General features: G+C 68.6%; 112 protein-coding genes, 1 rRNA gene and 2 pseudogenes (1 of these 115 running past the window's edge). 77 read left to right on the forward strand and 38 right to left on the reverse strand.

All coding sequences use genetic code 11. The features are described from left to right. Nucleotides 1-91 (forward strand): 5S ribosomal RNA (gene rrf / locus ACZ3HL_RS00005); the annotation flags it as partial. A 437-nt stretch (nt 92-528) separates the two neighbouring features. Here the strand turns inward: rrf and cobF are convergent. Beyond that, nucleotides 529-1,299 carry a precorrin-6A synthase (deacetylating) gene (gene cobF / locus ACZ3HL_RS00010; protein WP_465422218.1) on the reverse strand — a complete coding sequence of 257 codons (771 nt, stop codon included), beginning with the start codon at nt 1,297-1,299 and terminating at the stop codon, nt 529-531. Nucleotides 1,300-1,395: 96 nt separating this feature from the next. Between cobF and ACZ3HL_RS00015 the strand changes: the two genes are divergently transcribed. The 3 genes from ACZ3HL_RS00015 to ACZ3HL_RS00025 are packed head-to-tail and all read left to right on the forward strand — an operon-like array spanning nt 1,396 to nt 3,994. After that, nucleotides 1,396-1,602 carry a heavy-metal-associated domain-containing protein gene (locus tag ACZ3HL_RS00015; protein ID WP_126729947.1) on the forward strand — a complete coding sequence of 69 codons (207 nt, stop codon included), beginning with the start codon at nt 1,396-1,398 and terminating at the stop codon, nt 1,600-1,602. After that, nucleotides 1,599-1,760, forward strand: a complete 162-nt coding sequence (locus tag ACZ3HL_RS00020; protein WP_465527672.1) for a hypothetical protein — start codon at nt 1,599-1,601, stop codon at nt 1,758-1,760. The genes ACZ3HL_RS00015 and ACZ3HL_RS00020 overlap by 4 nt, the downstream gene beginning before the upstream one ends. Beyond that, nucleotides 1,757-3,994 (forward strand): heavy metal translocating P-type ATPase, encoded by a 2,238-nt coding sequence (locus ACZ3HL_RS00025; RefSeq protein WP_465527674.1) that lies wholly within the window; start codon nt 1,757-1,759, stop codon nt 3,992-3,994. The genes ACZ3HL_RS00020 and ACZ3HL_RS00025 overlap by 4 nt, the downstream gene beginning before the upstream one ends. Here ACZ3HL_RS00025 and ACZ3HL_RS00030 read toward each other — a convergent pair. Further along, complete coding sequence (locus ACZ3HL_RS00030; RefSeq protein WP_007034631.1) at nt 3,945-4,226, reverse strand: metal-sensitive transcriptional regulator; 282 nt, start codon at nt 4,224-4,226, stop codon at nt 3,945-3,947. The genes ACZ3HL_RS00025 and ACZ3HL_RS00030 overlap by 50 nt on opposite strands. 169 nt (nt 4,227-4,395) lie before the next feature. Here ACZ3HL_RS00030 and ACZ3HL_RS00035 point away from each other — a divergent pair, with 169 nt between their 5' ends. Then, nucleotides 4,396-4,758 carry a YciI family protein gene (locus ACZ3HL_RS00035; protein WP_465422215.1) on the forward strand — a complete coding sequence of 121 codons (363 nt, stop codon included), beginning with the start codon at nt 4,396-4,398 and terminating at the stop codon, nt 4,756-4,758. Here ACZ3HL_RS00035 and ACZ3HL_RS00040 read toward each other — a convergent pair. Beyond that, nucleotides 4,755-5,423, reverse strand: coding sequence for a M protein (locus ACZ3HL_RS00040; RefSeq protein WP_465422214.1), 669 nt, complete (start codon nt 5,421-5,423; stop codon nt 4,755-4,757). The two genes, ACZ3HL_RS00035 and ACZ3HL_RS00040, sit on opposite strands and share 4 nt — an antisense overlap. Before the next feature lie 212 nt (nt 5,424-5,635). Here ACZ3HL_RS00040 and ACZ3HL_RS00045 point away from each other — a divergent pair, with 212 nt between their 5' ends. Then, nucleotides 5,636-6,331 (forward strand): maleylpyruvate isomerase family mycothiol-dependent enzyme, encoded by a 696-nt coding sequence (locus tag ACZ3HL_RS00045; protein WP_465422213.1) that lies wholly within the window; start codon nt 5,636-5,638, stop codon nt 6,329-6,331. Here the strand turns inward: ACZ3HL_RS00045 and ACZ3HL_RS00050 are convergent, their stop codons facing one another. The 4 genes from ACZ3HL_RS00050 to ACZ3HL_RS00065 all read right to left on the reverse strand — a co-directional run bounded on the left by ACZ3HL_RS00050 (nt 6,332) and on the right by ACZ3HL_RS00065 (nt 9,923). Further along, nucleotides 6,332-7,666, reverse strand: a complete 1,335-nt coding sequence (locus ACZ3HL_RS00050; protein WP_465527676.1) for a copper resistance CopC/CopD family protein — start codon at nt 7,664-7,666, stop codon at nt 6,332-6,334. Then, complete coding sequence (locus ACZ3HL_RS00055) at nt 7,663-8,238, reverse strand: hypothetical protein (RefSeq protein WP_465527678.1); 576 nt, start codon at nt 8,236-8,238, stop codon at nt 7,663-7,665. The genes ACZ3HL_RS00050 and ACZ3HL_RS00055 overlap by 4 nt, the downstream gene beginning before the upstream one ends. 117 nt (nt 8,239-8,355) lie before the next feature. Continuing rightward, nucleotides 8,356-9,042: a winged helix-turn-helix transcriptional regulator gene (locus ACZ3HL_RS00060; RefSeq protein ID WP_465422210.1), complete on the reverse strand. Its 687-nt coding sequence runs from the start codon at nt 9,040-9,042 to the stop codon at nt 8,356-8,358. Nucleotides 9,043-9,083: 41 nt separating this feature from the next. Continuing rightward, nucleotides 9,084-9,923: an AfsR/SARP family transcriptional regulator gene (locus ACZ3HL_RS00065; RefSeq protein WP_465422209.1), complete on the reverse strand. Its 840-nt coding sequence runs from the start codon at nt 9,921-9,923 to the stop codon at nt 9,084-9,086. A 221-nt stretch (nt 9,924-10,144) separates the two neighbouring features. Between ACZ3HL_RS00065 and ACZ3HL_RS00070 the strand changes: the two genes are divergently transcribed. The 16 genes from ACZ3HL_RS00070 to ACZ3HL_RS00145 all read left to right on the forward strand — a co-directional run bounded on the left by ACZ3HL_RS00070 (nt 10,145) and on the right by ACZ3HL_RS00145 (nt 32,840). Next, the gene (locus ACZ3HL_RS00070) at nt 10,145-12,418 is read left to right on the forward strand and encodes a TOMM precursor leader peptide-binding protein (RefSeq protein WP_465527680.1); all 2,274 of its coding nucleotides are present in this window, start codon (nt 10,145-10,147) and stop codon (nt 12,416-12,418) included. Between the two features lie 42 nt (nt 12,419-12,460). After that, nucleotides 12,461-13,906, forward strand: a complete 1,446-nt coding sequence (locus ACZ3HL_RS00075; RefSeq protein ID WP_465529052.1) for a SagB/ThcOx family dehydrogenase — start codon at nt 12,461-12,463, stop codon at nt 13,904-13,906. A 159-nt stretch (nt 13,907-14,065) separates the two neighbouring features. Beyond that, on the forward strand, nt 14,066-14,968 hold the full coding sequence (locus tag ACZ3HL_RS00080) for a helix-turn-helix domain-containing protein (RefSeq protein ID WP_465422207.1): 903 nt from the start codon (nt 14,066-14,068) through the stop codon (nt 14,966-14,968). Between the two features lie 159 nt (nt 14,969-15,127). Then, the gene (locus ACZ3HL_RS00085) at nt 15,128-16,084 is read left to right on the forward strand and encodes a DUF1702 family protein (RefSeq protein WP_465422221.1); all 957 of its coding nucleotides are present in this window, start codon (nt 15,128-15,130) and stop codon (nt 16,082-16,084) included. After that, a complete protein-coding gene (locus tag ACZ3HL_RS00090; protein ID WP_465527682.1) occupies nt 16,081-18,045 on the forward strand; it encodes a CRTAC1 family protein in 1,965 nt (654 codons plus the stop codon). The genes ACZ3HL_RS00085 and ACZ3HL_RS00090 overlap by 4 nt, the downstream gene beginning before the upstream one ends. Continuing rightward, on the forward strand, nt 18,042-19,037 hold the full coding sequence (locus ACZ3HL_RS00095; RefSeq protein ID WP_198935756.1) for an enediyne biosynthesis protein: 996 nt from the start codon (nt 18,042-18,044) through the stop codon (nt 19,035-19,037). The genes ACZ3HL_RS00090 and ACZ3HL_RS00095 overlap by 4 nt, the downstream gene beginning before the upstream one ends. After that, complete coding sequence (locus tag ACZ3HL_RS00100) at nt 19,034-20,386, forward strand: cytochrome P450 (RefSeq protein WP_465422204.1); 1,353 nt, start codon at nt 19,034-19,036, stop codon at nt 20,384-20,386. Before ACZ3HL_RS00095 ends, ACZ3HL_RS00100 begins: the two co-directional genes overlap by 4 nt. A 5-nt stretch (nt 20,387-20,391) precedes the next feature. Beyond that, nucleotides 20,392-20,949, forward strand: coding sequence for a DUF5987 family protein (locus ACZ3HL_RS00105; RefSeq protein ID WP_465422203.1), 558 nt, complete (start codon nt 20,392-20,394; stop codon nt 20,947-20,949). Next, the gene (locus ACZ3HL_RS00110; RefSeq protein WP_465527684.1) at nt 20,946-22,598 is read left to right on the forward strand and encodes a GMC family oxidoreductase N-terminal domain-containing protein; all 1,653 of its coding nucleotides are present in this window, start codon (nt 20,946-20,948) and stop codon (nt 22,596-22,598) included. Before ACZ3HL_RS00105 ends, ACZ3HL_RS00110 begins: the two co-directional genes overlap by 4 nt. Before the next feature lie 2 nt (nt 22,599-22,600). After that, a complete protein-coding gene (locus ACZ3HL_RS00115) occupies nt 22,601-23,554 on the forward strand; it encodes a carboxymuconolactone decarboxylase family protein (protein WP_465527686.1) in 954 nt (317 codons plus the stop codon). Between the two features lie 355 nt (nt 23,555-23,909). Further along, nucleotides 23,910-29,738 (forward strand): type I polyketide synthase, encoded by a 5,829-nt coding sequence (locus ACZ3HL_RS00120; protein WP_465527689.1) that lies wholly within the window; start codon nt 23,910-23,912, stop codon nt 29,736-29,738. Nucleotide 29,739: 1 nt separating this feature from the next. Continuing rightward, nucleotides 29,740-30,180: an acyl-CoA thioesterase gene (locus ACZ3HL_RS00125; protein WP_126729920.1), complete on the forward strand. Its 441-nt coding sequence runs from the start codon at nt 29,740-29,742 to the stop codon at nt 30,178-30,180. 1 nt (nt 30,181) lies between these two features. Further along, on the forward strand, nt 30,182-30,754 hold the full coding sequence (locus tag ACZ3HL_RS00130) for a flavin reductase family protein (protein ID WP_465422199.1): 573 nt from the start codon (nt 30,182-30,184) through the stop codon (nt 30,752-30,754). A 15-nt stretch (nt 30,755-30,769) separates the two neighbouring features. After that, nucleotides 30,770-30,937, forward strand: a complete 168-nt coding sequence (locus ACZ3HL_RS00135; protein WP_167373498.1) for a DUF6222 family protein — start codon at nt 30,770-30,772, stop codon at nt 30,935-30,937. Between the two features lie 158 nt (nt 30,938-31,095). Further along, nucleotides 31,096-32,637 (forward strand): acyl-CoA carboxylase subunit beta, encoded by a 1,542-nt coding sequence (locus ACZ3HL_RS00140; protein ID WP_465529054.1) that lies wholly within the window; start codon nt 31,096-31,098, stop codon nt 32,635-32,637. A 26-nt stretch (nt 32,638-32,663) separates the two neighbouring features. Continuing rightward, nucleotides 32,664-32,840: an acyl-CoA carboxylase epsilon subunit gene (locus ACZ3HL_RS00145; RefSeq protein ID WP_465422198.1), complete on the forward strand. Its 177-nt coding sequence runs from the start codon at nt 32,664-32,666 to the stop codon at nt 32,838-32,840. Between the two features lie 68 nt (nt 32,841-32,908). Here ACZ3HL_RS00145 and ACZ3HL_RS00150 read toward each other — a convergent pair whose 3' ends face one another. Then, the gene (locus ACZ3HL_RS00150; protein WP_465422197.1) at nt 32,909-33,085 is read right to left on the reverse strand and encodes a hypothetical protein; all 177 of its coding nucleotides are present in this window, start codon (nt 33,083-33,085) and stop codon (nt 32,909-32,911) included. 306 nt (nt 33,086-33,391) lie between these two features. Here ACZ3HL_RS00150 and ACZ3HL_RS00155 point away from each other — a divergent pair, with 306 nt between their 5' ends. From ACZ3HL_RS00155 to ACZ3HL_RS00190, 8 genes are all read left to right on the forward strand, one after another. Beyond that, the gene (locus ACZ3HL_RS00155) at nt 33,392-33,514 is read left to right on the forward strand and encodes a hypothetical protein (RefSeq protein ID WP_465422196.1); all 123 of its coding nucleotides are present in this window, start codon (nt 33,392-33,394) and stop codon (nt 33,512-33,514) included. A 93-nt stretch (nt 33,515-33,607) separates the two neighbouring features. Beyond that, nucleotides 33,608-33,916: a DUF6235 family protein gene (locus ACZ3HL_RS00160; protein WP_340687578.1), complete on the forward strand. Its 309-nt coding sequence runs from the start codon at nt 33,608-33,610 to the stop codon at nt 33,914-33,916. 221 nt (nt 33,917-34,137) lie between these two features. Continuing rightward, nucleotides 34,138-34,623, forward strand: a complete 486-nt coding sequence (locus tag ACZ3HL_RS00165; RefSeq protein WP_465422195.1) for a DUF6423 family protein — start codon at nt 34,138-34,140, stop codon at nt 34,621-34,623. 8 nt (nt 34,624-34,631) lie between these two features. Continuing rightward, nucleotides 34,632-35,951: an FAD-dependent oxidoreductase gene (locus tag ACZ3HL_RS00170; protein ID WP_465527691.1), complete on the forward strand. Its 1,320-nt coding sequence runs from the start codon at nt 34,632-34,634 to the stop codon at nt 35,949-35,951. Next, a complete protein-coding gene (locus ACZ3HL_RS00175) occupies nt 35,944-36,414 on the forward strand; it encodes a DUF6187 family protein (protein ID WP_465422193.1) in 471 nt (156 codons plus the stop codon). Before ACZ3HL_RS00170 ends, ACZ3HL_RS00175 begins: the two co-directional genes overlap by 8 nt. Beyond that, on the forward strand, nt 36,386-36,931 hold the full coding sequence (locus tag ACZ3HL_RS00180; RefSeq protein WP_465527693.1) for a carboxymuconolactone decarboxylase family protein: 546 nt from the start codon (nt 36,386-36,388) through the stop codon (nt 36,929-36,931). The genes ACZ3HL_RS00175 and ACZ3HL_RS00180 overlap by 29 nt, the downstream gene beginning before the upstream one ends. Nucleotides 36,932-37,213: 282 nt before the next feature. Then, nucleotides 37,214-37,405, forward strand: coding sequence for a hypothetical protein (locus tag ACZ3HL_RS00185; RefSeq protein ID WP_465422191.1), 192 nt, complete (start codon nt 37,214-37,216; stop codon nt 37,403-37,405). A 239-nt stretch (nt 37,406-37,644) separates the two neighbouring features. After that, a complete protein-coding gene (locus ACZ3HL_RS00190; protein WP_465422190.1) occupies nt 37,645-38,253 on the forward strand; it encodes a response regulator transcription factor in 609 nt (202 codons plus the stop codon). A gap of 158 nt (nt 38,254-38,411) precedes the next feature. Here the strand turns inward: ACZ3HL_RS00190 and ACZ3HL_RS00195 are convergent, their stop codons facing one another. Then, the gene (locus ACZ3HL_RS00195) at nt 38,412-40,733 is read right to left on the reverse strand and encodes a sensor histidine kinase (protein ID WP_465529056.1); all 2,322 of its coding nucleotides are present in this window, start codon (nt 40,731-40,733) and stop codon (nt 38,412-38,414) included. Nucleotides 40,734-41,084: 351 nt separating this feature from the next. Between ACZ3HL_RS00195 and ACZ3HL_RS00200 the strand changes: the two genes are divergently transcribed. After that, nucleotides 41,085-41,705, forward strand: coding sequence for an L-threonylcarbamoyladenylate synthase (locus tag ACZ3HL_RS00200; protein ID WP_465422189.1), 621 nt, complete (start codon nt 41,085-41,087; stop codon nt 41,703-41,705). A gap of 44 nt (nt 41,706-41,749) precedes the next feature. Here the strand turns inward: ACZ3HL_RS00200 and ACZ3HL_RS00205 are convergent, their stop codons facing one another. The 3 genes from ACZ3HL_RS00205 to ACZ3HL_RS00215 form a co-directional block, all read right to left on the reverse strand. Further along, complete coding sequence (locus tag ACZ3HL_RS00205; protein WP_465527695.1) at nt 41,750-42,436, reverse strand: winged helix-turn-helix transcriptional regulator; 687 nt, start codon at nt 42,434-42,436, stop codon at nt 41,750-41,752. Nucleotides 42,437-42,483: 47 nt separating this feature from the next. Beyond that, nucleotides 42,484-43,296 carry an AfsR/SARP family transcriptional regulator gene (locus ACZ3HL_RS00210; RefSeq protein WP_465527697.1) on the reverse strand — a complete coding sequence of 271 codons (813 nt, stop codon included), beginning with the start codon at nt 43,294-43,296 and terminating at the stop codon, nt 42,484-42,486. Nucleotides 43,297-43,460: 164 nt separating this feature from the next. After that, entirely contained in the window at nt 43,461-44,066 is a 606-nt protein-coding gene (locus tag ACZ3HL_RS00215) for a response regulator transcription factor (RefSeq protein WP_465422187.1), read from the reverse strand. Nucleotides 44,067-44,505: 439 nt separating this feature from the next. On the opposite strand from ACZ3HL_RS00215, the gene ACZ3HL_RS00220 reads away from it, so the two are divergent. Then, complete coding sequence (locus ACZ3HL_RS00220) at nt 44,506-45,501, forward strand: DUF1702 family protein (protein WP_465422186.1); 996 nt, start codon at nt 44,506-44,508, stop codon at nt 45,499-45,501. Between the two features lie 77 nt (nt 45,502-45,578). Here the strand turns inward: ACZ3HL_RS00220 and ACZ3HL_RS00225 are convergent, their stop codons facing one another. After that, nucleotides 45,579-46,277 carry an AraC family transcriptional regulator gene (locus ACZ3HL_RS00225; protein WP_219154028.1) on the reverse strand — a complete coding sequence of 233 codons (699 nt, stop codon included), beginning with the start codon at nt 46,275-46,277 and terminating at the stop codon, nt 45,579-45,581. 467 nt (nt 46,278-46,744) lie between these two features. Between ACZ3HL_RS00225 and ACZ3HL_RS00230 the strand changes: the two genes are divergently transcribed. Continuing rightward, nucleotides 46,745-47,350: a response regulator transcription factor gene (locus ACZ3HL_RS00230; protein ID WP_126730009.1), complete on the forward strand. Its 606-nt coding sequence runs from the start codon at nt 46,745-46,747 to the stop codon at nt 47,348-47,350. A 12-nt stretch (nt 47,351-47,362) separates the two neighbouring features. Here ACZ3HL_RS00230 and ACZ3HL_RS00235 read toward each other — a convergent pair whose 3' ends face one another. Next, entirely contained in the window at nt 47,363-48,442 is a 1,080-nt protein-coding gene (locus ACZ3HL_RS00235; protein WP_465527698.1) for a carboxylate-amine ligase, read from the reverse strand. Nucleotides 48,443-48,737: 295 nt separating this feature from the next. Here ACZ3HL_RS00235 and ACZ3HL_RS00240 point away from each other — a divergent pair. Beyond that, nucleotides 48,738-48,857: pseudogene (locus ACZ3HL_RS00240) on the forward strand (prolyl aminopeptidase); the annotation flags it as partial. Between the two features lie 33 nt (nt 48,858-48,890). Here the strand turns inward: ACZ3HL_RS00240 and ACZ3HL_RS00245 are convergent. Beyond that, nucleotides 48,891-49,565 (reverse strand): annotated as a pseudogene (locus ACZ3HL_RS00245) (DUF222 domain-containing protein); the annotation flags it as partial. Between the two features lie 178 nt (nt 49,566-49,743). Next, nucleotides 49,744-50,553, reverse strand: a complete 810-nt coding sequence (locus tag ACZ3HL_RS00250) for a DUF4097 family beta strand repeat-containing protein (RefSeq protein WP_465527700.1) — start codon at nt 50,551-50,553, stop codon at nt 49,744-49,746. Between the two features lie 184 nt (nt 50,554-50,737). Between ACZ3HL_RS00250 and ACZ3HL_RS00255 the strand changes: the two genes are divergently transcribed. Beyond that, nucleotides 50,738-50,917, forward strand: coding sequence for a hypothetical protein (locus ACZ3HL_RS00255; protein ID WP_465527702.1), 180 nt, complete (start codon nt 50,738-50,740; stop codon nt 50,915-50,917). Here ACZ3HL_RS00255 and ACZ3HL_RS00260 read toward each other — a convergent pair. After that, nucleotides 50,899-51,312, reverse strand: coding sequence for a VOC family protein (locus tag ACZ3HL_RS00260; protein WP_465527704.1), 414 nt, complete (start codon nt 51,310-51,312; stop codon nt 50,899-50,901). The genes ACZ3HL_RS00255 and ACZ3HL_RS00260 overlap by 19 nt on opposite strands. A gap of 105 nt (nt 51,313-51,417) precedes the next feature. Here ACZ3HL_RS00260 and ACZ3HL_RS00265 point away from each other — a divergent pair, with 105 nt between their 5' ends. Both ACZ3HL_RS00265 and ACZ3HL_RS00270 read left to right on the forward strand, forming a co-directional pair. Beyond that, nucleotides 51,418-52,272 (forward strand): sigma-70 family RNA polymerase sigma factor, encoded by an 855-nt coding sequence (locus ACZ3HL_RS00265; RefSeq protein WP_465527706.1) that lies wholly within the window; start codon nt 51,418-51,420, stop codon nt 52,270-52,272. Between the two features lie 5 nt (nt 52,273-52,277). Then, entirely contained in the window at nt 52,278-52,676 is a 399-nt protein-coding gene (locus ACZ3HL_RS00270; RefSeq protein WP_465527708.1) for a VOC family protein, read from the forward strand. Here ACZ3HL_RS00270 and ligD (ACZ3HL_RS00275) read toward each other — a convergent pair. Next, nucleotides 52,654-53,619: a non-homologous end-joining DNA ligase gene (gene ligD, locus ACZ3HL_RS00275; protein WP_465527710.1), complete on the reverse strand. Its 966-nt coding sequence runs from the start codon at nt 53,617-53,619 to the stop codon at nt 52,654-52,656. The two genes, ACZ3HL_RS00270 and ligD (ACZ3HL_RS00275), sit on opposite strands and share 23 nt — an antisense overlap. A gap of 46 nt (nt 53,620-53,665) precedes the next feature. Here ligD (ACZ3HL_RS00275) and ligD (ACZ3HL_RS00280) point away from each other — a divergent pair, with 46 nt between their 5' ends. The 5 genes from ligD (ACZ3HL_RS00280) to ACZ3HL_RS00300 all read left to right on the forward strand — a co-directional run bounded on the left by ligD (ACZ3HL_RS00280) (nt 53,666) and on the right by ACZ3HL_RS00300 (nt 58,420). Beyond that, nucleotides 53,666-54,583, forward strand: a complete 918-nt coding sequence (ligD, locus tag ACZ3HL_RS00280; protein ID WP_465416674.1) for a non-homologous end-joining DNA ligase — start codon at nt 53,666-53,668, stop codon at nt 54,581-54,583. A gap of 60 nt (nt 54,584-54,643) precedes the next feature. Continuing rightward, complete coding sequence (locus ACZ3HL_RS00285; protein ID WP_465527712.1) at nt 54,644-54,916, forward strand: hypothetical protein; 273 nt, start codon at nt 54,644-54,646, stop codon at nt 54,914-54,916. Nucleotides 54,917-55,021: 105 nt separating this feature from the next. Continuing rightward, entirely contained in the window at nt 55,022-55,555 is a 534-nt protein-coding gene (locus ACZ3HL_RS00290; protein WP_465529059.1) for a MarR family winged helix-turn-helix transcriptional regulator, read from the forward strand. A gap of 79 nt (nt 55,556-55,634) precedes the next feature. Continuing rightward, nucleotides 55,635-56,999: a pyridoxal phosphate-dependent decarboxylase family protein gene (locus ACZ3HL_RS00295; RefSeq protein ID WP_465527714.1), complete on the forward strand. Its 1,365-nt coding sequence runs from the start codon at nt 55,635-55,637 to the stop codon at nt 56,997-56,999. Nucleotides 57,000-57,031: 32 nt separating this feature from the next. Next, nucleotides 57,032-58,420, forward strand: coding sequence for an amino acid permease (locus tag ACZ3HL_RS00300; protein ID WP_465527716.1), 1,389 nt, complete (start codon nt 57,032-57,034; stop codon nt 58,418-58,420). Here ACZ3HL_RS00300 and ACZ3HL_RS00305 read toward each other — a convergent pair. Together ACZ3HL_RS00305 and ACZ3HL_RS00310 are read right to left on the reverse strand one after the other, a co-directional pair. Continuing rightward, nucleotides 58,398-59,369, reverse strand: a complete 972-nt coding sequence (locus tag ACZ3HL_RS00305) for an ROK family protein (protein WP_465527718.1) — start codon at nt 59,367-59,369, stop codon at nt 58,398-58,400. The two genes, ACZ3HL_RS00300 and ACZ3HL_RS00305, sit on opposite strands and share 23 nt — an antisense overlap. Before the next feature lie 8 nt (nt 59,370-59,377). After that, complete coding sequence (locus ACZ3HL_RS00310) at nt 59,378-59,800, reverse strand: winged helix-turn-helix transcriptional regulator (RefSeq protein ID WP_465416664.1); 423 nt, start codon at nt 59,798-59,800, stop codon at nt 59,378-59,380. A 55-nt stretch (nt 59,801-59,855) separates the two neighbouring features. Between ACZ3HL_RS00310 and ACZ3HL_RS00315 the strand changes: the two genes are divergently transcribed. Then, nucleotides 59,856-61,346 (forward strand): MFS transporter, encoded by a 1,491-nt coding sequence (locus ACZ3HL_RS00315; protein ID WP_465527720.1) that lies wholly within the window; start codon nt 59,856-59,858, stop codon nt 61,344-61,346. Here the strand turns inward: ACZ3HL_RS00315 and ACZ3HL_RS00320 are convergent. The 4 genes from ACZ3HL_RS00320 to ACZ3HL_RS00335 form a co-directional block, all read right to left on the reverse strand. Beyond that, on the reverse strand, nt 61,286-61,750 hold the full coding sequence (locus ACZ3HL_RS00320) for an SRPBCC family protein (RefSeq protein ID WP_465527722.1): 465 nt from the start codon (nt 61,748-61,750) through the stop codon (nt 61,286-61,288). The two genes, ACZ3HL_RS00315 and ACZ3HL_RS00320, sit on opposite strands and share 61 nt — an antisense overlap. Before the next feature lie 28 nt (nt 61,751-61,778). Then, on the reverse strand, nt 61,779-62,768 hold the full coding sequence (locus ACZ3HL_RS00325) for an aliphatic amidase (protein ID WP_465527724.1): 990 nt from the start codon (nt 62,766-62,768) through the stop codon (nt 61,779-61,781). Further along, nucleotides 62,755-63,378: an AmiS/UreI family transporter gene (locus ACZ3HL_RS00330; RefSeq protein WP_465416656.1), complete on the reverse strand. Its 624-nt coding sequence runs from the start codon at nt 63,376-63,378 to the stop codon at nt 62,755-62,757. Before ACZ3HL_RS00330 ends, ACZ3HL_RS00325 begins: the two co-directional genes overlap by 14 nt. Nucleotides 63,379-63,462: 84 nt before the next feature. After that, nucleotides 63,463-64,539, reverse strand: a complete 1,077-nt coding sequence (locus tag ACZ3HL_RS00335; protein WP_465527726.1) for a substrate-binding domain-containing protein — start codon at nt 64,537-64,539, stop codon at nt 63,463-63,465. Nucleotides 64,540-64,626: 87 nt separating this feature from the next. Here ACZ3HL_RS00335 and ACZ3HL_RS00340 point away from each other — a divergent pair, with 87 nt between their 5' ends. Then, nucleotides 64,627-65,037, forward strand: a complete 411-nt coding sequence (locus ACZ3HL_RS00340; protein WP_465527728.1) for a MarR family transcriptional regulator — start codon at nt 64,627-64,629, stop codon at nt 65,035-65,037. A gap of 3 nt (nt 65,038-65,040) precedes the next feature. Here ACZ3HL_RS00340 and ACZ3HL_RS00345 read toward each other — a convergent pair whose 3' ends face one another. The 5 genes from ACZ3HL_RS00345 to ACZ3HL_RS00365 all read right to left on the reverse strand — a co-directional run bounded on the left by ACZ3HL_RS00345 (nt 65,041) and on the right by ACZ3HL_RS00365 (nt 68,428). Continuing rightward, on the reverse strand, nt 65,041-65,661 hold the full coding sequence (locus ACZ3HL_RS00345) for an MFS transporter (RefSeq protein WP_465527730.1): 621 nt from the start codon (nt 65,659-65,661) through the stop codon (nt 65,041-65,043). A gap of 17 nt (nt 65,662-65,678) precedes the next feature. Beyond that, nucleotides 65,679-66,932 carry a beta-ketoacyl-[acyl-carrier-protein] synthase family protein gene (locus tag ACZ3HL_RS00350; RefSeq protein WP_465527732.1) on the reverse strand — a complete coding sequence of 418 codons (1,254 nt, stop codon included), beginning with the start codon at nt 66,930-66,932 and terminating at the stop codon, nt 65,679-65,681. Beyond that, nucleotides 66,929-67,357 carry a cupin domain-containing protein gene (locus ACZ3HL_RS00355; RefSeq protein ID WP_465416646.1) on the reverse strand — a complete coding sequence of 143 codons (429 nt, stop codon included), beginning with the start codon at nt 67,355-67,357 and terminating at the stop codon, nt 66,929-66,931. Before ACZ3HL_RS00355 ends, ACZ3HL_RS00350 begins: the two co-directional genes overlap by 4 nt. Further along, nucleotides 67,354-67,689 carry a TcmI family type II polyketide cyclase gene (locus tag ACZ3HL_RS00360; RefSeq protein WP_465416644.1) on the reverse strand — a complete coding sequence of 112 codons (336 nt, stop codon included), beginning with the start codon at nt 67,687-67,689 and terminating at the stop codon, nt 67,354-67,356. Before ACZ3HL_RS00360 ends, ACZ3HL_RS00355 begins: the two co-directional genes overlap by 4 nt. A gap of 88 nt (nt 67,690-67,777) precedes the next feature. Then, entirely contained in the window at nt 67,778-68,428 is a 651-nt protein-coding gene (locus ACZ3HL_RS00365; protein WP_465527734.1) for an SDR family NAD(P)-dependent oxidoreductase, read from the reverse strand. Nucleotides 68,429-68,598: 170 nt separating this feature from the next. Between ACZ3HL_RS00365 and ACZ3HL_RS00370 the strand changes: the two genes are divergently transcribed. From ACZ3HL_RS00370 to ACZ3HL_RS00455, 18 genes are all read left to right on the forward strand, one after another. After that, nucleotides 68,599-70,089: a peptide MFS transporter gene (locus ACZ3HL_RS00370; RefSeq protein ID WP_465527736.1), complete on the forward strand. Its 1,491-nt coding sequence runs from the start codon at nt 68,599-68,601 to the stop codon at nt 70,087-70,089. Nucleotides 70,090-70,128: 39 nt separating this feature from the next. Then, a complete protein-coding gene (locus tag ACZ3HL_RS00375; RefSeq protein ID WP_465527738.1) occupies nt 70,129-70,872 on the forward strand; it encodes an SDR family NAD(P)-dependent oxidoreductase in 744 nt (247 codons plus the stop codon). Next, on the forward strand, nt 70,872-71,249 hold the full coding sequence (locus ACZ3HL_RS00380; RefSeq protein WP_465416636.1) for a SchA/CurD-like domain-containing protein: 378 nt from the start codon (nt 70,872-70,874) through the stop codon (nt 71,247-71,249). Before ACZ3HL_RS00375 ends, ACZ3HL_RS00380 begins: the two co-directional genes overlap by 1 nt. A gap of 112 nt (nt 71,250-71,361) precedes the next feature. After that, entirely contained in the window at nt 71,362-72,612 is a 1,251-nt protein-coding gene (locus ACZ3HL_RS00385) for a ketosynthase chain-length factor (RefSeq protein WP_465416634.1), read from the forward strand. 12 nt (nt 72,613-72,624) lie between these two features. After that, nucleotides 72,625-72,888 (forward strand): acyl carrier protein, encoded by a 264-nt coding sequence (locus tag ACZ3HL_RS00390; protein ID WP_465416632.1) that lies wholly within the window; start codon nt 72,625-72,627, stop codon nt 72,886-72,888. 1 nt (nt 72,889) lies between these two features. Continuing rightward, complete coding sequence (locus ACZ3HL_RS00395) at nt 72,890-73,357, forward strand: SRPBCC family protein (protein WP_465527740.1); 468 nt, start codon at nt 72,890-72,892, stop codon at nt 73,355-73,357. A 25-nt stretch (nt 73,358-73,382) separates the two neighbouring features. Then, nucleotides 73,383-73,844 (forward strand): anthrone oxygenase family protein, encoded by a 462-nt coding sequence (locus ACZ3HL_RS00400; RefSeq protein WP_465527742.1) that lies wholly within the window; start codon nt 73,383-73,385, stop codon nt 73,842-73,844. A gap of 35 nt (nt 73,845-73,879) precedes the next feature. Further along, nucleotides 73,880-74,632 carry an SDR family NAD(P)-dependent oxidoreductase gene (locus ACZ3HL_RS00405; RefSeq protein WP_465416626.1) on the forward strand — a complete coding sequence of 251 codons (753 nt, stop codon included), beginning with the start codon at nt 73,880-73,882 and terminating at the stop codon, nt 74,630-74,632. Continuing rightward, nucleotides 74,632-74,979 (forward strand): antibiotic biosynthesis monooxygenase family protein, encoded by a 348-nt coding sequence (locus tag ACZ3HL_RS00410; protein WP_465416624.1) that lies wholly within the window; start codon nt 74,632-74,634, stop codon nt 74,977-74,979. Before ACZ3HL_RS00405 ends, ACZ3HL_RS00410 begins: the two co-directional genes overlap by 1 nt. Next, a complete protein-coding gene (locus ACZ3HL_RS00415; protein WP_465416622.1) occupies nt 74,976-75,278 on the forward strand; it encodes an antibiotic biosynthesis monooxygenase family protein in 303 nt (100 codons plus the stop codon). Before ACZ3HL_RS00410 ends, ACZ3HL_RS00415 begins: the two co-directional genes overlap by 4 nt. A 199-nt stretch (nt 75,279-75,477) precedes the next feature. Continuing rightward, entirely contained in the window at nt 75,478-77,193 is a 1,716-nt protein-coding gene (gene accA / locus ACZ3HL_RS00420) for a carboxyltransferase subunit alpha (protein ID WP_465527744.1), read from the forward strand. Then, on the forward strand, nt 77,190-77,714 hold the full coding sequence (locus ACZ3HL_RS00425; RefSeq protein WP_465527746.1) for an acetyl-CoA carboxylase biotin carboxyl carrier protein: 525 nt from the start codon (nt 77,190-77,192) through the stop codon (nt 77,712-77,714). Before accA ends, ACZ3HL_RS00425 begins: the two co-directional genes overlap by 4 nt. After that, nucleotides 77,711-79,084, forward strand: coding sequence for an acetyl-CoA carboxylase biotin carboxylase subunit (locus ACZ3HL_RS00430; RefSeq protein WP_465416616.1), 1,374 nt, complete (start codon nt 77,711-77,713; stop codon nt 79,082-79,084). Before ACZ3HL_RS00425 ends, ACZ3HL_RS00430 begins: the two co-directional genes overlap by 4 nt. A gap of 22 nt (nt 79,085-79,106) precedes the next feature. Then, on the forward strand, nt 79,107-79,484 hold the full coding sequence (locus ACZ3HL_RS00435; RefSeq protein WP_465416614.1) for a SchA/CurD-like domain-containing protein: 378 nt from the start codon (nt 79,107-79,109) through the stop codon (nt 79,482-79,484). Continuing rightward, entirely contained in the window at nt 79,484-79,948 is a 465-nt protein-coding gene (locus tag ACZ3HL_RS00440; RefSeq protein ID WP_465416612.1) for an anthrone oxygenase family protein, read from the forward strand. Before ACZ3HL_RS00435 ends, ACZ3HL_RS00440 begins: the two co-directional genes overlap by 1 nt. A gap of 29 nt (nt 79,949-79,977) precedes the next feature. Further along, nucleotides 79,978-81,003 (forward strand): LLM class flavin-dependent oxidoreductase, encoded by a 1,026-nt coding sequence (locus ACZ3HL_RS00445; protein WP_465527748.1) that lies wholly within the window; start codon nt 79,978-79,980, stop codon nt 81,001-81,003. A gap of 23 nt (nt 81,004-81,026) precedes the next feature. Then, nucleotides 81,027-82,229, forward strand: coding sequence for a cytochrome P450 (locus ACZ3HL_RS00450; protein WP_465416608.1), 1,203 nt, complete (start codon nt 81,027-81,029; stop codon nt 82,227-82,229). Between the two features lie 158 nt (nt 82,230-82,387). Beyond that, the gene (locus tag ACZ3HL_RS00455; RefSeq protein WP_465416606.1) at nt 82,388-82,807 is read left to right on the forward strand and encodes a hypothetical protein; all 420 of its coding nucleotides are present in this window, start codon (nt 82,388-82,390) and stop codon (nt 82,805-82,807) included. A gap of 53 nt (nt 82,808-82,860) precedes the next feature. Here ACZ3HL_RS00455 and ACZ3HL_RS00460 read toward each other — a convergent pair whose 3' ends face one another. The 5 genes from ACZ3HL_RS00460 to ACZ3HL_RS00480 all read right to left on the reverse strand — a co-directional run bounded on the left by ACZ3HL_RS00460 (nt 82,861) and on the right by ACZ3HL_RS00480 (nt 88,857). Further along, entirely contained in the window at nt 82,861-83,106 is a 246-nt protein-coding gene (locus ACZ3HL_RS00460) for an indolepyruvate ferredoxin oxidoreductase subunit alpha (protein WP_465416604.1), read from the reverse strand. A gap of 54 nt (nt 83,107-83,160) precedes the next feature. After that, nucleotides 83,161-85,686, reverse strand: coding sequence for an FtsX-like permease family protein (locus ACZ3HL_RS00465; protein WP_465527750.1), 2,526 nt, complete (start codon nt 85,684-85,686; stop codon nt 83,161-83,163). Nucleotide 85,687: 1 nt separating this feature from the next. Then, nucleotides 85,688-86,476 carry an ABC transporter ATP-binding protein gene (locus ACZ3HL_RS00470; RefSeq protein ID WP_465416599.1) on the reverse strand — a complete coding sequence of 263 codons (789 nt, stop codon included), beginning with the start codon at nt 86,474-86,476 and terminating at the stop codon, nt 85,688-85,690. After that, the gene (locus ACZ3HL_RS00475; protein WP_465527752.1) at nt 86,476-87,456 is read right to left on the reverse strand and encodes a hypothetical protein; all 981 of its coding nucleotides are present in this window, start codon (nt 87,454-87,456) and stop codon (nt 86,476-86,478) included. Before ACZ3HL_RS00475 ends, ACZ3HL_RS00470 begins: the two co-directional genes overlap by 1 nt. A 150-nt stretch (nt 87,457-87,606) precedes the next feature. Then, on the reverse strand, nt 87,607-88,857 hold the full coding sequence (locus ACZ3HL_RS00480) for a glycosyltransferase 87 family protein (protein WP_465416595.1): 1,251 nt from the start codon (nt 88,855-88,857) through the stop codon (nt 87,607-87,609). Between the two features lie 155 nt (nt 88,858-89,012). On the opposite strand from ACZ3HL_RS00480, the gene ACZ3HL_RS00485 reads away from it, so the two are divergent. The 5 genes from ACZ3HL_RS00485 (at nt 89,013) to ACZ3HL_RS00505 (ending at nt 94,590) form a co-directional block, all read left to right on the forward strand. Then, nucleotides 89,013-90,197 carry a sensor histidine kinase gene (locus tag ACZ3HL_RS00485; protein WP_465416593.1) on the forward strand — a complete coding sequence of 395 codons (1,185 nt, stop codon included), beginning with the start codon at nt 89,013-89,015 and terminating at the stop codon, nt 90,195-90,197. Continuing rightward, nucleotides 90,194-90,844 (forward strand): response regulator, encoded by a 651-nt coding sequence (locus ACZ3HL_RS00490; protein ID WP_465416591.1) that lies wholly within the window; start codon nt 90,194-90,196, stop codon nt 90,842-90,844. The genes ACZ3HL_RS00485 and ACZ3HL_RS00490 overlap by 4 nt, the downstream gene beginning before the upstream one ends. A gap of 90 nt (nt 90,845-90,934) precedes the next feature. Beyond that, a complete protein-coding gene (locus ACZ3HL_RS00495; protein WP_465527754.1) occupies nt 90,935-92,380 on the forward strand; it encodes an MFS transporter in 1,446 nt (481 codons plus the stop codon). After that, on the forward strand, nt 92,373-93,437 hold the full coding sequence (locus ACZ3HL_RS00500) for a methyltransferase (protein WP_465527756.1): 1,065 nt from the start codon (nt 92,373-92,375) through the stop codon (nt 93,435-93,437). Before ACZ3HL_RS00495 ends, ACZ3HL_RS00500 begins: the two co-directional genes overlap by 8 nt. 4 nt (nt 93,438-93,441) lie before the next feature. Continuing rightward, complete coding sequence (locus tag ACZ3HL_RS00505; RefSeq protein WP_465527758.1) at nt 93,442-94,590, forward strand: nucleotide disphospho-sugar-binding domain-containing protein; 1,149 nt, start codon at nt 93,442-93,444, stop codon at nt 94,588-94,590. Nucleotides 94,591-94,634: 44 nt separating this feature from the next. Here ACZ3HL_RS00505 and ACZ3HL_RS00510 read toward each other — a convergent pair whose 3' ends face one another. Then, a complete protein-coding gene (locus ACZ3HL_RS00510; protein WP_465527760.1) occupies nt 94,635-95,432 on the reverse strand; it encodes an SDR family NAD(P)-dependent oxidoreductase in 798 nt (265 codons plus the stop codon). A 30-nt stretch (nt 95,433-95,462) separates the two neighbouring features. Next, complete coding sequence (locus tag ACZ3HL_RS00515) at nt 95,463-96,659, reverse strand: cytochrome P450 (protein ID WP_465527762.1); 1,197 nt, start codon at nt 96,657-96,659, stop codon at nt 95,463-95,465. A 221-nt stretch (nt 96,660-96,880) separates the two neighbouring features. On the opposite strand from ACZ3HL_RS00515, the gene ACZ3HL_RS00520 reads away from it, so the two are divergent. The 3 genes from ACZ3HL_RS00520 to ACZ3HL_RS00530 are packed head-to-tail and all read left to right on the forward strand — an operon-like array spanning nt 96,881 to nt 99,667. Beyond that, nucleotides 96,881-97,789: an NAD(P)-dependent oxidoreductase gene (locus ACZ3HL_RS00520; protein WP_465527764.1), complete on the forward strand. Its 909-nt coding sequence runs from the start codon at nt 96,881-96,883 to the stop codon at nt 97,787-97,789. Then, nucleotides 97,789-98,805, forward strand: a complete 1,017-nt coding sequence (locus ACZ3HL_RS00525; RefSeq protein WP_465527766.1) for a methyltransferase — start codon at nt 97,789-97,791, stop codon at nt 98,803-98,805. The genes ACZ3HL_RS00520 and ACZ3HL_RS00525 overlap by 1 nt, the downstream gene beginning before the upstream one ends. A gap of 4 nt (nt 98,806-98,809) precedes the next feature. Further along, nucleotides 98,810-99,667: an LLM class flavin-dependent oxidoreductase gene (locus ACZ3HL_RS00530; protein WP_465527768.1), complete on the forward strand. Its 858-nt coding sequence runs from the start codon at nt 98,810-98,812 to the stop codon at nt 99,665-99,667. Between the two features lie 18 nt (nt 99,668-99,685). Here ACZ3HL_RS00530 and ACZ3HL_RS00535 read toward each other — a convergent pair whose 3' ends face one another. Next, nucleotides 99,686-100,954: a ferredoxin--NADP reductase domain-containing protein gene (locus tag ACZ3HL_RS00535; RefSeq protein WP_465416572.1), complete on the reverse strand. Its 1,269-nt coding sequence runs from the start codon at nt 100,952-100,954 to the stop codon at nt 99,686-99,688. A gap of 494 nt (nt 100,955-101,448) precedes the next feature. Between ACZ3HL_RS00535 and ACZ3HL_RS00540 the strand changes: the two genes are divergently transcribed. Next, the gene (locus ACZ3HL_RS00540) at nt 101,449-103,299 is read left to right on the forward strand and encodes an AfsR/SARP family transcriptional regulator (RefSeq protein WP_465416570.1); all 1,851 of its coding nucleotides are present in this window, start codon (nt 101,449-101,451) and stop codon (nt 103,297-103,299) included. Nucleotides 103,300-103,321: 22 nt separating this feature from the next. Here ACZ3HL_RS00540 and ACZ3HL_RS00545 read toward each other — a convergent pair whose 3' ends face one another. Next, on the reverse strand, nt 103,322-105,121 hold the full coding sequence (locus ACZ3HL_RS00545; protein WP_465527770.1) for an AfsR/SARP family transcriptional regulator: 1,800 nt from the start codon (nt 105,119-105,121) through the stop codon (nt 103,322-103,324). An 817-nt stretch (nt 105,122-105,938) separates the two neighbouring features. Between ACZ3HL_RS00545 and ACZ3HL_RS00550 the strand changes: the two genes are divergently transcribed. From ACZ3HL_RS00550 to ACZ3HL_RS00575, 6 genes are all read left to right on the forward strand, one after another. Then, on the forward strand, nt 105,939-106,319 hold the full coding sequence (locus tag ACZ3HL_RS00550; protein WP_465527772.1) for a TetR/AcrR family transcriptional regulator: 381 nt from the start codon (nt 105,939-105,941) through the stop codon (nt 106,317-106,319). Beyond that, the gene (locus ACZ3HL_RS00555) at nt 106,253-106,435 is read left to right on the forward strand and encodes a hypothetical protein (RefSeq protein ID WP_465416712.1); all 183 of its coding nucleotides are present in this window, start codon (nt 106,253-106,255) and stop codon (nt 106,433-106,435) included. The genes ACZ3HL_RS00550 and ACZ3HL_RS00555 overlap by 67 nt, the downstream gene beginning before the upstream one ends. A 621-nt stretch (nt 106,436-107,056) precedes the next feature. Beyond that, nucleotides 107,057-107,683, forward strand: a complete 627-nt coding sequence (locus tag ACZ3HL_RS00560) for a hypothetical protein (RefSeq protein WP_465529061.1) — start codon at nt 107,057-107,059, stop codon at nt 107,681-107,683. 186 nt (nt 107,684-107,869) lie between these two features. Then, a complete protein-coding gene (locus ACZ3HL_RS00565) occupies nt 107,870-108,793 on the forward strand; it encodes an ABC-three component system protein (protein ID WP_465527774.1) in 924 nt (307 codons plus the stop codon). Beyond that, nucleotides 108,790-109,038, forward strand: a complete 249-nt coding sequence (locus tag ACZ3HL_RS00570; protein ID WP_465527776.1) for an ABC-three component system middle component 6 — start codon at nt 108,790-108,792, stop codon at nt 109,036-109,038. Before ACZ3HL_RS00565 ends, ACZ3HL_RS00570 begins: the two co-directional genes overlap by 4 nt. Beyond that, nucleotides 109,035-109,817, forward strand: the start of a protein-coding gene (locus tag ACZ3HL_RS00575) for a DUF2326 domain-containing protein (RefSeq protein WP_465527778.1). The gene runs 945 nt beyond the window's last position; the window shows 783 of its 1,728 coding nt (coding positions 1-783); its start codon is at nt 109,035-109,037; the stop codon falls past the right edge of the window. Before ACZ3HL_RS00570 ends, ACZ3HL_RS00575 begins: the two co-directional genes overlap by 4 nt.

The raw sequence follows: 109,817 nt of genomic DNA on the forward strand, positions 1-109,817 counted from the left end.
GCCCGGTCCCATTCCGAACCCGGAAGCTAAGCCTGACAGCGCCGATGGTACTGCAACCGAAGGGTTGTGGGAGAGTAGGACACCGCCGGACTAACATTAAAAGAAGGGTCCAGGCCCCGGTCGAGAACCACGAGTTCTCCCGGGGCCTGGACCCTTTCTCCATACCCACACCCGCCACCCACGCGACCACACCCGCCACACACGTGACCTGACACGTAACTCGCGTGTCCAGGGCCGTAACTCGCGTGATCAGACGGACGACACGCGTGATCAGACGGACGACACGATGTTGCCCGGGGCCATGCGCCGTGTCGTCCGTCCGATCACGCGTGTCGTCCACACAAACACGCGCGTCGTCCCCCTGATCACACGAATGACGGCCCTGGACACGCGAATGACGGGCCCCATCACGCGAGTTACGGCTCTGATCACGCGAGTGGCGGATTCAGGCACGCGAGTGACGGGGTTGGGGACGTGGGAGAGGGCCGGGCACGGGAGAGGTGGAGGGGAGCGAACGCATTTAGAGGACTAAATGCGGGAGGGGCCTGGGCGGCGTAGGTGGTAGATGTCCATGATCCAGCCCTTGCGGGACCGCGCAGAGGTGCGGACTGAGCGGATCTCCGCGGCGAGGCCGGCGGTCAGGGGGCCGGAGAGCAGGAGCTCGTCGGGCGTCCCGAGGTACGCGCCCCAGTAGATCTCCAGGCCCGTGTCGGCGAACTGGGAGAACGTGCAGTTCGCGTCCAGCATCACGAAGACGTCGTCGACGTCCGCGGGCCAGCCGGCTTCGAGACGGCGGCCGGTCGTGACCAGGACCGGGCGGCCGATCTGGTTCATCGTGGTCCGATGCCGGGACGTCAGTGCGGCCACGCTGCTCACGCCCGGGATGACGTCGTACTCGAACTCGACGTTCCCCCTGGTGAGCACGGCGTCCAGCAGAGTCAGGGTCGAGTCGTAGAGGGCGGGGTCGCCCCATACGAGGAACGCGCCACGCTCGTCGGGGCCCAGGGAAGCGATCATGTTCTCGTAGACGTCGGTCCGGAGCCGGTGCCAGTCGGCGACGGCCTTCCGGTAGTCGTCCGGAGTACGGTCGCGTTCGGGGTCCGGTGCCCGGACGACGCGGTAGCCGGGCCGTTCGACGAACCGGTCGAGGATCTCCTGGCGCAGAGCCGTCAGGTCTTGCTTCTCCGAGCCCTTGTCGAGGACGAAGAACACATCGGTCTCGTTCAGTCGCCGGACGGCCTGGACGGTCAGGTGTTCCGGGTCGCCGGCGCCGATGCCGATGGCGGAGATCTTCCTCATTTCCGCAGTGTCCCCGCACCCTCTGTGCACACCCCTACCCCCACGGGGTATAAAGGAACTGATCGCTCCACCTGTCCTGTAGAGGAGTTCGTACCGATGGCCGAAACCACCTACACCGTCAAGGGCATGTCCTGCGGGCACTGCGCCTCCTCCGTGACCGAGGAGGTCAGCGGGATCGCGGGCGTCAGCGCCGTGAACGTGGACGTCGCCAGCGGCAAGGTCACCGTCACCAGCGACGCGCCCCTGGACGTCCAGGCCGTCGACGCGGCCGTCACCGAGGCCGGTTACCAGCTCGTCTCGTGAGCACCGCCGTCAAGGTGTCGGCGTTCGCCGCGGCTCTGGTCGCGGTGTTCGCCGTCGCCTGGGCGATCGGTTCCGCCGTCGGGCCGCTGGACGAGCCGCCGCCCTCGCCGGCGCCGGCTAGCGAGCATCACGGACACCATCCGGGAGGCACGCCGTGAGCGCCGCGACCTCCCAGCGGGTTGAGCTGGCCATCGGTGGGATGACCTGCGCGTCCTGCGCCGCTCGGGTCGAGCGCAAGCTGAACAAGGTCGACGGCGTCTCCGCCTCGGTCAATTACGCCACCGAGAAGGCGCAGGTCGACTTCCCCGCCGCGCTGTCGGTCGAAGATCTCGTCGGTGTCGTCGAGTCCGCCGGCTACACGGCCCAGCCGCCCAAGCCCGACGAAGACGAAGACGAGACAGGCGCGCTTCGTACGCGGCTCGTCGTTTCAGCCGTGCTCGCCGTGCCGGTGATCGTGCTGGCGATGGTCCCGGCCTGGCAGTTCACCTATTGGCAGTGGGTCTCGCTGGTGCTGGCCGCGCCGGTCGTCACCTGGGGCGCGTGGCCGTTCCACCGGCCCGCCTGGACGAACCTCCGCCACGGCGCCGCCACCATGGACACCCTGATTTCGCTCGGCGTCGTCGCCGCGACGCTCTGGTCGCTGTACGCCCTACTGTTCGGCGCCGCCGGGGTACCCGGCATGCGGCACGGCTTCGAGCTGACCATGCAGCGCGGGTCCGGCGCGGGCAACCTTTACCTCGAGGTCGCCGCCGGGGTGACGACGTTCCTCCTCGCGGGTCGCTACTTCGAGGCCCGGTCCAAGCGCCGCTCCGGCGCCGCGTTGCGGGCGTTGCTCGACCTCGGCGCGAAGAACGTCGCGCTCCTGAAGGACGGCACCGAAAGCCGGGTCCCGATCGGTGCGCTGAAGACGGGCGACGAGTTCGTCGTGCGGCCGGGGGAGAAGATCGCCACCGACGGTGTCGTGACCGACGGTGGCTCGGCCGTCGACCTGAGCATGCTGACGGGTGAAGCCGTCCCGGTCGAGGTGACCAGCGGTGACGCCGTCGTCGGCGGGACGGTCAACGCGAGCGGACGGCTCGTCGTCCGCGCCACCCGGATCGGCGCCGACACGCGGCTCGCGCAGATGGCACGGCTGGTCGAGGACGCGCAGAACGGCAAGGCGCGGGTCCAGCGGCTCGCCGACCGGGTGTCGGCCGTGTTCGTCCCGGTGGTGATCGCGCTCGCGGTCGGCACGCTCGGCTTCTGGCTTGGCGCGGGTAGCGGGGCCGACGCCGCCTTCACCGCCGCCGTCGCGGTCCTGATCATCGCCTGCCCGTGCGCGCTCGGGCTGGCCACGCCGACGGCGCTGCTGGTCGGCACCGGTCGCGGGGCGCAGCTGGGCATCCTCATCAAGGGGCCCGAGGTGCTCGAGTCCACTCGCGCCGTCGACACCGTCGTCCTGGACAAGACCGGCACGGTGACCGCCGGGAAGATGAGCCTCACCGACCTTTACGGCGACGACGAGACCGAGGTGCTGCGGCTCGCCGCGGCGGTCGAGCACGCTTCCGAGCATCCGATCGCCCGCGCGATCGTCGAGGCCGCCGAAGAGCGGCTGGGTGAGCTGCCGCCGGTCGACGGCTTCCGCAACGTCGAGGGTCTGGGCGTCATCGGCGACGTCGACGGCAAGACCGTCCTGGCGGGGCGGCCGGCGCTCCTCGACCAGCACGGCATCACGTTCGGCGACGAGTATTCCCAGGTCAAGAGGGCCGCCGAGGACCGTGGCGCGACCGCGGTCGTCGTCGCTTGGGACGGCGAGACGCGCGGTGTGGTCGTCGTCGCCGACACGGTCAAGCCGACGTCGGCGAAGGCCGTGGCGGAACTGAAAGCGCTCGGGCTCCGCCCTGTCCTGCTGACCGGCGACAACACCGGATCCGCGAAGGCCGTCGCCGCCGAGGTGGGGATCGACGAGGTGATCGCGGAGGTGCTGCCCGACGAGAAGGTCGACGTCGTCAAGCGGCTGCAGGCCGAAGGCCGCGTGGTCGCCATGGTCGGCGACGGCGTCAACGACGCGGCCGCGCTCGCGCAGGCAGACCTCGGCCTCTCGATGGGGACCGGGACGGACGCCGCGATCGAGGCCGGTGACCTGACGCTGGTACGCGGCGACCTGCGCGCGGCCGCGGACGCCATCCGGCTGTCGCGCCGCACCCTCGCCACGATCAAGGGCAACCTGTTCTGGGCGTTCGCCTACAACGTCGCCGCGCTGCCGCTGGCCGCGCTCGGCCTGCTCAACCCCATGATCGCGGGGGCCGCGATGGCGTTCTCCTCGGTGTTCGTCGTCACCAACAGCCTGCGGCTGCGACGCTTCAGGACCGGACCAGCCGGGCGATGGCGTCGGACGCCTCCCGGACCTTGAGGTCGGCCTCCTCACCGCCCGCTGCGGCGGCGTGGACCACGCAGGTGGCGAGGTGCTCGTCCAGCAGTTCGAGCGAGAACGACTGCAGCGCCTTCGTGGCCGCGGACACCTGGGTGAGGATGTCGATGCAGTACTTGTCCTCTTCGACCATCCGCTGCAAGCCGCGGATCTGTCCTTCGATCCGGCGCAGGCGCTTGAGATAGGCCTCCCGCTCGGTGCCGTAGCCCGTCATTCCGCACCCGTTCTCTCGTCGTTCGCCGTCGTCGACCACTATACCCTCCCCGCGTATATGCGTGGGGAGGTGGAATTCCAGGATGCCAGGATGTCGAGGACGATCCGGCGGCTCCGACTTCCCCGTGAGCGGCCGGGCACCGGCCGCCGGACGACCAGGAGGAACACCGATGAAGTACATGATCATGATCACCATGAACCCTGCCGCCTGGGACGCACTCCCCGAGAAGGAGCGCGACGAGGTGGTCGCCCGCATCGACCCTTTCATGAAGCAGCTCACCGAGAGCGGCGAGCTGCTGGGGACGCAGGCGCTGGGGGAGCCGAAGGAGAGCACGGTGGTCCGGGTGCGTGACGGCGTCCCGGTGGTCACCGACGGCCCGTTCGCGGAGTCGAAGGAGTACCTGGCCGGCTTCTACCTGGTCGAATGCGACAGCAAGGAGCGCGCGATCGAGATCGCGGGCCAGATCCCGGACGCGCATGTCAACGCGATGGAGATCCGGCCGGTGGTCTTTTCCTCGGGCGACCCCGCTTAGGTCGTGGCCGCTTCGGCGCCGGTGCGGGCTTCGGGCTTGCTCCGGCGCTGAACGGGGACTTCCGGTTTCGGTGAGGGGGATACGGCCAGCACGGAACCGGCCTCGGTGAGCATTTCGCGGCAGCCGACCAGCTGTTTCAGCACGTCATCGCGCAGGCGGAGGGCCACGTCGGCCTTCTGCCGCGCTTCGGCGACCAGGCGCTCGCTCTCCGCGGCCGCGTCGTCCAGCAGTTTCTTCGCCCGGGCCTGCGCGGCTTCGTCCCGTGCGGCCAGCGCGCGCATCGCCTCCGCGCGGCGCAGCGTCATGGCGAGCTCGAAGTCTTCGGCGATCCGCTTCCGTTCCGCCTCGGCCTTGGCGGCCTCTTCGGCGGCGCGCGCGGTGATGTCCTCGGCTTCCTCGCGGGTGAGTTCGAGCATCCGGCGCGAGCGCTCCTGCAACGCGTCCGGCGCGATCGGGACGCGGCTGATCCGGTCGACCGAGGCCTTCAATTCGCGAATGTCCTCTCGCGCGCCGGTGAGTTCGGCGGCCAGTTTCTCCTCGCGGCGGAGGGCTTCGTCTCGTTCGGCTTCCACGCGGCGTAGTTCGGCTTCCACCTCGCGAACGAATTCCCGGACCTGCGCGCGATCGAAACCACGCCACGCCAGATCGAAGCCGGGCATCTCCATTGGTCACCTCCACAGTGGTCGATGTGTCGCCATTGGGCGCTTTCTCTTGCCACACGGGGCTTTCATTGACCAGTGTGCCTGAAGCCGCGACGACACGCGCCACGGGTGGGTGGTCTTTGCGGTGAACGGTCCGCGCAAGCGGGAAGAAGGGTGAAGCTCCGCGACGGTGGGAGAATGGACGACCATCGCTTACCCCTACTGGAGGTGGCCGCGTGACGAGCAGCCGAATTCGGGTCCCTGGCTGGAATACGGCGACAGCGGCCGAAGGATATCGGCAGGTCAGAGAGAACTTCGCGATCTTGCTCGCCGATCACGCCGGCGCCGCCGGGCGGGCCGTCCCGGCATGTCCACAGTGGACCGTGCGGGAGCTGGTCGCGCATCTGGCCGAGATCTGCGATCGGGTGATCACCCGGTTCGGTGGCGAGGCCTGCCCGGTGCCGGAGACGGCGTCGGCCGCCGAAGTGCTGAAGCTCTGGCTCGAACGCGGTCCCGAGGCCGACACCCTCCTCGCCGCCGATGGCGACGGGAAGGGCCGCGGCGACATCATGGTGATGGACGCCTTCACCCACGAGCTCGATCTCCGGTACGCGCTCGGCGTTCCGCCGCCCGGGGCGCACGCCGCCTGGCTGCGGGGATTCGAAGTGCTCGTCCGCGGCCTCGGGGACTCGCTGGGCAGGCACGGACTGCCGGGGATGCGGATCGAGACCGAGGGCGCGACCTGGATCGCGGGCACCGAGCCGGTCGCCGCGGTGCTCTCGGGCGCGCCCGTGGATCTTTACCGGTCGCTCGCCGGGCGCCGGAGCCCGGCCCAGATCGCCGCCATGGACTGGCTGGGCGATCCCGAGCCGTGGCTCCGGGCCTTCACCTGGGGGCCGTTCGCCCCGCCGGAAGAGGAGATCGAGCGGTGATCAACCGGTCGGGGACATCGAGGACAGCGCCGCGGCCAGCGCGAGCACCACGGCGACGATCAGCACCTCGACCCCGACGCTGATCCGCAGTTTCCGCAGGTCGGCGGTCACCACAGCGGTGCCGCCGCGGCCGGAGATCCCGCGCCGCACGGCGTTGCGGCTCACGTTCGCCACCAGCAGCAACGCGGCGAATCCGGCCAGCTTCACCAGGAAGAGGATGCCGTAGGCCGACGTCCAGAGCGCCTCCACCGACGGCACGAGCCGGAAGCCGAGGTAGGCGCCGCTGACCACCATGATCACGATCGACCGGGTGGCGATCGGGTGGAACCGGGCCAGCGCCGGCTCGGCCTCGGCCGCCGAATACCTGCCGCGCAGGAGCACGGCCAGCTGGATCAGCCCGCCGACCCAGACGGCCATCGCGCCGAAATGCGCCAGGTCGGCGCTGACGGAGAGGAACATGATCTTGTCGGCCACCGCGTGCCCGGTCGCGGAGAAGCTCAGCATCACGATGAACCCGGCGGCGATGCCGAGATTCTCGTAGCGCGAGCGCAGCCGATCCGGCTGGTCGCCCGCGAGCAGCCGTCGCACGATCACGGCGAGCGCGACGATCGCGGCCAGCCGCAGGAGCAGGAGCTTCCCGTACGCCACCCGCAGGGTCGCTTCGATCAGCGCCGGGTCGAAGATCGCGCCCGCCCCTCGCCCGGCGACGTACGGGCCTTGCAGCAGGAACCCGGCCACGGCCGTGACCCCCGAGAGCCACAGGCCCGCGGTGATCAGCTTCCGCGCCGACGGGTCGGTGCGGCCATCCGGGCGGCAGACCAGCAGGAACACCAGCCCGCCCAGCAACGCGACGCCCCCGAAGGAGCCCCAGCGGAAGGTCGTGAACAGCGCGTCGGTCACTGGGTCGGTCCCGGTGGAGGCGGACACCGCGCCCGCCGACGTGATCAGGGGGCCGGTGCCGATCACGAAGGCGATCGTGCCGCGCACCGGATGTGAATCGGTCGAGACGAAGGCGTACTCGACGAGGTAACTGCCGTCCGGAAGGTCGGGTTCGAGTTCGACGGCGACCTCTTCGGCGACCTCGCCCGGCTGGAACACCGGGCCGGCCACCACGTCGGTGCCTTGCTGGTCGACGACCTTGATCGAGTTCGGCTGGATGCCGATGTTCTCCGAGAGGGTGAGCGAGACCCGGGCGGGGGCCGAAGAGAGCCGGGCGCCGTCGGCGGGGTTCGAGGAAAGGAGCTCGACGTGGGCCGAGGCCGGGGCCGCGGTGAGCACCGCGACCCCGAAACACGCCGCCAGCAACGCCAGTAGCGCGAAGAGCCTCCTGGTCACGACGCCGCGGTCGCCAGCTCGCGCCGGCTTTCGGGCGCGCACGTGCACCCGGTCAGCTCCCGCTCCGCGGCGGGGGCCTTCCGGTGCACGAGCATCGCGATGATCATCGGGATGGTGACGATCGTGTTGTAGAACAGGTGCAGTTCCACCCGCGGGATGAACAGCTGGATGATGCTGCTCGGCGCGGTGCCGCCGCCGAGACGCCAGCCGGTCTGCGCCTGGATCAGCAGGAGCAGGTGTTCGATGTGGTGCCAGAACTGCAACCCGAGCGCCAGGTTCCACCACTGCCGCGAACGGCCGGCGAACCCTTTGCGCAGGGCGAACAGGAAGATCAGCATGACGATGGCGTAGCCGTAGTGCAGCCATTCGGAGCTGATCAGCTTGGGGAACGGGATCCCGAGCACGCCGCGGGCGTCCGCGGTCTTCCAGCCGAGGGCGTAGATCTGGAACGCCTGGACGAGGTGTTCCGCCCAGTGGGCCACGACGACCACCGCGAAGGTGAGGAGCGCCGCACGGTGGTATTTCCCGTTGAGTGAGGCGAGCAGACCCGGACGCGAATCGAGTGTGGCCATGAAAGGGCTCCTAGGGCGAAAGACCGACCGGTGACGGATGTCGACGATATCCCGCGCACCAACGATTTCCGTTACTCCGGATTGCCGGATCCGACCTGCGGTACTACGCCGTATGGCTCAGCGGACGACGATTCCTTCGGTCACTTTGGGAGCCGCGGGAATGTGGAACAATTCCGCGAACAGTTCGAGGTATTCGAAGGCGCCTTCGAGGCGGATCTTGCCGGTTCGCGTCGCGTCGGCGGCGGTGAGGTCCCCGGTCAGGAGGTCCTTGATGAACGGGCCGAGCGGTTCGATGACCGCGTCGGCGCCGGGGTGCGCGCCCTCCGCGACCTTCAGCGCGCCGTCCTCGACGATCGCGTGCAGGAGCATCTCGCCCGGGTAGCGCAGTTCGTAGGTGACCTGAACGCCCTTGGCCTTCTCGCTCCGGAAGGTCGTGTACAGCGAGAGGATCGCCGAGTCCATCGTGAAGACGTCCTCGGGGGACGGCTGGCCGAGCGACCGCGCGCCCCAGAGTCCGAGGTCCAGCACGATCTGGTCGAGTTCGCTGCCGTACTCGGTGAGTTCGTAGACCACCGCGGCGTCGAGCTGGGGGAGCAGGCGGCGGCGGAGCACCCCGGACTGCTCGAGTTCGTTGAGCCGCGCGGACAGCGTGCTCGGCGGGATCTTGGGCAGGCCGGCCTGGAGTTCGGTGAACCGCTTCGGGCCGAGGACGAGGTCACGGACGATCAGCAGCGACCAGCGTTCGCCGATGATCTCCAGCGCCCTGGCCAGACCGCAGAACTGTCCATAGGTACGAATGCTCATCCGTCGATCCTCACTTTCGTTTCCGTTGCGGGTAGTGGTGTTCACGCGGGTTCACCCTCCGAAAGCAGGTCGTGGTGCAGTACCTGCAGTTCGTCACAGGGTTCGACGCCCAGTTCGTAGTTGAGCCGGGTGCGCACCTGACGGTACGTGGCGAGCGCGTCGGAGCGCCGCCCGCTGCGGCCGAGCACGCGGATCAGCTGCCCGTGCAGGGCCTCGTCGAGCGGGTTCGCGGCGACCAGGGACCGCAGTTCACCGATCAGCTCGTGCCGCATCCCGGCCGCGATGTCCGCCTCGATCCGCAGGTGCAGCGTGCTGCGCCGCTGCTCGACGAGGTCGACCGAGTACGCCGACAACACCGGTCCACAGTGGACGTTCGCGAGCGGCGGCCCCGACCACAGGGCGAGCGCGGAGCGGAAGGTTTTCGCCGCTTCGGTGTGCTCGCCCCGCAGGTGCAGCTCCCGGCCCCGCTGCTGCAGCTCCTGGAACTCGAAGACGTCCACCTGCTCGGGGGCGATCCGGAACACGTACCCCGGCGGTTTCGTCGCCAGCATGGTCTCCCCGTATGGGGCGAGCTCGTTCTCCTCGATGCACTTGCGCAGCTGGTAGACGTAGGTGTGCATGGTGGTGCGGACGCTGCGCGGCGGGTCGTCGGCCCACAGTTCCCGCACGATCGTGTCGATGGGGACGATCTTCCCCGGGCTCATCACCAGCATGGCGAGCACTTGCAGCAGCTTCGGCGTCGTCGGCGCGTAGTCGATCCCGTCCCGCACGAGCTCGAGCGGGCCGAGGAGGGTGAAACGGACGGGGCTTGCGGGCGTGACCGGAATCGGGTTGGGTGCCGAGCCGTGGTGCGTGTCCGCTACTCGTGATCCGGTGTACATCGCAAGCGCCCTCCAGCTCGATACGCGTCGAGACCTGATTCCCAGTACTTCGACAGTGGCAGAGCGGCCCGGCGCGGGCCAGTGAGCCGTCCACCAGCTGTCGCGTGCGTGCGTCCCGGAAGAACGTGGGTTTTTCATATCCGACGCGTGAATCGCGCACTGGCCGGGGCAAAGCCCGCCGAGCAGGATTCGAGAATCGAACCGACCTACTGGGGGTCATCATGCGCGAGGCATCGTCCACGTCCGGCTCGATCAGCGGTGGCCTGGGGTTCAAACGGCATCTACGCGCGGAGATCCGCGAGGGGAATGGTGCCTATCTGTTCTCCGAACAAGGGGTCATCGCGATGCGCGGTGCCCAGGTCGCGTCGGTGGCGGCCCTGCTCGACGGGACCCGTGACCTCGACGGACTCCTGTCCGCCCGCCCGGACGGGATGAGCGCCGAACAGGTCACCGGCGTGCTGGCCAGGCTGGTCGAGGCGGGTCTGGTCACCGTCCACGTCCCGGACGAGATGAGCGGCGACGAACGCGCGCTCGCGTACTGGGACGCGTGCGGTCTCGACGCCTCCGCGGTGGCCGGCCGTCAGAAGCCGGCGACGGCGAGCCTGACCGCGGTCGGCCGTGGTGTCGACACCTCGCAGGTGGCGAGCGGGCTGGCGGCGAGCGGGATCGAAGTGGTCGACACGGCGTCCGAACTGGCCATCGTGCTGTGCGACGACTACCTCGACCCGCGCCTGGCGGAGATCGACGCCGAGCACCGGCGTACCGGGCGGCCCTGGCTGCTGGCCCGGCCGTCGGGTTCGCAGGTGTGGATCGGCCCGATCATGCAGCCCGGCCGGTCCGGCTGCTGGCACTGCCTGACGAACCGGTTGTGGGGGCACCGGCACGCCGAGGCCTGTGTGCAGGAGGTCCTCGGGCACGACGGCCCCGCGTCGTTCCCGATGCCCGCCGTGCCGCCGCTGACCGCGGCCGCGTCGCATCTGATCTCCCTCGAAGCGTCCAAATGGCTGGCGGGACACCGCTATCCGGGGCAGCAGGCCGTGTGGATCCTGGACACCCTCGACCTGCAGGGGCGCCTGCACGAACTGCGGCGCCGCCCCCAGTGTCCCGAATGCGGTGACGCCGGGATCGTCGCCGCGCGGACGGCCGAGCCGGTGGTGCTGCGGGAGGCCAAGAAGGCGACGTCGGGCGGTGGCGGGCACCGGACCCTCACCCCGGTCGAGGTGCTCGACCGCTACGGCCACCTGGTCAGCCCGGTCACCGGGATCGTCAAGGAGATCTCCCGCGACCCGCGGGCGCCGGCGTTCGTGAACGCGTACCACTCCGGGGGGAACGTCGCACGCCGCGTGCGCGGCGAGGCGGGGTTGCAGGCCGGGCTGCGCGGGGAGAACGGCGGCAAGGGCGCGAGCCCGATCGACGCCGAGGTCGGCGCGCTGTGCGAGGCGATTGAGCGGTTCTCGGCGAACTACCAGGGCGACGAACTGCGGATCCGCGACACCTTCCGCGCGCTCGGCGAGGACGCCGTCCACCCGAACTCGTGCATGCTCTTCGACGAGCGCCAATACGACGGCCGCGCCGAGTGGAACGCCGCCCACGCCACCTTCCAGTACGTCCCGGAACGGTTCGACACCGAAGCCGCCATCGACTGGACACCGCTGTGGTCGCTCACGCGGCAGCGCCGGAAGCTGATGCCGACCGCGTACCTCTATTACGGGGTGCCGTGGGAGTGCGGGCTGACCGGGATGCGCGCGGACTCCAACGGCTGCGCGGCCGGAAGCAGTATCGAGGACGCGATCCTGCAGGGACTCCTCGAACTCGTCGAACGCGACGCCGTCGCGCTGTGGTGGTACAACCGGCTTCCCGTTCCCGGCGTGGACATCGCTTCGTTCGACGACCCGTGGGCCGAGGAGATGGTCGGCCAGTACGCGCGGGCAGGCCGGGAACTGTGGGTCCTCGACCTGACCGCGGACCTCGGTGTCCCGGTGATGGTCGCGCTTTCCAGGAGTATCGTCGGGCCCCGCGAAAACGTCATGATGGGTTTCGGCGCCCACCTGGATCCCAGGACGGCGCTACGGCGGGCGGTCAGCGAGCTCAACCAGCTGATCCCGGCGGTGCTCGCGAACGACGTCGAACTCGACGATCCCGACGCGGCACGGTGGCTCAGGTACGCGACGGTCGCGAACCAGCCGTATCTGCTGCCGGCGCCCGGCCGGTCGGCGAAACGGGCCGCGGACTTCAAGTTCGTCCGCCGTCCCGACGTCCGTGACGATGTGGAGTGCTTGGTACGGAGGCTTTCCGTGCTGGGAATGGAGACGCTGGTGCTGGACCAGACGAGGCCCGACATCGATCTCCCGGTGGTCCGGGTGGTCGTTCCGGGGCTGCGTCCGTTCTGGAGCCGTTTCGCCCCCGGACGGCTGTTCGACGTACCGGTACGCCTGGGCAGGCTCGCCGAACCGACTCCCTACGAGCGGTTGAATCCCTTCCCGATGTTCTTGTAGATCAAGCTGGAGCAACAGTTGACGACAGATCCCCCCGGCGGTGTGGCCGAAACGATCCCCCTGTGGTCGCTCACCGACGACAGCCTCGTCGAGATCAGTGAGGACGGCTCACTGGTGGTCGTCACGCGCTGGGGTGAGCACGAGTTCCCGCACGCGGAACCGCTGGTGGTGGAATCGTTGCGGCGGATGGCCTTGGGGCCGGTGTCGCTGGCGAACGTGACGTCGTCATGGGAGCCCGTCGAACGGGAACCCGATCTCGAAGGCGAACTGAGCTGGACGGCCGAGGGCGCCGACGCGCTGCGGCAGGTGCTCAAGGAACTCGGCGGCTCCGTGGTGCGGTCGCTCGGTCTCGCCGACGGCCGCGGCCCGCTGCTGTCGGTGATCCCGGTCGTGCTCGCGCCGGTGTTCGCACCGGTGGAGATCCCCGCCACGCGCCCGATCCGCTTGTCCCGCTTCAGTTCCCTGCGTTCCGACGCCGACGGGATGGGGCTGGAGTCGCCGTCCGCGCGGTATCGCGTGGTGCTGTCCCAGCCGTGGGCGGTACACGTCGCGGCGACCCTCGCGACGGCGAAGTCGGCCGGGGAGATCGTGACCACGACCGGGATCGATCGCGGCGTGGTGGGCGCGGTCGTGTCCTATCTGGTCGCCGCGGGGGTCGTCCAGGCCGCCGGGGAGGACGGCAGGTTCGCCGAAGACGACGATCCGGAACTGGGCGTGTGGTCCCCGGACGAGCTGTCGTTCCACACCACGAGCCGTACCTGGCGGCCCGGCGGCCCGGCCGACCTCGCCGGGCTCGGGACTCCGCCGGTGGTCAAGGCCCCGACCGGCGAAGGTCCGAGCTACTCGCTGTTCCGGCCGGATCTGGCCGACCGCGCGGAGACCGATCCGACGCTGACGGCGTTGCTGGAGAACGACCACAGCTGCCCCGAGTTCACCGACAGCGTGCTGTCGGCCGAGCAGATCGGCGAGTTCCTGTTCCGTGGCGCGAGAATCCGGTCGATCGGGCCCGCGCATCTGCCGAACGGGCCCGCGCACAGTGCTTCGCAGCGCCCGTATTTCAGCGTCGCCTGCCTGTACGAACTCGAGCTGTACGTGTCGGTGAACCGCTGTTCGGGGCTGGACCGCGGGATCTACCACTACGATCCGCTCGACCATCGGCTCACCCTGGTCAACGACGACGTGGCCGATCTCGACGAGATGCTCGACATCGCGATGATCGGCGGCGGCAACCACCGGCGGCCCTCGGCGCTGATCACCGTCACCGCGCGGATGCCGCGGATGGCGTCCGTGCTCGGCGGCGGCGCGTATGCCACGACGCTGGCGCATGTCGGCGCGTTGCAGCAGACGCTCTATCTCGTCGCCCGCGCCATGGGGCTGGCCGCGCACGCCGTCCCGGTGGACGCCGGCGACCGCGTCGACCGCGCCCTCAAACTCGACTGGCCCGCCGAGGTCGGCGTCGGTGAATGCGTGCTCGATCTCCCGGTGTGAGGCCGTGGGGTAGCGAGCGGGCTTTGGCGACCGTCCGCCGATAGCGCACGTTCGGACAAGACCGCGGGACCCATCTCGATCGCTCGTCGAGCCCGCTGAAATCACCGACGAGTTAGCTGGCGTACAGAGAAAAGCGACAGCGAATCCGAGGTTGGTCTGATGCAGCTACGAACAGTCGCCATGGCGGCGAACGAGAAAGGCGTCACCGAACCCGGTCGGCACCCTGAGCCGGCGTCCCCCTTGCAACCCGCGGTGCTGCAGGCCATCTCCGCGATGCACGCGAGGTATTTCGACCCGATCACCCTGAGCGACCTGGCACAGGAAGTCTTCGTCAGCCCGTTCCATTTCTCGCGGATCTTCGCGAAGGCGACCGGTGTCACCCCCGGCCGCTACCTCACCGCGATCCGGCTCTTCGAAGCGAAACGACTGCTGCTGACGACATCGCTGACGGTGTCGGACATCGTGTGCAGCGTCGGCTACAGCAGTGTCGGCACGTTCACGAGCCGCTTCACCCGTGCGGTCGGGATGACCCCGACCCAGTACCGCGACCCCGAGGTCGGCGAACTGCTCGTCGCGCTGGCCCCGCACTTCCAGCGCCTGCCGACCCTGGAAGCGTTGCACAGCGCCGGAATGGGCAGCCCCACGATGCGCAGCGGCACCGGCACGATCAGCGTGCGGGTGGAGACCCCGCGCGGGGCAGGCCCGGCGACCGTCCTCATCGGACTGTTCGCCGAGTCGATCCCGCAGTGTGGCCCGGTCGCCTTCGGCGGCAGGGCGAACGTCCTGTCCGCGGACATCGAGATCCAGAACGTCCCCGAGGGCCGGTGGACCGTCATCGGGGTGGCCGAGCACGCCGCCGGGACCGCGGCGTCCTCGTTCTCCGTGGGCACCCTGCCCGGCCGCGTCGACATCACCCGGTACGGCATGGTGCACCTCCGGATGCCGATGCGCGCCCCGTTGCCGACCGACGCGCCGATGGCGATCACCCTCGCCGGCGGCCCGGCCTCCGCCGGGAACCGGATGACCATGCCCGCTCCCGGTCACCTGCGCGCGGTGGCGTGAACGAAGTCGTTCCCGCGTTCTCCCGGATTCGCAAACCGGGAGAACGCGGACGCAACCGTGAAGTAGCTGGGGTATCTCCACGCATGTGACGCTTTACGCGATCCAGAATTCGAATCCACCCGTTAGGGGGAGAGTGCGTTGGGCAATGGTTGGCGCACCATCAGACGCCGCATGATCACGCCGGACGTGTCCGAGACGTCACTGGACAAGCGCGGTTTCCACAAGAAGAGCCCGGCCGCTCAAGAATTGCTGGAGACCGTCGGTGAGAAATTCCTGCTCGGCTACGCGCACGCCGTCGAAGCGCGTTCCGTCGAGCAGGCGGAAGAATGGCTCGAACGTATTCCGGTGAAATACCGCGGCTTCGCCTACGAAGGCGCGGGAATGGGTTACGGAATGCTGGACGGGCTGCCGGGCGGCGGACGCCGGCACATCGCGGGGTTCCTCGACGGGCCCGGTGAGAAGCACGACTACATCATCTACGTCGGCGTCGGCTGGGCGATGGCGCGGCTGCCGCGCTTCCGCTGGCCCTCCGCCGACGACTTCGACCCGTTGCTGCGCTGGCTGGTGCTCGACGGCTACGGCTTCCACCAGGCGTACTTCAAGACGGCGAAATACATCGACGGGCAGTTCCAGGACCCCGGCTTCTCCTGGCCGCCCGGTAACGACGGGTACGCGCTGCGGGCGATCGACCAGGGCATCGGGCGGGCGCTGTGGTTCATCTGCGGTACCGACGTCGATCTGGTCGCCGACGCGATCGCGCGCTTCCCGGAGCGGCGCCACGGAGACCTCTACGCCGGGGTCGGGCTCGCGTCGACCTACGCCTGCGGGGTCACGTCCGACGAACTGCTGAAGCTGGCCGAGTTCGCCGGCGAGCACCGCGGGAACCTTGCCCAGGGCAGTGCTTTCGCCGCCGAAGCCCGCGTCCGCGCCGGGCTGCTGATCCCCGAGACCGAGGTCGCCACGCAGGCGATCTGCGGGCTGCCGGCCGAGCGGGCCGCGGCCATCACCCAGGAGGTGCGCCCGGCGACCGTGGTCGACGGCGAACTCCCGGCATTCGAAACCTGGCGACAGCGCATCGCCGCTGAGGTGCTCAAATCTGGAGGTGCAGGGAAATGACCGCGACCTTGGGCTGGCTCCGCAAGCAGCTTGCGGGCATCGTGGCGTTGGTGCTGATGGCGGGTCTGTTCGTGGTGGCGCAGCTGCCCACCGTCTCGACCGCCGAGGCCGACACGATGGCCTCGAAGTACGCGTTCGAACCACTGACGATCGCCCTGCCGGAAGCGGCGAAGAGCCAGTCGATCCGGACGGTGAACAAGGACTACGAGCACATCCGGGCCTGGATCTCGTCGGTCGGTGCCGCGATCGCGGTCAACGACCTCGACGGCGACAAGCTCGCGAACGACCTGTGCTTCGTCGACCCGCGCAGCGACCAGGTCATCATCACCCCGACGCCCGGTAAGGGCGGCGACCGCTACGCGCCGTTCGCGCTCGACGCGGCGCCGCTGCCGATGGGCAAGTACATCGCGCCCATGGGCTGCGTGCCCGCGGACTACAACGAGGACGGCCGGGTCGACCTGCTGGCCTACTACTGGGGCCGCACCCCGATCCTGTTCCTGTCGAAGCCGGACGCCACGAAGCTGGAGCCGAAGGCCTACGAGCCGGTGGAACTGGTGCCGGGCAACAACTCCAAGAACGGCGAGTACGCCGGTCCACTGTGGAACACCAACGCCGCCTCGGTCGGTGACTTCGACGGCGACGGCCACCAGGACATCTTCATCGGCAACTACTTCCCCGACAGCGCGGTGCTGGACGACCGCGTCCAGGGCGGGGTCGAGATGAACAAGTCGATGTCGCACGCCGACAACGCCGGCGGCAAGTACATCCTGCGGTTCACCGGCGCCACCCAGGGCGCGAAGCCGACCGCGTCGTTCGCCCTCGACGACAAGGCCATCCCGGCCGACGCCCAGGGCGGCTGGTCGCTCGCGGCCAGCGCGACCGACGTCGACGGGGACAACCTGCCGGAGCTCTACATCGGCAACGACTTCGGCCACGACCGCCTGCTGTACAACAAGTCCCGCCCCGGGCACGTCGAGTTCGCCGAGGTGAAGGGCGTCCGCGGACCCAACGACCCGAAGTCCAAGGTGCTCGGCAACGACTCCTTCAAGGGCATGGGCGTCGACTTCGCCGACCTCGACCACGACGGTCTCTACGACCTGTACGTCAGCAACATCACGACGTCCTGGGGCATCGAGGAAAGCCACTTCCAGTTCATGAACACCGCCAAGGACACCGCGGATCTGCGCGGCCGTCTGCAGGGCGGCGAGGCGCCGTGGGTCGACCGCAGCGCACAGGCGGGCACCGCGTGGTCCGGCTGGGGCTGGGACGTCAAGATCGCCGACTACAACAACAGCGGCGAATCGGTGATCACGCAGGCGACCGGGTTCGTCAAGGGCGACGTCAACCGCTGGCCGCAGCTGCAGGAACTGGCGACCTCGAACGACGAACTGCTGAAGCACCCGTCCTTCTGGCCGAACATGGTGGCCGGTGACGACGTCGGCGGCGACCACACCCTGCACTTCTGGGCCAAGAGCGCCGACGGCCGCTACACCGACCTGGCCCCGCGCCTCGGGCTCGCGGTCCCGGTGCCCACCCGCGGTATCGCCACCGGCGACGCCGACGGCGACGGCAAGCTCGACTTCGCCGTGGCCCGCCAGTGGGAGCAGCCGATCTTCTACCGCAACGTCAGCCCCGACTCCGGGTCGTACCTGAACCTGAAGCTGGTGCACGACAAGGCTTCGGCGGACGGTCCGCTCCAGGCGGCCGGCACCGCGGCGATCGGCGCGCAGGTCACCGTCATCACCCCCGACGGCAAGAAGTACATGGACCGGGTCGACGGCGGCAGCGGCCACTCCGGCAAGCGCAGCCACGAGATCCAGATCGGACTCGGCAAGGTCACCGGGCCGGTGAAGGTCTGCCTGCAGTGGCGTGACCTGACCGGGCAGATCCGCACGCAGGAAGTCCAGCTGACCCCGGGCAGCCACACCTTCCAGCTCGGCGCTCAGGCTAAGGAGAAATGACCGTCATGGCTGAGCAGACACTCACGGCACCGAAGAGCAACAAGACGATCACGGCGCTTCGCCGGTTCGCGATCTCGATCACCGTCTTCAACATCATCGGCTACACCGTGCTCGGTTTCGAGCAGCCCTACACCTATCCGTTCATCGCGCTGGCCACGGCCTACGCCACGGAAATCCTGCTGGAGATCATCGGCGCCCGGACGCAGGGGCGGGGCGTCCGCTTCCGCGGCAACGGTTTCAAGGGACTCGTGGAGTTCCTGTTCCCGGCGCACATCACCGGTCTCGCGCTGAACATGCTCACCTACGTCAACGACCAGGTACTGGTCATGATGTTCGGCGTCGTCGTCGCCGTCGGCGCCAAGTGGGTCCTGCAGGCCCCGGTGCGCGGCCGGTTGCGGCACTACATGAACCCGTCGAACTTCGGCATCACGATCATCCTGCTGGTGTTCCCCTGGGCGAGCATCGCGCCGCCCTATCACTTCACCGAGCAGGTCGACTCGTGGGTCGGCTGGCTGATCGTCGGCATCATCATCGTGTCGGGCACCGTCCTCAACGCGATGCTGACGCAGCGGATGTGGCTGATCGGCGCCTGGCTGATCACCTTCGCGCTCCAGGCGATCATCCGTGGTCTGCTCTTCGACACCGCGATCCCCGGCGCGCTGGGGATGATGACCGGCGTGGCGTTCGTGCTCTACACGAACTACATGGTCACCGACCCGGGCACGACCCCGTCGAAGCCCGCGTCGCAGGTCCTGTTCGGTTCGGGCGTGGCGCTGGCGTACGGGTTCTTCATGGTCGTGCACGTGGCATACGGCCTGTTCCTCGCCACCGCGCTGGTCTGCCTCATCCGCGGCGCGTTCCTGTGGGGCCTGCACTTCTCCAAGAAGGCCACCGAGAAGTGGGAGGCCGAGCAGGCGAAGTCGGCCGAAGTCACCTCCCTGCCCAAGCCGGCCGAGAAGCCGGAGACGGAAACCGGGGCCGTGGCGGCATGACCCACGGTGCGGAAACCAGCCGGGCGGCGCGTCTCGCGCCGCCCGGCCCGCCGCGCCGGGCGACCTTCGGTCTGCTGAAGAAGCTCTTCACCGACCGGCTGGCGCTCATGTCGGACTCGGCGGAGGCGCACGGGGACGTCGTCCGGATCGCGATCGGTCCCAAGACGATGTACCTGGTGAACCACCCCGATCTGGCGAAACACGTGCTCGCGGACAACGCGGCCAACTACCACAAGGGAATCGGCCTCCAGGAGGCCAGGCGGGCGCTCGGCGACGGGCTGCTCACCAGTGACGGCGACGTCTGGAAGAAACAGCGCCGGACCATCCAGCCGGTGTTCCAGCCCAAGCGGATCGCGCGGCAGGCCTCGGTCGTCGCGAACGAGGTCGAAGGGCTCGTGAAACGCTTGCGGGACACCGAAGGACCGGTGGAGATCCTGCACGAGATGACCGGGTTGACCCTCGGTGTGCTCGGCAAGACGCTGCTCGACGCGGACCTCGGCGGCTTCAGTTCGCTGGGGCATTCGTTCGAAGCCGTGCAGGACCAGGCGATGTTCGAAGCGGTGACGCTGAGCATGGTCCCGCAGTGGGCCCCGCTGAAGAAGCAACTGCGGTTCCGGGAATCGCGGGCCGACCTTCGCCGGATCGCCGACGAACTCGTCGAGCAGCGGCTGGCCAACCCCGTCGAGAACGGTGAGGACGTGCTCTCGCGCCTCATCGCGACCGACGGGACCCGCGAGCAGATGCGGGACGAGCTGATCACCCTGCTGCTGGCCGGGCACGAGACGACGGCGAGCACGCTGGGCTGGGCGTTCCACCTGCTCGACGAACACCCCGACGTCTTGGCGAAACTGCGTGCCGAGGCCGACGCGGTACTGGGCGATCAGTTGCCGACACACGACGATCTGCACCGGTTGCCGTACACGGCGAGGGTCGTCGAAGAGGTCATGCGGCTGTATCCGCCGGTGTGGCTGCTGCCGCGGGTGGCGCAGGCCGACGACGAGATCGGCGGCTATCACGTCCCCGCCGGATCCGACGTCGTCGTCGTGCCCTATACGCTGCACCGGCACCCGGAGTTCTGGCCGGAGCCGGAGAAGTTCGACCCGGACCGGTTCGATCCGGACCGGCCGAGCGGGCGGCCCCGCTACGCCTACATCCCGTTCGGCGCCGGGCCGCGGTTCTGCATCGGCAACAGCCTCGGCGTGATGGAGGCCGTCTTCGTGCTGACGATGGTCCTGCGCGACCTCGAACTCAGGAAGCTCCCCGGCTACGACGTGGTACCCGAGGCGATGCTGTCGCTGCGGGTGCGGGGCGGGCTGCCGATGACCGTGCACACCAGGAACAGGAGGTAGGTTCCGTGGATTCGGACGAACAGGTCAAGGTGTCCACTTTGGAGGCCTACGCGGACACGATCGTGCCGGGGGAGAAGCGGTTCCCCGGCGATCACGCGATCGCCGGCGCGTCGAAGGGGCCGGGCGCGGTCGTGGCGGGCGCGCTCGAACTGCTCCACACCGACGCGACCGGGGTGACCGTCGGGCTGCCGTACCTGGCGCAGTCCCTCAACGAACACGCGAAGGGCTACGCCAAGGAGCACGACCTCACCCTCGACGAGTCGCTGCCGCCGTTCGTCGCGCTGTCCTTCGCCGACCGGACCGCGCTCGTGCGGTCGCTGACCGCGCCGGGGCATCCGGAGAAGGACGGCTGGGTGAGCCTCGCCTTGTTCTGCAACATGTCCTTCGACAGCGCCGCGCACAAGCACACCGCCGAAGCCATCGCCGAGGGACACCCCGGCCTGCTGGCGATGGGGTACACCGCGCCGGACGAAGACGGGCTGTGGCGGTTCCCGAAGTTCTCCTATCGCCGCGAGCTGGCGCGGCTCCACCCTGACACGACGCCTTCCGGGAGCCCCGCATGACTGCCTACGACAAGACCGACGTCGTCATCGTCGGCAGCGGGTTCGGTGGCTCCATCCCCGCCTACCACTTGGCCGCGGGCGGGGCGAAGGTCACCGTGCTGGAACGCGGACCGTGGCTGGAGACGAAGGATTTCGAGCACGACTATCTGCTCGGCTCGTCCTACACCCGGGCTTTCGACTTCGTCGTCGGCGACGGAATGAGCGTGCTCGGCGGAAACTGCGTCGGCGGTGGCAGCGTGGTGTACTTCGCCGCGATGCCGCGCGCCCCGAAGTTCGTCTTCGAGCGCCACGGCAGCATCGGCCGCCGCATGTGGCCTTCGGAGATCACGCGTGACTCGCTGGAACCTTGGTACGACCGGGTTTCGGAATCGCTCCCCGTGTCCAAACAGGACTGGAACGACGTCTCGTACGCGGGTGGGCTGTGGGCGGCGTTCTGCGATCACTCCGGCCGGACCGCCAACCCGGCACCGGTCGCGGTGGACAACGACCGGTGCGTGAACTGCAACTTCATGATGGCGGGCTGCCGGTTCGACGCGAAACGCTCGCTGCTGACCAACTACCTGCCCGCCGCGCTCGCGCACGGCGCGAAGATCCGGCCACTGCACGAGGTCCAGCGGATCGAACGGATCGACGACGGCGACTACCGCGTGCACTTCAACATCGTCGACGACGAGGACTACCGGCTCCAGTCCGGCAGCGGGACGATCGACGCGAAGATCGTCATCATCGCCGCGGGCGCCGGCGCGACGCCGGTGATCCTGCAGCGTTCGGAGGCGGCGCTGGGCACCATGCCGCACGGGGTCGGCCGGTACTTCTCGGGCAACGGTGAGCGGCTCAACACCGCGATCATCAACGAGGAGCGGGTCCGCGAGGTGCTCGGACTGTCCCGTGAGGACGGGAAGGTCTACGAGGCCAACCACATCGGCAAGGGCCCGACCGTGGCGAACTGGGACAAACTCGACGGCTCGCTGCCGGAGTACGAGCGGTACTCGCTGGAGCAGCTGTACTTCCCGCCGGGGCTCGGGACGATCCTGGCCCAGGTGCCCGACGGTGACGAACCGCGCTGGTTCGGGGCGCAGAAGAAGGAGATCCTCAAGAAGTGGGCCTCCTGGCTGACCATCTTCCTGATGACCGAGGACGACAACGAGGGTGTCTTCGGCGCGCCGCCGCCCACCGGCAACGCCTATCGCATCTCGCAGCAGATGCTCGGCCGCGGTCCGCTGAAGTACGACCCGACGCCGAACACCCGGCACGGCTGGGCGCTGGCCGACGCGGAGTGCAAGGAGATCCTCGAGAAGGACGGCCTGGCGAAGGTGGCGCCGTGGACCAACGACGTCGTCGGCGCGTACACCGTGCACCCGCTGGCGTCGTGCCGGATCGGTGACGACCCGGCGACCTCGGCGCTGCACCCGAACCACGAACTCCGTGACCACCCCGGGATCTTCGTGACCGACAGCGCTTCCGTGCCGGGCGCGCTGACGGTGAACCCGGCGATGACGATCGCGGCGCTGGCCGAGCGTTCGGTGCCGGGGATCGTGCGCGCGCTTCAGGCACGCGGCGTCGACGTCACCTACGGCGCTCCCGCCCCGGACGGCTCCATCACGGGGCGGCGGGCGGTCGGCAAACTATCGCTGGTGGCCGGGAGCTGAGCATGGCACCCACGCTGGTGAAACTCGCGCTGCGGCGCGCGTTGCGTGAAGTCCGGTACGTCCGGCCGGTGCCCTTCGGCCGGGCGACCGGACTCGTCCGCGACGTCTACGGCCGGCTGGAACGGGACTTCGGCATGCTGGCCCCGCCGGTGGCGTTGCATTCGCCGTCGCCGGTGGTGCTCGCGGCGAGCTGGGTGATGCTGCGAGAGTCGTTGGTGGCGGCCGGAGAGACGAGCCGGGCGGACCGGGAGGTCGTCGCGACGCTGGTGTCGCGAGAGAACTCGTGTCCGTACTGCGTCGAGGTCCACGGGATGGCGCTGGACTCGCTCGGGCGCTCCTCGGAGGCGTCGGCGATCGCTGAGGGGCGTCCGGTGGCGGATCCTCGTACGGGGCCCTTGTCGGCGGGTGCCCGTGCGGAGCTGACCGCGGTCGCGTTCGCGTTCCACTACCTGAACCGGGTGGTGAGCGTGCTCCTCGAGCCGTCGCCGCTGCCTTCGTCCGTGCCGGATTCGGCGCGTGCCAAGGCGAAAGCGGTTCTGGGGCGGTTCCTTCGCCCGATGGAGGGTGCTCCGCCGGGAGAGTCGTTGGAGCTGCTGCCCCCGGGGTCGGAGGATTTCGGCTGGGCGGTGGGCAATCCGTTGATCGGCGACGCGTTCTCCCGTGCTTCGTCGGCGTTCGCCGCATTGCCGGTGCCTTCGGCCGTGCGGGACGTCGTGGAGCGGGAGCTGTCCACTTGGGATGGTTCGCCGCCTGGGCTGAGCCGCGCTTGGGTGGACGCGTTCGACGATCCCGGGGTCCGGTTGGCCCTGGTAGTCGCGAAGGCGCCGTATCAGGTCGACGACGCTCTGGTCGCGGCCGCGGGGCTGGCCGATCGAGAACTGATCGAGCTGGTGGGGTGGGCGAGTTTCACGGCCGCCGCCCGTGCTGTTTCGGTCGCCTCGCTTCGTGGTCGGTGAGGACGGCGCTGTCGGTGTTGCGAAAGCCACTTTCCCAACGTTCAACGTTGCGAAAGTGGCTTTCGCAACGTCGTGGGGCGCAATCGACTGTCCACAAGGGACGTCAGACGTGTGCGGTCGCTGGGCACAGGGGTTGTCCGTGAAGGATTTGGGACAGTCGACGTCCCAAATCCTTCATGGCCGCCGGACCGCGGAAAATACCGGACCACCTTCAACAACCAGAGAGAAGACTTCGCACCCGCCGCCGGTTCATGCTTGACCGGACTGCGCGAACGGACGGCGGCCGCGTTTCTGGGAACGGCGCCGGAACCGGATTCCGTGACTTGAGTGTTGAGAGCTAGGGGAGTGCGGTGGCATGAGCGTTGAGCGGATTTCGATTGTCGGTATCGGTCTCCGATACCCGGACGCCGGTTCCCCGGAAGAACTGTGGGAGAACGTCCTCGCCGGCCGCAGGGCGTTCCGGAGACTGCCCGACGAGCGGATGAACCGCGAGGACTACTACTCGCCCGACCCCAAGGCCCCGGACCGTTTCTACGCCCAGAAGGCCGCGGTTCTCCGCGACTGGGAATTCGACCGGATCAAGTACAAGGTCGCGGGCAGCACGTTCCGGTCGACCGACACCACGCACTGGCTGGCCCTCGACGTCGCCGCGCAGGCGCTGGCGGACGCGGGGTACCCCGAGGGCGAGGGGCTGCCGCGGTCCGCCACCGGCGTGGTCATCGGCAACAGCCTGACCGGTGAGTTCTCGCGCGCCAACATCATGCGGCTGCGCTGGCCGTACGTGCGCCGCACGGTCGCGGCGGCGCTCGCCGAGCGCGGCTGGGCCGAGGGTGACACCGCCGAGTTCCTTCACGATCTCGAGGCGCAGTACAAGGCTCCGTTCCCCGAGATCGACGAGGACACGCTCGCGGGCGGGCTGGCGAACACGATCGCCGGCCGGGTCTGCAACTTCTTCGACTTCGGCGGCGGCGGGTTCACCGTGGACGGCGCCTGCTCGTCCTCGCTGCTTTCCGTGGTCACGGCGGCGAACGCGCTTTCCGAGGGCGACCTCGACGTCGCCATCGCGGGCGGTGTCGACTTGTCGATCGACCCGTTCGAGGTGATCGGTTTCGCCAAGACCGGCGCGCTCGCCAAGCGGGAGATGAAGGTCTACGACGCCGATTCCAACGGCTTCTGGCCCGGCGAGGGTTCCGGCATGCTCGTGCTGATGCGCGAGGACGACGCGATCGCGCAGGGCAAGCGGATCTACGCCAGCATCGGCGGCTGGGGTGTCTCGTCCGACGGCAAGGGCGGCATCACCCGTCCGGAGGCCTCGGGTCACCGTCTCGCGCTTCAGCGGGCGTACGAGAAGGCGGGTTACGGCGTCGAGACCGTTTCCTACTTCGAGGGGCACGGCACCGGGACCGCGCTGGGCGACGCCACCGAGATCGAGGCGCTCTCCACCGCCCGCCGCGACGCCGACCCGCTCGCCGACCGCGCCGCGCTCAGCACCATCAAGGGCAACATCGGCCACACCAAGGCCGCGGCCGGTGTCGCCGGGCTGATCAAGGCCACACTGGCGGTGTACCACCAGGTCATCCCGCCCGCGACCGGTCACTTCGAGCCGCACGAGTCGCTGATCGGCGACTCCGCGCGGATGTACGTCCCGGCCGAGGCCGGGCTGTGGCCCGCGGACCACCCGGTCCGCGCGGGTGTCTCCGCGATGGGCTTCGGCGGCATCAACTCGCACGTCACCGTCACCGAGGCGCCGGGCGCGGCCCGGCGCAAGGAACTCGACGAGCGGACCCGTTCGCTGGTCGCCGGACGGCAGGACAGCGAACTGCTGCTCCTCGACGCCGACGACGCCGCGTCGTTGCGCGGCAGGCTGACCGGTCTGCTGGAAGTCGTGCCGAAGCTTTCGCTCGCCGAGCTCGGGGACCTCGCGGCCACGCTTTCCGCGGAACTGTCCGGGAAACCGGTCCGCGCCGCGATCGTCGCGACCAACCCCGAGGACGCCGAGCGCAAGCTGGCCAAGCTGCTCGACCTCCTCGGCGAGGGAGAGCCGGAAGTCTTCTCCACCGGCGACGGCATCTTCGCGGGCTCGCGGGTCAAGGACCCGAAGATCGGTTTCCTGTTCCCCGGCCAGGGTTCCGGGCGCGGCACGGTCGGCGCGCTGCGCAAGCGCTTCGCCCACGCCGACGACATCTACCGCGCGGCGGGCCTTTCGACCGGCGCCGACCAGGTCGCCACCGAGGTCGCGCAACCGCGCATCGTCACCGGTTCGCTCGCCGGGCTCCGCGTGCTGAAGAGCCTCGGCATCGAAGCTCAGACGGTCGCCGGCCACAGCCTCGGTGAGCTCACCGCCCTGCACTGGGGCGGCGCGCTCACCGAACGCGAAGTCCTCAAGCTGGCCAAGATCCGCGGCAAGGTGATGGCGACCGCGAGCGACGGAAACGGTGCCATGGCGGGGATCGCCGCCGGGCCCGGGGTCGCCGAGCGGTTCGCCGAGGGCGAAGACGTCGTCATCGCGGGCTACAACGCGCCCGAGCAGACCGTCCTTTCCGGACCGTCGGACGCGATCGACCGCGTGGTCGCCCGTGCCCGCGCGGAGGGCGTCACCGCCACCCGCATCAACGTCTCGCACGCGTTCCACTCGCCGGCGGTCGTCCCGGCCGCGGAGGCGATGACCGAGGAACTCGCCGCGTTCGACTTCGCCAGGCTCGACCGGCCCGTCGTCTCGACGGTGACCGGTGACGTCCTGCACGCCGCCGAGGACCTGCGCGATCTGTTGCGGGACCAGGTGGTCCTGCCCGTGCGTTTCCGCGAGGCGGCCGCGAAGGTCGCCGAGCGCAGCGACCTGGTGATCGAGGTCGGCCCCGGCCACGTGCTCACCGGCCTGTTCGGCGAGATCGCGCCCGGCACGCCGGTGCTCGCGATCGACACCGACAGCCCGAAACTGGCCGCGGTGCTGAAGGTCGCGGGCGCGGCGTTCGCGTTCGGCGCCCCGCTGGACACCTCCGCGCTGTTCGACGGCCGGATCGTGCGGACGCTGCCGGTGGACGGGGAGTTCTCGTTCCTCGCCAGCCCGTGCGAGGCCGCGCCGTCCATCGGTGCCGACCTCGCCCGCGACCGGGTCGCCGACCCCGCCGCGCCTGCCGAGGCCCAGGCCGGAACGGCTTCGGAGAGCGGTGGCAGCAGCACCCTCGACCTGTTGCGCAAGCTCGCTTCCGAGCGGGTCGAACTGCCGCTCGAAGCGGTCACCGCCGACACGCATCCGCTCGACGACCTGCACCTTTCGTCGATCACGGTCGGCCAGCTCGTCAACGACGTGACCAGGGCGCTCGGCCGTCCGGCACTGGAGGGCATGCCGAACTTCGCGACCGTCTGTCTCGGTGAACTCGCCGAGATGATCGACGAACTCGCCCAGACCGCCAAACCCGCCGACAGCAACCAGGCCGAGGTCGCCGGCGTCGGACCGTGGGTCCGGCCGTTCGGGGTCGAGTACGTCGTCGCGCCGAAGCCGTCGCCCGATCTCACGCCGGGGCTGTCCACCGCCGAGTGGACGGCGTTCGCGCCGGACGGCCATCCGCTGGCGGAGCCGCTGCGCGCGGCACTGGCCACCGCGGGTGTCGGCGACGGTGTCCTTCTCTGCCTGAACTCCGACAGCGGTTCCGGCGACGTCGGCCTGTACCTCGACGCGGGCCGCGCGGTGCTGGCCGCGCCCAACGGCACGCGGTTCGTCGTGGTGCAGCACGGTCTCGGTGCCTCCGGTCTGGCGAAGACGCTGCGGCTGGAGGACCCGTCGGCCCGCACCACGATCGTCGATCTCGCCGACGTCGGCCCGGTCGACCCCGAGGCCGTCAGCGCCGCGGTGTCCACCGTGGTCGCCGAAGTGGCGGCGACCAACGACTTCAGCGAGGTCCGCTACGACGCCGCCGGGATCCGCACGGTGCCGAAGCTCGCCGCGCTGACCCCGGCCGAGGCCGAGGGGACCCCGCTGGGGACCGAGGACGTCCTGCTCGTCACGGGTGGCGGCAAGGGCATCACCGCCGAGAGCGCGCTGGCGCTGGCCAAGGACTCCGGCGCGAAACTGGCGCTGCTCGGCCGGAGCGACCCGGCCGACGACGCCGAACTGTCGGAGAACCTCGGCCGGATGGCGGCGGCGGGCATCACCTACCGCTACGAACGCGCCGACGTCACCGACGCCCGTCAGGTGGCCGACGCGATCGGCCGGGTGCAGGCCGAGTACGGCCCCGTCACCGCGGTGCTGCACGGCGCGGGCCGCAACGAGCCCGCCGCGCTGTTCTCCTTGACCGAGGAGAGCTTCCGCAAGACGCTGGCCCCGAAGATCGGTGGCCTCAACGCCGTCCTCGACGCCGTCGACCAGGACAAGATCAAGCTGCTGGTGACCTTCGGCAGCATCATCGGCCGGGCGGGCCTGCGCGGTGAGGCGCACTACGCCACGGCCAACGACTGGATGACCGAACTGACCGTGCGCTTCGGCCAGGAACACCCCCAGGCCAGGGCGATCGCCCTCGAATGGTCGGTCTGGTCGGGGACGGGCATGGGCGAAAAGCTCGGTGTCGTCAGCGCTTTGATGCGCGACGGCATCACCCCGATCCCGACCGAGGAGGGTATCGAGATCCTCCGCCAGGTCGTCGGCGATCCGACCGCCCCGTCGGTGCTGGTCGTCTGCGGCCGGACCGGGGGACTGGCCACCCTGCCGGTGGAGAAGCGCGAACTGCCGCTGACCCGCTTCGTCGACCGGGCGGTCGTGCACTACCCGGGGGTCGAGCTGATCACCGAGGCCGACCTGTCCGCGGGCAGCGACCCGTATCTGGCCGACCACCTGCTCGACGGTCAGCTGCTGTTCCCGGCGGTGATCGGCATGGAGGCGATGACCCAGGTCGCGAAGGCCGCCCTCGGCGCGGAAACGCTGCCGGCGCCGGTGCTCTCCGACGTCGAGTTCCTGCGCCCGATCATCGTCTCGCCTGGCGGGTCGACCACGATCCGGCTCGCCGCGCTGGCCAGGGACGCCGAAACGGTGGACGTGGTGCTGCGCAGCGGGGAGACCGGGTTCAGCGCCGACCACTTCCGGGCCCGGCTGCGGTTCTCCCGGCCGGATCCGCTCGGCGAGACCGTCGTCCGCGACGTCGCGCTGCCGCCCGTCCCGGTCGACCCGACGACCGAGCTGTACGGCACGGTCCTGTTCCAGGGCAAGCGGTTCCAGCGGGTCACCGGGTACCGGCGGGCCAGCGCGCGGCACGCGGTCGCGGAGATCGCGACCGGCGCCGAGGTCGACTGGTTCGCGCCGTTCCTCCCGCAGGAGAAGCTGCTGGCCGACCCGGGCACCCGTGACGCGATGATGCACGCGATCCAGTGCTGTGTCCCGGACGCGACCCTGCTGCCCCAGGGGATCGAGCGGCTGTACCTCGCCGAACCCGGCGAGCAGGACCCGGAGTACGTGCTCCTCGACGCCCGCGAGCGTTCGCAGGACGGCGACAGCTACCTCTACGACCTCGACGTCCGCAACCCCGACGGGAAGCTGGTCGAGCGGTGGGAAGGGCTGAAGCTGCGCGCGGTGCGCAAGCGTGACGGCGAAGGGCCTTGGGTCCCGTCGATGCTCGGGTCCTATTTGGAGCGTTCCGTGGAACGACTGCTCGGCTCGTCCCGCGCGATCGTCGTCGAACCGGACCCGGTGGGCGTTTCCGTGGAGACCACGCCGGAACGGCGGGCGCAGACGGCACTGGCCGCCGGCCGCGCGGTCGACGCCCCGCTCGAGATCCGGTACCGCCCGGACGGGAAACCGGAGGCCGACGGGGTCGAGGTGAGCGCGTCGCACAGCGCCGACCTCACCCTGGCGATCGCGGGTGGCGGCCGGGTCGCGTGCGACGTCGAAACCGCGATCGAGCGGACGCCCGAGGACTGGGCGGGGCTGCTCGGCGAGGATCTGCTGTCGGTGGGCGAACTGCTCGCCGCGGACGCCCGCGAGCCGCTTTCGGTCGCGCACACCAGGGTCTGGAGCGCGCTGGAATGCGTGCGCAAGACCGGGGACATGACACAGGCGCTCACCGTGCACCGGGTCGACCCGGACGGCTGGGCGGTGCTTTCCCACGGCGGTGCCCGCATCGCCACCTGGGTGACGACCGTCAACGACCGGCCCGATCCCGTCGTCTTCGCGGTGCTCCAGGGAGAGGAGAACTGACATGGCCGACTACTACGAGATCCTGCATACCGTCGGGTTCGAAGAGACCAACCTGGTGGGCAACGTCTACTACGTGAACTACGTGCGCTGGCAGGGCCGGTGCCGCGAAATGTTCCTGAAGGAGAAGGCGCCCGCGGTGCTCGAAGAGGTCCGCGACGACCTCAAGCTCTTCACGCTCAAGGTGGATTGCGAGTTCTACGCGGAGATCACCGCGTTCGACGAGCTGTCCATCCGGCTGCGGCTGGAGGAGCTGACGCAGACCCAGGTCCAGTTCACCTTCGACTACGTCCACCTCACCGCGGAGGGCGAGCGGCTGGTGGCCCGCGGGCGGCAGCGGATCGCGTGCATGCGCGGCCCGAACACGGCCACGGTGCCCAGCCGGGTGCCCGAGCAGCTGCGTGAGGCGCTGGCCCCGTACGCGGTCGATGGCAAGGGGGAATGACGTGGGCACACTGGACGAGCCTTCGCGGCCCGTGCTGAAACGCCTGCCGTCGCCCGTGGCCCGCCGCCGGTTGTCCGCGCAGGCCGGGTTGCGGGAGGTGATGGGCCAGTTCGCCACCGGGGTCACCGTGCTGACCGCCGGGGGTGAACGGGCCCACGGGATGACCGCCAACGCCGTCACGTCCGTGTCGCTGGAGCCGCCGATGGTGCTGTGCTGCGTTTCCCGCGCGGCCCGGATGCACGAGGCGATCGTGACGGCGGGTTCGTACGCGGTCACGGTGCTGGCGTCGGACCAGAAGGACCTGGCGAAGTACTTCGCCGACTGGCGCCGCCCGGCCGGGCTCGCCCAATTCGACTCGGTGGACTGGACGGCCGGGCCGCAGACCGGCGCCCCGCTGCTCGACGGCGCGCTGGCGTGGCTGGAATGCGAGCTGGCCGAGGTCTACGAAGGCGGTGACCACTCGATCTTCCTCGGCAAAGTGGTCGCCTCCAGCCGCGGCACCGCGCAGGACTCGCTGGTCTTCTACGGCGGCGGCTACCACCAGATCGACGGCCGGATAAGGGCATCCGCCTGACAAGAGAGGAATGTCATGACCATCGACGAATCCACCCCGTCCGCCCCGGCGCCCACGGCCGAGCGGCCGCCGGTGGTGACCACGATGCCCCGGCTCGGGCGGGGGGTGTGCTGGCGCGACATCGTGCGCGAGATCGAGCTCGACGAACTCGAGCGCGATGCCCGGCTACGGGACGCGGCGTGACCCTGCAGGGTGATCCGGGTGCGCAGCGCACGGGGGACTCCGAGGTGGTGCCGCTGCCGGAGGACCGGCTGCGGCGCGCCCGGGTCCCGAGGGCGGGCGACGGGCGGGTGATCCCGCTCGCCCGCGGCGCCGAACCGGTGCACCCGCCGCAGCCGACGATGCCGTTGCTGCGCGCCCAGCGCGACGAGCTCCGTGAGCACATCGTCGAAGGGCGGCTCGACGGCGTGCGCCGGCAGCACTCGCTCGGCAAGCACACCGCGCGTGAACGGCTGGAACTGTTGCTGGACGAGGATTCCTTCACCGAGATCGAGCTGTACCGGCGGCATCAGGCGAGCGGGCTCGGGCTGGCGGAGAACCGGCCGTACACCGACGGCGTCGTCGCCGGCTCGGGCACCATCGACGGACGGCGGGTGTTCGTCTACGCGCAGGATTTCACCGTCTTCGGCGGTTCGCTCGGCGAGGCGCACGCGGCGAAGATCCACAAGGTGCTGGATCTGGCGATCGCCACCGGTTCGCCGCTGATCGGGCTCAACGACAGCGGGGGAGCGCGGATCCAGGAAGGCGTCATGGCCCTCGACGGCTACGGCGGCATCTTCCGCCGCCAGGTCGAAGCGTCTGGCGTCATCCCCCAGATCAGCGTCGTGCTGGGGCCGTGCGCGGGCGGGGCGGCGTATTCGCCCGCGCTCGCGGATTTCGTCTTCATGGTGCGCGACACCGCCCGCATGTACCTGACCGGGCCGGACGTCGTCGAGACCGTGACCGGGGAACGGGTCAGCCACGACGAACTGGGGGGCGCGGACGTGCACGGCGCGTCGTCCGGTGTGGCGACCGTGGTGCACGACGACGAGGAGAGCTGCCTCGCCGACGTCCGCTACCTGGTGTCGCTGCTGCCGTCGAACTACCTGGAGCCCGCTTCCCGCGGGCCGTCTCGGGACGCGGGCAAGGACCGGCGGCCCCGGTTCGCCGAACTCGTCCCGGTGGAGCCGAACAAGCCGTACGACATGCGCGACGTGTTCGCGGAACTGGCCGACGACGGCGAGTTCTTCGAACTGCACGAGCGATGGGCCGGCAACGTGCTGTGCGCGCTCGCGCGGATCGACGGGCGGGTGGTCGGCCTGGTCGGCAACCAGCCGGTGGTGTTCGCCGGCGTGCTCGACGGCCCGGCGTCGCAGAAGGCGGCGCGGTTCGTGCGGTTCTGCGACGCCTTCAGCATCCCGCTGGTGACGCTCGTGGACGTCCCGGGCTTCCTGCCGGGGGTCGAGCAGGAGCATTCGGGGATCATCCGGCATGGGGCGCAGCTGCTGCACGCCTACTGCGAGGCGACCGTGCCGCGCGTCCAGGTCATCCTGCGCAAGGCGTACGGCGGCGCGTACATCGTGATGGACTCGCGGTCCATCGGGACCGACCTCTCACTGGCGTGGCCGACCAACCAGATCGCCGTGATGGGTGCCGAGGGCGCGGTCAACGTGCTGTTCCGCAAGGATCTCGCCGCCGCGCCCGATCCGGACGCGTTGCGCGCGCGCCTGGTCGCCGAATACACCGAAGAGTTCATGAACCCGCAGTACTCGGCCGAACGCGGGCTGGTCGACGACATCATCGACCCCGCGGACACCCGGTCCGCCGTCGCCAGAGCGCTGGACATGCTGCAGGACAAGCGAAAGGCGGCGCCCCGGCGCAAGCACGGCAACCACCCGATCTGAACGGGGGAACCATGTCACCGTCCGGAATGGACAGTGCGCCCGTCTTCCGGGTCCTGCGCGGGGCCCCGGAAGACGCCGAACTGGCGGCCCTCGTGGCCGTCTTCACCGCGCTGGCCTCCGCCGCGCCCCCGCCCGCGGCGCCTGCCCGTTCCGCCTGGTCGCCACTCGCCGCGCCGGCCTGGCGTACCTCGACGCTGCGCTGAGTCGTGCGCGTAAGTCCGTGAAGGCCTCCTTGAGGGACCCAGAGTCCTTCAAGGAGGCCTTCACGGACTTACGCGAGTCGTCGCGCGGCCTCGATTTCCCGCCGCGGCGGGTACGTACTGTGGCGGGCGTGCACCGCGACGTAGAGGATCCCTCCGTCGAGCACGGCCTCCAGATCCGTTCGCTCCCCAGGCTCGAACGGGCCCCCGCAGGCCGCACAGGTCCGCTGCCGCTCCGCGGCGCTCATTGCCGATCCCGTTGCTCGGGGACCGCGGGGTCGGGCCACGACAGGCCAAGCAAATCGACGTCGACTTCGTCGTCGGCGTAGATCTCGTACGGGTCGAGGCGTTCGGTCATCGTGCGCTCCCTGGGTTTCGAGGTACCACAAGGGCACTACCGGCAGCCCTCCGGCGGCGACTTTTCCTTTGCTCACCGACACCTCGGCCGGTCCTCGAGCGCGTCACGATCGGAGGGGTCCATCCTTGGTTGTCAAGTGAGTGGTTCATCGAAGGCCGGGAGGAACGTCATGACGGCACAGGTGCGAATTTGGGTCGTGACCGATGATTTCGACCCGCGCGGGGCCGCGGAGGCCGGCGCGGCGGTGGTCGTTCCGGAGCCGAGGCAGGCCCCCGAAAACGATTTCCCGGCCGAGCACATCGTCCTCGGTTACAACTAGGCACCGCGGCACGGACGAAGAAGACCACCAGGTATCGCGCGCGCGACCATGAAGATCGCCCGCGAACCGGCCAGACCACGAGGAGGCCTCCGGATGGCTATGCGCCTCCAGCTCACGTCGGGTTTGCAGGTGTTGGAAGAATGGGCGATCAATGCTCCGCAGGCCGACCGCAATGTCGTCTACGAAGCGCTTTTCGCGGTGGCGGACGGCTCCGCCTTCCTCATCTACGACATTTTCGGCGACAGCAGGGAACCGCATCAGTTTCTTTTTCTGGTGAAACACGATCTCGTCCTCCGCATCGGGATCGATCGCGCCGATTCCTCGTTCGAGATCGTCTACATCGGTGCGCTGGAGCAGGGCACACCAGCGGCGGCCTGGGCCGAGGAGTCCGACGAGTCCTGACCCGGGTACCGCCGAATGGACCAGTCCCGGCGGGGAGTGGATCATGTGTTCCTCATCTTGACATCGTCCAGTTCAGCGTGAAATTCTTCCGGTGTTTGCGGCTGGGGGGATCATGCCGGGGATTGAATTGCGATATCGAGGTCTGGGAGGCGTGAAAGATGTCATCACCTGAATTCCCGGGATTGGATGTTTCCACTCGGGTACGCGCACGTGACATTCAGATGGCCGGTGTCGCCGACGTCCGGCGGCGGGTGCTGATGATCTCCGGGGCGATCGACACCACCGAGCACGACATCTCGGTGAGTGTCAATCTCCCGGAACCGGGCCGCTGGCAGGTCATCAAGTCGGAGACCAACCTGACCGACAAGACCTGGGTCGCGATGCAGGTCGTCACCGACGAGGATTCGACCTTCGTCAACGACGCCGACACGCTCGTCCTCTCCCGCCAGTTCTCGAAGTCCTTCATGACGCCGGATCAGCGCCGCCTCACCTTCTACGACGGTGAAGTCCGGCCCGGCGAAGCGGTGCTCAAGGTGTACTCGCTCGACGCGGGCGGCCGGAAGCCGACCTATTCCTACTCCCGCTACAGCCCGATCGCGACCGACACCGCCGAGCAGTCCCAGCAGACCCTGGACGAAATGATCAGCAACGGGATGAAGCAGCGGCCCGTGATCGAGCTGATCGTCCCGGTGACCGTGATCGGCTGAGCACGCCGGTGATCACCTTCGTCCCGGAACCCCGTCTCCTCGAATCGCCGCGCGGGCGCGAGTGGCCGATGCTCCCCGGCACCCGCGCGGCGGCCACCGCCGAACCGCCGCCCGCCGCCGACGTGGTCATCGTCGGCGCGGGCCCCGCCGGGCTCGCGGTCGCTTCCGCGTTGTGGCACCACGGTGTTCGCGACATCGTCGTCGTCGACCGCGACGGCCGTCCCTGCGGCCGGTTCTTCGACCGCATCGACCTGCTCGGCCAGCGCGTGCTGAGGTCGCCGTACGAACACCACCCCGGCGTCGAGGGTTACCGCGACTGCGAGCTCCTGGACTTCGCCAGGCTGCACTGGTCGGTGCTCACCCCGGTGGAACGCCGGGAGATCCGCATGGCGCAGGCCGGGCACCGCTCGGTCGTCCCCGTCGACGTCTTCGAGGCCTACTGCCGTCATCTCGCGGCGAGCCATCACGTCACCGAGCGGACCTGGCGCGGTTCGGTCCGCGAGGTACTACCGGCCGGGGTCGCCGTCACCGTGCGCGCCGACCGGTTCTCCGTGACCGCGCGGCACGTCGTGCTGTGCCTCGGCGAGGAGCGCCGGTCCGCCCCGGACACCTGGTGGGGCGGCGGCCGTCCGCCGCGCGGGGTGAGCTACTGGGACGAACCCGTTCCCGACGGCGGGAAGCGGCTCGCCGTCGTCGGTGCCGGCCTCACCGCCGCGCACCTGATCTCCAACGGCCTCGCCCAGGGCCGCGAGGTGCACTGGGTGGTCCGCGAACCGGGCGAACGCTACCAGTGCGCCGACGTCAATTCGTCGTTCTTCCGGCCCGAAGGCCGCGCTCGCTTCGACGGCGTGAGCTGGACCGACAGGCTCGAACTGATGGGCCGGTTCCGGCGTGCGTCGATCATGTTCGAGTTCCGCCCGATGCTCGAAGCGGCCGAAGCCGAAGGCAGGCTGATCGTGCATCGCGGCAGGGCGATCACGAAGGTGACGCCCGGTGTGAGCCTCCATCTCGAAGACGGTTCGCGGGTGTCCGCCGACCACGCCGTACTGGCGCTCGGCACGACGCCGTCGATCGGAGACGGCCTGATGCCCGATGAGGCCGTCCTCGACCGCGGCGGCTGGCCGCGATTGGACGAACGCACCTTCGCCTACCTCGGCGCGCCCCGGGTGTTCGCCGTCGGCGCGGCCGCGGGGATGACGCTGGGCCCCGCCGCCCGCAACATCGACGGTCACCGCGTCGCCACCGCGCGGGTCGCGGCCACCGTCGCCGAGAACCTGCGCCGCGACCTCCCGCTGCGGACGGCCACGAAGGACGTCGCCCGTGTCTGAGCCCTACGACTCCCGCTTCACCCTGCCGTCGATCGACGACGCTCCCTCGACCGAGGCCGGGGTGATCCTGCTGGGACTGGACGCCGAACGCCTGCTCGCCGGCGTCGGGCTCGCCCGGATCGCCGACGAGCCTGCCCTGGTCGCCCTCGCCGTGGACCAGGCCCGGCACGAGGCGCTCGACCTCGGTACCGAAGCGTTGATCGAGGCCGGGATCCTCCGCTGGCGCGCGGTCCGCCCGTTGATCGCAGCAGGTCCGGAGATGGTGTCGGCGGGTTCCCTGCGCCGAGAATGGGAACACGCGACCGCGCGCGTCACCGCCACGGTGACCGGGCTGGGACCGGCATCGGTGTCCTGCCTCGCGGCCTGCTGGCTGCGGCGCGACGACGTCGATGGGTTCGCCGAACACGGGCGGCCGGAACAGGGGAGCGCACACGATGTCCTATCTCGGATCTTTGCCGACTGACGCCACTTTGCTGCAGCTGTTCCAGCGGTTTCCCGCTCCGGCGTCGAAGCTGCTGGACCTGCACGAGCTGATCATGCGGGCGCCGTCGGCGTTCGGCGCGGGCGAGCGGGAGCTGATCGCGGCCTACGTGTCCGGCGTCAACGACTGCGGATACTGCCACGGGGTCCACACCGTCACCGCGGAGGCTTTCGGTGTGCCGGAAGGACTTCTGGCCGCCGCGCTGGACGACCTCGACTCCGCGCCCGTGGACGAGCGCATGAAGCCCGTGCTGGCCTACGTGGGCAAGCTGACGCGTACGCCGTCCCAGGTGACCGAAGAGGACGCTGAGGCCGTCTTCGCGGCGGGCTGGGACGAAGCCGCGCTGCACGACGCGGTGCTCGTGTGCGCCCTGTTCAACTTCATGAACCGGATGGTCGAAGGGCTCGGGATCCGCGCCGACGCCGCGTACGCGAAGACGTCCGGCGTGCGCCTGAAAGAGGGCGGATACGCCGGCCTGGCGACTCTGCTCGGCTCCTGACCCACTGTCTACAGTGGACGCACCGATTGGTCTGTTCGGGGTATTCCCGTGACCGTCGGTGATGGTTTCGCAAAGAAATCGGTCAACCGCGTTCCGTCATCGGAGACGGTCCGCGTTACTCCATTCGATGGCGATGATCGCGGGAATGGCGCAGTCGGAAGAACCTTCCGGAGTAGGTAAAAAGCACATTCCCGCGATGATGCACGACACTGGCTGCGAACTGGGCGCTCAGGCACGATTTCCTCAGTGAACGAGAAACCCGACCAGCCTGGGAGCCATTCGATGAAGAACGCTGTGACCGACAACGTCCGCTCGCTCTTCGCCGTCCGGGGGATCGACACCGCGTCCGCCGGGCACGAGGTCGAGCTGGTGATCGACCGGTTCGACAACTGGGCCAACCAGCCGAGCGGCAAGGTCTTCAACTGTTTCACCACCGTCTGCACCACCGCTCCGCCGCTGGCCGAGGCCAGCTGAGAACCCCTTCTCCGGCCGTCGCTCGCGCCCCGAAAGCGAGCGGCGGCCGTTTCGCGTGCGGAGTCCGTGGCCCGATGACGGAAAGCGACCGGATGCGGCGCGGAATTCGTAGCGGCCCGGTTCATTCGGCGTATCGCCGCCAACCGGACGGATCGGGCGCATCACTCGAACGGCGGAACGCGTTCCGTACCGGCGTGTTTATGTTGGATCGTGGGGGTGCGCACGAAGGGGGCGGCGTAATGACGATCAGAGTTCTCGTGGCCGAAGACATGCATATCGTCAGAGGGGCTCTCGTGGCGCTGCTGCGGCTGGAGCCCGACATCGAAGTGGTGTCCGAAGTCGCGTCCGGCGACGAGATCCTGGCCGCCGCGCGGAGTTCCCGGACCCAGGTCGCGATCATCGACATCGACCTTCCCGGCAAGGACGGCCTCACCGCGGCCACCGAGATCCACGAGCAGCTTCCCGAAGTCAGAACCCTGATCCTGACCAGCCTCGGCAGGCCCGGGACCCTCCGCCGGGCGCTGGCGGCCAAGGTGAACGGGTTCCTGTTGAAGGACGCCCCCGCCGAGAAACTCGCCAACGCCGTGCGCGGCGTGGCGGCCGGGAGACGCATGGTCGACGGAGACCTGGCCCTCGCCGCCTGGGACACCGTGGAATGCCCGCTGACCCCGCGGGAGATCGACGTCCTGCGGCTGACCGCCGAAGGCCGCGACACCCTCGAGGTCGCGGCGAAAGCGTTTCTCTCCACCGGGACCGTGCGCAACTACCTGACCTCGATCGTCGCGAAACTCAACGCGCGCAACCGGGTCGACGCGATCCGGATCGCCAGGGAATCCGGCTGGATCTAGACCGTGTCCCGCGAGCCTGCCCGCGGTCTTCGCGCCCAGGCGGCCCCTGGCGGCACGGGCGGTTCAGCCGAGTACAACCCGGTACGAGGCCGAACCGCCCGCGCCACCAGGAACCACCTGGATCACGAAGCCCATCGGACAGGCTTGCGGGACACGGCCTAGACCGGCACCACCGCGCGCAGCCGGAACCGGCCGTCGGGTTCGACCCCGGCGGTCAGTTCCCCGCCGAGCCCGGCGACCCGGTCGGACATGTTGGTGATACCGCTGCCCGGCGCCTCGACCCTGCCCGGCCGATCCGGATCCGGCGGCTGCCCGTTGCCGACGCCGTCGTTGACGATGTCGAGCGAGACGCCGTCGCCGGTCCGCCGCACGGCGATCTCGCAGCGTTCGACCTTGCTGTGCCGCAACACGTTCGTCACGCCCTCGCGCAGCACCACGGCCAGCACCGTCCGGACGGTCGGCGGCAGGTCCTCGTGCTCGACCTCCAGCCGCACCTGGACGTCGGCGGCCGTCAGCACCGCCTGCGCCGACCGGGACTCCTGGTCCAGCGACAGTTCCCGGTAGCCGCTGGCCACCGAGCGGACGTCGGTCAGCGCCTGGCGGGTCAGCCCGAGGATCTCCAGCAGCTCGTCGGAGGCCCGGTCGATGTCGATGTCCATGATCCGGCCGGTCAGCTCGCTCTTCAGCGCGATCGCCGACAGGCTCATCCCCAGCAGGTCGTGCAGGTCGCGGGCGAACCGCAGCCGTTCCTCCGCGACCGCGACCTCGGCGAGGCGTTTCCTGGTCTCACCCAGTTCCGTCACCAGCCGGACCAGCCAGATGAGCCCGAAGACCATCAGCCCCGTGTTCAGCATGGACGCGAAGGTGTAGAAACCGCCCAGGAAGTCGGCGCCCGCCGCGAGCCGGATCCACAGCACGCCCGCGGCCGTCAGGGCGAACGCCGTCCAGCCCGCGAGCGGCGGCAACACCAGCAGCGCGGTGCCGGCGAACAGGCTGGGCATGCTCACCCAGGCGTTCCCGAGCGGGATCAGCGGCAGGAAGATCAGGCAGGCCTGGACGAACAACAGTGCGTAGCTCTGCCGCGAGCGCAGCCGGACGTTCGGCCGGGCGAAGTAGGACAGCTGCAGCGTGATCGACGCGGTGAGGTACCCGGCGATGAGCGCGATGGACCAGACGTCGTCGGTCAGCATGAAGGCCCGGGTCATCGCCGAGAGCCCGAAGAGGACGAAGATCACCGTCAGCGTCCATTGGACGTTCCTGGCGTCGATCCGGGACCAGTGGCCGGACGCCTCGGCCAGCACCGTCTCGGCGGGCTCGATCTGGTCGGGCACCGGGAGCTCGGCGTGCAGCCGCCAGCGGCCCGCCGCGTCGGGACCGGCGCTCAGCTCCCCGCCGTGCCCGGCGACCTCCTCGGTCACCTCGCGGAGGCTTTCCGCCGTTTCCTCCGGGAGGTCCTCGTGCGCCGTCCCGTCGTGGACGATCTCCAGCACGACCCGGCCTTCGTGCTCCCGCACGGAGATCTCGCAGTGCTCGACGCCGGTGTAGCGGAGCACGTTCGTGATCCCCTCCCGCAGCACCTTCGCCAGCAGGGTGCGCAACTTCACCGGCAGCTCGACGGGGTGCAGGTCGGCCCGCACGGCGACGTTGGACGCCGAGAGCAGCGACACCGCGGTCCGGGACTCCTTCTCGAGCGACAGCTCCCGGTAGCCCCTCGCCACCGAGCGCACGTCGGACAGCGTCCGCTGGGCGATCCCGGTGATCTCGCCGAGTTCCGAACGCGCCCCGACCAGGGATTTGCGCAGCAGCCGGAGCACCAGCTCGCCCTTGAGCGCGATCGCGGACAGGCTGAGGCCCAGCAGGTCGTGCAGGTCCCTCGCGAAGGCCAGCCGCTGTTCGGCCACCGCGCGCCTGGCCAGCTCGGTCCTGGCCTGGTGCAGTTCGGTCACCAGCCGCGCGAGCCAGGTCAGCAGGTACACGACCAGGCCGTAGAGGATCGCGGTGAGGCTGTCGAGCACCGCTCCGTGCCAGGTGGCGTCGTAGGTCCACAGGATCCAGGTCGTGGCCGCCATGAGCACGGCGAACACCGTCCACCCGGTCCGCGGCCGGAACAGCAGCAGCGCGCTGCCCGCCGCGAGCGTGGTCAGCGAGGTCAGCGCCGCGTCGAAGTGCAAGGTCGGCAAGTAGGCGAGGCAGGCCTGGACCGCCAGCATCACTTTCGCGCGCCTGGTGTCCAGGCGGACCGCCGGACGGCTGAAGTACAGCAGCTGGATCGCCAGCACGGGGCCGACGTACAGCACCGCGAGCAGCCCGTGCCAGAAGTCCATACCCGGCTGGAGCAGAACCGCGAGGAGACCGACGAGACAGGAGTTGACGAAGACGACGGTGATGATCAGCCCGGCGAGGAACAGCGCCCGGCGAGGCCGCCGGTCGATACCGGCGGTTCCCAGAGGTTCGGCGGTCACAGCGAGCTGGTCCGGCACAGGCACCCCAGTGATAACAGAAGACGGCTCGATCTGGTCGCGTTCCCCCTCGCGACGGCCCGGGCCGTCCTACGGCCTTCCATCGCTATGATTCGGATCATAGCTCATCTTCGTTAGCCGGGTTGGTCCCTTCGGACAACGGAAGTACGGCGAACAGGGAGACGCTTTCCCTGCTGGGACGGGAAAAATCCGGCGTTCACCCGCACGGGTGTGGGCTGTTCGCACCACCGGGTTCATCGCGGAACATGCCATTATGGAAGACGCCGGAGCCGGAGAAGGGCGCCGGGGAGATCCACTGTGTACGCGGCGCCCTCCCGGGCGGAAGGGAACCGGTGGCCTTAAGCTCTGCGCATGGCCAGGTATTTCGACGTACATCCGGAAAATCCGCAACGGCGCGCGATCGGACAGGTCGTCGGCATCCTGCGCGAAGACGGGCTCATCGCATATCCGACGGACTCCTGCTTCGCTCTCGGCTGCCAGCTGGGAAACAAACAGGGCATCGACCGCATCCGGAGCATCCGCAAGCTCGACGACCGCCATCATTTCACCCTGGTCTGCCAGGATTTCGCTCAGCTGGGCCAGTTCGTGCACGTGGACAACGCGGTCTTCCGCGCGGTCAAGGCGTCCACGCCCGGCAGCTACACGTTCATCCTCCCGGCCACCAAGGAGGTTCCGCGCCGTCTGCTGCACGCCAAGAAGAAGACCGTCGGCGTGCGCATCCCGGACCACGTGGTCACCCAGGCACTGCTGGGCGAACTCGGCGAGCCGCTGCTGTCGAGCACGCTGCTGCTGCCCGACCAGGAAGAGCCGATGACCCAGGGCTGGGACATCAAGGAACATCTGGAGCACGTGGTGGACGCCGTGATCGACTCCGGTGAGTGCGGGGTCGAACCCACCACGGTCATCGACTTCTCGTCCGGGGAACCGGAGATCGTGCGGCGGGGCGCCGGCGACACCTCGCGGTTCGAATAGGAAACGGCGGGACCGGTGCCCCGGCCCCGCCGCTGGAAACGTCCTCAGTGCGAGACGAGCCCTTCGGACTTCGCCGGGGCCGAGGGGATGTGGAACATCCGGGTGAACAGCTCCAGCTTCTCCGGATCGCCCTTGACGGCCACGGCGCCGCTGGTGAGCGCGCTCGCGGCGTCCATCTCGCCGTTCAGCAGCTTCAGCATGACCGGGCCGCGCGGCTCGATGACGAGGTCCGGGTCCGGGTGCGGGCCCTCGCCCGCGGTCAGCGCGCCGTCCTCGACCACCGCGTGGATGACCATCTCGCCGCCGTAGTGCATTTCGAACGCGCAGTGGACGCCGCGAGCCGCGTCCGGCTGGAACGTGGTGTACAGCGAGAGGACGGCCGAGTCGAGGGTGAACAGGTCGTCCGCCGTCGGGTCGCCGAGCGAACGGGCGCCCCACAGGCCCAGCTGCAGCACGATCTGGTCGAGGTCGTTGCCGTACTCGGTCAGCTCGTAGACCACCCCGGCGTCGAGCTGCGAGAGCACCCGGCGCTGGACGACACCGTGCCGCTCCAGCTCGTTGAGCCGGGTCGACAGGATGCTCATCGGGATCTTCGGCAGGCCCTGTTGTAGCTCGTCGAACCGTTTCGGGCCGAGCACCAGGTCACGGATCACGAGCAGGGACCAGCGTTCCCCGATGATCTCGAGGGCGCGGGCGAGGCCGCAGAACTGGCCATAGGTGCGAGCGGTCATGCTTGACTCCTCATATTCCTGGATCTGGTGGTGGCGGTGGTGCTCGGTCAGCGGACCGGGTGTCCCTCGGAAAGCAGTTCGCGGTGCAGCTCTCGCAGTTCGGCGCCGGGTTTCACCCCCAGTTCGTCCTCGAGCCTGGAGCGCAGCCATTCGTAGGACGCCAGGGCGTCGCTGCGCCGTCCGCTGAGCCCCAGTGCGCGGATCAGGTGGGCGTGCAGGGTTTCGTCGAACGGGTCCGCGGTGGTCAGCGACCGCAGGACGCCGAGCATCTCCCGGTGCCTGCCGGCGCGGATCTCGGCCTCGATCCACAGGTCACGGGCATCGCGCCGCTGCTCCAGCAGATAGACGGTGTAGGCGGCGAGGGTCGGTCCACAGTGGATGTTCGCCAGCGGGGGACCGGACCACAGGTCCAGTGCGGTACGGAAGGCGTGCGCGGCCGGCGCGTCGTCGCCTGCTTCGAGCAGTTCACGGCCGAGCCGGTGGAGCCGCTGGAATTCCGCCACGTCGACCACACCCGCGTCGATCTCGAGCCGGTAGCCGGGTGGGCTGGTGACCAGCAGATCGCCGGTACCGCCGGGATCGAGGTGACGGCGCAGGTGGTGGACGTAGGTGTGCAAGGCCCGGCGGGCACTGCGGGGCGGGGCTTCGTTCCACAGCTCGTGCACGAGGGAGTCGACGTGGACCGTCCTGCCGGGGCGGATGAGCAGCATCGCCAGCAGTTGCAGGAGTTTCGGGGTGCTCGGCGCGCGATCGGCGGCGTCGATGTGCAGTTCGAGCGGGCCGAGGAGCCGCGCGCGCACGCCGTGTGGCACATCGGCCGAGGCGGCCGTGTCACCCGGTTCGATCGTCATCGCGTGCATCCCCTGCCCCTCCGGACTCCCCCTCAATGACGGTGACAGAGGCGGAACCTTCGGAACAGTGCCGGAAACACACGACGAACCGTGATTTTTTCTTTGCCCCGTATGCGATCGTCACGACTTGGGGCGCTGAACAGGTTGTGGCAAAAGAGAAGACGCGAACCGGGTCAGAGCCAGTCCGAATCGCGGGCGATGCGGATGGCGTCCACCCGGTTGCGGGCGTTGAGTTTCGTCACCACGGTGGCGAGGTAGTTCCGGACGGTTCCCGGTGACAGGAACAGTTCCGCCGCGATGTCGGCGACCGTGCGCCCGTTCGCGGCGAGGCGGAGGATCTCGACCTCCCGCGGGGTCAGCGGGCAGTCCTCGGTTTCCCAAGCGGACAAAGCGAGTTCGCTGTCGATGACCCGGCGGCCGGTGGCGACCGAGCGGACGGCGTTGGCGAGTTTGTCGGCGGGCGCGTCCTTGAGCAGGAAGCCGTTGACCTTCGCGTCGAGCGCGCGGCGCACGGTGCCCGGACGGCCGAGCGACGTGAGGATCAAGGTGCGGATGTCCGGAAGTTGCTGGCAGAGTTCGGAAGCGGCGGTGAGCCCGTCTTTGGCGGGCAGATCGATGTCGATGATCGCGACGTCCGGCAGGTACTCCGCCGCCATCGGGAGGATCTTGTCGCCGGAACCCACCTCCGCGACTACTTCGATGTCTCGTTCGAGGTTCAGCAGGGCCACCAAAGCGCCGCGGACCAGGTGCATGTCCTCGGCCAACAGGACTCGGATCACTCCGACCTCCTCTTCCCCAGAAAGACGGTAACTCTCAGTGTACCCAGGAAACCCGTAAGAGTGAATCTGATTCGCACGATACAAGGTTGCGCATTTTCCGGCGGCAGTTTCGGCCTGACCGCTCCTCTGGTGAGCTGCGACGATGGCGCGGCTTCGAAGGTGGTGAAACTGCGAGCGATCGATTACCCACCGTCACGTGAGGAGTTGGCAAAAATGGCGTCCCGGCTGCTTTTCATTTCCTGTTGAGTACTTTCCATTCCGGTGAATTCGCCCGGCGAACGGGTGAACCCGGCTCTCTTCGCGGGAGTCCGGATGGCCTGTTCGGCGGTACCGGCGCCGGTCTCGATCGGGCGTCGAGCGGAGGAAGACCGCGGCGTGGTGTCCTCGGCACGAGCCGGTTCGTGCGCGAATTCGCCACTATCCACAAAGGACGTATGTGATGAGCTCATTGCTGGGTGCTCTGCGTAAGGTGCTGTTCGCGCCTTCGCTGGCTTCGGTCGGTTTCGAGGGGCGCGGCTTCGGAGTGCCGCCGACACCGGCGACCGCCCGCCTGGAGTCGATCCCGCAGTCGGTGGTGTGCGGGTTCGAATGGGGGATCGACGCGCCGGCGCTGTGGGAGGCCGAACGGCGGCTGGACATGGTCGAGCCCGAGATGCGCGGATTCGCCTACGAGGGCGCGGCGATGGCGTTCACCATCCTCGACGTCATGCCCGGCGGCCGGAAGGACCGCACGGCCGAACTGATGAGCGGTCCCGGGCTCCCGCACGTGTTCCTGACCTACATCGGCATCGGGTTCGCGATGGCCCGCCTGCCCCGGCCGCTGTGGAAGAAGGTGCTGCCGGAGCTCGACGGCGTCCCGTTCCACCCGACGATGAGCTGGCTGGCCGTCGACGGCTACGCCTTCGACCGTGCCTACTTCGACACGGGCAAGTGGGTCGGCGAGCAGTTCGTGCCCAAGCCGTACCCGTGGGCGGGCGCCCCCGCGTACTTCCCTCGCGCCTGCGACCAGGGCATCGGCCGGGCGTTGTGGTTCATCAACGGCGGCGATCCGGTGAAGGTCGCCGAGGCGGTGAACCGTTTCCCCGCCGGACGCCGCCCGGACCTGTGGAGCGGCGTCGGGCTGGCCTCGACCTTCGCGGGGGGCTGCGATCAGGCCGGGTTGGAGAGGCTGCGCGCATCGGCGGGGGAGCATCAGGACGAACTCGGTCTCGGCGTCGTGTTCGCGGTGAAGGCGAGGACGTTCTCGTCGTTCGTCCCGCCGCATACGCGGCTCGCCGCGCGGACCCTCGCCGGGCTGAGCATCGAGGAGGCCGTCGACCTGGCCGACTCGACCGAGGTCACCGAGGACGCCGAGGACGGGACGCCCGCGTACGAGCGGTGGCGGCAGAACATCCGGGACGGTCTCGCCCCTTCGGCGGGTCGCCTGGCCGCCTGAGGCCCCTGGATGTCAGGAAAGGGCCGTTCAAGACGTCCGGCGTCTTGAATGGCCCTTTCCTGACACGCGGGAGCGGGTCAGGCCGCCCGCCTGACCGGCTCCGGCCGGTGCCGCAGATCGGGGAGCGCGAGCAGGACCGGCGGGTCGAACAGGCGCTTGGGGCGCACCCGCAGGTCAGCCAGCCGCGCGGTGACGCCCGGCTCGACGGTGATCGGCCCGTGGTGCCCGGTGAGCCCGGTGCCGCGGCGCGTGAGCGGCCCGGTCACGCAGTGCGCGACGAGGTGCCAGGTGCCTTCGGGGACGTCGGTCAGCTGATAGGGGCCGGGGACGTCGATGACCGTGTGCCGCACGGGCGCGCCCTCGGGGATCCGGGTCGGGAAGAGACCGACGAACACGAGACCGGGTGAGATCTCCGGCGGCGCGGACACGAAACCGCGGACCATCGCCGGCTTCGCGCCGGGAAGGGGTTCACCCGCCAGGCGGTGCTGGAAACCACCCTGCCGGCGGTACGCGGAGGGCGAGAGGCCCACGCGGTTGCTGAACCGGGTGCTGAAGGTGCCGACACCGTTGTAGCCCACGCGGTGGCTGATGTCGGCGACCGAGATCGAGGTCGTCAGCAGCAGGCGTTTGGCCTCGTCGAGCCGCAGCGCGGACAGGAACCGGCCCGGAGAGACGCCGGTGGCCTGCTGGAACACCCTGCTGAAATGGAATTTACTGAAGGTCGCGGCGCGGGCGATGTCGTCGATAGTGAGCTCTTCGCCCAGTTTCTCGTGCATGGCCCCAATGGCTCGCTCCACGGCTCGCCGGACAGTCTCATCCATTGTGCCGTCCTTTCGCTCGAGGATTTCTGGGATGTTTGCGGTTTCCGACACTACTGTTCGCCACCGCTACTCCTGAAGTGCTTGATTCATCGCCCGGTATGAATTCATGTGCGCGGCGACGTGAAAAATTCACGGTCGCCCGGAGCGCGCCCCGACCATGCGAAAACCACGGTCCGGCAATGGTGCGCGCACTGGATCCCCGCGGCGGGCGGCCGCAGAATTCCTGGTAGCGCATTCACGTCGGAACCACCCCGACCGTGTTGGCGTGGTGCGAAGAACGTATTCCCGCGACAACACAGAACCGGCTCTTGACCGCGCGCCCCTCGGTGGTCAAGGGCCGGTTTCCATTTCGCGGAACGGGTATGTGAGGATAGTATCGTCGGCTCGGGGGAGCGACGCGGGCGGAAAGGCAGATGGGGTCGATGATCAAGGTCCTGGTGGCCGAGGACATGCACATTGTCCGGGGGGCACTGGTCGCGCTGCTCGGCTTGGAAGCCGACATCGAGGTCGTCGCCGAATGCGCGAGCGGTGACGAGATCCTCCCGCTCGCCCAGTCCACGCGCCCCGACGTCGCGCTCATCGACATCGACCTGCCCGGCAAGGACGGCCTCACCGCGGCCGCCGAGCTGCACGAGCGGCTTCCCGGGGTCCGCACGCTGATCCTCACCTCGCTCGGCAGCCCCGGGACCCTGCGGCGGGCGCTGGCCGCGAAGGTCAACGGCTTCCTGCGCAAGGACGCGCCCGCCGACCGGCTCGCCAACGCGGTCCGCGGGGTCGCCGCCGGACGGCGCGTCGTCGACGGCGATCTGGCGCTCGCCGCCTGGGACAGCGAGGACTGCCCGCTCACCACCCGCGAGATCGAGGTGCTCCGGCTGGCGTCGGTCGGCTCCGACCCGACCGAGATCGCCGCCGAGCTGTTCCTGTCCGCCGGTACCGTGCGGAACTACCTGACGACGATCGTTTCGAAGCTCAGCGCCCGTAACCGGGTCGACGCGGTGCGGATCGCCAGGGAGTCCGGCTGGCTGTGACGCCGGGGTGCCTCACCTGGCCGGGACGGTCATCGTGGCGTGGGCGAGCTCCGCGGCGAACTCGCCGGGGGAAGCCGCTTCCGCGAGCAGCCGGCGTTGCCGGACCGCGCCGGTACCGTGCTCGAACAGCGCGTCCAACCCCCGTTCGACGTCCTCCTCGTCACCCGCAGCCCGGAGCGCGGGCCGGACGAATTCGACGAGTTCGCCGAGCAGATCGCGCTGATCGGCCTCCCCGCCGGTGAAGACGTCGACGCCCGGCCCGTCCAGTCCCCGGCGCGCGGCCGCCGTCAAGGCCGCGCCGATCCGGGTGCCGCGGGCGCGCGGCGGTCGCGTCGTCGCCGCGCAGGTCGCGACCAGCCCGCGCACCAGGGCGGCGAGCAGTACCGCGTCGTCGACGGACAGGCAGACGTCGGCGATCCGGACCTCGACCGTGGGATACCGAGGGGAAAGACGGGCGTAGAAGTACACCCCCGCCGCGTCGAGGGCGGCGCCGTGACGCACGGCCTCCCCGATGCTCCGGTCGTACGCGGCCGCGCCGGACCATTCGTCGGGCGGCCGGGCCGTCGGCCACCGGTCCCAGAGCGGGAAGCGCCTGCTCGACCATCCGGAGTCGGCGCCGTTCTCGACCGGGGAGTTGACACTGAGTGCCAGCAACGGCGCGAGCCACGGCCGCAGCGCGGAGAGAACCCGTGCGCCCAGATCCCGCGACGGCAGCCCGACGTGCACATGGCAGGCGCACGTCCCAGCCTCGCCGATCAGGTCCGGGAACGCCTGTGCCATCCGCCGGTACCGGGGCTCGGGCGTGAGCGTGTCTCCCCGCAGGCCGCCGGGCGGGATTCCCGTCGCCGCCATCAGGCAACCGTCGGTCCGCGCCGCCGTCGCGACGATCTGCCGCAGCCGCGTCAGTTCCGAGCGAACCTCGTCCAGGCCGCGGCAGACGCCGGTCGCGGTCTCGATCTGGAACCGCATCAGCTCACCGGTGACGTCCGGCCCGGGAGGGAGACTTTCGAGAAGTTCGGGGGCTCGCAACGCGACCGAGCCGTCCACCGGGTCGAGCAGGACGAACTCTTCTTCCACACCAAGGGTGAACATGGTTCCCCGTTCCGTGGTTTTCGCCGGTGTCACTGAATCTGCCCCTTCGGGCGCGGCGAGGAAAGGGCCGGTGTGCTGAACTTCGTTGCGGCGAAAGTGTTTCGTGGCCTCACTGACGGTCTAGCCTTGGCGCATGATCGATCTGCATCCACCGGCCGAGCCGTACGACAGGGGACTGCTCGATGTAGGTGACGGCAATCTCGTCTACTGGGAGACCTGCGGGAATCCGGCCGGGAAGCCGGCGGTCATGCTGCACGGCGGCCCGGGGCAGGGCCGTACGCCCGGAATGCGGCGCATGTTCGACCCGGCCCGCTATCGTGCCGTGCTGTTCGATCAACGCGGCTGCGGCCGCAGCATCCCGCACGCGAGCGACCCGGCGACCGGCCTCCGCCACAACACGACGGATCATCTCGTCGCCGACATGGAACGGCTGCGGAAACATCTGGGGATCGATGGCTTTGTGGGGTTTGGCCATCGGATCCAGGTCGGATTTCAGGCGGGCGTAGGTTTCCAGATCGAGGCGGGCTTTGAGACCGAGGGTGCCGTCGCGGTGCTTGACGAACCGCAACTCCGGGCGGGTGTCTTTGGGGTCTTCGTTGCGGGGTTCTTTCCCGTCGGGGTCGAGTTCGTCCAGCAGGCGGCGCCCGGCGCGCATGATCTGGCGGGGTCCGGCGTGGCGAGCCAGTGCGACCAGGATCTTCTCCCCGGCCCGCACCTCCTCCTCCGGCACGCTGGACGGGATCCGGGCGAGCGTCTTGATGATCGCGTCGATCTGTGACCCGCCGATCGCGCCGTCCGCGGCGGCTTCAGCTGTCAGGGGTGCCAGCGGTGGTTCGGGGTCCCCGCCGATGGCTGGGCCGGGATGCAGCGCCAGCACCCGGTCGGCACGAGCGCCGGCTTCCTTGTGCGACACCAGGAAGTCCTCGACAATCAGCCCCGCCAACGTCGAATGACCCGAACATCCGCGCACCCCGCGACGATTGATTTCCGCGAGGATCGCATTCTGCTCCGCATCCGCTCGACGTTTCAGGACTTCCAGTTCCTGTTTGCGGGCATGCAACGTCGCGGTGTCGGCGCGCCACCACTCGGTGGACGTCCTCTGGGGTGCATCGTTGCTGGCCACGACACCGACGTTACTTCGAATCGAACACCTGCGCTAGCTCGAACGGCCCAACGGGGAAAATTGCCGAAAAACGGCAACGGCGAAGCAGTCTTAAAGCAGCGAAGCGCCCTTAAAGAGCTAAGTAGCGCGAAGGTGGTCGCAATTAGCCGACTAATTGCGACCACCCCCAAACCCCGGGTCACGCGGCGCGGTGGATCACGATGTCGTCGAGCCGCGTGCGGGCGTGGACCTTGACGCTTCCACCCGCGGCGACGGAGTTGCGCACGGATCCCTTGGTGCTCTTGGCATCCACCGACGCGGCGTCCGCGTCGACGCCGACCTCGATGCCGCCGGACGCGTTCGCCAGCTCGGCGGAACCGCGCGACAGCCGTCCGACGCGAATCGGGCAGTTGGCGGCCTGTGCGACGACGTCACCGTCGGCGCGGTCGATGTCGAAACTCCCGCTCGCACCGGAGAGGTCGACGTCGGACCGGGCGTGGCCGATCCAGACCTTCCCGGTCGCACCCGAGTACTTGACGACGCCGACGGCCTCGCCGATCCGCACCCCGGCCGAGCCGCCTTCGAGGTCCGCGGTCCCGGCGACGTGCCCGATCGCGACGTCACCGGCCGAGAGGTTGCCTCGTACCGCCGTGACGTGGTCGATCCGGACCTGACCCGACGACATTTCCAGTGCGCAGTCGCCGAACTTTCCTTCGGCGTTCACGTCCGACCAGGCCGTGTTCAGGACCAGCCGCGAACCGGTGGGCACCTCGATGGTGATGGCGACCGAGCCGTTCTTGCCGCCCGCCTTCTTCGTCTCGATCGACAGTTTCCCGTCGTCGAAGCCGACCTTGGTGTTCGCGGCGACCTTCGCGTCGGACTTGCTCGCGGCGTCGATCGGCTCGACCAGCACCACCGTGTCCGGGCGCTCGCTCGCGGCGACGCGCACCCGGGCACCGGCGATGGTCAGCGTGGCGGTGATCGGCTCCGGCGTGGGGAAAGCAGACATCTCGAACTCCTCGGTGGTGGTGATCTCTCGTTGTGAAAGCAACGATCGCCGACCGGCCTGACACCGGACCGCCACGGCGCTGACACGCCGAGGACACGGTCTGTCGGCCAACGGTCTCGACGAGATGGTGCGCAACGAGTAGTCGCCGGATCTCCAGAACATCCGGGATCTGTTGAAGGACAAGGTGAATCCATCGATCGGCGACAAGGCCGAGGCGTGCAAGGAGTGGTATGACCGCGTGTACACCGGGCTGCGGGGACAGATCCGGTACGACGTCTGGTCCCTCGGCGGGAGCGGTGAGCCTGGCTCCCCGCGCGAGACGAGGCGCCAGGCTCACAGCGGTGATCACTCGGCGTACGGCTGATCCGTGCTCTTCGCGCTGTAGCTGATGCTCCAGACATAGCCGTCCAGGTCCGCGAAGGTGCCGCCGTACCCGCCCCACGAAAGGGCGCCCGCGGGTTTCAGGACCGTGGCGCCGGCCTTCTCCGCCTGCGCGACGATCTCGTCGACGCGGGTTTCGCTGCGGACGACGTAGGTGAGGACCAGCCCGCTGAACCCGCTGCCTTCGGGGCTCGTGCCCACCTGACCGGCCAGTCCTTCGCGGCCGTAGAAGCCGACCCACGAGCCGCCGTCCGGTTCGAAGAACACCGAGACGCCGTAGTCGTCCTTGATCTTCCAGCCGAGCCCCTCGGTGTAGAACGCCTTGGACCTGGCCAGGTCCTGGACACCGAGCAGGATCGAGCTGACGTGCGCTTTCATGATGTTCTCCTGTGGACTCGAAAGGGTGGTCGAACCGGCGATGTCACATCGGGACGGGTTCGCCGGTCATTCGAAGTGACCGACCCGGACGGAGGAATGTGACAGATGGCCGAGCACGATTGGGTGGGCGAGCGATTCGCCGAGCACCAAAGCCGGTTGCGGGCGGTGGCCTACCGGATCCTCGGCTCACCCGGGGAGGCCGAGGACGCGGTGCAGGAGGCGTGGCTGCGGGTCAGCCGCGCGGACACCGGCGAGATCGAGAATCCGGCGGGCTGGCTGACCACGGTCGTCGCCAGGGTGTGCCTGAACATGCTGGAATCCCGCCGCGCCAGGCGGGAGGAGTCCGCCGGGGCGTTGCCGCCCGAGCCCGCCGTGCCGGACATCGGCAAGGACGACCCGGAGGACGAGGCGTTGCTGGCCGACTCGGTCGGTGTCGCGCTGATGGTGGTGCTGGACAGGCTGACCCCCGCCGAGCGGCTCGCGTTCGTCCTGCACGACGTGTTCGCCGTGTCGTTCGGCGAGATCGGCACCGTCCTCGGTCGTTCCCCGGCCGCGTCCCGGCAGCTCGCGAGCAGGGCGCGGCGCCGGGTGCGGACCGCCTCCGACGAGACCGACGCCGCGCGATCCCCGAAGCGGGAGGTCATCGCCGCCTTCCTGGCCGCTGCCCGGAACGGGGATTTCGAAGCCCTGCTCGAACTGCTCGACCCGGACGCCGTAGTCGGCGAGGTCCGCGGCGGCCAGGCGGTGGCGGCCTTCTTCTCCGGACGCGCCGAGGCGGCCAGGGTCGCCCTGGTCGACGGCGTTCCGTCGGCCGTCTGGTCGCATCGCGGCGAGGCGAAGGCCGTCTTCACGTTCAGCTTCGGCGACGGGAAGATCACCCGGATCGACATCGAGACCGACCCGGAGCGCCTACGGGACCGCGACATCGCCTTTCTCAGCGCCAAAGTCAGCGAAGTCTGACCGGCATGGACCTCAGGTTCTCCTCCTGCACGCTCGTCGTCCACGATGTCGGCAGCGCGCTCGGCTTCTACCGTGACGTGCTCGGCTTCACCGTGTGGCACGACGGACCGGTGAGTGTCGGTCCGCCTTCGCAGCCGGACGTGCGGATCGTCCTCGAACCACCCGGCGCCGACCGGGGTACCTCGCCGGCGGACCGGTCCGCGATCGAAGATCTGCTGTCCAAGGCCTTGCTGAGCCGTCTCGTCTTCGTGACCGACGACTGCGACGGCACTTTCGAGCGCATCGAGGCCGCGGGAGCGGAAGTGATGCAGGAACCGATCGACCGGCCCGGCGGAGTCCGCGATTGTGCCTTCCTCGACCCCTCCGGCAACCTGCTGCGCTTTATCCAGCGGAGGGCATCTTGACGTCCTCGGGTGTCTTGTCCGCCCGCAGTCCTCGCCAGGTCGTGTGCCGCAGACGGCCGTCCGGGGTCCAGTTCCGGTGCACGACCTCTCCGACGAGTTCGGGCTCCACCCAGTGCACCCGCCGTGCCCGGTCGCGCGGGACCTCCGAAGCGAACGGTGGCTTCTTGCGCTCCAACGGGGTGAGCCGGGCGTGCAGGTCTTCGAGGACCTTGTCGCTGAACCCGGTCCCGACGTCGCCGATGTACCGAAGGCCGCCGGTTTCGTCGTGCGCGCCCAGCAGTAACGCGCCGAGCGTCCCCGAGCGCCGCCCGTCGCCGGGGCGCCAGCCGCCGATCACGACCTCCTGGGTGTGCCACAGCGCCCGTTTGATCCATTGGCGTGTCCGCTTGCCGGGGTGGTAGCGGCTGTCGAGCTTCTTCGCGATCAGGCCTTCGAGCCCGTGTTGCCGGACGACGTCGAGCAGCTGATCGGGGGAGATGTCGTCGTCGGTGTAACCCGGTGGGATGGCGATGCGGCCACTCGCGCCCAGGGACGTCAGCACCTCGCGCCTGGCCTCGTAAGGCTCGTCGAGGAGGGTGTCACCATCGAGGAACAGCACGTCGAAGGCGAAGAAATGCACTGGGCTGCGTTCGAGCAGGGACGCGTCCGGCGTGCGCAGATGCCGCGTTTGCAACAGCGGGAAGCTGGGCCGCCCCTGCTCGTCGAGGACGACTATCTCGCCGTCGAGGACGGCTTCGTGACCGCTGAGCGCCTCAGCGGTCACGTCCGGGTACGTCGCCGTGATGTCGAGGCCGCGGCGGCTGGTCAGGCGCGTCTCGCCGTCCCGCGCGACACGCAGGCAGCAGCGGTAGCCGTCCCATTTGTATTCGTAGCCCCACCCGCCGGTGGGCAGGTCGCCGTCGGTCGCCAGCATCGGGGCGATCGCGTCCGGCACGGTGCTCATGCCTCACGGTACCCCGGAAACCCCGTCGGTGATCTATCGTCGAAGGGTGCCTGAGGAGCGGATAACGGTCGAGGTCGAGGGGCGGCGGCTGGGCCTGTCCAATCTGGACAAGGTGCTCTACCCCGCGCACGGTTTCACCAAACGCGAGGTTCTCGACTACTACCGCCGGATAGCCCCGGTCATGCTCCCCCATCTGCGTGACCGCGCCGCCACGTTCCGCCGGTTCCCCGACGGCGTCGACGGGGAACCGTTCTACGAGAAGAACGTCTCCCGGCACGCCCCCGACTGGGTGCGTACGGCGCGGCTCACCAACCGGGGCCGCCGCGGCGGGGACGAGACGCTCGACTACCCGGTGGTCGGCGACCTGCCGACGCTGATGTGGGCGGCCAATCTCGCCGCGCTGGAACTGCATATTCCACAGTGGACGGTCGGCCCGCGCGGCGCGCGGAAATCACCCGATCTGCTGGTGTTCGATCTCGATCCCGGGCCGCCCGCCGACGTCGTCGACTGCTGCCGGGTGGCCGAGACCCTCAGCGACCTGCTCATCGGGGACGGTCTCACGGTGTACGCGAAGACGAGCGGCAACAAGGGAATGCAGCTGTACTGCCCGGTGCGCACGCGGTCGGACGAACGCACCTCCGAGTACGCCAAGGCCGTCGCGGAGGAACTCGCGCGCCGGTCACCGGAGACCATCGTCGCCAGGATGACCAAGGCCATCCGTCCCGGTCGCGTGTTCATCGACTGGAGCCAGAACAACACCGCCAAGACCACCATCGCGCCGTACTCGCTGCGCGGCCGCGCCATCCCGACCGTCTCCACCCCGGTGACCTGGGAGGAGGTCGAAGCCTGCCGCAAGGCCGAGGACCTGCTGTTCACCGCCGGGCAGGTGCTGGAGCGCGTCGAGGAGATGGGCGACCTGTTCGGCGACATCGCCGAGCATCGCGCGGCCGTACCCCAACGGTGACCGAGGTCATGTTTGAACCGTGGGCGACGGGAAACTCCCAGGTCAGAGGAGTGACCCCGAATGAACGAGAGAGCGCAAGACCCCGAAGGCCTGTCATACCGGGCCCTGGCCATGCTGCGAGCCGTGGCGCAGGGCCGGGCTGAAATCACCGTCAGCCTGGAGCCGGACCTCTATGTCGACGGCCTGCCGTGCAGCGACCAGAACACGGCCCATCGCCTCGCCCACGCCGGGCTGCTCCGGTTGCCCGCCGGTGGCGTTCCCGGCAGCCGGGTATCGGCGGAATTGTCCGAAACAGGACAAGATCTCCTGGAGCCGCTGGCGCCCGCCGCTTAGCCTCCGAAAGGCCACTGTGGACGCACGCCCGTTCCGCATACGATCTGCGGAGCGGGTGCGCGGGGGTGCGCGCCCACCGGGCTGGTACCTCCGGGGCCGGTGAGGATGTGGCTGTTGACCGGGTATCACACACTGGCCGAGACCGAGACCGCCGTGCGGGCCAAACTGGGCGGCATCCCGCTGCTGTGGGAGCGGATGGAGGCGGTGGCCAATCTCCACCGCGCCGCGACGGCCGTCCGGTTGCATTTCGAGAATTCGGTCCTGCGCACCGCGGGTCTCACCTGGACCGCGTTCGTGGTGCTGTGGGTGGTGTGGATCTTCGGGGAGAAGGAGACCAGGCACGTCGCCGCCGAGTCCGGCATCACCAAGGGAACGCTCACCGGGGTCATGAAGACCCTGGAGGCACACGGCCTGGTCACCCGGCGCAAACATCCCGTCGACGGACGTTTGGTGCTGCTCGCGCTGACCCCGGAAGGGGAGCGGCTGATGCGGGAGCTCTTCCCGGAGTTCAACCAGGAGGAAGCGTTCGTCACCGAACGGCTCAGCCCCGAGAAGTGCACCGAGCTGGCCGCTTCGCTGCGGGAGATCGTCAGGCAGCTCGAAGAGAAGGGCGAAGAGCGGCGGACCCGCAAGATCTGACCCCTACCGAAGACGGTTGCGCGAGACCTCTGGAGGCTCCTACGTTTTTTGGAGCCGAACGAAGCGAAGGGCGCGCTTGATGGACTTCCGGTACTGGCTCGGTCAGGCGTTGACGTCGAACGAGGCGTGGGCGGAGACGTTCGGCGCCTTCCGGCCGCATCCGTCGCTGGAGGTCTCCGACGGGCGGTTCGAGGCCGCGTTCGAGGAGCTCACCGAGCGGCTGAAGGACAATTACCCGTTCTTCCACCCCTCCTACGCCGGCCAGATGCTCAAACCGCCGCATCCGGCCGCGATGGTCGGCTACCTGGCCGCGATGCTGGTCAACCCCAACAACCACGCGCTCGACGGCGGCCCGGCGACGGCCGAGATGGAACGCGAGGTCGTCCGGCAGCTGGCCACGATGTTCGGCTACGGGGAGCACCTGGGCCATCTGACCACCAGCGGCACGATGGCGAACCTCGAGGCGCTGTTCGTCGCGCGCGAAACGCATCCGGGCAAGGGGATCGCGTACAGCGCCGAGGCGCACTACACGCACGGCCGGATGTGCGGCGTGCTCGGCGTCGAGGGCCATACGGTGCCCGTCGACGCGCGCGGCGCCATGGACCTCGACGCGCTCGAAGACCTGCTGCGCACCGGGAAGATCGGCACCGTGGTGCTCACCGCGGGGACGACCGCGCTCGGCACGGTGGAGCCGGTCCACGAGGCGCTGGCGTTGCGGGAACGCTACGGCGTCCGCGTGCACGTCGACGCCGCCTACGGTGGCTTCTTCCGGCTTCTGTCCGGTTTGGACGGTCCGGAAGGGCTGCCCGAGGCCCCGTGGCTCGCCATCGCCGAGGCCGATTCGATCGTCATCGACCCGCACAAGCACGGCCTCCAGCCCTACGGTTGCGGCGCGGTGCTGTTCTCCGACCCCGCGGCGGGCCGGTTCTATCTGCACGATTCGCCGTACACCTACTTCACCTCGGAAGACCTGCATCTCGGCGAGATCAGCCTCGAATGCTCCCGGGCGGGCGCGGCCGCCGCCGCGTTGTGGCTCACCTTCCGGGTGCTGCCGCCCACCCCCGACGGGCTGGGCCGGGTGCTCGCGGCCGGCCGCCGGGCGGCGCTGCGGTGGGCGAAGCTGCTGGAGGACTCCGAGCGGTTCGACCTGTACCAGCCACCGGAACTCGACATCGTCACCTACTTCCCCCGCACGGACCCGCTTTCGCTGTCGAATATCGACCAGGCGAGCGCGCGGATCCTGCGCAACGGCATGGCCGCGGCGAGGGAACCGGTGTTCCTCAGCACGCTGCGGGTGAGCGAGCCGCAGTTCGGTCTGCGTCACACCGGGGCCGACGCGGATGCGGACGGCGCGAGGATCCTGCGTAGCGTGCTGATGAAGCCCGAAAGCGAGGACCACGTCGACCGGCTCCACGAACGGCTGGAAGAGTTGTCCCGCGGTTGAGCTCCCGCGTACCGCAGACGAATGGATCCACCATGCCCGCACCAGGCCCCGCCGAACCCGTGACCGCGACCGGGACCCGGTCGCTCGGCACCGGCTTCCGGCGGCGGCACGTCACCATGCTGGCCATCAGCGGGGCGATCGGCGCCGGGCTGTTCGTCGGCACCGGCGCGGGGATCAAGACCGCCGGCCCCGGCATCCTGCTGTCCTATGTGGTCGCGGGCCTGCTCATGGTGCTCGTGATGCGCATGCTTGGCGAGATGGCCGCCGCCGAGCCGAGCAGCGGCTCGTTCTCGGTGTACGCGGAGAAGGCGCTCGGGCGCTGGGCCGGGTTCACCGTCGGCTGGCTGTACTGGTCGCTGCTGGTGGTCGTGGTCGCGGCCGAGGCCACCGCGGCGGCGGGGATCGCGAACGGGCTCCTGCCGCAGATTCCACAGTGGACCTGGGTGCTGCTGTTCATGGCCGTGCTGACCGTGGTGAACCTGTTCGCGGTGCGCTCGTTCGGGGAGTTCGAGTTCTGGTTCGGCGCGATCAAGGTGACCGCCGTGGTCGGCTTCCTCGTCCTCGGCACGCTGGCGGTGTTCGGGATCCTGCCGGGGACGACGCCGGTGGGCCTGGACAACCTCACCGGGCACGGCGGTTTCCTGCCCAATGGCCTGCAAGGCGTGCTGACCGGCCTGCTCGCGGTCGCGTTCTCCTTCGGCGGCATGGAACTGGTCACCATCGCCGCGGCGGAGTCCGACGACCCGGCGGATTCGATCCGCCGCACCACGCGCACGGTCATCGTGCGGCTGCTGCTGTTCTACGTCGGTTCCGTGACGCTGATGGTGCTGTTGCTGCCGTGGGAGACCGCTTCGGCCAACACCAGCCCGTTCGTGACCATCCTGGAGCGGATCGGGGTGCCGTCGGCGGCGCTCCTGATGAGTTTCGTCGTGCTGACCTCGCTGCTGTCGGCGTTGAACGCCAACCTTTACGGCGCCTCTCGGATGGTGTTCTCGCTGGCCGAACGTGGCGAAGCACCGCGCGCGATGCTGAAGCTGTCCGGCGCGGGCGTCCCGCGGACGGCGGTGCTCGCGTCGGTGGCCTTCGGTTTCGTGGCCGTACTGCTCAACTTCCTCGCCCCCGAACATGTCCTGCCGTTCCTGCTGAACGCCATCGGGGCGAACATCCTGCTCGTCTGGATCTTCGTCGCGATCTCACAGCTGCGGCTGCGGAAAGCGGCCGAACGGGACGGCACGGCCGCGGACCTGCCGGTGCGGATGTGGGGTTTCCCTTGGCTCAGCTGGGTCGCACTGCTCGCGATGGCGGGCGTCCTCGTCCTCATGTGGACGGACGCCGACGCGCGGACACAGCTGTTCACCAGCGGCGCGGTGGCCGTGCTGATCGTGGTGATCAGCCTGCTCAGGCGACGTCCTCGACACTGAACAGGTCGCGCTCCACGCGGCTCAACGCCAGCCGTACCGCGCCGAGCGCCACCGAGTCCTCGCCGAGCGTCGAGGTCTCGATGCGTACCGTGAACAGGCACAGCCGGGTCAGTTCGGCGCGCAGTTTCGCCGTCAGATCTCCGGTGCCGCCGATCACCACCAGCTGCGGGTCGACGGCGAGCACGGTGGCGGCGACGAGCTCGGCGAATCCGCCTGCCGGTCGCAGGGCGCCGATCTCGCCGGCGGCGCCGTGGTGGCCCGCGTGCGGCTTCCCGCCGAGCAGCAGGCCCAGCGAGACGGTGTGCCCGAACCGCACGTAGACGACGTCGTCGACGCCGCGCGCGGCGCCGCGCCAGTGTTCGGCCAGGGTGGCGAGCTGGGTGTCGTTCCCAGCCAGCACCGGGCAGCCCCCGCCGAACTCCGCGGGCAGGTCGACGCCGGTCCAGCCGGGAAGGCGGTAGTTGTGGACGACCTTGCCGCCGGACACCACGCCGGTCGTGCCGATGCCGAGCACCCGCACGCCGGCATGGCCTTCGACGGCGGCGGCGAGGACCCGGTGCGCGGCGCCGAGCCGGTCGGCCGCGTCCGTCTCGGGGGTGAGCGCGGCCTTCGCCCGTCCGACGACCTCGCCCCGCAGGTCGGCGACCAGGCACAACGCCTGATGCGGGCCGATCTCGAGGCCGGCGACGTGCCCGGACTCGTGGCGGAAGCGGTACCGCTTGGCGGGCCGCCCCACCGGCCGCGGCGCACCGGGAGGAAGCGGGACCTCCTCGACCAGCCCCTGTTCCCCGAGGTCGGCGGCGATCTCCTCGACCGTCGGACGGGAGACCTCGCTCGCCTTGACCAGCTCCGCGAGGGTGAGTTCCCCGGCCGCGTACAGCGCCCGCAGGACGGCGATGGCGTTGAGCCGCCGCAGCAATGACGGATCCCCTCCGGACAGCCTGGCCATGCGGCTCCCTAGGCGGTGACGCGTTTGTCGTACTGGGCGCGCGCGAGGGCGATCTCGCCCTGGTGGTCCTCGGTCCAGGTGACCAGTGACTGGATCGTCTTGTGCAGCGTCATCCCCAGCGGCGTCAGCGCGTACTCGACCCGCGGCGGCACCACCGGATAAACGGTGCGGCTCACCAGCCCGTCCCGTTCGAGGTGGCGCAGCGTGGTGGTGAGCATGCGCTGGCTGATGCCGTCGATCTTGTACTTGAGCTCGGTGAACCGCAGCGTGTTCCGGTCGAGCAGCGCGATCACCAGGAGTGACCACTTGTCCGCCACCCGGTCGAGGATCTGGCGGACCTCGCAGTCCTCGCGCGTGTCCCACTGGAAGGCCTCGTAGTCCTCCTCGGTGAGTTCACAACGACTGGGTGAGTTCAAAGTGCCTTCTTCCATGGTCGTCGATGGTGACGGAAGATCCCCTTGGTTACAAGAGGGAACCGACCGGCCGATGAGTAACCGTCGGTTCCCGTTCACTGAGGGAGATCCGATCTTGAGCAACTCGCAAACGCTTCCGCGCGCCGACCGGATGGGTGGGCGGGCCTGGGGCGTGCTCGTGGTGCTGTGCGGCGCCATCTTCCTGGAGGGCATCGACGTCGCGATGCTGAACGTGGCGCTGCCCTCCATCCGGGCCGAACTCGGGCTGTCGACGGCGACGCTGAGCGGCGTCGTGAGCGCCTACGTGCTCGGCTACGGCGGGTTCATGCTGCTGGGCGGGCGTGCGGCCGACATGTACGGCCGACGCCGCATGTTCCTCGCCTGGCTGGTGGTGTTCCTCGTCTTCTCCGGGCTGGGCGGGTTCGCCACCGAAGGCTGGATGCTGCTGCTCGCCCGGTTCGTCACCGGCGTCGCCGCGGCCTTCATGACCCCGGCCGGGCTGTCCATCATCACCACGAGCTTCGAGGAAGGCCCGAAACGCAACAAGGCGCTGCTGTTCTACGCCGGCACCGGGGCGGGCGGCTTCTCGCTCGGCCTGGTCATCGGTGGCCTGCTGACCAGGATCGACTGGCGCTGGGTGTTCTTCACGCCGGTGATCCTGTCCGCCGTCATCCTGCTCGCCGCGCTGTGGCTCATCAAGGAACCGGCGGGCGAGGAACGGGTGCCGCGCCGCCTGGACCTCCCCGGAGCGTTCACCGTGACCGTGGCGATGCTGCTGATCGCCTACGCGGTGGTCCGCCTGGAACATCCCGGACAGGGCTGGGGCTGGACCCTCGCGTCGTTCGCCGGGGGAGTGACGGCGCTGGCGGCCTTCGTGACCGTCGAACGCCGCTCGCCCACGCCGCTGGTGCGCCTCGGCATCCTGAAGTCGGGTCCGCTGGTGCGGGCGAACGTCAGCGCCCTGCTGTTCGCCGGATCGTTCTTCGGGTTCCAGTTCCTCGTCACGCTGTACCTGCAGGAGCTGCGGGGCTGGTCGACGGTGGAGACGAGCCTGGCGCTGCTGGCCGTCGGGATCGACGCGATCCTCGCGCCGACGCTGACCCCGCGGCTGGTGGCGAGGTTCGGCAACACCCGGCTGATCTTCGGCGGGCTCGTGCTCGCCGCCGTGGCGTACGCGCTCTTCCTGCCGCTGGGCCTGGACTGGACGTACGCGGCGATGTTCCCGTCGATGATCATCCTGGGTCTCGGATTCGCGCTCGCCTATGGTCCGCTGACGATCGTCGCCACCGACGGGATCGCCGAGGACGAACAGGGGCTCGCGGGCGGGCTGCTGTACACGGCGTTCCAGTTCGGCGCGGCACTCGGGCTGTCCGCGGTGACCGCCGTCAACGTCGCCGCGCTCGGGGACGGCTCGCGAGAGGCGGCGCTCGGCGGTTTCCGGGCGGCGCTGGTCGTGCCGCTGGTGATGGCCGTCCTCGCCGCGATCGTCATCGCGTCCGGCCGTCAGCGCGTTTCGGCGAAGGAGGCCAGGTTGGCCAGTGAAGAGGCGATACCGGCTTCGTGATCCGCCTGGCCGATACCGGACGGCACGTCCGTCGCGGTGACGGTCACCTCGGTGCCGTCACCCGCGGCGGCCAGGCTCCAGGTCATCGTCATGGTGCCCGCGAAGGCCTGGTCCCCGGACTTGAAGACGGCCCGCTGCACCACACGTTCGGCGGGCACCAGTTCGGCGAACCCGACTTCGACGACGTCCGTCGCGTCCGACGACTTGCCGGGCGCGGCGGACGCGTCGAGGTAGGTGAGGATCATGCGGAAACCGCCGCCGGGCCGCGGATCCCAATGTTCGATCCGGCCGCGCATCCCCTCGGGCGGCAGCCAGGCTTCGAGGGACTCCCGGTCCAGGAGCGCCTGGTAGACGGTCTCGGGCGGGGCTGCGATCGTCCGGCTGCCGCTGTCGATCCTGTCCATGCGCCGAGTCTAGGGCGCACTGTCCTTGTCAGGGGTTGATGGTGTCGCGGGTGATCGACTCGACCTTCTCCTGCGCCTTCTTGGCGTCGGTGACCCAGAGCTTGTAGAAGTCGAACGGGCAGTCCGCCACGCCCTTGTCGCCTTCGTCCGCGTCCTGCACGCCGGTGTAACCGCGGTGCAGCAGTTTGAAGATGTGGTTCTGCGACTGGTCGTAGGTGCGCGCGTCGCGGATCGCCGAGACCGACAGCTGCGCGTACTGGATCCCGTATTCCTCTTCGCCGGTCTCACCGAGTGTGCGGCCGTCGAAACCGATGATCGCGGAATGGCCGAAGTACGAGTACACGCCGTCGAATCCGGCGGCGTTCGCCACGGCGACGTAACAGTTGTTGGCCCACGCCATCGCCTTGGCCATCAGGACCTGCTGTTCCTTGGCCGGGTACATGTAGCCCTGGCAGCGCACGATCAGTTCGGCGCCCTTCATCGCGCAGTCGCGCCAGATCTCCGGGTAGTTCCCGTCGTCGCAGATGATCAGCGAGATCTTCATGCCCTTCGGGCCGTCGCTGACGTAGGTGTCTTCGCCCGGATACCAGCCCTCGATCGGGCACCAGGGCAGGATCTTCCGGTACTTCTGGACGATCTCGCCGCGGTCGTTGATGAGCACGAGCGTGTTGTACGGCGGTTTGGCCGGGTGGTCCTCGTGCCGCTCGCCAGTGATCGAGAAGACGCCCCAGGTCTGGGCTTCCCGGCACGCGGCGGCGAAGATCTCGGTCTCCTCGCCGGGAATCGTCGCCGCGGTCTCGTACATCTCCTTCGGGTCGTACATGATGCCCTGCGTCGAGTACTCGGGGAACACGACGAGGTCCATGCCGGGGAGGCCGGACTTCATGCCCACCACCATTTCGGCGATCTTGCGGGCGTTGTCGAGGACTTCGGCCTTGGTGTGCAGCCGCGGCATCTTGTAGTTGACCACCGCGACACCGACCGTGTCCGGGCTGGCGGAAATGTCACCGTGTCGCATGAAGACTCCTTTTCTCCGAACGGTTTTTCAGGACGTCGAGGGATCCGGCGGCCGCGACCAGCGCCACCGCGATCGCGGCCGCCAGCAACGCGGTGCCGCCGTCGCTGCGGTAGGCGCCGGTGAGGCCGAGGAAGGCGGGCACCGTGCACGTCGGCTGGCTGAGCAGCAGGACGGTCCAGCCGGTGAATCGCGTCAGATGTTCCTTGCCCAGGCCGAGTACGAGGAAGAACAACGTCCACAGCAACGCCCACGACAGCCAGATGACGCCGAAAACAGGGTCGTCGCCGTGCCAGAAGGCGATCCCGGCGTACACCACGGCGGCGCCCGCCACGAAGAGCGAGAACCAGCCGATGCCTTCCGGCTCCAGGCCGGCGAGGTTCGCGATGCCGACGTACAGATAGGTGAAACCGAACAGGTACAGGCCGGACGCGGCGAGGATCGCGTCCGGATTCCCGTTCGCCTGGACGATGAGCACGGTCGGGGTGACGCACTGCAGCGCGCCGACGAACAGGTTCAGCACCGCCGCCGAACGCGGTGGTACCCGGCCGAGCAACATCAGGCCGTTGATCATCAAGGCGGCGCCGACGTAGAGCAGGCCCACGTTGCCCATACTCACCTCCGCATAACGTGCGTCACATGGAATAATTTCAAATGAAAGTATGTGGTGTGCCGGAGCGAGTCAAGGGGGTGGCTTTCATAGCCGGGTGAGGACTTCGAAGTCGTAGCCGTCGGCGACCGCGAGATGGACGTGCTGATCGGCCTGCTGCCCGCGGAACTCGATCGTGCCGCGCGGTCCGTGATAGGCGACGCCGTCGATCGCCGCGTTGAGCGCGGGAAGCGCCGACGTCCCCGCCCTGCTGACGAGTTCGGCCAGCGTATGCAGCCCCTCGTAACAGGATTCGGCCGCGTTGTTCAAGGCCGGGGCGCCGGGGCCGTGGCGGCCGACGTAGCGGCCGAGGAGGTCCATCGCGTCGGCGGTGACCATCGACCGGAAGTAGGCGGCGGAGACGTAGAGGTCGCCGGTGGCGTTCGCGCCACTGGCGAGAAGCATGTTCTCCTCCATCAGCGGGCTGAACCGGAGCAGCCGGTCGCTGAGCCCGCGCGCGGCGAAGGCGCGGTTGAAGCGCACCGCGTCCTGCCCGACCAGCAACATGAGTACACCGTCGCTTGTGGACTGTTCGACCTCGCGGACCACTGTGGACATGTCGCCGGCGCCGAGCCCGACGAACGCCTCTCCGGTGATACGCAGATCGAGATCCTTGGCGTACTGACGGATCGCGTGGGCCGACCGGTGCGGCCAGACGTAGTCGTCGCCGACGACGAACCAGCGCCGGGCGCCGAGATGGTCGCGCAGCCAGCGCAGTGCCGGCTCGATCTGGCAGCGCGGTGTCTCGCCCGTGCAGAAGATGCCCGAGCGGCGCTCGCCGCCTTCGTAGAGCGAGGTGTACACGTACGGCACCCTGTCGGCGACGACCGGCGCGAGCGCGTGCCGGATCGACGAGATGTGCCAGCCGCTCACCGCGTCGACCCGCCCGCTGTCGACCAGACGCCGCACTTCGCCGGCTACTCGCGCGGGAGTGCCGCCGCCGTCGACCACCTCGGCCTCGACCTGCCTGCCGAGGATGCCACCGGAGGCGTTGAGTTCGTGGACGGCCAGCTCCGTGATCGCCTCGCACGACGGGCCGAACAGCCCGGCCGGTCCCTGCAACGGGACCACCATGGCCACACGCCAGGTGTCGTCGCGGGGCCGGGTGGCGAGGCGTGGGGGCATGGCGCTCCGTGCGGTGGCCCGGTAAGGTCAAAGTGCTTTCACCTGGAAGTATTGCGAGGGTGTCCGGTTTTGGCAAGGGGACGGGATATGGGGACACGCGGCGTCACGACCGCCGGAACGTCGCTCACCGGCTCGCTCACCCGCGCCGCCCGTGCCGTCGCCGCCAGGGTGGAGCAGGTGCTCGCCAAGGAAGGTCTCACCCTGGACCAATGGCTGGTGCTGGACACGCTGAGCGGCAAGGGCGGCCTCGCCATGGCCGACCTCGCCGACCGGACGCTCGCCACCGCCCCGACGTTGACCAGGGTGGTCGACAAACTCGTGACCACCGCGCAGGCCTATCGCGAGGTCGACGCCACCGACAGGCGCCGCGTCCTCGTCCACCTCAGCGCCCGCGGCCGGGCGACGCACCGGCGCGTGGCCGCGAAGGTGTCGGAGGTGGAAGCCGGGCTCGACGTGCCGGACGAAGTGCTCGCGGTCTTGCGGACGCTCGGCGGCTGAAGGTCAGGCGTGCGGCACGGCTTTCGGCTTGGCCAGCGCGACGATGCCGAGGATCCCGGCGACGACGAGCGCCACGAACACGAACAGTGCCGCCACCACGAACACCACCCGGAAGCTGGTCGCGTCCGAGAGCAGTCCGCCGAGGACCGGTGCGACCACCAAGGCCAGGACACCGAGTCCCGCCGTCACGCCGGCCGCGGCGCCGCGGCCCGTCCTGAGGCGCCGGATCAGCGCGACGGTCACGCCGAGGGCGGCGCCCGCGCCGAGTCCGTTGAGCACCCGGCCGGCCAGGAGCAGGCCGCTGCTGGGCCCGAAGGCGACCACGAGAACGCCCAGCAGCATCAAGACGAGCGCGGGCACGGTCACCGACGTCGGGAACCGGGCGCCGAGCAGCAGGCCCGCCGGGAAGGCGAGCGCGGCCGCGACGACGTACGCGACGACGCCGTTCAGCAGCAGCGACTGGCCGGACATGCCCAAATCGATCTGCAGGGCCGGCTCACCGCCGAAGCGGTAGATCACGGTGAGCAGGAACAGCCCGATGAGCGCGGCGAACCCTGGACCGATGACGAGCCACCAGGGAGGCCCGGCGGTCGGCTGCGGGTCGTTCTGCGTCGGCACGAACATGGGGACAACCTATAGCGTTACCCCCTGGTCAGGACGGCCGCACTCTGAAAGCCACCGAATCCGCTGCCTACGCTCAGCACCACGTCCATCCGGTGGTCCCTCGCCGTATGCGGCACGTAGTCGAGGTCGCATTCGGGGTCGGCGTTGGACAGGTTCGCCGTCGGCGGGACGACCTGCCGGTCCAAGGCCAGCGCGCAGGCCGCCAGTTCGAGAGAGCCGATGGCGCCGAGGGAATGACCGATCATCGATTTGATCGAGCTCACCGGGACTCGGTAGGCGTGCGTGCCGAGGCTGCGCTTGAACGCGGCGGTCTCGTGCCGGTCGTTCTGCTTCGTGCCGGATCCATGAGCGTTGACGTACCCGACGTCGGTGGGGTCGAGCTCGGCCTGCTTCAGCGCGTGCGTGATCGCCTCGGCCATCTCGGCACCGTCGGGCTTCAGCCCGGTCATGTGAAAGGCGTTGCTGCGACTGGCGAAACCCGATACCTCCGCATAGATCCGTGCCCCGCGGCGGCGCGCGGCGGCCCTGTCCTCCAGCACCAGCACGGCGGCACCTTCGCCGAGGACGAAACCGTCCCGATGCGCGTCGAAGGGACGTGAGGCGTGCTCCGGGGCCTCGTTGTTCGCCGACGTGGCACGGATCGCGTCGAAACAAGCGGACGTGATCGGCGACAGCGGGGCGTCGGTGGCACCTGCGAGCACCACGTCCGCCGACCCTTCCCTGATCAGCGCCGCCCCGTGCCCGACCGCGTCGAGGCCCGAGGTGCAGCCGGTCGAGATCAGCGCCACCGGCCCTTCGGCGGCCACATCCCGCGCGACCTCGACGGCGAGGGTGCTCGGGACCATGTACCCGTAGAGATGGGGGACGCCGTAGGTGTGATCGACCAGCCACCGCCTGCCGTCGTCGGCGAGTACCGCGTACTCCTCCTCCAAGCCCATCGTGCAGCCGACCGCGCTGCCGATGCTGACCGCCACTCGCTCCGGCTCGATCGCGTCGAAGGCCAAGCCGCTGTCCGCCACCGCCTCTCTCGCCGAAACGACGGCGAACTGGGCGGCGCGGTCCATCCGCCGTATCTCCTGCGTGGACAGCCCGGCCGAGGCCGGGTCGAAGTCCGCTTCGGCGGCGATCCGGGAACGGAAGCCGCCGGCGTCGAACAACGAGATCGGTCGCGTGGCGGTACGGCCTGCGGAAAGCAGGTCCCAGAACGCCGTCCGGCCCAACGCACCGGGCGATACCACGCCGATACCGGTGATGACGGCCGCTCTCGTCATCGGCCGGCTCCGACGTCGGGGCCGGACTGGTCCGGATGTGCCGGCGTCTCGGTGTCCACGTGCCCGAGATCGGGCCGGGGAGCCAGCGGCGACAGGTGGAACACCGCCTGCGCCGGTACGTCGCCCACGTTGACCAGCCGATGCCGCACGCCGATCGGCACGAGGAGCGAGTCCCCCGCGGCCAGCCGTGCCGCCTCGCCGTTCAACGTCATCTCCAGCTCCCCGGTGACGACGTGCAGGAACTCCTCGGAATAGGGGTGGTAATGCTCGGTGACGAACTCACCGGGAGCGAGCCGCAGCAGGCCGCCGAAACCGGAGGTGGATCCCACGGTCTTCGGACTCAGGGTGACCCGGATGTCACCACCGCGTTTGCGATTGGACTCGACATCTTCCGCTCGTACCTTCGCCGGCCGGGTGGTCGTCATGTCGTGCGTCCTTCCTCGGCGGTCCACACGTAGAGCGGGTCGGCCATCGCGTCCTTCGGCTCCTGCCAGCCGGGGTCGTAGGGGGAGACCAGATCGGCGAGCGTGGTGTTGAGTTTCCGGTACAGCGGATGCTCACGGGCCCGGTACAGGGCAGGCGAGATGTCTTCGTCAGCCTCCACGAGGTGGAAGTACAGGTCGTGGAAGGTGAACAGTGTCCGCCGGGAGACTCCGATCATCCGCGGTAGCTCGGTTTCGTCGGATTCGGCGAAGGCGTCGGCGATCCGCTGTGGCCTGTCGGTCCGCAGCTTCGCCACGATCAAGGTGCGGTGCACGGTGGTCCCTTCTGCAGAGATTCCCTGGGCCAGCAGATGATTTCGGGCGGTGGTGGGGAAAATCTGGAATCGGGCTCGACACGCTCGGCTACCACGGAGCGGGCAGCCGGTGCCGGAGAAAGACCCCGGACGGGCCGTCGTCGGGAAGCGTCGCCGCGTGGACGATGTCCCGCGCGGCCTCCTCCACCGGTCGTCCCGCCTGCGGCATCATCCTGGTCCGGGTCATTCCGGGATTCACCGCGTTCACCAGTACCCCGGTGCCCTTGGTATGCGACGCCAGCATCATGGTCAGCCCGTTGAGCGCCGCCTTCGACACCGAATAGCCGGGCGCTCCGGTGAAGAGTCCCTGATCGAAGGACCCGGTCCCGCTGGAGACGAACACCACCCGGCCCCAGCCCCTGTCGATCATCCCCGGCAGAAACACCTGAGCCACTCTCCAACCGCCAAGCAGGTTCACCTCCAGGGTGCGTTCGACGAGGTCGAGGGGGACCGACAAGGGGTCGCTGCCGGGGTCGAGCAGGACGCCCGCGTTGCAGATCAGGATGTCGACGGGGCCGATCCGGTCCGCGGCTTCGCGAACGCTGCCGGCGTCGGTGACGTCGAGTATCGGCGAACCGGCTTCGTCCGGTCGTCGTGTGGTGGGCACGACCCGTAACCCCTGCCGGGAGAGTTCGGCGGCGACGGCCTTGCCGATTCCTCGGCCGGCTCCGGTGACCAAGGCGGTGCGCTGTGCGGTCATGATGCTCCTCGCTGCTCGACAGGTGTCCCGGCCGGCACCATCGTCTTGCCGCATGAGGCGTGGCTGGGGCCGCGATGAAGCCGGCCGCGCGGGCTGCTCAGGAACCCAGGCATTCCCCAGAAGACGCCGATATCTCTTTCTCCGCATGACTTCCGGCGGAGGGACAAGGTGTGGATGACGCGGCGGTGCCCGCCACTCGTGCCGAGGACGGGACGCGGGACGACGGACCGGTTCGCCTGGCGAGGATGCCGCGCTGGTACCTGACGTTGTTCACCAGCGACGCGATGGAACGCTTCGGTTTCTACGGCCTGCAGGCGATTCTCGTGTTGTACGCGGCGGCTCCGGCGGAGCGCGGCGGCCTCGGTCTCCCGATGACGGACGCGGCCGCCCTGTTCGGAGCGTGGATCGGCTTGATGTTCATGCTGTCGCTGGCAGGCGGTTGGGTGGGAGACCGCTGGCTCGGCAACCGGACCGCGCTGTTCGCGGGATGCGCGGTGAACGTCGCGGGCTACCTCCTGCTGTCCGTTCCAGTGGGCGGGACGGCCGCCGTGGCGTTGCCGCTGCTGGCGATCGGCGGTGCCGTCTACAAGCCGAACCACCAGGCGATGATCAACAGGATGTTCGGTGGCAGCCGTAGCAGGGAGTCGGGCATCTCGCTGATGTACGTCGCTTCCCAGGTTTCGGCGCTGCTCGCGCCGTTGATCGCGGGCTATCTCGGCGAGCGGGTCAGCTGGCATCTCGCCTTCCTCACGATCGCCGTGGTGCTGCTGGCCACAACGGTCCAGCTACGGGTGACCTCGGGTCAGTTCCGGGGCGTCGGAAGCACACCGATCCGGCCGCTCGATCCGCCGGAGCGGCGGGTGATCGTGCGGCGGCTGGGCCTGTGGTGCGGGGCGATCGTGGTCGTACTGGCGGGGCTCGCGATCGCGGGCCTGCTCAGTGCCACCGTCGCGATCGGAATGGTCGGGCTGCTCAGCGTGGTGACACCGATCGTCTGCTACGTCCGGCTGCGGGGTGATCCGGCACTGGCACCGGACGACCGCAGGCGGCTGGGGTTCTTCCTTTTCGTGTACCTGGGTTCCGCGTTGTTCTGGATGATCGTCGCCCATGCGGCGTCGTTGCTGAACCTGTTCGCGAGGGATCACGTCGATCTCGACGTATTCGGGTTCGCCGTTCCCGCGAGCTGGCTGCAGGCGGCGACTCCGCTGTTCATTCTCCTGCTGGCTCCGGTGATCGCTTCGGCGTTGCCACGCTTGGGGGGACGGCACAACGTCGGCACCAAGTTCAGCCTCGGCCTGCTCCTGGTGGGGATCGGTTTCCTGGTCATGTCGGTGGCCACCTCACTGGTGGGCGAGGACGGCGCCAGAATCTCGCCCTGGTGGATGGTGATCGTCTATCTGACGCACGCCTGCGGGGAAGTGATCATCGCCGCGGTCACGATCTCCTCGGCGGCGGACGTGCTGCCTGCCGGTTTTCTGGGACGGACGCTGGGAATGCTGTGGCTGTTCGCCGGACTGGGCGGTGGTGTCGGCAGCGGTGTGGTCCGGCTCGGCACCGTCCTGCCGGAACCGCTCTACTACTCGCTTCTCGGTTCGGTGGCGATCCTGTGCGGGCTCGCCTTCTGGGCGGGACGCCGCGCACTGACCCGCGGCCTGTCCTGACGCGACGCGATCTTCAACAGGTTCCACAACGCCAAGGAGATGACGGTGGATCAGGGATTGTCCGGAAAAAGGGTGCTGCTGACCGGAGGCAGCAAGGGAATCGGCCGGGTCACCGCGCTGGCGTTCGCCGATGCCGGTGCGACGGTCGTCGCGGGCCATCGCGCGGACGACGAGGACGCGCAGAGCCTGAGCCGAGAACTCAAGGAGCGCGGAACCGGCCATCGGGTGGTCCGGGCCGACGTCACCACGCGGGCCGGGGCGGAAACCCTCGCGTCCGCCGCGACGGACGCGCTCGGCGGGCTCGACGTTCTCGTGAACAACGTCGGAGTGGACGGTGGGGCGCCTTTCGGGGAAATCACGGAGGTGGAATGGCACCGGGTCTTCGAACACAACGTCACCTCCGCGTATCTGGTCACCCATGCCGTACTCGATCTGCTGGGCTCCGGAGCATCGGTCGTGAACGTCGGTTCCTCGGTGGCCGTTCGCGGCCGGCTCAACGGAGTGCACTATTCCGCTTCCAAGACGGCGTTGACGGGATTCACCCGGGCCCTCGCGAAGGACCTCGGCTCACGCGGTATCCGCGTGAACCTGGTCGCGCCGGGGCTGACCGAGACCGAGCCGGGGGCGGGCCTGCCCGTGCCCGTGGCCGACCGCATCAGGGCGATGACCGCGCTCGGCAGGCTTTGTGGTCCAGAGGACGTCGCCGGCGCGGTGCTCTTCCTCAGCGGGGACACGTCCCGCTACATCAGCGGGACGACCTTGAACGTGGATGGGGGAATCTGATGTACGCAGCCATCACCTACCGGGTCAAGCCGGGCCATGAGGCCGAAATCGCCGAGATCTTCGCCGCCTTCCAACGGGTGGACGATCCCCGGTTCCGGGACGACGAAGGCGAACAGGCCGGGCGGCTGCTCGGCACCGCCGTGTTCATCAAGGACGACGTCATGGTCCGGGTGATCCACTACGAAGGCGACTTCTCCGTGATCGCCAAGCACATGGCGGGGCAACGCGGTGTTCATCTGATCGAAGAAAAGCTGGCGCCCTACCTGGAGTCGCCGCGAGACACGAGCACCGAGGCCGCCTTCGGCGCCTACTTCCGTGACGCCACGATGCAGGTCATCTCCCAGTTCTCCGTGGAAACGCACCCCGGATCGGGCTGAGCTCACGTGCTCCCGTCCGTCCAGTGGGTTTGGAGGGACTTTCCAGGTGGGCCGCCCAGTCTGGGGACGTTCCGGAGAACACCGATGACCGATATTCGGAAAGGTCTTGTCGATGAACGAATCGGGTGCGGCCACCAGTCCGGTCGTGACGGGTATCGGTGTGATGGCGCCGACGGGTATCGGCGTCGCGGAACATTGGCAGTCGGTTCTGGACGGCAAATCCGGGGTCGCCCGGATCACCCGGTTCGATCCGTCGGCCTACCCGGTCCGCCATGCCGGGCAGTTGCCGAACTTCCTTGCCGAAGAGCAAGTGCCCGGCAGGCTGATCCCGCAGACGGATCGCTGGACGCATTTGGGGCTGGCCGCGACCGAAGCGGCCTTGACGGACGCCGGCGTGCGTCCGGCGGAGCTGCCTGACTACGAGATGGCCGTCGTCACGGCGAGTTCGTCCGGTGGGACCGAGTTCGGCCAGCACGAGATGGAACGGCTGTACCTGGACGGCCCGTCGGGAGTCGGGGCCTACCAGTCGATCGCCTGGTTCTACGCGGCGACGACGGGGCAGATCTCGATCCGCTTCGGCATGCGCGGGCCCAGTGGCGTGCTGTGCGGTGAACAGGCAGGCGGCTTGGACGCGCTGAACCAGGCCCGCAGGCTCACCCGGAGCGGTTCTCGCCTGGTGGTCAGCGGGGGTACCGACGCATCCCTGTGTCCCTATGGTCTGGTCGCGCAGCTGTCGAACGGAAACCTCTCCACTGTGGACGATCAGGAGCGCGCCTACCTTCCGTTCGACGCCGACGCGAGTGGCTACCTGCCGGGAGAGGGCGGCGCGATCCTGATCGTGGAAAGCGCGCACGGCGCCCAGGAGCGTGGCAGGGGTTCCGGCTACGGCGCGATAGCCGGCCACGCTGCCGGTTTCGATCCGCCCCCGGGTTCCGCGCGGCCGCCCGCGTTGCGGCGGACGATCGAGCGCGCACTCGCGGACGCGCGCACGAATCCGGACGAGGTCGACGTCGTCTTCGCCGACGCCGCGGGCGTTCGATCGGCCGACCTTTCCGAAGCCCGGGCCATCAGCGCCGTCTTCGGTCCGCGTGGTGTACCGGTGACGGCGCCGAAGACCCTGACCGGACGCCTGTACGGCGGAGGCGCTCCGCTGGACGTGGCCACGGCGCTGCTCGCGATCAGGGACAGCGTGATCCCGCATACGGTCGGGCCCTCCCGGCTGGCGCCCGGCTGCGATCTGGATCTGGTGACCGGACAGCCCCGGGACGGGAGAGTGCGCACCGCATTGGTCCTCGCACGCGGTCACGGCGGCTTCAACGCGGCGCTCGTGCTCAAGGACCGGCCCGAGGCCGGAGAACAGTGAAAGGACATGGAGATGACGGACAGTTTCACCATCGAGGAATTGAAGGGAATCCTCCGGGCGAGCGCGGGAGTCGACGAGGAAGCGGACCTGGACGGTGACATCGCCGACGTCGAGTTCGGGGAACTCGGCTACGATTCGCTCGCCGTGCTGGAGTTCGCCAGGCAGGTAGAGCGCCGCTACGGAGTGTCCATTCCGGACTCCGCGATAGCCGAGATGCCCACGCCCGCGAAGGCCGTGGAATTCGTCAACGCCCAGTTCGCGGACGCGAGGATTTGACATGGCCGGGCATACCGACAACGAGATCGTCGTCGACGCACCCATGGAGCTGGTCTGGGAGATGACCAACGACATCGAATCCTGGACGTGGCTCTTCAGCGAGTACTCGGAGGCGACCGTCCTGGAACGACGGGACGAGACGATCCTCTTCCGGCTTTCGTTGCACCCGGACGAGAACGGGAAGGTGTGGAGCTGGGTTTCGGCCAGGACGCCGGATGCGGCGACCAGGACCGTGCGCTCCCAGCGGGTGGAAACCGGCCCGTTCAAGTACATGTGGATCTTCTGGGAGTACGTGCAGACCGAGCGGGGGGTACGCATGCGCTGGGTGCAGGACTTCGAGATGAAGCCCCAGGCACCCATCGGAGACGAGGCGATGCGCGAACGCCTGGACCGTAACACCCCGGTCCAGATGCGCTTGATCAAGGACAAGATCGAAGCGGCCGCGCGCGACCACACGGCCGTCGGCTGATCGACCACGCGGCTGGAGGTGTGTGGTGCTCGAGATCGCGATCCCGCTGGTGCTGCTCGCGAACGGGCTGGCGGCAGGAGTGCTGATGGGAACCCAGCTGGGCGGCTGGCCCTTGCTGGAGACCCTCTCCGCCCCGCGCTATGTGCAGGCGCACGGGTTCTTCTCGACACGCTACGACCCGTTCATGCCCCTTTGTTTCCTCGGCACGGTACTCGGCGACGGCGTGCTCGTCCTGGTGACGGACCCGGTGGGTGCCCGGGTGCTGTTCGCCGCGGCCGGCCTGTTGGCGGCGGTCACGATCGCCATCTCGCTGGTGAAGAACGTCCCTGTCAACAAATGGATTCGCACACTGGACCCGGAAAACCTGCCGGGCGACTTCGCGGAGCGAGACCCCCGCCGTCATTGGGGCGGCTGGAACCGGGCTCGGACCGCGTCGGCGACGTCAGCGCTGCTGGCCAACTGCGTCGCGGTGGGGTTGCTGTTGTGAAAGATCATCGATCCGACCAGGACACGGAGTGGAAGATGGACCTCGGTCTGAAAGGCAAGAAGGCGCTCGTCACCGGGGGCACCCGGGGAGTGGGACGCGGCATCGTGCTGGCGCTCGCCAGGGACGGCGTGGAGGTCGTCACCTGTTTCAGGCAGGACAAGGAAGCGGCCGCGTCGCTCGAACGTGAACTCGAGGAGATCGGCGGCCGCCATCATGTGCTGCCCGCGGATCTCGCCGATCCCGCCCAGGTCGTGGACCTCCTCGGTGAATGCAGGACCAGGCTGGGCCGGCTGGACATCGTGGTCAACAACGCGGCCGCGATCAGCCACGTCCCCTACCTGGAACTGGAGGTCGCCGAATGGCAGCGCATCGTGGACACCAACCTGACGGCGGTGCATCTGGTCGTCCAGCAGGCGCTGCCGCTGCTCACCGACGGCGGCTCGGTGATCGGGATCAGCTCCAAATCCATCGAGGTCGGCATTCCGTTGCGTGCCCACTACACCGCCACCAAGGCCGCGTTGCACGGCCTGAACCGCACGCTGGCGCGGGAGTTCGGTCCACAAGGGATCCGGTTCAACGTGCTCTCGCTGGGCATGATCCACACCGAAGCGCTGGAAGCCCTGCCGACGGAGCAGCGGGACGCGATGGTCACCCGCTATTCGGACAAGACCTCGCTCGGCAGGCTCGGTTCCCCCGAGGAAGTCAGCGACGTGGTGCGGTTCCTGGCCAGTGACCTGGCCAGGTACGTGACCGGTGGAGTGATCCCGGTCGACGGGGGGATCTCGTGATGGGCGAGTCGGTCTTCCGCGTGATGCTGCGGATGCAGATCAAACCCGGTGCGGAACGGGACTTCGAGCGGGTTTGGCTGGAGATAGGCGATTCCGTGACGTCTCACCCGGCCAATCTCGGCCAGTGGCTCTCCCGTGCGGAAGACGAAGGCGTCTACTACATCGTCAGCGATTGGGTGAACGAGCCGCTGTTCCGCGAATTCGAGACCAGCGACCGTCATCTGGAGCACCGGCGGAAGCTGCATCCGTTCCGGTCCGGCGGCTCGATGACCACCATGAGCGTGGTGGCCTATCTGCCGGGCACCGCGAGTTCGGAGTCCCATCGTGACTGGGAACGAGCCCGGTGAGCGGCGGGGTGCGGGTGCTGCTGTACCACGAAGCCGAGGAACCGCACCGGATCGAGGCCGCCTACCACGAGTCCAGCGCCAGGCTTGCCGGTGTCCCCGGGCTGCTGGGCAACGAGTTGCTGCGGTCCATATCGGACCCGAGCGGGTTCGTGGTGGTCAGTTCGTGGAGCGACGTCACCGCCTTCCAGGAGTGGGAGCGCGGAGCGGAGCACCGGGGCCAGACGGCGCCGCTGCGCCCGTTCCGGGACAAACGGCTGTCGAGGCCGTTCGACATCTATCAGGTCCGCGCGGCCTACTGAGCAGGAGAGCCGGCATGCGTTCACCCGTTCCCGATCACCGCGAACACGTACGGCGTTCCCTCGGCCGGTGGCGCAGGGCCGGGGGAGCGCTGGTGTGGTCGCTGCGGATCCTGGGCGGCTGTATGGGTGGATTCGCGCCGCCGTCCGACGACGGCGAGCCACCATCAGCGGTTCGGAACTCGAGGAAGAGGAGGACCCGATGACGGCGACCGTGGGCGCCGCCGGCAGCATCGAGCGCGATCCGGGCCCCGACTGGGTGTCCTGCGGACAGTGCCGGATGCTGGTGTACGGCAAACGTTTCGCGCGGATGGCCAAGGTCTGTCCCGGCTGCGGCTGGCACAGCAGGCTGACCGTGCACGATCGGCTCGACGCCTTGGTGGACCCGGGATCGATCAGCCCGGTGGAACCCGGGGCCGCGGTGCACGATCCGCTGGGGTTCGCCGATCTGGTGCCCTACCCCGAACGGCTGGACCGTGCCCGGCGGGAAACCGGGCTCGACGACGCGGTTCGGGTGGTGTCGGCGACGGTGGGCGGCCACCCGATCGTCGTGGCGGCGATGGACTTCCGGTTCCTGGGCGGCAGTCTCGGTTCGGCGGCGGGGGAGGCGATCGCGACCGCCGCGGAAACGGCGTTGGCCGGGCGGACGCCGCTGCTCGTGATCACCGCGTCCGGCGGGGCGCGGATGCAGGAGGGCGCGCTGTCGCTGATGCAGATGGCGAGGACGAGCAACGCCATGGCCGCTCTCGACGAGGCGGGGCTGCTGACCGTCACCCTGGTCACCGATCCGACCTTCGGCGGGGTGGCGGCGTCCTTCGCGACCCTGTCGGACGTGATCATCGCCGAACCCGGGGCGAGAATGGGATTCGCCGGGCGCCGGGTGATCGAGCAGACCATCCGGGAAGAGCTGCCCGAGTCGTTCCAGACCGCGGAGTTCCTGTTCGGGCACGGCCTGATCGACGGCGTCGCGCCCCGGAAGGAACTCCCGCGGCTCCTGGCGGTCCTGCTGGGAGCGGCGGCGAAACCGGCGGACGGCTGGGCGGACGGGGTGGCCGACCCCGTGTTGCGGGACCCCGGAACCCTGTCGCCTCCGGCCGTCGAAGAAGTGGTCCGGCGTTCCCGGCTCCTCGGCAGGCCGACCGCACTCGATCATCTCGCGAACTGGACCGACGGCTTCGTCGAACTGCACGGTGATCGTGCCGGTGCCGACAGCCCGGCGATCGTGGGCGGCCTGGCCGAGCTGAACGGCTTGCCGGTGCTGGTGATCGGTCACCAGAAGGGCCGGACCACCGAAGAGCTGGTGCGTCACGACTTCGGTATGCCGTCGCCGGCCGGCTACCGCAAGGCGGTCCGGTTGATGCGGCTGGCCGCCAAACTGGGGATACCGGTGGTCACCCTGGTCGACACCCCCGGCGCCCATCCGGGGCCGGAGGCCGAGCGGACCGGGCAGTCGAACGCGATCGCCGAGTGCCTGCGAGTGATGGGCGGACTTCCGGTGCCCGTGGTCACCGTGATCACCGGCGAGGGCGGCAGCGGCGGCGCGCTGGCGCTGGCCGTCGCGGACCGTGTCCTGGTGTGCGAGAACGCCACGTACTCGGTCATCAGCCCGGAGGGGTGCGCGGCGATCCTTTGGCGCGGTTCGGACACGCACGCCGTGACCGCCGCCGCCCGGGCGCTGAGGGTGGGGGCGGAGTCGCTGCTGGCCCTCGGGGTGGTCGACGGGGTGGTGCCCGAACCGCCGGGTGGCGCGCACCGCGATCCGGCGGCCGCCAGCGCGCTCGTGCGCGACGCGGTGATCTGCGCGCTGCGCGAACTGCACGGCCGGGACGGTGCCGGCCTGGTGGCGGCGAGACGTGCGAGGTTCCGGCGATTCGGCACGGCCGAAGCCGGCCCGAAGACCAGGGAGACGGAGAAATGATCGAAAGACATCCCGAGTTCACCACGAGCCGGGACCTGTCGGACGTACTGGGGATCGAGACCGAAATGCTCAAGCTGGGCGCCGACGACGCGATGGAGATCCTCTGCCGCAGCCTGGCCGAGGTCGTCACCACGACCGACCGGATGCCCACGCGCGCGACGGTGCGGCTGGGCGGCGCGGCCATCGACGTGGAGTGGCCCACCGTCGAAGGCCCGCGAGCGCCCGCCGCGCCGGAGCCGGTGACGTCCGGGCCTTCGGTGAGTCCGGCCGACACGCCGGTGATCCGTACACCGGTGGTCGGCACCTGCTACCTCGCACCGGAGCCCGGCGCCAAGCCGTTCGTGAGTATCGGCGACCTGGTCGAGCCCGGCAGGCAGGTGGCGATCGTGGAGGCGATGAAGCTGATGAACCCGATCGTCGCGGACCGGGCGGGCCGGGTGACGCGGATCCTCGTCGCCGATGCCGAGCCTGTCGAGTACGACCAGGCACTGATCGCCATCGAATCGGAGAAGCCGGAATGAAACCCGCCTTCGACACCGTTTTGGTGGCCAACCGGGGCGAGATCGCGCTGCGGGTCGTCCGGACCTGCCGTGAGATGGGTATCCGGACGGTGGTCGCGCATTCCACGGTGGACAAGGAATCGGCCGCCGTGCTCGCCGCCGACGAAGCCGTCCAGATCGGCCCCGGTCCGGCCAAGCGGAGCTATCTGTATCCGCCCGCGCTGATCGAGGTCGCCTTGCGGACCGGGGCACAAGCGGTCCACCCCGGATACGGCTTCCTTTCCGAGGACCCGGATTTCGCGGAGATCTGTGTGGACAACGGGCTCGTCTTCGTCGGCCCGCGACCGGACGTGATGGCGCGGCTGGGAGACAAGTCCCTGGCCAGGCGCCTGATGAGTGAGGCGGGGCTGCCACTGCTCCCCGGCACGACGGAACCGGTGAACGGCACCGCCGAGGTGCTCGCGGCGGCCCGGCGGATCGGCTTGCCGTTGATCATCAAGGCATCGGCGGGCGGGGGCGGCCGCGGAATGGCGATCGTCCGTGACTGGGCGGCGTTGCTGCCGACCTACCGGTCGACCAGTGCGACGGCCCGGGCGGTGTTCGGCGACGAACGCGTGTACCTGGAGCGTTTCTGGGAGCACGCCAGGCACGTCGAGATCCAGTTGGTCGCCGACGAGCACGGCGAAGTCGTCTGCCTCGGTGAGCGCGACTGCTCGGTGCAGCGGCGCCATCAGAAACTCATCGAAGAGAGCCCCGCACCCCAGTTGCCCGCGGGGCTGGCCGAGAGACTCGCCGCGGCGACGGCGGCGGGAGCGCGAGCTGTCGGCTACACCGGCGCGGGCACCTTCGAGTTCCTGGTGTCCGGTGAGGAGGCGGCCTTCATGGAGGTCAACTCGCGCATCCAGGTCGAGCATCCGGTGACGGAAATGGTGACCGGGATCGATCTCGTCCGCGAACAGCTCCTGATCGCGGCGGGTCTGCCGCTTTCCTTCCGCCAGGAGGACATCAGACCGCGCGGCGTCGCGGTGGAGTGCCGGATCAACGCGGAGGATCCCGGCCGGGATTTCGCTCCCTGTCCCGGCAGGCTCGTCGAATTCTCCCCGCCCGCCGGCCCGTTCGTCCGGGTCGACACGCACGCCTACCCCGGCTGGCGCGTGCCGCCGGACTACGACTCGTTGCTGGCCAAGGTGATCGTCTGGGCGCCGGACCGAGTGCAGGCGCTCGCCAGGATGGACCGCGCGCTGGCCGAGTTCCGGATCGAAGGCCCCGGGATCCGGACCACCAGGGACGCGCTCCGCGAGATCATCCGGAATCCTTCCTTCCGCGAAGGAACCCACGACACTTCACTGCTCGAACGAAGGGCCGGCGTCTCCGTCGCGCCGGCGAGCTGACCCTCGAACCAAGGAGTCCGCAATGCCCATCACAGCGATCAGATACGGGATCAAGGCAGGCTGCGAAGACCGGATCGCCGAGATCTTCGCCGACTTCAAACGCACCGGAACGCCGGTGGTGCTCGACGCCGACGGCAACGAAGCCGGGCGCATCCTGTCGACCGCGGTGTTCATCGAGAACGACATCATGGTGCGGTTCGTGGAGTATGAGGGCGAGCTGGCCGACATCGCGCGGTTCATGGCGACCCAGCCCGGTGTACGCGAGGTCGAGCGCAGGCTCAAGCCCTATCTCGCCAAGCCGAGGGACACGGGCTCCGTCGAGGGGTTCACCAAGACCTTCGAGAGGAGCACCATGCGCTGCATCTCCCAGCTTTCGGCCGACGAACCAGACGCTCCCTGATGAGCGGAGCGGTAGCCGACCTGCTCGGTGTGCTGGCCGTGATGGGTAGTGGCACGGTGGCCGGTGTGCTGTTCGCGGTCGCGTTGAGCACCTTGCCCGCATTGATCGCCATGCCGCCCGGCCGTTACGTCTACGCGCAGAAACTGCTCGGGCGCAATTGGGATCCCACCATGCCGGTGCTGGTACTGGGTTCGACCCTCGTCGAGATCGTGCTCGCGGTGGCGGCGCCGGGGATCGCCGCCGTGCTGCTCTTCGGTGGCGCCGCGGTCGCACTGGCCGGGGTGTCGGTGGTGTCCCACTGGTGCAACGTGCCGATCAACCGGCAGACCAGGGAACTGGACCCGGATCGGATGCCCGAGGACTGGCACGATCCGAGACCCCTGTGGCGCCGATGGCATTTCGTGCGCACCGCTTTGGCGTTGGTCGCCCTGGCCTGCACCGCCGTCGCCGTCACCATCACCTGATCACGACCGTCGCGTTCGGAGGAGGACCGATGAAGCTCGGGGTGAACGTCGCGCCCCATGGCGCACCGGCCGTGGCACTGGCCGCGGAACGGCTCGGCTATGACGTCGCCTTCGTGCCCGAGGGGTACCGCACGGACGCGATAAGCGTGCTCGGGCTGCTGGCGGGGCGAACCGAACACATCGGTCTCGCCACCGGTGTGCTCCAGATGCCCGCGCGTTCGGCGGTGATGACCGCGATGACGGCGGCCACCCTGGAGACCTTGGCCCCGGCGCGCGTCCGGCTGGGACTCGGGGTCTCCAACGCGCACATCACCGAGGGCTGGCACGGTGTCCGATTCGACCGGCCCCTGGGCCGCGCCAGGGAGTACGTCGAGATCGTGCGGCTCGCGTTGAACGACGAGCCCGTGAGCTATCGAGGCGACTTCAACGAACTGCCGCTTCCCGGTGCACGAGGTGAACCCTTCCACCAGTTCGGCGGGCCCCTTGGTTCGGCGATACCGATCTACCTGGCGGCCATCGGGCCGCGCAGCCTCGAACTCGCGGGCGAGGTCGCCGACGGCTGGTTCGGTGTCTTCTGTTCACCGGAGCGGATCGCCGAAGCGGTTCCTCGCATCCACGCGGGCCGTGACAAGGCGGGCTTGCCGCACAAGGGATTCGAGGTGATCCCTTCGGTGCCGGTCGTCGTCGGCCGGTCGCCGGGCGAGGCGGCGGACGCCGTCCGGCACTACATCGCCCGGTTCGTCAGTCTCGGCACCAAGGAACACAGCTTCTACCACGCCCTCATGAAACGCATGGGCTATCCGGACGAAGCCGACGAGGTGTACGACCGGTACGCGTCGGGTGATCACGCCGGTGCCGCCGCGGCCGTGCCGTTCGGCTTCGTCGACGCGACGGCACTGCTCGGTCCCCTCGAACGGATCGCGGAAAAGATGACCGCGTACGCCGAAGCGGGCGTGACCACATTGGCCTTGTCGCCGTTCGCGCGCACGACCGAGGAACAACAGTCCATCTTGCGTGTGGCCGCGGAAGCGTTGGACCGCGCAGGACTCGCCTAACCGCCTTCGCGAAGGAGTGCGCCATGTCCACGGGACTCACCGGTCTCGACTTCCCCTTCTCACCGCCGCCAGGGTTCACCATGCCCGTCGAGTTCGCCAGGTTGCGCGCGCGGCAGCCCGTGGCCGAGGTGACACTGCCGTCGGGGGACCGCGCCTGGCTGGTCACCCGGTATGCGGACGTCCGCGCGATCCTGGGCGACGCCCGGTTCAGCCGCGCGGCCGCCGAACGGCCGGGCGGCCCGCGGATGGGGAACACCAGCCCCGGTCCGGAAACCATTCTCGGCATGGACCCGCCCGATCACACCCGGTTGCGACGGCTGGTCGCCCCGGCCTTCACCTACCGCAGGATCGAAGCGCTGCGGCCGCGGGTCGAAGCACTCGCCAACGAGCTGATGCGTGACGTGGCGAGCGGACCGCGTTCCGCCGATCTGCTCGCACAGTTCACCGCCGTGCTCCCGAGCAAGGTGATCTTCGAACTGCTCGGTGTGCCCTACGCGGATTTCGCGACCCTGCACGCGTGGACGGACGTGATCTTCAGTCTGTCCGCGCACACGCGTGAGGAGGTGCGGACGGCGCGAGCCGCGATCGAGCGGTTCCTCGTCGAGCTGGTCGGGGAGAAGCGGGTCCACCCGGCCGACGACCTCCTCAGTGTGCTGATCGCGGCTCGTGACGAGCAGGACAGGCTTTCGGAGACCGAGCTGGTCAGCTTCGCGCTCATTCTGATCACGGTCGGCCACATGAGCACCGCGAGCACTCTGAGTACCGCGCTGTTCACCCTGCTCCGCTTGCCCGAGCTGCTGGCACGGTTGTACGGCGCGCCGGAACTCGTTCCGAGCGCCATCGAAGAACTGCTGCGGCACAACACCTTCGCGTTGACAGGAACACAGCTGAGGGTGGCACTCGAAGACGTTCGGCTCGGTGACGTGACCATCCGGGCCGGCGACGCCGTGCTCGCCGCGCTCGGCTCGGCCAATCACGATTCCGATGTGTTCGACCGGCCGGCCGAGGTCGAATTGAGCCGGGCGAGTAATCCGCATATGGCCTTCGGCTACGGAATCCATCATTGTCTCGGCGCGCAACTGGCGAGACTGGAGATGCAAGAGGCGCTTTACGCGCTTTTACGGAACATGCCGGACACTCTCCGGCTGGCGGTGGCCCCCGCGGAAATCGAACTCAAAACGGGACTTACCGCTCGCGCGCTGGCGAATCTGCCGGTGCGGTGGTGAACGAGCTCGCCGTCGCGAACCGAAGAGTCGTTCCCAAGCCGCTGGTGCGGCCCTTCCTGAGGAAAACCTGAAAAGCACGGACGACTCGTCGACGTCTTGCTAAATTAGGCCATACAGGGGGCATTCGACAATTGTCACCAGCGATCCCGGAGGGGGACATGGCCACTCAAGAAGACGACCTGGCGACGACGAGGGACGCGGAAACCGACACCGACCTGAGAACCCGTCCGCGGAGTCCGGAAGGGACCTGGGCGGTCCACGTGACTTTCGCGGACGGGACCAGGAACGAACGCGGCTTGTTCGCTTTCACCGCCGAGGGTCTCATGATCCAGACCAACACCGGAAGTCAGACCACCGGTATCGGGAAGTGGCGACGTACCAGGGAAGGGTTCCGGTTCGCCTTCCGCGAGCAGGCCTTCGACGACGACAACAAGTTCGCTTTCGACGTACACGTGGACCACGAAGGAACCCTGACGTCGGAAGACACCTTCACCTCCCACGGAACCGGCACGGCCGTGGACGCCGACGGGCAGATCGTGCACGTGTCGGAGACGACGGTGACCGCTGAGCGTTATTGAGCGGGCGGGTTTCCGGACGGGCGGGTGAAACGCCCGTCCGGAAACCGGTGTCACTACGCGTTCCCCGTGTCGAAGAACGACTCCGCGCGCGCCACTGATTCCCGTTCGTCGTCCGGCACGTCGCTTTCGAAGAAGATCGCCTCGACGGGGCATTCCGGTACGCACGCACCGCAGTCGATGCACTCCACCGGGTCGATCACCATCTGCGCACCCGAGTCGTGGATACAGTCGACGGGGCAGACGTCCACACACGACCGATCCTTGACGTCGGTGCACGGACTGGTAATCACATAGGTCACAGGACCACTCCTCAGCTGAATTCGGTTCGCGACGCGAACCGCCCGGACGCACCGTCAGTCGACGGTGATCGCACGTACCACGTTCACCCGCGCCGCGCGGCGGGCAGGCCAGGAGGCCGCCAGTAGCCCGCCCAGCGAAATCCCGAGCAGGGCCAGCAAAATCGTCGGCGGCACCACGAGGTCGAAGACCCCGCGAGACAGGATGAAGTTCTGCATCATCGCGCCGAGCACGACCCCGGCCACGACCCCGATCACCCCGCCCAGCGCGGCGATCAGCACGGATTCGACGCGGACGAGTCCGCGGATCTGCCGCCGGGTCATCCCGGTGGCGCGGAGCAGGCCCAGTTCTCTGCCTCGCTCGAGCACCGAGAGGGACAGGGTGTTGATGATGCCAAGGAAGGCGATCAACACGGACAGCCCCAGGAGCCCGGTGACCGCACCGAGGTACACGTCGACCTCGCTGATGCGGCTGCGCACGTACTCCGGCGCGCTCATGACGGCGAGATCGGACCGGCTGGAGAGAGCCTGTCGCAAGGCTCCTTCCACGGCCTGCCGGTCGGCGCCCGGCGCGGTCGCCACCACCATGGGGTTTCCGTCACCCGGCCGGAAGTGTGTGTCGGCGAGCGCGGGTGGCACCACGAGCTGGCCCAGGATCGTCGCCTCGGCGAAGATCCCGGTGATCTCCACCGGTGTGCCCGCCCCGCCGGGCGAGCTCAGCTCCACCCGTCGTCCCAGCGACCAGCCCCGCTCCTCGGCGACGGCCTTCGCGACGAACACGCCTCGCGACAGATCCGCGAGGTCGCCTTGTTCGAGTTTCACGGCGACGGTTCGGCCGAACGCGGCGACGTCCGTGCTGCCGGCACGAATCTCCTTGCCGTCCAGGAGAACCCGATCGGTGCGCAAGGTGCTGACCGCGGTCACGGAAGGCACCTCCTCCACTCGCCGTCCGGTGTCCTCGCCGATCTGCCCGCCTGCCACGTTGGTGACCACGATCCCGCCGACGAAGGCGTCGCCGAGATCGCGTTCGCTGATCGTGGAGATGGTGGTCGAGAAGATGGTGATGCCGACGGCGATGGCCACGCCTATCGTCAGCGCGGTCGCGGTCGCCGCCGTTCGCCGGGGATTGCGCTGGGTGTTGCGGAGCGCCATCCCGCCGAGGGTCCCCCGCCGCAACGGCCTGCCGAGGAGGCCGAGCACCGGTCCGCTGAGCCAGCGGGCGCAGATCACCGCTCCCAGCAGCAGACCCAGTGCCCCGAGCATGCCGGATGCCCGGCCCGCGGTGCCGTCACCGAGCGTGGCGACGATCAGCAGGAGGACCGAGAGGGTCACCACCGCGAGCCCGGTCCGCAGCAGCCAGCGCGAGCCCTTCTCCTCCTCGAGCCGTTCACCGCCCAGTGCCGCCACCGGGGATACCGAAGCCGCCCGGCGTGCGGGCAACCAGGCGGCGACCACCGTCGTGCCGGTGCCGACCAGGAGCGTGCCGAGCACGGCGGGCAGGCCGATCACCACGCCGCCGTCGAGGGAGGGGTTCAGTTCTGCCGCGTACGTCACCACCGGAAGGGCCAGCAGGCTGCCGATGGCCAGCCCGGTCACGGAACCGAGCACCCCCACCACGGCGGCTTCCAGCAGTACCGAACGACGGACCTGACGCCGCGTCGCGCCGACGGCCCGTAGCAGGGCCAGCTCACGCCCACGGCGGGCCACCAGCATCGAGAAGGTGTTCACGATCAACGTGATCCCGACGACCAGCGCGATTCCGGTGAAGGCCAGCACGGTGGCGGACAGCGCGGAGGAGATTTCCGAGGTCGTGGCGCGCAGCGTGGCGCTGAGCCCGGCACGATCGACGGTGGTGAAGCCGTCGGGCGTGGCATCCGCGACGGCGGCCGCCACCGCGCTCTCCGGCGTTCCCGCCGCCGCGGTGATCTCGACGCTGGTGAAGCTTCCCGGACGCAGCAGCAATCGCTGTGCGGTCGCGGTGTCGAACGCGACGGTGGGGGAGGAGCCCGGCTCCCGGCCATGGGGCCGGTAGTCGTAGACGCCCACCACCGCGGCTTGGAACTTTCCGCCGCCGTAGAGCACGGTCGTGGTGTCGCCGACGGCGATCCCGCCCGCGGTGGCGACGGAGTCCGCCAGGACCACCTCGGACGGCCCGGCCGGGGCCCGGCCGGTGACCAGCGACATCCGGTCCGTCCCGGTCCAGTTGCTGCCGGTCATCCTGACTTCGAAGCCTTCGGACAGCAGGACCTTGCCGTCCGTGCCCGCGACCGCGGCGTAGCCCTCCACGACGCCGGTCGCGGCGGTCACTCCGGGAATCCCGGCCAGCCTGGTGCGTTCCTTTTCCTCCAGCGATACCCGGCCCTGCCCGCCTTGGCTGAGCTGTGCCTCGTCTTCGCCGACGCCACGCCCCAGGGGGGTGACCAAGACGTCCAGGCCCTCCCGCAGGGGTTGCTGCCCCTCGGACAGGCTCGTGCTGACGACCAGCGCCCCGGACACGAAGGTCGCACCCAGTAGCACCGTGACGAACGTGAGCACCAGGCGCGACCAGTTTCCCCGCAACGTCGCCATGACGGTTCGCCACATGTCAGAACGCCTTGAGAGCGCGGGCGGTGGACGACGCGACGCCTGGCGCGGCCGCGCGGTCGAACTGGAGCATGCGCGCGTGGACGCGTTCGGCCGTGGGCGCCTCGATGCTGTCGAGCAGGGCGCCGTCGGCGAGGAAGACGACCTGGTCGGCGTAGGCGGCGGCGAGCGGATCATGCGTGACCATCACGACCGTCTGGTCGAATTCGTCGACCGCGCTCCGCAGGAATCGCAGAATCTGTCCGCTGCTGCGGGAATCCAGGCTCCCGGTGGGCTCGTCGGCGAAGATCACCTTCGGCCGGGTGATCAGCGCCCGCGCACAGGCCACCCGCTGCTGCTGGCCGCCGGAGAGTTGCCCCGGCCGGTGATCGAGCCGTTCGGAAAGCCCGAAGGCCGCGACGAGATTGCCGAAGTGCACGGGATCGGCCTTCCTGCCCGCGATCGTCAGGGGCAGCACGATGTTTTCGCGGGCCGACAGGGTGGGCACCAGGTTGAAGGCCTGGAAGATGAATCCGAGTTCCGTGCGGCGCAGCACCGTGAGCCGGTCGTCGTCGAGCCCGGTCAGTTCGGTGTCGCCCACGAAGACCTGGCCACCGGTGGGGACGTCCAGGCCGGCGAGGCAGTGCATCAACGTGGACTTCCCGGAGCCAGAAGGCCCCATGATCGCGGTGAATCTCCCGGCGGGGATGTCCAGGTTCACGTTGTCCAGCGCGGTCACGCCGGCGCCCGCCTCGCCGTAGATCTTCAGCAGCGCCCGGGCCCGTGCGGCGGGCGGTCGCGTTTCCCCCATCAGTTCTTTCCTCCTCGGTAAGGCTCGGCGGTGGCACGATCCTGGGCGGGGACACGCTGTCCCGGCACGCCCGCGCCCTCGCCGGCCGTCTTCTTCTCCCGTGCGGCGCGTTCGCGCTCGGTGTTCTTCTTCCCCCAGCGGGTCTTCCCGCCCGGCTTGAAAACGGACAGGTAGGTAGCCGTCCACAGCGCGGCCGAAAACGCGATCATGCAGATCAGCAGCGTCAGTCCCGTACCGCCGGGTTCGGCGGCCGGATCGGCGGTCCGGGCGGCGAGTTCCTGCACCCATTGGCTTTCCACGATCGCGACCGCCGGAATGCTCAGGGCGATCACGAGTTTGAGCAGCACCCACCAGTGCTTGACCAGACCCCATTTGCTGCCCAGCGAGACCACCAGGCCGGTGAGGATGGACAGCATCATCGTCGGAATGACGATGAACAGATCGAATACGTGCATCAATTCGTAGGCGCCGTGCCGCAGTCCGGCGCTTTCCGTCGTGTAGCCGACGGCGCTGAGCACCACCATGGACACCGCGATACCGAGCCAGCTCACCGAAAGCCCGACGTGCAGCATGACCCAGAGTTTCCGTTTGCCGGGGGACAGTCTCGGAAATGCCGGACGCAGGAAGCCGAGGATCACCGCCGAGAACAGCATCCCGGCGAGCGGAAGCGGGCCGGGAAAGCTGAACAGGAACTGCACCGGGACGAACAGCAGATGGAACACGATGGCGATCCGGCGGGCCTGCGAGGTTCCGGAGCGTAGCCCGCAATAGGCGGAGATGGCGGCGGCGAGGAGATAGCCCGCGAAGCCGAGACTCTGGATGAGCGGAAGGATGGCGTTGTCGCCGGGGAATATCACCGCGGCGTTGAGGGCCGAGAACGCGGCGAACGCCCATTGTGTCCGCGTCTGCGCGAGGGTCAGTCCCGGGGCGATCGCCTGCCGTGCCGCGACATCGGCGCCTGTCCTGTCCGCGGGATCCATGCTGGTCACCTCTCCTGTTCTCGACTCAGGCGGACGCCGTTTCGTGGTCCGTTTCGCCTGTGATTCGAATCTAGGAGCACCAGGGCGACGTCCGCGTCGCACGAAGTGATCTCATTGATGGGCCGGAAGTCGTTCGGATGACGCCGCCGGCTACATCGATCGATTGACCTCCGGCCCGAGCCGTGGAGCGCGTACGCGGGGCAGCCACACGGGCAGCGAGGCCACCGCCACCACCGTGAGCGCGAGATAGCTGGTCAACGCGATCGTCACCTGTTCCCCGGCGGTCAGGTCGGGAGTGGCCTTGTCCGGTGCCGACAGCCAGTAGACCGGCACCAGCCACCACAGCGTCACCACCGACGACACCACCTTCGGCAGCACGGATCCCGCCCGCCAGGTCACGACGGAGAGCCAGACCAGCACGGGCACGACCCAGATCGCGTGGTGGGGCCACGAGATCGGGGCCACCGCCAGACCTGTGAACGCCGCCACCAGCAGCCCCGCCAGGTCGTTGCCCTGTCCGTGCGCCCATCGCGCGAGGAGCAGGCCGAGCAGCGCGACCACCAGGCAGACCGGCAACCACCAGCCGGGCGCGGTGGCGGAACCTGCCGACCGCGCGAACAGGCCGGGCAACGACTGGTTGACCGCCGCGCTGATATCGGTCACCCTGCCGGTGTCCAACAGCAGTCCTCGTAACCAATATGCGCTGGATTCCCCGGGCAGGACCAGGAAGCCGGCGGCGATCGTGGTGGCGAACGCGGCTGTGGCGGTCAAGGCGCTCCTTCGCCGCCCGGTGCACAGTAGATAGCCGATGAAGATCAACGGGGTGAGCTTCAGTCCGGCGGCGACGCCGATCAGCATGCCGCGCCATTTCGCGGGCATCAGCGGTGAGAAGTCGAGCAGCACGAGCAGGACGATGAAGATGTTGACCTGCCCCAGCATCAGATTCATCAGGACCGGGGTGAGCACCGGCGCGACGACCATTCCCAGTATCAGCAGCCGGAGGCGGCGGTTTCGGGCGGTGACCCCCGCGAGGCCGAGCGAAATCCACAGAATCACGCCGAGGCCCAGTAGTGAAGCGTAGGTCCAGAGTATCGCCTCGAAACCGGTGGGCAGCAAGGACAAAGGAGTGAAAACCAACGCCGAGAACGGAGGGTAGGTGAACGCGATTCCGGTCAGAGCCGCCGTATCCACTTTCACCTCGTACAGCGGAACGCCGGCGAATACCGCTTTCGCGACCTCGTGATAGACCTGGAAGTCGGCCATCCACAGCGGCACTCCACCCAGCACCGGCACCGCCACCGCGGTCATCGCCAAAGCGGCGAGCGCGATGACCGAGACCGCCCTCCAGATCGTGGGAAGTCTCCCCGGTCCGGCGCGAACTCCGGACGCCCTCTCGGACATGGTCTCCTCCAGTCGGATTCTCCGCACCCGCGGGTCCGGGCAGGGTCTTCCCGCGGAATCAGGGAACACTGGTAATTCGCTCGAAGAGGCGGCCGATCCGGTACGCCGGGACCACTTGCCCGGGCTCCACTTGATCATTCCTCTAGACTCGAAGAATGACCTCGCCGAGCTCCACCCCACGGTGGTGGGCGTGGAAACCATCGGGACGCCGTCACGTGATCATCGATTCCGCGGTGGCGCTGGTGTGTGTGATCGGCACCTTCCTCTGGTCGGGGCCACAGCAGTTCGCCCCCGACTTCGGTTTCCCCTTGCTCGGCAGCGACGACCGGCTCATCGCCGCGATCCTGCTCGCCCTGCTGACGGCGCCCGCGGCGATGGTGCGCAGGCGCAGGCCGTTGCTCCTGGTGTTGGTGAGCCTGGTGAGCTGGACGATGCTCTCGGCCATCGTCGGGGTGGTATTCGGCCTGTACGCTCTGGCGGCTTTCGAGACTTCACGGCGGCTGATGGCCGTCGCCGCGGCGATCGCGCTGGTGACGGTGGGGTTTCCGTTCTGGCGCCTCGGCGGCTTCGATGCGAGCGTTCCGATCAGTACGGCGCTCTGCCTCGCACCGACGTTGCTCGGTCTCTGGAGTTTCACCCACCGCAGACTGGTGAGCAATCTGCTCGAACGCGCCTCCCGGCTGGAGCGTGAGCGCGATCTGCTCGCCGAGCAGGCTCGTGCCGAGGAACGGACCCGCATCGCCCGTGACATGCACGACGTGGTCGCGCACCGGGTCAGCCTGATCGTGTTGCACGCCGCGACCGCCGAGGTCTCGGGGGACAAGGAAAGGCTGCAGCTGACCAAGAAGATCCGCTCCATCGGCAGGGACGCGCTCAGCGAACTCCGGCAGGTTCTCGAGGTGTTGCGGGTCGGGGACGCGCCCCTGTCTCCCCAGCCCCGGATCGAGGACATCGACGGGTTGGCCGCCCAGTCCAGGGCGGCGGGTGTCCGGGTCGAGGTGGAGACCCTCGGTGAGGTCCGTCCCCTTCCCTCCATCGTCGAGCAGGCAAGTTACCGTGTCGCCCAGGAGGCGCTGACCAACGTGCACAAGCATGCGAAGAACGCCGATACCCGCATCCGCATGATGTACGGCCCGGAGGAGTTCCGGCTGACCATCACCAACCAACGGCCGGTGGCGCACCGCGCACCGGACGCCTTGCCCAGCGGCGGTTTCGGGATCATCGGCCTGCAGGAACGGGTCAGGCTGATCGGTGGCACGCTCAGCTGCGGGGCGACCTTCAACGGCGGGTTCGAGGTCGAAGCGGTCCTCCCGCTGCCGTCGACGGGATCCGGTTCATGATCCGGGTGATGGTGGTGGACGACGAATGGATGGTGCGGTCCATGCTGCGCACCATCCTGGAGGCGGCAGGCGACATGTCGGTGGTGGCCGAGGCGCCCGACGGGATCTCCGCCGTCGTGGAGGCGGAACGACACCAGCCGGACGTCGCCCTGGTCGACATCCGGATGCCGGAGTCGGACGGGTTGGCCGCGACAGCGCGCCTGCAATCCCTGCCACGGCCACCGAGGGTCATCGTCCTGACCACGTTCGACTTGGACGAGTACGTACAGACGGCGCTCCGCAACGGGGCCGTCGGCTTTCTGCTCAAGGACTCCGCGGGCGACGACATGATCACCGCGATCCGGGCGGTGGCCGCCGGCGACGCCATGCTCGCGCCGAGCATCACCCGCCGTCTCCTGCACACCTTCACCGAACGGGAACCGTCCCGCCAGGCCACCGCGCTGGAGCAACTGGACGTGCTGACCGACAAGGAACGTGAGGTCCTGGTCGCCTTGGCCGAAGGGCTCGCCAACGCCGACGTCGCGAGCCGCCTGTATCTGAGCGAAGCGACCGTGAAGACACACGTGAGCCGCATCCTGAGCAAATTGAAGCTGACCAACCGCGTGCAGGCCGCGATCCTCGCCCACCGCGCGGGCCTGGTCAGCTGAGCGGGAGCGTGGTCCACCGAGGTTCCAGCACGATCCCAGGCCGTCCCCTGAGCATCGGTCAGCACGCTGACGCCTCAGGAAAGTCGGCCGATGACTCCCTTGGACCTCCGCACCACCCCTGCCACCCACCACCCCCGGCGCTGGGCGGCCCTGGTTCCAGCCTTGCTCGCCTGCTACATGGACCTGGTCGACGCGACTATCGTCACGGTCGCGCTGCCCGCTCTCGAGGAAGACCTCGGAGCGAGCCCGGCGACGCTGCAATGGGCCTCCGCCGGCTACACCCTGGCGTTCGCCGTCCTGCTGATCACCGGTGGCCGGGTCGGGGACATCTTCGGCCGGAAACGGGCCTTGCTCGCCGGTATGGGCGCCTTTCTGCTCACCTCGGCGTTGTGCGGGCTGGCGCCGAACCCGGAAACCCTGGTGGCTTTCAGAGTCCTGCAGGGGGCCGCGGCGGCGATGATGATCCCGCAGGTGCTCAGCTTCATCCAGGTCGGGTTCCCGCCGCCGGAACGCCCGCGGGCCTTGGCGATGTACGGGATATCGCTGGCGCTGGGCGGGATGACCGGTCCGGTGCTCGGGGGGCTGCTGATCCAGGCCGACATCGCGGGCCTCGGCTGGCGCGCCGTGTTCCTGATCAATCTTCCGGTCGGCGCGGCCGCCCTGCTCGGCGCGATCCGGCTGATGCCGGAATCCCGGGCCGAGTCGTCGCCGAAGCTGGACCTGGTCGGTGTCCTGCTCGCCACCGCGGGCTTGCTGGCGGTGATGTATCCACTGGTGCAAGGGCACGAGCTCGGGTGGCCACTATGGACATTCCTCTGCTTCGCGGCCGCACCACCGATCTTCGCGCTCTTTTCGCGGCATCAGCGTTTTCGTGAACGCGAACAGGGCGCTCCGCTCATTCCCCCGCGGATATTCCGCCATCGCGGTATACGCGCGGGTCTCCCGCTCGCGCTGGTCTTCTTCGCGGGTACCGGCCATACCTTCGTGTTTTCGCTTTACCTGCAAGAAGGTCTCGGCTATTCGCCCTGGCTGACCGGGCTCACGCTGTTCCCGTCGTCCCTCGGCATCGTCGCGGGATCGATGTTGTCCATCCGGCTGGCCCCGCGACTGGGCAGACGGGTGGTGTCGATCGCGGCGTTGATCAAGATCGCCGGGGTGCTCGGCGTGATCTATCCGATCCACGTCCAGGGACGGGCCCTGACCCCGTGGGCGCTCGTGCCGGGCGCGATCGTCATCGGGGCGGGTATGGCCATGGTCAGCGCAACCCTGGTGAACATCGTGCTCAGCAGGGTTCCCCTGCCGGACGCCGGAGCGGCGTCCGGCCTGATGACCACCGCACTGCAGGTGGGTTCGGCGATCAGTGTCGCGGTGCTCGGCACGGTCTTCTTCGGATCGCTCACCGGTACGGGTGACCACCGCCAAGCGATCGAAGCGGGCCTCTGGGTCTGCGTGGCGTTGTTCTTCGCCAGTTTCTTGATGAGTTTCCTGCTCCCGCCGTCCAAGTACGACCGATCCCGAGGTGATGATCATGCGTGATGCCGACTTCAAGACCGTACGGGCGACCCCTTTCGACGGTGCCCCCGTGCTCGGCCCACCCGCCGTCCAGAAGGTGATGGAGCTGGCCTGGGGAATGTGGGCGAGCGGTGTGGTCCAGGCCGCGGCGAAACTGCGGATAGCGGATTTCGTCGGGGACGAACCGGTGCACGTCGATCGGCTGGCGGAGGCGATCGAGGCCGATCCGGATGCCTTGTCCAGGCTGATGCGCGCGCTTTCCGCCTACGGCGTCTATCGCCAGCTCGAACCCGGGCGCTACGAGCACACGGAGGCGTCTCGGGCGATGCGCTCCGACGCGCCGGTGCGGGTCGGAGACGTGATGCTGACCGGCTCGTACTGGGGCTGGCAGATGTGGGCGAAGCTCGACGAGAGCGTCCGCACGGGTGAATGCGCTTTCCGGGCCACCTACGGCAAGGACCTCTTCAGCTACTTCGCCGAGGACGACAACGAGGCCGGCGCGGCCACCTTGCGCGGATACGCGGCCCAGTCCGTCGCCCTGCATCCCGCGCTGGTCGGCGCACTCGCGCTCTCCGGCACGGGAACGGTCGTCGACGTCGGCGGTGGACACGGTTCGCTGCTGCGGGCGCTCTTGGAGGAGAACCCCGGACTTCGCGGAATCCTCTTCGACCGGGCGCACACCATCGAGCACGCGGATCCGGTGCTGAGTACCGGTGTGCTCGCGGACCGGTGCGAACTCGAAGCGGGCGATTGCCTGGTGACGGTGCCGAAGGCCGACGTCTATCTGTTCCGGCAGGTGCTGCACATGTGGGAGGACGACATGTGCGTACAGGCGCTGGGCAACGTGGCGAAGGTGGCCGGACCGGGTGCCCGGGTCATCCTGCTGGAACAACTGATCTCCGATCCACCCGCCAATCCCTGGGACGCCCTGATGGACCTGCACATGCTGCTGGTCATGGACGGCAGAGAACGGACCACGCACGAGTACGCCGAGCTGTTCGAGCGGGCCGGGCTGAGCTACCGGGGGACCACGGAGACGGGAACCCCGCTTCGCCTGATCGAAGCGACCGTCGGGGCGTGATCGCATGCGGATGCTGTTCTGCACCTGGGCTTGGCAGTCCCATCTCTTTCCCATGGTCCCGCTCGCCTGGGCGTGCCGCGCGGCCGGGCACCAGGTACGCGTCGCGAGCCAGCCGGGCCTGACACCGGTGATCCGGCAGGCGGGGCTGGACGCGGTTCCGGTCGGACACGACGTCGACGTACCGGGTTTCGTCCGGGAGTACCTCTTGCGGCCCGGGGGACGGGCAGCCGGTCCGCGGCAGGGGAGGCCGCGAGCGCTGGACATGCTGGTCGAGCTGGCCGATTCGATGGCGGACGACCTGATCGGGCAGGCTCGACGATGGCGGCCGGACGTGATCGTCTACGAGCTGACCACCTGGGCGGGCCCGCTCGCGGCCGCCGCGATCGGGGTGCCCGCGGTGCGCGTGCTCTACGGCGTCGACCTTCTGGAGCGGGCGACGGATTTCCTGCCGGACGCGATCGAGCCCCTCGCCGGACGGCTCGGGCTGTCCGGGGTGGACGTGCGCGGCAGGATGACGGTGGATCCCTGCCCGCCCCGGCTGCAGGTCCCCACCGGGTACCGCCCACAGGAGATCCGCTACGTCCCGTACAACGGCCCCGGAACGGTGCCTGATCTCCTGCCTGCCAAGGGAAACAAGCCGAGGATCTGCGTCACGTGGGGGACGACGATGGCCAAACTCGAATCGCGGCGAATGCTCGCGGAGAGGGTGGCGAAGGCCGTGGCCGGCCTGGACGGGGAGATCGTCGTCGCGCTCGCGGAGGAGCACACGGAGCTGGTCACCGGTCTACCGGAAGACGTGCGGTCCCTGACGGGTGTGCCGCTGGATCTGGTGCTGCCGTCCTGTGATCTGGTGCTGCACCATGGCGGGGCGGGTACCACCCTCACCGCGATGACCCATGGCGTGCCCCAGCTGGTGATCCCGCAGCTGCCCGACCACCAGCTGCACGGCAGGCGGCTGGCGGCCACCGGCTCCGGGCGGGTCATCGCCGAGGAGGACGCCGACGCGGCGTCGATCCGCGAGGCCGCCACTGAAATGCTGGCGGACGAGGGATTCAGCCGGGCGGCCGCGACACTGGCGGCCGAGTCACGGTTGCGGCCTCCGCCCGCCGACGTGGTGGGCGTGCTGGAGAAGCTGGCCGCCGGCCGCGACTGACATCCGATGCCGTGCGGCGGTGAGGCGCCGCACGGCATCCGAGGTCAGTGCCCACCCGCGACGTTGACCACGCTGCCGGTCACATGGCGGTTCGCGTCGGATCCCAGGAACACCACCACTTTCGCCACGTCTTCGGGAAGACCGAACCGCAGCTGCGGGATGCGCTCGTTGAGTACGGCCTGGATTTCGGCCGGACTCAAGCCTGCCAAGGTCGACCGGATTTCCGGCGGCACTTTCGGCATCAGGTTGGCCGTCACGGTGGGCCCCGGTGCCACGGCGTTACTGAGGATGCCGTGCCCCGCCAGTTCGGTGGCGAGGGTCCGGTTCAGCCCGTGCAATGCGGCCTTGCTCGCCACATACGCTTCCTCGCCGCGCATCCCGCGGTTGACGATACTGGCCGACATCAGCACGATCCGGCCCCAGCCGCGCGCCTTCATCCCCGGCAACACCGCTTGGACAGTGTGGAACGCGCCCTCGACCTCTTCGCGAAGCTGCGTTCGCCAAGCTTCGACGGGCACCGTCTCGAAAGGACCCCGGCGTTCGTCAGGTCCCCGCGCCGGCGAAGCGTTGACCACCAGGACGTCGATGCCGCCCCATTCCGCGGTCACGGCGTCGGCCGCCGCCCGGATCGATCGTTCGTCGCCGAGGTCGTACGGCAGCGCCAAGGCCCGCCCGCCGCTGCGCTCCATGGCCTCGACCACCTTCGCCGCGGCACTCTTGTTGCGGTGGTAGGTGAGCGCCACGTGCGCCCCTTCGGTGGCGAAGGCCTGCGCCATCGGCCCGCCGAGACCACCGCTGCCGCCGGTGATGAACACCGACCTGCCTGCGAGCCCGAGATCCATTCGTGCCCTCCTTACCGTCTGTCGCGGACTTCACCAGGCGAGCGGGAGCTCGTCCGGCCTGCTGAACGCCAACCCGACGCTCCAGGTGAGTTCGTCCTCCGCCACGGCGAGGCGGAGATCCGGGAACCGCGCCAGCAGCGAACCGAGGGCGACCTCCAGTTCGGTTCGGCCGAGTTGCGCGCCGAGGCAGTGGTGGATGCCGTAACCGAAGGCGACATGGGGATTCCGAGGGCGGGAGAGTCTGACCTCGTCGGGTTCCGGGAACACCGACTCGTCGCGGTTCGCGGCGTTGATCGACGGCAGGACGGCGTCTCCCGCCCGGATCACCACATCGCCTATCCGCACGTTCTCCGTCGCGATCCGCAACGCGCCGATGCCGCCGCCCGCTTGGGACAGCCGGAGCAACTCCTCCACCGCACCGGGCAGCAGACCGGGATCGCGGCGAAGGCCGTCGAGCTGCGCCGGATTCCGCAGCAAGGTCAGCAAGGCGTGCACGATGCTCGCTGTCGTGGCGTGATACCCGGCGCCGAGCAGCGTGTAGCCGAACGCCACCAGTTCTTCCTCGCTGAGCCGGTCTCCTCCGTCCTGAGCGGAGATCAGCACCATCAACAGATCTTCGGTCGGGTGGCGCCGCTTGTCCTTGATCAGTTCGATCAGGTACGCCGAGAGGCTGTCCTTGGCGGCCAGCACCTCGTCCTTACGGTCGGGTGCGAAGCCCAGCATGATGTCGGTCCACGCCCGGAACTGCTCGACGTCGGCCAGCGGTACTCCCAGCATTTCGCAGATCACCGTGATCGGCAGCGGCTGGGCGAAACCGGCGATCAGGTCGCCCGGTGGTCCCGACTCGGCCATCGTGTCCAGGAATCCGTTCGCGAGTTCCTCGATCCGCGGCCGCAGTGCTTCGATCCGCCGGGGGCTGAACGCCTTCGAAACCAGTTTGCGCAACCTGCTGTGCTCAGGCGGGTCCATCACGAAGATCGAACGTGAGTCCCGGGCGATCGGCAGGAGCCGGGGCGCGCCGGGCGCGGTGATCGCCTCGCGGCTGAACCTGACGTCCGCGAGGACGTTTCGGACGTCTTCGTGCCGGAGCAGCAGCCAGGCGAGGTCACCCGTCGGCAGTGTCACCTGACAGACCGGCCGCTCGGCCGTGAGCTTCCGGTACTCGGCGGGTGGGAGTACCGGATCGACCGCCCGGAACGGAAAAGACGGGGCTGGATCGGCAGGCATGGCGTTCTCCTCTGGGGTCCGCGACGGACGGGCGAAGGCCCACGGTGCGCGCGGGCGTTGTAGTGCGGATGGAAACTCGCTGGGCACGTTCGAGCTCATGCGGTTCAACGGCGCACCAGCGCGTTTGGAGGGCGGGCCGCGAACCTTCGACCCGAGGCGGACCGGATCGACGGACGGAGGCAACCGATGTCAAAGCTCATCAGCAGGCCGGGGATCCGGGCATGAAGCCGGTGGAAATCGCCGTCGTCGGGTTGGGCAACATGGGCGCCGCGATGGCGCATCGGTTGCTCGAAGGCGGGTTCGCGGTGACGGTCCACAACCGCACGGCCGGGAAGGCGGCGCCCCTGGTCGCCGCTGGAGCGACCCTGGCCGAATCGATCGGAACCGTCGCGAGGGCCGAACTGATCCTGCTCAGCCTGAGCGACGAGGCCGCCGTCGACGAAGTGCTTTTCGAAGGCCTGCTTCCCCGCCTGCGCCGGGGAACGATCGTGATCGACACCTCCGCGGTATCGCCGGGGTACGCCCGCGTCGCGGCGCGCCGGCTGGCGGACATGGGGGTGCGGCGGGTGGAGGCAAGCGTGGTCGGCAATCCCCGAATGGCCCGGTCCGGCAGGCTTCGGGTCTTCACCGCGGGAGATCGCGACGACGCCGAGTCCGTCCGCGACGTTCTGAACACGTTGAGCCAGGACAACTTCGTCCATCTTGGACAGTCAGGCCAGGCCAGTGCGCTCAAGCTGGCCTTCAATCTCCTGCTCGGCGCGCAGACGGTCGCCTTGGCCGAAGCGGTCACCTTCGCCGCCGCCGCCGGGCTGGGCCGGGAGACCCTGCTGGACACCGTGCTGAGCAGCGGCGTCCGATCGCCGGTCTTGGCGTTCCGTGCCGAGTTCATGCGCGCCGGACGCTACGAGCCTGCCGCGTTCCGGGCCCGCCTGATGGAGAAGGACGTCCGGCTTCTGCTGACCGAGGCACAGGGTGCGGGGCTCACCCTCCCGCTGGCAGACACCCTCGCCCATCGCTATGCCGGCGTCGTCGCGGCGGGCGACGGCGACCAGGACGCGGCCGTCGTCCTGGCGACACACGAAGCCGATGTGCAAGGCACGCTCCCCCGAATCGAGGAGGAATACCGGTAATGACCACCCACGCACCGAGCATCGAAGACCAGGGCCCGAGTGTCGTTTTCGAGATCGGCACCGCGTTCTGCACCGCCAAATGTCTTCTGACGGCGCTCGAACTGAGTTTGTTCACCGTCCTCGGCGACGGAGAGCTGACTGCGGAAGAGCTCCGGGTGAAGCTGGACCTGCATCCGCGGGGAGCGCGCGATTTCTTCAACGTGCTCGCCGGTCTGGGTCTCCTCGAGAACAACGGCGGGCGCTACCGCAACAGCCCGCTGGCCGATCGCCACCTGGTGCGAAGCAACGACGGGTACGTCGGCGGCTTCCTCGAACGCGCGAACCACATGCTCTACCCGGCGTGGGGCCGGTTCGGCGAGATGTTGCGCACCGGCAAGCCCACCGCCGAGGCCGACTACCTGGAGATGATCAAGGAACCGAACCGGCTCCGCAGCTTTCTCGGCATGATGGACGCGCTCACCAGCCTGATCGTGCCGGATCTGGCCAAGGCCGTCGATTGGACCGCCTACCGTACCGTGGTGGACGTCGGCGGCGCGCGCGGCAATCTCTCCGGGGGCCTGGTGAAGGCCCATCCGCACCTGGTGGGCACCGTTTTCGACCTGCCGGAGATGCGGTCGCCGTTCGACGAGCACATGAGCGCGCTCGGTCTCGAGGGGCGAGTCACGTTCCAGCCCGGCGACTTCTTCACGGATCCGATCCCGTCCGCCGACGTGGTGGTCATCGGCCACGTCCTGCACGACTGGTCACCGGACGAATGCCGGTCGCTGGTGCGCAAGGCGTTCGACGCGGTACGCCCCGGCGGGAAGATCGTCGTCTACGACCGGATGGTGGACGAGCAGGGCACCGATCTGACCAACCTGATCATCAGCCTCGACATGATGCTGACCACGCCGGGTGGAGCGGAGTACACGCCCGCGGAATACCAGAGTTGGCTCACCGAAGCCGGCTTCAGCGCGACGGAGGCCGCTCCACTCGGTGAGAACGACACCGTCGTGATCGGCCACAAGGCGGGTTGACCGGGTGGAGATCGGAGTCGGCCTCCCCGCGGCGGTGTGCGGCGTGGCGGGCGAACAGCTCTTGAGCTGGGCCCGGTACGCCGACCAGGCCGGGTTCAGCTCGTTGGCGACGCTGGACCGGCTCGTGTACGGCAACTGCGAATCCTTGATCGTCCTGGCCGCAGCGGCCGCCGTCACCCGGCGGATCCGCCTCGCCGCGACCGTGCTGCTCGCGCCGTACCGAGGCAATCCGGCACTTCTCGCGAAGCAGCTCGCCACCCTCGACAGGATCAGCGAGGGCAGGCTCGTCGCCGGTCTCGCCGCAGGTGGCAGGGAGGACGATTTCGTCGCCGCGGGCTTGCCTTACGCACGACGAGGCCGCACGCTCGACACGGCGGTGGAGCGAATGACGTCGATCTGGTCAGGTGCGGAGCCCGATGGCCGGATCGGCCCGTCGCCGTATCGGGGAAGCCCGCCACTGATCTTCGGCGGCCACACCGAAACCGCGATCCGGCGGGCGGCCAGGTACGGGCAGGGATGGATCTCCGGCGGCAGTTCGGCCAGCGGGTACCGGGAGCTGGCCGAGCGTGCCCGGCGCGGCTGGGCGGCCGAAGGAAGGGCGGAACGGCCGCGGCTGCTGGCGCTGGCCTATTTCGCGCTCGGCCCTCGAAGTGCCGACGTGGCAGGGCGCTATGTCGGCGAGTACTACGCGTTTCTCGGGCAAAGAGCGACCGACCGGATCACGAAGGGTGTGCTCACCGATCCGGCACGGTTGCGCGAAGCCGTGGCGGCCTATGCGGACGCGGGCTGTACCGAACTGATTCTCATGCCGTGCTCGGCGGACCGGTCTCAGCTGGAATCGCTCGACCGAGCCGTACATTGAAGACGTGCCCCGGATTTCTCACTGACCACGTTTTCCGATGGCCAGCATGGCGCCGAGATCCGAGACCTTGCTGCGGTCCCGGCCCTGTGCCAGGCCCCGGCTGATCTCGTAGGAATCCAGGCGCAGCCAGTCGGACCAGCTCACGAACTCCGTGCCACGGCGATTCAGCAGGCGTGGCACGGAGTTCGGATCCGATGCCCGGGAACGGCGGCCGTCCGCGAGATCCTCGACGACACAACGCGCCGTCTCCACCGCGTCCGCCTTGTTGGTCCCGATCACCCCGGTCGGGCCGCGCTTGAGCCACCCCGTCACGTAGCAGCCGGGCACCGGCCGTGCGCCACCGTCGACGATCCGGCCCTTGCGATGGGGCACCGTCCCGGTGCGTCGCTCGAAAGGAAGCCCTGGCAACGGATCCGCGCGATAGCCCACGGCACGGAGGACACTCTGGACCGGAAGCACCTCGCCGGCGCCGCCCTGGCGGGTGTCGGCCAACCGCAGTCCACCCACCGCGCCGTCGCCCTCGATCGAGGCCGCGCTTCGCCAGAACCTCAGATGGATCCGCCGGGTGGCGCCGGTCGCGGGGCGTCGAGAGAACTCTCGCAGAAGGTCGACGTTGGCTCGCGTCTGCCGGTTGGTTTCGAGTGCTCGTTCGTCGGCATCGTCCAACCGTAGATCCTCTGGCCGCACCAGGACGTCGACACCGCGCAACAGACCGAGTTCCCTGAGTTCGACGGTGGTGAACTTGGCTTGGGCGGGCCCGCGCCTGGCCACCAGGTGCACATCGGTGACACTGCTGCACCGCAAGCCGTCGAGGACGTGATCCGGTACGTCGGTGCCCGCCAGCTCGCGGGGGTCCTTGACCAGGAGCCTGGTCACGTCCAGTGCGACGTTGCCCGCTCCGAGCACGGCGACTTGCCTGGCGTGCAAAGGAAAATCCATGGGCGCGTCCGGATGGCCGTTGTACCAAGCGACGAATTCGCCGGCGGCCCTGCTGCCGAGCAGGTCCTCACCGGGCACTCCGAGTTCGCGATGCCCGGGTGCCCCGGTCGCGAAGATCACGGCCTCGTAGTGGGTGAGGAGATCGTCGAGGCCGATGTCCAGGCCGAACGTCACGTTGCCGAAGAATCGGACGGCGGGATTCTCCAGCACCCTCCGCAGAACGGTGCTCACCGACTTGATCCTCGGATGGTCCGGTGCCACGCCATAGCGGACCAGGCCATACGGAGCGGGCAACCGGTCGAACACGTCGAAGGCCCCGCAGCGGTCCGATTTCAGCAGGGCCTCCACGGTGAACACCCCCGCGGGCCCCGAACCGACAACCGCTACCCGCGGCGTACTGGCTGACGACACGGCTGTTCCCCCTCCTCCGACATCTCTTGCCGTCAACGCTAGGAGCGTCTTCGCGCGCCGGCATCGGCCGTCGGTCGACCGCTTCCGTACAGAAAGTCTTGAAGAGCGGGAAACCGGCTACATCGATCGGATGACCCCAATGGCGGCAACAAGGGATCGCGGCGTCCGCGGGAAGTGACCATCGGCCACGTCGCCTGTCGATAAGCGCTGGTCAGCAGGTCGGCGACCGGGCCCGGCCTGGGTGCGGAGCGCGTCTTCGTCAGCCGGTAACAGCATGGGATCCGCTGTAGTAAGCCACCACCGAACTTCAAGGGCGGGAGTCGTCACACCGGATAGATTGGTGGCACTCACAAGGGCGCCCGAAGGAAATCGATATCCGCACATTGCGTACGGGCCGTCGAGTTACCGACAACTGGGGGAGCGTGCTGACGATGGAGGTCAATCTGCTGGGCCCGCTCGAAGTGTCTCGCGATGGAGTGGTGATCACTCCGTCCGCGCCGAAACTTCGGCGAATGTTCAGTCTTCTCGCACTGCAGGCCAACAATCTCATCCGAACCGATCAGATCATCGACGAGCTCTGGGAGGACAGGCCGACGACGAGCGCCGCCACGACCTTGCAGACCTACATCTACCAACTGCGGAAGCTGCTGGGGCTTTCACCGGCTCAAGGGGTGCGTTCCGCCCGTGCGGCCGACGTGGGTGGCGCCGCTTTGCACACCCTGACGAACGGTTATGTCCTGACGCTGCCGTCGAATTCGCTCGACTCGAACCGGTTCGAGCGACTGGCGCAGCGTAGCCGGGCCGAGTTGGAATCGGGAGCGGTCGCCACCGCGTCCGAGACCCTCGCGGAAGCTTTGCGGCTGTGGCGGGGCCCGGCGTTGGCCGACGTCAGCACGGGGCCGATCCTGGACGCCGAAACGCGACGTCTGGAAGAACTCCGCAAAGGCGTCCTCGAGCAGCGTATCGAGGTGGATCTCCAGCTGGGCAAGCACAATGAACTGCTCGGCGAGCTCACCATGCTGGGGGCGCAGTATCCGACCCACGAGGGTTTCCAAGCGAAGTTGATGCTGGCGCTCTACCGGGCGGGCCGACAGGCCGAGGCGCTGCACGTCTACCACCGCACCAGGGACGCGCTGGCGACCGAGCTCGGCCTGGATCCCACCGAGTCGCTGCAACGGTTACAGCTCGCGGTCTTGAGTGCGGACCAAAGCCTGTCTCTGCCGGCGCCAGGCGGGAGCACGGTCCTCACCAGGCGGTCGCGGCCTCCGCGGCAGCTGCCTCCGGACGGCGCGGTTCTCATCGGCAGACGAGCCGAGAGCGCCGCGGCACTGGAGGCGTTGTGCACTGGACGGGGCAGGGTGGCAACGGTCGTCGTCATCGCAGGCCCTCCTGGCGTCGGCAAGACGGCGCTGTGCAACCACGTCGCGCATCAGGCCGTGGACAGATATCCGGACGGACAGTTCTACGCCAAGCTGCTCGACGGTGACGGCAGCCCGGTCGAGCCGGGTGAGGTGCTGGCAGGCCTTTTGCGGGCGGTGGGGGTGGCCGATGAGCGGATCCCCTCGTCGACGGATGAACGCAGCAGGATGTTCCGCACCTGGACCACGGAACACCGGGTGCTTCTCGTGCTGGACGACGCGGTCAGCGCCGAACAGTTGCTCCCCTTGCTGCCGTCGAGCGCGGACTGCGGGGTTCTGGTGACCAGTCGTCGGCGCCTGTTCGTCGCGGCGACGAGTATGACAGTGGAACTGCGGCCGCTCACCGAGCCCGAAGGAACTCAGCTCCTGACCGGAGTTCTCGGCAGCGACCGGGTCGCGAGGGACGAACAGGCGGCGCGAAAGCTGGTCAAACTGTGCGACGGACTCCCGTTGGCGCTGCATTCGGCCGCCGCGCTGTTGCAGATTCGTCAGCACTGGGCGATCGGGAGAGCGGTCGGCAGGCTGAGCATGGAGATCGGCGAACCGTCGCTCGGTTCCGACATCCTCGGTCTGTGGAACAGTGTCGAACGAAGCTATTCGGTGGCTCGCCCGGATGCTCAAGACGCCTTTCGCAGATTGACCAAAATGGACGCCGACCGTGTTTCGGCGACTTTGGCCGCCGGGGAGTTGGAGGTGGACGAGCAGCGCGCCGAGTCACTGCTGGAGGATCTTGCCGAACTGCGGCTGATCGAGGTGGCCACGTTCGACGACCAGATCGGTCATACCCAGTACTGGTTTCTTCCCAGTGTGCGGGCCGTCGGTCGCGTACTGGGCACGCGAAAGGAACTCTGCCTGCCGGCTTGAACGACCGACGCCGGCCCGGTGTTCAGCCGGGCCGACGTCGGCGCCTGTGCGTACAGAACGGCGTCCGGTGCCTCCGGATCAATGGGCGGCGGCGTGCGGCGTCTTCGACGAGTTCTTGGGCGTAGCAGCGAATCAGCGGATGGAACTCGTAGTTCACCGCCGAATTCGTTTCTCCGGATACTCGAAGGAGCCCGTGATCGACGAGGGTGAGCAGAATCCTGCCGATCTCGGACCGGTCGTAGCCGAGAGAGGAAGCCGCCTCGGCTTCGGTCAACGCGGCCGTTCCCCCGGTGGCGAACTTCCGGAACGCGAGCTGGGCTCGTCTCGGCATGTCGCGGTAGCTGCCGGCGATCCGTCCTCGTACGTCCAGATCGTGAAAGGACAACGCGTCGAGCCTGCGAACACTCTGTTCCAGCTGGTGGAGCACGGTCCGGATCGGCCAGCCGGGCACGGCACTGAGCTGGGCGCCGACCGCTCGCAAGGCCAAAGGCAGACCGCCGCACAACTGGGCTATCCGGTCCACCCGAGCACGCTCGCCTGCTATCCGTTCCCTGCCGACCATCGCGGACAGGAGTTCGGCACTCTCGGCCGGTTCGAGCGGGTCGAGGCCGACCACACGTGATCCCACCGCCGGGTGGATCCCCCGCCGGGAGGTCAGCACGACAGCGCACCGCGGCCCAGCGGGAAGCAGCGGCTGTATCTGTCCGGCGGAACGGACGTCGTCGAGCACGACGAGGACCCGCTTCGTCGACGTCCAAGTGCGGAAGAGCGCCGCTCTGTCCTCCAGATCGCCGGGCAACCGTTCGGAAAAGCCCGCCGCCCGCAGGAAGCCGCCGAGGATGTCCGCCGGCTCTCTGGCTTCGTCGCCACTCGCGCCGAGACAGGCGTACAACTGTCCGCCCTCGAACCGGGCTCGCACCCGTTGCGCGACGCGTACCGAGAAGGCGGTCTTACCCACTCCTGGCATACCGTGCACCGACAGCACTCTCGGTGCGAGGTCCGCGAGGCCGGCCGACGTCAGCCACCTGATCGAGTCCTCGACGAGGTCGCCGCGGCCCACGAAGTCGGCGCTGTCACTCGGCAGCTGCGCGGGACGTTCGGCCGCGGTGACGACCTGCGCTTTCCGTGGGATGACGTTCGGCGCCGGCTCGCCCGCCAAGACGGCCTGATGCGCCTCCTGCAGGAGTTGCGAAGGTTCGAGGCCCATTTCCTCGACCATTTCGCGCCTGAAGCGCTGGTAGACGCGCAAAGCTTCGTCGCGGCGGTGGCAGCGGTGCAGGGCCAGCATCAGGTGACCGTGAAACACCTCGCTACGTGGATTCGTGATCACGAGCTCTTTCAGCTCGCTCAAGAGTTCACGATGCCGCCCAAGCTGCAGGTCCGCTCCGATGCGGAGTTCGAGAGCTCGGAGCCTGCTCTCTTCCAGGCCGGTGACATGCGCGGCAAGCAGCGCACCGGTCTCCATGGCACTCATCTCGGGCTCTCGCCACAGCCGTAGAGCCTCTCGGAGCGATTCCGCGGCCAGCCGTGGTTCGTCACGCTCCAGCGCGCTCTCTCCCCGCCGTACCAGATATTCGAACCGGTGCAGATCGAGGCAGGGCGGTGGTATCTCGAGGAAATAACTCTGCTGTTTGGTGTGCAGGGCGAAACCATACCTCGCAAGGTGAGCGGGGAAGAGTAGCGAACGTAGTTTATGGATATAGGTGTGCACCGTCGTGCGTGAGCTGGGTGGAGGCTGGTTTCCCCACAGTTCCAATACCAGGTCGTCCATGTTCACGGGCGTGTTGCTCCGCAACAGTAAAAGTGTCAGAATCCTGCGCATTTTCGGTGCGCTCGGTGTGACATCTTGCCCGTTTATCCTGACTGCCAGCGACCCTAGAACCTTGCATTGCAAATCCACCCGAAGATCCTCCCCCGGGCACGATAAAGGCAGAGTCTTTCAGATTCCATGCATATCGTGCCGAGAAAGGATCTTATCGGCGCCGACGTCGTTGTGTCAAGAAACTAAATCAATGGCGAACATGCCTCGGTTTCGCGGGCCGCTTACGGAGCTGAAACCGCGGTTCGCGCGCTGGTCGCAATGAATTCCACGGCAGCGAAGCTTTCCTGGGGTCGAATCCGCAGTGTGGGCCGTCCTGTCTGTGCTGATCCGTCTTGTGTGGTCCCTGTGTTGTGCGACAGCGTTTTGCCTCCACCTGGTCGGCGGTGCGTGTCAGCCTGGGCGGATGGCTTCATCTGGAGCATGCCGCGAACTCGTCGGCGGGTCGCATTGTTATCACGTACGTCGTCATGCTGCAATTCGCGTCGGTTGCGTTCGGTCCGGTGTGACGCTTGAGGGTTTCGGATCGTGGAGACGTGAGTGTGGTTCGGATTCCGTGTGAATCGCTGCAGATGGTCGATTGTAAGTTCGCGCCCGTGCGGCCAGTGGTGCGTAGAGGCTCTATTCGATCGTCGAGGCCGGGGTGGCGGGGTGTCGGAGCGGTGTGCCCGCTTTTCGTGCCGGCCGCGGCTGTAGCTAGCCGCGTCCGCGGGGCATGTTGTCACTTGGGGGCGTTGCTGATCTGCCTCATTCAAGTTGGTCACCCGAATGGGGCGGTTGGTCGCGGGTATGGTCGCGCCGGTTGACCTTGGAGGCGGCTATGGCGGAATTCGCCGCGCACGGGTACGTGGGTTCCCGGATAGCGGCGATCGCGACCCGCGCCGACGTCAATCAGCGGCTGATCTCGTACTACTTCGACGGTGAACAGGGTCTGTATCAGGCGATGTCGGAGAGGGTGGGGTCGGCGGCAGAGCGAGTTGACGGCGCCGGGGACGCCCCTTTCGGAGCAGGTGCGCCGCTACGTCCTGGAAGTGCTCTCCGGGCATGCGTCTGTCTGCGTGGTCCGGCTTGGAGTACGACGGACCGGAAAGTGACCCGGACCACGTGTCCAGAGCAAGGCGCCTGGGTGGGGCCGTGGAGCAGATCGAGCGGCTGCGGACTTCGGGGAAGCTGCCGGACTGGGTCGATCCGGAGTGCCTGACCGTGATGGCCGCCGCGATGGTGCCTGTGAGCCTGCCTCATGTCATCGAAGGCCTGGTGCGGGCCGAGCCGGAGTCTCCCGAGTTCGTCAAACGCTACGCTGACCAACTCGCCTAGTTGATCGACCACCTGGACCCGGCGAGCCGTGGCCGGTAGCGGTGCGAGGTCGAGCGGTAGCGCAGGGTTCACTCGTGTAGCGCGGAGGAGGCCCTCGGTGCGAAGTTGGCGAGTAACCGTTCCCGGCCCCGGTTTAGTGCTTTTTCACGGACGTGGCCGAATTTCACCCTGAGGACGTCCGTGGCGACATGCGGGTATGCGGGATCACACTGGTCCGGAGAGGTGTGGCCATGCGTTCTGGACGTGGGTTGAACCCGGTCCGGGCCGGAGGGGCCTGTCCGGCCCCTCCGATCCCGCTCTCCTCTGCGACGTGCCCCCGGCAGGGCACGTCGCAGATGGGAACAGCTCCGACCAGGGGTTCCTTGAGGGGGCGGCTGGTCGTTGAGCACCGGCTTTCGCTCGATGGGGCTGATACGGATTCTCCGGCTCGAAGCGCCTACGGTGGTCGGCCAGTCGCGCGCCTACAGGTTGAGAGTCTGAACGCCGACGTGTCGGACGGTGCCAGGTGATGGCAGCTCGAGCTCGCCTGTGCTGTGTTCTGTCTCCAGCTCCCGCTGCGGGGTGGTTGGCGTGGTGAGGACTGACGACCGGCGTGACCCGTTGGTTTCGGCGGTGAGCACGATGGTGGGGATCGTGGTCGGGTTGACGTTCCTGTTCGGGTTCGGCAACGTCTTCGCGCTCGCCCTTCGGCTCGGAGTCCCGGTCTGGGTTGCTCCCTTGGTAGCGCCCGCGGTGGACCTGACGGTCGTGGCGCTGCTTGTGGCGATCCGGCGGCTGTCGGCTGAGGGAGCCGCTCCGGAGGTGTTGCGCTCGGCGCGGCGCCTGTTGGTTCTCGCGAGCGCAGTGACGCTGGCGTTGAACGTGGCCGAGCCGCTCATCGCTGGCGAGGTCGGCAAGGCGTTGTTCGACGCGGTTGGGCCACTGTTGCTGATCGGCTGGTCTGAGGTCGGGCCGGGCCTGTTGCAGGCGCTAGCTGGCGGACGGAAGCTCGCCGTGCCTGGAGCTGAGTCATTCGTAGGAGCGCCGGAGCTGCCGAGTACGACTGCGGGGAATCTCGACCCTGATCTGCTGGAACGAGCGAGGCAAGCCGATGCGCGGCACCGCGCGGTGCATCAGCGGCCGATCTCAGCAGAAAACCTTCGACGCGACCTCGGCGTCGGTGCGGAGAGGTCACGGATCTTGACGCGCAGAGTCCGTGAAGAGTGGGGCTGCTACCCGTCGCTCGCAGGATTGAGGGCACCGTCGTGAGCGGGTATGTCGATCCGTTTGCGATTGTCGGCAGCTGGTCGTAACGGCAGAAGAACCATGTCCGATCTTGTCGACGATGCGGTCACGTCGAGTCTCAGCGGCTCGGGGCGTCCGGCCTGGCAGAATCGCGTCGATAGGGCTCTCGCTGTACGCAGGGTGGCCTCGACGGGGAGGAGGGGTGGTCAGGTGGACCGGCTTGCGTTCCTCTGGTTTCGGTGGCAAGCCGAGTTGGCGCTGCTCAAGCACAAGGCCACTGCCTTTCAAGACCACTTCAACGACGTTATGGAAGCGGTTCACGGCGTCGACTTCATCAGGGTCCGCCCAGCCGGGAACGTCGGGGATCGCAAGTGTGACGGGTACCTGCAGTCGACCGACACGGTGTTCCAGGTGTATGCGCCGACCGTGGTCAAGTTGGCTTCGTGGGTGAGCAAGATCGATGACGACTTCGCTGGTGCCAAGGCCCAATGGAGCTCGATGCGAGCGTGGACTTTCGTGCACAATCAGCACGAAGGGCTACCCGCCGACGTCACTCAGACGCTGCTGAGGCTCAAGTCCGAGAACCCCGACCTGGTCATCGAACAGTGGCCACCTACCTATCTGAGAGAGTTGTCCAAGGACTTGGCCGAGGACAAGCTGATGCGGGTTTTCGGCCACCCTCCGCGGGAGCAGGAGATGCGTGCCCTCGATCGGGGCGACATCGCCGAAGCCGTCGCCGGGTTGGCCCTGCATAGCACTTCATGGGTACTCGACTCTGCTGATCTACCAGTTGTAGATCCCCGGAAGCTGGACTATAACCAGCTCTCGGAGTACCCCCGGCGCCTCATCGCTGCCGGCATCGCTCAAGCCCGCATGGTCGAGGGCTACTTCGACAACAACCCGGACCCCACCCTGAGGGACCGGGCTGGAACGCTGATGAACGTCGAATGGCTCAACCTGCAGCGCCGCGGCGTGACAGGCGATGTCGCGTTTGACGCTCTCTACGAACGAGTGGCGGCCAACGCCGAAGGCTCGCGGGAGGCGTCCACCGCGCTCGCGTTGCTGGCCTACCTGTTCGAGTCCTGCGACATCTTCGACAACCCGCCCGCCGACTGGACGGGAACGGCGGCATGATCACTCCGACCAAAGGCGTTCGCCCTGAGCGGTCACTGCTCTACCTCGGCGGGCAGATCCTCGCCGATCTCGGCGAACCCAGCACTGTCAGCGCTGCATGGGAAGCCTTGGCTCGCCGACGTGAGCGCGAAGGACAGGACTCCACTATCACCTTCGATTGGTTCGTCCTCGCTCTCGACTTGTTACGTGCCCTGGGCGCCATCCGGTTGCGTGACGGCCTGATCGCCAAGGCAGGCGGACAGTGATCCACGAAGTCACCAGCAGCCTGCCCAAGTTCAAGACCGTGCGATTCGGTCAGGGGCTGAACGTCGTGCTCGCCGACCGCACCGACAAGTCCACACAGACCGACACGCGCAATGGCAGTGGGAAGAGCAGCCTCATCGAGATCCTGCATCACTTGCTCGGCGCCAAGGCTGGCCCCAGCAGCATGTTCCGACAGCCACCCTTGGATGAACACTGGTTCGCCATGCTCTTCGATCTCGGTGGCCAGCGGGTTCGGGTGCAGCGTGACGGAGCCACACCAGGCAAGGTCACCGTCACCAGCTACACCGGTGAGGGGGCTGTCCAGGACGAGGAAACGATCTCTAACGAGCAGTGGAAACGCCGGCTCGCCGCGGAGGTCTTCGGCCTGCGCGAAGAGGGCGACTGGGCTCCGTCCTTCCGGTCATGCATCAGCTATTTCCTGCGGAGGCAGTCCGCAGGTGGGTTTCAGACCCCTACGAAGCACTTCAGCCAGCAGATGACCTGGGACGTCCAGGTCAACCTGTCGTTTCTGCTCGGCCTGGACGTCGAGCTGGCTCGAGCTTGGCAACGGCTCCGGGAACGCGAACGACAGATGGAGACCCTCCGGAAGGCTGCCCAGGGTGGAGCACTCGGTGAGATCGTCGGCAACGCCGGTGAGCTTGCCAGTGAGCTCGCCGTGGCCGAAGATGAAGTCAACACGCTTACCGAGTCCGTCGCCGATTTCACGATCATCCCGAGCTATGCCGCTGTCGAAGCTGAGGTCACCGGGCTTGGTCAGCGG

It is taken from the genome of Amycolatopsis sp. NPDC000009, from assembly GCF_055563465.1.

Excerpts from the sequence above, each read along its gene's own strand:
- cobF (WP_465422218.1), bottom strand. The coding sequence starts at position 1,299 with ATGAGGAAGATCTCCGCCATCGGCATCGGCGCCGGCGACCCGGAACAC.
- ACZ3HL_RS00015 (WP_126729947.1), top strand. The coding sequence starts at position 1,396 with ATGGCCGAAACCACCTACACCGTCAAGGGCATGTCCTGCGGGCACTGC.
- ACZ3HL_RS00030 (WP_007034631.1), bottom strand. The coding sequence starts at position 4,226 with ATGACGGGCTACGGCACCGAGCGGGAGGCCTATCTCAAGCGCCTGCGC.
- ACZ3HL_RS00035 (WP_465422215.1), top strand. The coding sequence starts at position 4,396 with ATGAAGTACATGATCATGATCACCATGAACCCTGCCGCCTGGGACGCA.
- ACZ3HL_RS00040 (WP_465422214.1), bottom strand. The coding sequence starts at position 5,423 with ATGGAGATGCCCGGCTTCGATCTGGCGTGGCGTGGTTTCGATCGCGCG.
- ACZ3HL_RS00055 (WP_465527678.1), bottom strand. The coding sequence starts at position 8,238 with ATGGCCACACTCGATTCGCGTCCGGGTCTGCTCGCCTCACTCAACGGG.
- ACZ3HL_RS00060 (WP_465422210.1), bottom strand. The coding sequence starts at position 9,042 with ATGAGCATTCGTACCTATGGACAGTTCTGCGGTCTGGCCAGGGCGCTG.
- ACZ3HL_RS00065 (WP_465422209.1), bottom strand. The coding sequence starts at position 9,923 with ATGTACACCGGATCACGAGTAGCGGACACGCACCACGGCTCGGCACCC.
- ACZ3HL_RS00070 (WP_465527680.1), top strand. The coding sequence starts at position 10,145 with ATGCGCGAGGCATCGTCCACGTCCGGCTCGATCAGCGGTGGCCTGGGG.
- ACZ3HL_RS00080 (WP_465422207.1), top strand. The coding sequence starts at position 14,066 with ATGCAGCTACGAACAGTCGCCATGGCGGCGAACGAGAAAGGCGTCACC.
- ACZ3HL_RS00090 (WP_465527682.1), top strand. The coding sequence starts at position 16,081 with ATGACCGCGACCTTGGGCTGGCTCCGCAAGCAGCTTGCGGGCATCGTG.
- ACZ3HL_RS00095 (WP_198935756.1), top strand. The coding sequence starts at position 18,042 with ATGACCGTCATGGCTGAGCAGACACTCACGGCACCGAAGAGCAACAAG.
- ACZ3HL_RS00100 (WP_465422204.1), top strand. The coding sequence starts at position 19,034 with ATGACCCACGGTGCGGAAACCAGCCGGGCGGCGCGTCTCGCGCCGCCC.
- ACZ3HL_RS00110 (WP_465527684.1), top strand. The coding sequence starts at position 20,946 with ATGACTGCCTACGACAAGACCGACGTCGTCATCGTCGGCAGCGGGTTC.
- ACZ3HL_RS00115 (WP_465527686.1), top strand. The coding sequence starts at position 22,601 with ATGGCACCCACGCTGGTGAAACTCGCGCTGCGGCGCGCGTTGCGTGAA.
- ACZ3HL_RS00120 (WP_465527689.1), top strand. The coding sequence starts at position 23,910 with ATGAGCGTTGAGCGGATTTCGATTGTCGGTATCGGTCTCCGATACCCG.
- ACZ3HL_RS00125 (WP_126729920.1), top strand. The coding sequence starts at position 29,740 with ATGGCCGACTACTACGAGATCCTGCATACCGTCGGGTTCGAAGAGACC.
- ACZ3HL_RS00135 (WP_167373498.1), top strand. The coding sequence starts at position 30,770 with ATGACCATCGACGAATCCACCCCGTCCGCCCCGGCGCCCACGGCCGAG.
- ACZ3HL_RS00140 (WP_465529054.1), top strand. The coding sequence starts at position 31,096 with ATGCCGTTGCTGCGCGCCCAGCGCGACGAGCTCCGTGAGCACATCGTC.
- ACZ3HL_RS00145 (WP_465422198.1), top strand. The coding sequence starts at position 32,664 with ATGGACAGTGCGCCCGTCTTCCGGGTCCTGCGCGGGGCCCCGGAAGAC.
- ACZ3HL_RS00150 (WP_465422197.1), bottom strand. The coding sequence starts at position 33,085 with ATGAGCGCCGCGGAGCGGCAGCGGACCTGTGCGGCCTGCGGGGGCCCG.
- ACZ3HL_RS00160 (WP_340687578.1), top strand. The coding sequence starts at position 33,608 with ATGGCTATGCGCCTCCAGCTCACGTCGGGTTTGCAGGTGTTGGAAGAA.
- ACZ3HL_RS00165 (WP_465422195.1), top strand. The coding sequence starts at position 34,138 with ATGGCCGGTGTCGCCGACGTCCGGCGGCGGGTGCTGATGATCTCCGGG.
- ACZ3HL_RS00180 (WP_465527693.1), top strand. The coding sequence starts at position 36,386 with ATGTCCTATCTCGGATCTTTGCCGACTGACGCCACTTTGCTGCAGCTG.
- ACZ3HL_RS00185 (WP_465422191.1), top strand. The coding sequence starts at position 37,214 with ATGAAGAACGCTGTGACCGACAACGTCCGCTCGCTCTTCGCCGTCCGG.
- ACZ3HL_RS00190 (WP_465422190.1), top strand. The coding sequence starts at position 37,645 with ATGACGATCAGAGTTCTCGTGGCCGAAGACATGCATATCGTCAGAGGG.
- ACZ3HL_RS00200 (WP_465422189.1), top strand. The coding sequence starts at position 41,085 with ATGGCCAGGTATTTCGACGTACATCCGGAAAATCCGCAACGGCGCGCG.
- ACZ3HL_RS00205 (WP_465527695.1), bottom strand. The coding sequence starts at position 42,436 with ATGACCGCTCGCACCTATGGCCAGTTCTGCGGCCTCGCCCGCGCCCTC.
- ACZ3HL_RS00210 (WP_465527697.1), bottom strand. The coding sequence starts at position 43,296 with ATGCACGCGATGACGATCGAACCGGGTGACACGGCCGCCTCGGCCGAT.
- ACZ3HL_RS00220 (WP_465422186.1), top strand. The coding sequence starts at position 44,506 with ATGAGCTCATTGCTGGGTGCTCTGCGTAAGGTGCTGTTCGCGCCTTCG.
- ACZ3HL_RS00225 (WP_219154028.1), bottom strand. The coding sequence starts at position 46,277 with ATGCACGAGAAACTGGGCGAAGAGCTCACTATCGACGACATCGCCCGC.
- ACZ3HL_RS00230 (WP_126730009.1), top strand. The coding sequence starts at position 46,745 with ATGATCAAGGTCCTGGTGGCCGAGGACATGCACATTGTCCGGGGGGCA.
- ACZ3HL_RS00235 (WP_465527698.1), bottom strand. The coding sequence starts at position 48,442 with ATGTTCACCCTTGGTGTGGAAGAAGAGTTCGTCCTGCTCGACCCGGTG.
- ACZ3HL_RS00250 (WP_465527700.1), bottom strand. The coding sequence starts at position 50,553 with ATGTCTGCTTTCCCCACGCCGGAGCCGATCACCGCCACGCTGACCATC.
- ACZ3HL_RS00260 (WP_465527704.1), bottom strand. The coding sequence starts at position 51,312 with ATGAAAGCGCACGTCAGCTCGATCCTGCTCGGTGTCCAGGACCTGGCC.
- ACZ3HL_RS00265 (WP_465527706.1), top strand. The coding sequence starts at position 51,418 with ATGGCCGAGCACGATTGGGTGGGCGAGCGATTCGCCGAGCACCAAAGC.
- ACZ3HL_RS00270 (WP_465527708.1), top strand. The coding sequence starts at position 52,278 with ATGGACCTCAGGTTCTCCTCCTGCACGCTCGTCGTCCACGATGTCGGC.
- ligD (WP_465527710.1), bottom strand. The coding sequence starts at position 53,619 with ATGAGCACCGTGCCGGACGCGATCGCCCCGATGCTGGCGACCGACGGC.
- ACZ3HL_RS00285 (WP_465527712.1), top strand. The coding sequence starts at position 54,644 with ATGAACGAGAGAGCGCAAGACCCCGAAGGCCTGTCATACCGGGCCCTG.
- ACZ3HL_RS00290 (WP_465529059.1), top strand. The coding sequence starts at position 55,022 with ATGTGGCTGTTGACCGGGTATCACACACTGGCCGAGACCGAGACCGCC.
- ACZ3HL_RS00295 (WP_465527714.1), top strand. The coding sequence starts at position 55,635 with ATGGACTTCCGGTACTGGCTCGGTCAGGCGTTGACGTCGAACGAGGCG.
- ACZ3HL_RS00300 (WP_465527716.1), top strand. The coding sequence starts at position 57,032 with ATGCCCGCACCAGGCCCCGCCGAACCCGTGACCGCGACCGGGACCCGG.
- ACZ3HL_RS00305 (WP_465527718.1), bottom strand. The coding sequence starts at position 59,369 with ATGGCCAGGCTGTCCGGAGGGGATCCGTCATTGCTGCGGCGGCTCAAC.
- ACZ3HL_RS00310 (WP_465416664.1), bottom strand. The coding sequence starts at position 59,800 with ATGGAAGAAGGCACTTTGAACTCACCCAGTCGTTGTGAACTCACCGAG.
- ACZ3HL_RS00315 (WP_465527720.1), top strand. The coding sequence starts at position 59,856 with ATGAGTAACCGTCGGTTCCCGTTCACTGAGGGAGATCCGATCTTGAGC.
- ACZ3HL_RS00320 (WP_465527722.1), bottom strand. The coding sequence starts at position 61,750 with ATGGACAGGATCGACAGCGGCAGCCGGACGATCGCAGCCCCGCCCGAG.
- ACZ3HL_RS00325 (WP_465527724.1), bottom strand. The coding sequence starts at position 62,768 with ATGCGACACGGTGACATTTCCGCCAGCCCGGACACGGTCGGTGTCGCG.
- ACZ3HL_RS00330 (WP_465416656.1), bottom strand. The coding sequence starts at position 63,378 with ATGGGCAACGTGGGCCTGCTCTACGTCGGCGCCGCCTTGATGATCAAC.
- ACZ3HL_RS00335 (WP_465527726.1), bottom strand. The coding sequence starts at position 64,539 with ATGCCCCCACGCCTCGCCACCCGGCCCCGCGACGACACCTGGCGTGTG.
- ACZ3HL_RS00340 (WP_465527728.1), top strand. The coding sequence starts at position 64,627 with ATGGGGACACGCGGCGTCACGACCGCCGGAACGTCGCTCACCGGCTCG.
- ACZ3HL_RS00345 (WP_465527730.1), bottom strand. The coding sequence starts at position 65,661 with ATGTTCGTGCCGACGCAGAACGACCCGCAGCCGACCGCCGGGCCTCCC.
- ACZ3HL_RS00350 (WP_465527732.1), bottom strand. The coding sequence starts at position 66,932 with ATGACGAGAGCGGCCGTCATCACCGGTATCGGCGTGGTATCGCCCGGT.
- ACZ3HL_RS00355 (WP_465416646.1), bottom strand. The coding sequence starts at position 67,357 with ATGACGACCACCCGGCCGGCGAAGGTACGAGCGGAAGATGTCGAGTCC.
- ACZ3HL_RS00365 (WP_465527734.1), bottom strand. The coding sequence starts at position 68,428 with ATGACCGCACAGCGCACCGCCTTGGTCACCGGAGCCGGCCGAGGAATC.
- ACZ3HL_RS00375 (WP_465527738.1), top strand. The coding sequence starts at position 70,129 with ATGACGGTGGATCAGGGATTGTCCGGAAAAAGGGTGCTGCTGACCGGA.
- ACZ3HL_RS00380 (WP_465416636.1), top strand. The coding sequence starts at position 70,872 with ATGTACGCAGCCATCACCTACCGGGTCAAGCCGGGCCATGAGGCCGAA.
- ACZ3HL_RS00385 (WP_465416634.1), top strand. The coding sequence starts at position 71,362 with ATGAACGAATCGGGTGCGGCCACCAGTCCGGTCGTGACGGGTATCGGT.
- ACZ3HL_RS00390 (WP_465416632.1), top strand. The coding sequence starts at position 72,625 with ATGACGGACAGTTTCACCATCGAGGAATTGAAGGGAATCCTCCGGGCG.
- ACZ3HL_RS00395 (WP_465527740.1), top strand. The coding sequence starts at position 72,890 with ATGGCCGGGCATACCGACAACGAGATCGTCGTCGACGCACCCATGGAG.
- ACZ3HL_RS00405 (WP_465416626.1), top strand. The coding sequence starts at position 73,880 with ATGGACCTCGGTCTGAAAGGCAAGAAGGCGCTCGTCACCGGGGGCACC.
- ACZ3HL_RS00410 (WP_465416624.1), top strand. The coding sequence starts at position 74,632 with ATGGGCGAGTCGGTCTTCCGCGTGATGCTGCGGATGCAGATCAAACCC.
- accA (WP_465527744.1), top strand. The coding sequence starts at position 75,478 with ATGACGGCGACCGTGGGCGCCGCCGGCAGCATCGAGCGCGATCCGGGC.
- ACZ3HL_RS00425 (WP_465527746.1), top strand. The coding sequence starts at position 77,190 with ATGATCGAAAGACATCCCGAGTTCACCACGAGCCGGGACCTGTCGGAC.
- ACZ3HL_RS00430 (WP_465416616.1), top strand. The coding sequence starts at position 77,711 with ATGAAACCCGCCTTCGACACCGTTTTGGTGGCCAACCGGGGCGAGATC.
- ACZ3HL_RS00435 (WP_465416614.1), top strand. The coding sequence starts at position 79,107 with ATGCCCATCACAGCGATCAGATACGGGATCAAGGCAGGCTGCGAAGAC.
- ACZ3HL_RS00440 (WP_465416612.1), top strand. The coding sequence starts at position 79,484 with ATGAGCGGAGCGGTAGCCGACCTGCTCGGTGTGCTGGCCGTGATGGGT.
- ACZ3HL_RS00445 (WP_465527748.1), top strand. The coding sequence starts at position 79,978 with ATGAAGCTCGGGGTGAACGTCGCGCCCCATGGCGCACCGGCCGTGGCA.
- ACZ3HL_RS00450 (WP_465416608.1), top strand. The coding sequence starts at position 81,027 with ATGTCCACGGGACTCACCGGTCTCGACTTCCCCTTCTCACCGCCGCCA.
- ACZ3HL_RS00455 (WP_465416606.1), top strand. The coding sequence starts at position 82,388 with ATGGCCACTCAAGAAGACGACCTGGCGACGACGAGGGACGCGGAAACC.
- ACZ3HL_RS00465 (WP_465527750.1), bottom strand. The coding sequence starts at position 85,686 with ATGTGGCGAACCGTCATGGCGACGTTGCGGGGAAACTGGTCGCGCCTG.
- ACZ3HL_RS00470 (WP_465416599.1), bottom strand. The coding sequence starts at position 86,476 with ATGGGGGAAACGCGACCGCCCGCCGCACGGGCCCGGGCGCTGCTGAAG.
- ACZ3HL_RS00475 (WP_465527752.1), bottom strand. The coding sequence starts at position 87,456 with ATGGATCCCGCGGACAGGACAGGCGCCGATGTCGCGGCACGGCAGGCG.
- ACZ3HL_RS00480 (WP_465416595.1), bottom strand. The coding sequence starts at position 88,857 with ATGTCCGAGAGGGCGTCCGGAGTTCGCGCCGGACCGGGGAGACTTCCC.
- ACZ3HL_RS00485 (WP_465416593.1), top strand. The coding sequence starts at position 89,013 with ATGACCTCGCCGAGCTCCACCCCACGGTGGTGGGCGTGGAAACCATCG.
- ACZ3HL_RS00490 (WP_465416591.1), top strand. The coding sequence starts at position 90,194 with ATGATCCGGGTGATGGTGGTGGACGACGAATGGATGGTGCGGTCCATG.
- ACZ3HL_RS00495 (WP_465527754.1), top strand. The coding sequence starts at position 90,935 with ATGACTCCCTTGGACCTCCGCACCACCCCTGCCACCCACCACCCCCGG.
- ACZ3HL_RS00500 (WP_465527756.1), top strand. The coding sequence starts at position 92,373 with ATGCGTGATGCCGACTTCAAGACCGTACGGGCGACCCCTTTCGACGGT.
- ACZ3HL_RS00505 (WP_465527758.1), top strand. The coding sequence starts at position 93,442 with ATGCGGATGCTGTTCTGCACCTGGGCTTGGCAGTCCCATCTCTTTCCC.
- ACZ3HL_RS00510 (WP_465527760.1), bottom strand. The coding sequence starts at position 95,432 with ATGGATCTCGGGCTCGCAGGCAGGTCGGTGTTCATCACCGGCGGCAGC.
- ACZ3HL_RS00515 (WP_465527762.1), bottom strand. The coding sequence starts at position 96,659 with ATGCCTGCCGATCCAGCCCCGTCTTTTCCGTTCCGGGCGGTCGATCCG.
- ACZ3HL_RS00520 (WP_465527764.1), top strand. The coding sequence starts at position 96,881 with ATGAAGCCGGTGGAAATCGCCGTCGTCGGGTTGGGCAACATGGGCGCC.
- ACZ3HL_RS00525 (WP_465527766.1), top strand. The coding sequence starts at position 97,789 with ATGACCACCCACGCACCGAGCATCGAAGACCAGGGCCCGAGTGTCGTT.
- ACZ3HL_RS00540 (WP_465416570.1), top strand. The coding sequence starts at position 101,449 with ATGGAGGTCAATCTGCTGGGCCCGCTCGAAGTGTCTCGCGATGGAGTG.
- ACZ3HL_RS00545 (WP_465527770.1), bottom strand. The coding sequence starts at position 105,121 with ATGCGCAGGATTCTGACACTTTTACTGTTGCGGAGCAACACGCCCGTG.
- ACZ3HL_RS00550 (WP_465527772.1), top strand. The coding sequence starts at position 105,939 with ATGGCGGAATTCGCCGCGCACGGGTACGTGGGTTCCCGGATAGCGGCG.
- ACZ3HL_RS00560 (WP_465529061.1), top strand. The coding sequence starts at position 107,057 with ATGGTGGGGATCGTGGTCGGGTTGACGTTCCTGTTCGGGTTCGGCAAC.
- ACZ3HL_RS00570 (WP_465527776.1), top strand. The coding sequence starts at position 108,790 with ATGATCACTCCGACCAAAGGCGTTCGCCCTGAGCGGTCACTGCTCTAC.